Source organism: Collinsella aerofaciens ATCC 25986 (genome assembly GCF_964259375.1).
Taxonomy (GTDB): domain Bacteria; phylum Actinomycetota; class Coriobacteriia; order Coriobacteriales; family Coriobacteriaceae; genus Collinsella; species Collinsella aerofaciens_BO.
This window is the reverse complement of sequence record NZ_CAXVJM010000005.1, coordinates 1-114681: the sequence shown is the minus strand read 5'-3', so window position 1 is coordinate 114681 and position 114681 is coordinate 1. Positions and strand designations below refer to the sequence as shown.

At 60.4% G+C, this 114681-nt stretch carries 110 protein-coding genes and 2 tRNA genes (1 of these 112 only partly in view); 79 read left to right on the top strand and 33 right to left on the bottom strand.

The features are described from left to right. From obgE to rsfS, 4 genes are all read left to right on the top strand, one after another. Window positions 1-1293 carry the 3' portion of a GTPase ObgE gene (gene obgE, locus ACEXKH_RS03640; protein WP_373573113.1) on the top strand. The gene continues 177 nt to the left of window position 1, outside the view, so only the last 1293 of its 1470 coding nucleotides appear in the window; the start codon falls outside the window, past its left edge; it ends in the stop codon at window positions 1291-1293. Between the two features lie 3 nt (window positions 1294-1296). Further along, window positions 1297-1974, top strand: coding sequence for a nicotinate-nucleotide adenylyltransferase (gene nadD / locus ACEXKH_RS03635; RefSeq protein WP_343000541.1), 678 nt, complete (start codon window positions 1297-1299; stop codon window positions 1972-1974). 87 nt (window positions 1975-2061) lie between these two features. Then, window positions 2062-2595, top strand: coding sequence for a bis(5'-nucleosyl)-tetraphosphatase (symmetrical) YqeK (gene yqeK, locus ACEXKH_RS03630; protein WP_349090464.1), 534 nt, complete (start codon window positions 2062-2064; stop codon window positions 2593-2595). A 28-nt stretch (window positions 2596-2623) separates the two neighbouring features. Next, complete coding sequence (gene rsfS / locus ACEXKH_RS03625; RefSeq protein ID WP_260698852.1) at window positions 2624-3079, top strand: ribosome silencing factor; 456 nt, start codon at window positions 2624-2626, stop codon at window positions 3077-3079. Between the two features lie 101 nt (window positions 3080-3180). Here the strand turns inward: rsfS and dinB are convergent, their stop codons facing one another. Next, on the bottom strand, window positions 3181-4434 hold the full coding sequence (gene dinB / locus ACEXKH_RS03620; protein WP_373573112.1) for a DNA polymerase IV: 1254 nt from the start codon (window positions 4432-4434) through the stop codon (window positions 3181-3183). Window positions 4435-4635: 201 nt separating this feature from the next. Between dinB and rpsP the strand changes: the two genes are divergently transcribed. The 27 genes from rpsP to ACEXKH_RS03485 all read left to right on the top strand — a co-directional run bounded on the left by rpsP (window position 4636) and on the right by ACEXKH_RS03485 (window position 34213). After that, entirely contained in the window at window positions 4636-4977 is a 342-nt protein-coding gene (gene rpsP / locus ACEXKH_RS03615) for a 30S ribosomal protein S16 (protein WP_022094749.1), read from the top strand. Window positions 4978-5019: 42 nt separating this feature from the next. Further along, window positions 5020-5265, top strand: coding sequence for a KH domain-containing protein (locus tag ACEXKH_RS03610; protein ID WP_171021534.1), 246 nt, complete (start codon window positions 5020-5022; stop codon window positions 5263-5265). A gap of 34 nt (window positions 5266-5299) precedes the next feature. Further along, window positions 5300-5791 carry a ribosome maturation factor RimM gene (gene rimM, locus ACEXKH_RS03605; protein ID WP_343007006.1) on the top strand — a complete coding sequence of 164 codons (492 nt, stop codon included), beginning with the start codon at window positions 5300-5302 and terminating at the stop codon, window positions 5789-5791. A gap of 10 nt (window positions 5792-5801) precedes the next feature. Beyond that, window positions 5802-6560, top strand: coding sequence for a tRNA (guanosine(37)-N1)-methyltransferase TrmD (trmD, locus tag ACEXKH_RS03600; RefSeq protein ID WP_373573111.1), 759 nt, complete (start codon window positions 5802-5804; stop codon window positions 6558-6560). Window positions 6561-6562: 2 nt separating this feature from the next. After that, window positions 6563-7126 (top strand): signal peptidase I, encoded by a 564-nt coding sequence (gene lepB, locus ACEXKH_RS03595; protein WP_373573110.1) that lies wholly within the window; start codon window positions 6563-6565, stop codon window positions 7124-7126. 59 nt (window positions 7127-7185) lie between these two features. Continuing rightward, the gene (locus ACEXKH_RS03590) at window positions 7186-8097 is read left to right on the top strand and encodes a glycine--tRNA ligase subunit alpha (protein WP_373573109.1); all 912 of its coding nucleotides are present in this window, start codon (window positions 7186-7188) and stop codon (window positions 8095-8097) included. 3 nt (window positions 8098-8100) lie between these two features. Beyond that, window positions 8101-10197 carry a glycine--tRNA ligase subunit beta gene (gene glyS / locus ACEXKH_RS03585; RefSeq protein ID WP_373573108.1) on the top strand — a complete coding sequence of 699 codons (2097 nt, stop codon included), beginning with the start codon at window positions 8101-8103 and terminating at the stop codon, window positions 10195-10197. A 34-nt stretch (window positions 10198-10231) separates the two neighbouring features. Then, on the top strand, window positions 10232-11107 hold the full coding sequence (locus ACEXKH_RS03580) for a pyruvate, water dikinase regulatory protein (RefSeq protein WP_373573107.1): 876 nt from the start codon (window positions 10232-10234) through the stop codon (window positions 11105-11107). Between the two features lie 343 nt (window positions 11108-11450). Further along, a complete protein-coding gene (gene ppdK / locus ACEXKH_RS03575; RefSeq protein ID WP_373573106.1) occupies window positions 11451-14201 on the top strand; it encodes a pyruvate, phosphate dikinase in 2751 nt (916 codons plus the stop codon). A 162-nt stretch (window positions 14202-14363) separates the two neighbouring features. Continuing rightward, window positions 14364-17123, top strand: coding sequence for a hypothetical protein (locus ACEXKH_RS03570; protein WP_373573105.1), 2760 nt, complete (start codon window positions 14364-14366; stop codon window positions 17121-17123). Between the two features lie 148 nt (window positions 17124-17271). Beyond that, window positions 17272-17613, top strand: coding sequence for a 50S ribosomal protein L19 (gene rplS, locus ACEXKH_RS03565; RefSeq protein WP_117583231.1), 342 nt, complete (start codon window positions 17272-17274; stop codon window positions 17611-17613). 92 nt (window positions 17614-17705) lie between these two features. Beyond that, a complete protein-coding gene (locus ACEXKH_RS03560; RefSeq protein ID WP_368158664.1) occupies window positions 17706-18494 on the top strand; it encodes a ribonuclease HII in 789 nt (262 codons plus the stop codon). Window positions 18495-18683: 189 nt separating this feature from the next. Beyond that, on the top strand, window positions 18684-19169 hold the full coding sequence (locus ACEXKH_RS03555) for a YraN family protein (protein WP_373573104.1): 486 nt from the start codon (window positions 18684-18686) through the stop codon (window positions 19167-19169). Next, window positions 19169-20692, top strand: coding sequence for a YifB family Mg chelatase-like AAA ATPase (locus tag ACEXKH_RS03550; RefSeq protein ID WP_373573103.1), 1524 nt, complete (start codon window positions 19169-19171; stop codon window positions 20690-20692). Before ACEXKH_RS03555 ends, ACEXKH_RS03550 begins: the two co-directional genes overlap by 1 nt. Beyond that, window positions 20692-21624, top strand: a complete 933-nt coding sequence (locus tag ACEXKH_RS03545; RefSeq protein WP_373573102.1) for a DNA-processing protein DprA — start codon at window positions 20692-20694, stop codon at window positions 21622-21624. Before ACEXKH_RS03550 ends, ACEXKH_RS03545 begins: the two co-directional genes overlap by 1 nt. Window positions 21625-21638: 14 nt before the next feature. Then, the gene (trmFO, locus tag ACEXKH_RS03540) at window positions 21639-22976 is read left to right on the top strand and encodes a methylenetetrahydrofolate--tRNA-(uracil(54)-C(5))-methyltransferase (FADH(2)-oxidizing) TrmFO (protein ID WP_373573101.1); all 1338 of its coding nucleotides are present in this window, start codon (window positions 21639-21641) and stop codon (window positions 22974-22976) included. A gap of 8 nt (window positions 22977-22984) precedes the next feature. Then, window positions 22985-23893 carry a tyrosine recombinase gene (locus tag ACEXKH_RS03535; protein ID WP_373573100.1) on the top strand — a complete coding sequence of 303 codons (909 nt, stop codon included), beginning with the start codon at window positions 22985-22987 and terminating at the stop codon, window positions 23891-23893. Between the two features lie 216 nt (window positions 23894-24109). Then, window positions 24110-24838 carry a 30S ribosomal protein S2 gene (gene rpsB, locus ACEXKH_RS03530; RefSeq protein ID WP_006236109.1) on the top strand — a complete coding sequence of 243 codons (729 nt, stop codon included), beginning with the start codon at window positions 24110-24112 and terminating at the stop codon, window positions 24836-24838. Between the two features lie 45 nt (window positions 24839-24883). Further along, entirely contained in the window at window positions 24884-25753 is an 870-nt protein-coding gene (tsf, locus tag ACEXKH_RS03525; RefSeq protein ID WP_022094736.1) for a translation elongation factor Ts, read from the top strand. Between the two features lie 117 nt (window positions 25754-25870). Then, window positions 25871-26593, top strand: a complete 723-nt coding sequence (gene pyrH / locus ACEXKH_RS03520) for a UMP kinase (RefSeq protein WP_373573099.1) — start codon at window positions 25871-25873, stop codon at window positions 26591-26593. A gap of 2 nt (window positions 26594-26595) precedes the next feature. Beyond that, complete coding sequence (frr, locus tag ACEXKH_RS03515) at window positions 26596-27132, top strand: ribosome recycling factor (RefSeq protein WP_273376137.1); 537 nt, start codon at window positions 26596-26598, stop codon at window positions 27130-27132. A 1-nt stretch (window position 27133) separates the two neighbouring features. Continuing rightward, a complete protein-coding gene (locus ACEXKH_RS03510) occupies window positions 27134-27928 on the top strand; it encodes an isoprenyl transferase (protein WP_373573098.1) in 795 nt (264 codons plus the stop codon). A 2-nt stretch (window positions 27929-27930) separates the two neighbouring features. Next, the gene (locus ACEXKH_RS03505; RefSeq protein ID WP_373573097.1) at window positions 27931-28821 is read left to right on the top strand and encodes a phosphatidate cytidylyltransferase; all 891 of its coding nucleotides are present in this window, start codon (window positions 27931-27933) and stop codon (window positions 28819-28821) included. After that, window positions 28821-30008: a 1-deoxy-D-xylulose-5-phosphate reductoisomerase gene (gene dxr, locus ACEXKH_RS03500; RefSeq protein WP_373573096.1), complete on the top strand. Its 1188-nt coding sequence runs from the start codon at window positions 28821-28823 to the stop codon at window positions 30006-30008. The genes ACEXKH_RS03505 and dxr overlap by 1 nt, the downstream gene beginning before the upstream one ends. A gap of 25 nt (window positions 30009-30033) precedes the next feature. Continuing rightward, on the top strand, window positions 30034-31395 hold the full coding sequence (locus ACEXKH_RS03495; protein WP_373573095.1) for a M50 family metallopeptidase: 1362 nt from the start codon (window positions 30034-30036) through the stop codon (window positions 31393-31395). 13 nt (window positions 31396-31408) lie between these two features. Further along, the gene (gene ispG / locus ACEXKH_RS03490) at window positions 31409-32491 is read left to right on the top strand and encodes a flavodoxin-dependent (E)-4-hydroxy-3-methylbut-2-enyl-diphosphate synthase (RefSeq protein WP_373573094.1); all 1083 of its coding nucleotides are present in this window, start codon (window positions 31409-31411) and stop codon (window positions 32489-32491) included. Then, window positions 32492-34213 (top strand): proline--tRNA ligase, encoded by a 1722-nt coding sequence (locus tag ACEXKH_RS03485; protein WP_373573093.1) that lies wholly within the window; start codon window positions 32492-32494, stop codon window positions 34211-34213. It abuts the gene before it with no gap. 178 nt (window positions 34214-34391) lie between these two features. On the opposite strand, the gene ACEXKH_RS03480 is transcribed toward ACEXKH_RS03485, so the two are convergent. Together ACEXKH_RS03480 and adhE are read right to left on the bottom strand one after the other, a co-directional pair. After that, a complete protein-coding gene (locus tag ACEXKH_RS03480; RefSeq protein WP_373573092.1) occupies window positions 34392-35156 on the bottom strand; it encodes a phosphotransferase in 765 nt (254 codons plus the stop codon). Window positions 35157-35243: 87 nt separating this feature from the next. After that, window positions 35244-37892, bottom strand: coding sequence for a bifunctional acetaldehyde-CoA/alcohol dehydrogenase (adhE, locus tag ACEXKH_RS03475; protein WP_373573091.1), 2649 nt, complete (start codon window positions 37890-37892; stop codon window positions 35244-35246). 321 nt (window positions 37893-38213) lie between these two features. Here adhE and ACEXKH_RS03470 point away from each other — a divergent pair, with 321 nt between their 5' ends. Further along, window positions 38214-38990 (top strand): transposase, encoded by a 777-nt coding sequence (locus tag ACEXKH_RS03470; protein WP_373573090.1) that lies wholly within the window; start codon window positions 38214-38216, stop codon window positions 38988-38990. A 185-nt stretch (window positions 38991-39175) separates the two neighbouring features. Here the strand turns inward: ACEXKH_RS03470 and rpmB are convergent, their stop codons facing one another. Beyond that, window positions 39176-39364, bottom strand: coding sequence for a 50S ribosomal protein L28 (gene rpmB / locus ACEXKH_RS03465; protein ID WP_022094725.1), 189 nt, complete (start codon window positions 39362-39364; stop codon window positions 39176-39178). 452 nt (window positions 39365-39816) lie between these two features. Here rpmB and pyrR point away from each other — a divergent pair, with 452 nt between their 5' ends. The 42 genes from pyrR (at window position 39817) to hflX (ending at window position 85610) form a co-directional block, all read left to right on the top strand. Next, complete coding sequence (gene pyrR / locus ACEXKH_RS03460) at window positions 39817-40401, top strand: bifunctional pyr operon transcriptional regulator/uracil phosphoribosyltransferase PyrR (protein ID WP_118259765.1); 585 nt, start codon at window positions 39817-39819, stop codon at window positions 40399-40401. Between the two features lie 4 nt (window positions 40402-40405). Then, entirely contained in the window at window positions 40406-41350 is a 945-nt protein-coding gene (locus tag ACEXKH_RS03455; RefSeq protein WP_035138537.1) for an aspartate carbamoyltransferase catalytic subunit, read from the top strand. Next, the gene (locus tag ACEXKH_RS03450; RefSeq protein WP_373573089.1) at window positions 41334-42623 is read left to right on the top strand and encodes a dihydroorotase; all 1290 of its coding nucleotides are present in this window, start codon (window positions 41334-41336) and stop codon (window positions 42621-42623) included. Before ACEXKH_RS03455 ends, ACEXKH_RS03450 begins: the two co-directional genes overlap by 17 nt. Before the next feature lie 116 nt (window positions 42624-42739). Continuing rightward, window positions 42740-43507 carry a dihydroorotate dehydrogenase electron transfer subunit gene (locus tag ACEXKH_RS03445; protein WP_373573134.1) on the top strand — a complete coding sequence of 256 codons (768 nt, stop codon included), beginning with the start codon at window positions 42740-42742 and terminating at the stop codon, window positions 43505-43507. Window positions 43508-43521: 14 nt separating this feature from the next. Further along, window positions 43522-44430 (top strand): dihydroorotate dehydrogenase, encoded by a 909-nt coding sequence (locus tag ACEXKH_RS03440; protein ID WP_006236128.1) that lies wholly within the window; start codon window positions 43522-43524, stop codon window positions 44428-44430. Then, window positions 44424-45140 carry an orotidine-5'-phosphate decarboxylase gene (gene pyrF, locus ACEXKH_RS03435; RefSeq protein ID WP_373573088.1) on the top strand — a complete coding sequence of 239 codons (717 nt, stop codon included), beginning with the start codon at window positions 44424-44426 and terminating at the stop codon, window positions 45138-45140. Before ACEXKH_RS03440 ends, pyrF begins: the two co-directional genes overlap by 7 nt. A 239-nt stretch (window positions 45141-45379) precedes the next feature. Continuing rightward, window positions 45380-45688 carry an integration host factor, actinobacterial type gene (gene mihF, locus ACEXKH_RS03430; protein WP_006236130.1) on the top strand — a complete coding sequence of 103 codons (309 nt, stop codon included), beginning with the start codon at window positions 45380-45382 and terminating at the stop codon, window positions 45686-45688. After that, window positions 45689-46258, top strand: coding sequence for a guanylate kinase (gene gmk / locus ACEXKH_RS03425; protein WP_373573087.1), 570 nt, complete (start codon window positions 45689-45691; stop codon window positions 46256-46258). Window positions 46259-46263: 5 nt separating this feature from the next. After that, window positions 46264-46545, top strand: a complete 282-nt coding sequence (locus tag ACEXKH_RS03420) for a DNA-directed RNA polymerase subunit omega (protein WP_055250050.1) — start codon at window positions 46264-46266, stop codon at window positions 46543-46545. Then, complete coding sequence (gene thiI / locus ACEXKH_RS03415; RefSeq protein WP_373573086.1) at window positions 46546-47790, top strand: tRNA uracil 4-sulfurtransferase ThiI; 1245 nt, start codon at window positions 46546-46548, stop codon at window positions 47788-47790. A 252-nt stretch (window positions 47791-48042) separates the two neighbouring features. Continuing rightward, a complete protein-coding gene (locus ACEXKH_RS03410) occupies window positions 48043-48711 on the top strand; it encodes a helix-hairpin-helix domain-containing protein (protein WP_373573085.1) in 669 nt (222 codons plus the stop codon). 269 nt (window positions 48712-48980) lie between these two features. Next, window positions 48981-51011, top strand: coding sequence for a DNA internalization-related competence protein ComEC/Rec2 (locus ACEXKH_RS03405; protein ID WP_373573084.1), 2031 nt, complete (start codon window positions 48981-48983; stop codon window positions 51009-51011). 78 nt (window positions 51012-51089) lie between these two features. Beyond that, complete coding sequence (holA, locus tag ACEXKH_RS03400; RefSeq protein ID WP_373573083.1) at window positions 51090-52052, top strand: DNA polymerase III subunit delta; 963 nt, start codon at window positions 51090-51092, stop codon at window positions 52050-52052. Window positions 52053-52185: 133 nt separating this feature from the next. After that, window positions 52186-52452: a 30S ribosomal protein S20 gene (gene rpsT / locus ACEXKH_RS03395; protein ID WP_022094714.1), complete on the top strand. Its 267-nt coding sequence runs from the start codon at window positions 52186-52188 to the stop codon at window positions 52450-52452. A gap of 96 nt (window positions 52453-52548) precedes the next feature. Beyond that, entirely contained in the window at window positions 52549-54360 is a 1812-nt protein-coding gene (gene lepA, locus ACEXKH_RS03390) for a translation elongation factor 4 (RefSeq protein ID WP_373573082.1), read from the top strand. A gap of 4 nt (window positions 54361-54364) precedes the next feature. Next, entirely contained in the window at window positions 54365-55408 is a 1044-nt protein-coding gene (gene dusB, locus ACEXKH_RS03385; RefSeq protein ID WP_373573081.1) for a tRNA dihydrouridine synthase DusB, read from the top strand. A 2-nt stretch (window positions 55409-55410) separates the two neighbouring features. Further along, window positions 55411-56643, top strand: coding sequence for a radical SAM family heme chaperone HemW (gene hemW, locus ACEXKH_RS03380; RefSeq protein WP_373573080.1), 1233 nt, complete (start codon window positions 55411-55413; stop codon window positions 56641-56643). Window positions 56644-56701: 58 nt separating this feature from the next. Beyond that, window positions 56702-57805 carry a DnaJ domain-containing protein gene (locus ACEXKH_RS03375; protein WP_373573079.1) on the top strand — a complete coding sequence of 368 codons (1104 nt, stop codon included), beginning with the start codon at window positions 56702-56704 and terminating at the stop codon, window positions 57803-57805. Window positions 57806-57886: 81 nt separating this feature from the next. Beyond that, a complete protein-coding gene (dnaJ, locus tag ACEXKH_RS03370; protein WP_373573078.1) occupies window positions 57887-59035 on the top strand; it encodes a molecular chaperone DnaJ in 1149 nt (382 codons plus the stop codon). Between the two features lie 9 nt (window positions 59036-59044). Then, on the top strand, window positions 59045-60337 hold the full coding sequence (locus ACEXKH_RS03365; RefSeq protein WP_373573077.1) for a MiaB/RimO family radical SAM methylthiotransferase: 1293 nt from the start codon (window positions 59045-59047) through the stop codon (window positions 60335-60337). Continuing rightward, the gene (locus ACEXKH_RS03360; RefSeq protein ID WP_373573076.1) at window positions 60318-61304 is read left to right on the top strand and encodes a PhoH family protein; all 987 of its coding nucleotides are present in this window, start codon (window positions 60318-60320) and stop codon (window positions 61302-61304) included. The genes ACEXKH_RS03365 and ACEXKH_RS03360 overlap by 20 nt, the downstream gene beginning before the upstream one ends. Further along, complete coding sequence (gene ybeY / locus ACEXKH_RS03355) at window positions 61301-61810, top strand: rRNA maturation RNase YbeY (RefSeq protein ID WP_373573075.1); 510 nt, start codon at window positions 61301-61303, stop codon at window positions 61808-61810. The genes ACEXKH_RS03360 and ybeY overlap by 4 nt, the downstream gene beginning before the upstream one ends. A gap of 9 nt (window positions 61811-61819) precedes the next feature. Next, on the top strand, window positions 61820-62197 hold the full coding sequence (locus ACEXKH_RS03350) for a diacylglycerol kinase family protein (protein ID WP_022094706.1): 378 nt from the start codon (window positions 61820-61822) through the stop codon (window positions 62195-62197). Between the two features lie 12 nt (window positions 62198-62209). Beyond that, window positions 62210-63280, top strand: coding sequence for a GTPase Era (era, locus tag ACEXKH_RS03345; protein WP_373573074.1), 1071 nt, complete (start codon window positions 62210-62212; stop codon window positions 63278-63280). A 12-nt stretch (window positions 63281-63292) separates the two neighbouring features. Further along, a complete protein-coding gene (gene recO, locus ACEXKH_RS03340) occupies window positions 63293-64042 on the top strand; it encodes a DNA repair protein RecO (protein ID WP_373573073.1) in 750 nt (249 codons plus the stop codon). Between the two features lie 138 nt (window positions 64043-64180). Then, complete coding sequence (rpsO, locus tag ACEXKH_RS03335) at window positions 64181-64459, top strand: 30S ribosomal protein S15 (RefSeq protein WP_006235963.1); 279 nt, start codon at window positions 64181-64183, stop codon at window positions 64457-64459. Between the two features lie 150 nt (window positions 64460-64609). Then, window positions 64610-66856: a polyribonucleotide nucleotidyltransferase gene (locus ACEXKH_RS03330; protein ID WP_022094703.1), complete on the top strand. Its 2247-nt coding sequence runs from the start codon at window positions 64610-64612 to the stop codon at window positions 66854-66856. Between the two features lie 650 nt (window positions 66857-67506). Continuing rightward, window positions 67507-69177, top strand: a complete 1671-nt coding sequence (locus ACEXKH_RS03325) for a ribonuclease J (protein WP_117564285.1) — start codon at window positions 67507-67509, stop codon at window positions 69175-69177. Between the two features lies 1 nt (window position 69178). Next, window positions 69179-71959 (top strand): FtsK/SpoIIIE family DNA translocase, encoded by a 2781-nt coding sequence (locus ACEXKH_RS03320; RefSeq protein WP_373573072.1) that lies wholly within the window; start codon window positions 69179-69181, stop codon window positions 71957-71959. Beyond that, window positions 71959-73461: a helix-turn-helix domain-containing protein gene (locus ACEXKH_RS03315; RefSeq protein ID WP_373573071.1), complete on the top strand. Its 1503-nt coding sequence runs from the start codon at window positions 71959-71961 to the stop codon at window positions 73459-73461. The genes ACEXKH_RS03320 and ACEXKH_RS03315 overlap by 1 nt, the downstream gene beginning before the upstream one ends. Window positions 73462-73487: 26 nt before the next feature. After that, complete coding sequence (locus ACEXKH_RS03310; RefSeq protein ID WP_117758513.1) at window positions 73488-73985, top strand: YajQ family cyclic di-GMP-binding protein; 498 nt, start codon at window positions 73488-73490, stop codon at window positions 73983-73985. A gap of 26 nt (window positions 73986-74011) precedes the next feature. Continuing rightward, on the top strand, window positions 74012-75361 hold the full coding sequence (gene rimO / locus ACEXKH_RS03305) for a 30S ribosomal protein S12 methylthiotransferase RimO (protein ID WP_373573070.1): 1350 nt from the start codon (window positions 74012-74014) through the stop codon (window positions 75359-75361). Between the two features lie 99 nt (window positions 75362-75460). After that, entirely contained in the window at window positions 75461-76009 is a 549-nt protein-coding gene (gene pgsA, locus ACEXKH_RS03300) for a CDP-diacylglycerol--glycerol-3-phosphate 3-phosphatidyltransferase (protein WP_373573133.1), read from the top strand. A gap of 12 nt (window positions 76010-76021) precedes the next feature. Further along, entirely contained in the window at window positions 76022-76552 is a 531-nt protein-coding gene (locus tag ACEXKH_RS03295) for a CinA family protein (protein ID WP_373573069.1), read from the top strand. A gap of 257 nt (window positions 76553-76809) precedes the next feature. Then, a complete protein-coding gene (recA, locus tag ACEXKH_RS03290) occupies window positions 76810-77958 on the top strand; it encodes a recombinase RecA (protein ID WP_271741986.1) in 1149 nt (382 codons plus the stop codon). 11 nt (window positions 77959-77969) lie between these two features. Further along, complete coding sequence (locus ACEXKH_RS03285) at window positions 77970-78662, top strand: regulatory protein RecX (RefSeq protein ID WP_373573068.1); 693 nt, start codon at window positions 77970-77972, stop codon at window positions 78660-78662. Window positions 78663-78919: 257 nt separating this feature from the next. Further along, the gene (gene rny / locus ACEXKH_RS03280; RefSeq protein ID WP_373573067.1) at window positions 78920-80470 is read left to right on the top strand and encodes a ribonuclease Y; all 1551 of its coding nucleotides are present in this window, start codon (window positions 78920-78922) and stop codon (window positions 80468-80470) included. Window position 80471: 1 nt separating this feature from the next. Further along, the gene (locus tag ACEXKH_RS03275) at window positions 80472-81557 is read left to right on the top strand and encodes an ATP-binding protein (protein ID WP_373573066.1); all 1086 of its coding nucleotides are present in this window, start codon (window positions 80472-80474) and stop codon (window positions 81555-81557) included. Window positions 81558-81631: 74 nt separating this feature from the next. After that, window positions 81632-81949 carry a stage V sporulation protein S gene (locus ACEXKH_RS03270; RefSeq protein WP_006235982.1) on the top strand — a complete coding sequence of 106 codons (318 nt, stop codon included), beginning with the start codon at window positions 81632-81634 and terminating at the stop codon, window positions 81947-81949. Between the two features lie 63 nt (window positions 81950-82012). Then, window positions 82013-83383 carry a tRNA (N6-isopentenyl adenosine(37)-C2)-methylthiotransferase MiaB gene (gene miaB, locus ACEXKH_RS03265; protein ID WP_373573065.1) on the top strand — a complete coding sequence of 457 codons (1371 nt, stop codon included), beginning with the start codon at window positions 82013-82015 and terminating at the stop codon, window positions 83381-83383. Beyond that, the gene (miaA, locus tag ACEXKH_RS03260; RefSeq protein ID WP_373573064.1) at window positions 83383-84321 is read left to right on the top strand and encodes a tRNA (adenosine(37)-N6)-dimethylallyltransferase MiaA; all 939 of its coding nucleotides are present in this window, start codon (window positions 83383-83385) and stop codon (window positions 84319-84321) included. Before miaB ends, miaA begins: the two co-directional genes overlap by 1 nt. Beyond that, window positions 84321-85610: a GTPase HflX gene (hflX, locus tag ACEXKH_RS03255; RefSeq protein ID WP_373573063.1), complete on the top strand. Its 1290-nt coding sequence runs from the start codon at window positions 84321-84323 to the stop codon at window positions 85608-85610. Before miaA ends, hflX begins: the two co-directional genes overlap by 1 nt. Here the strand turns inward: hflX and ACEXKH_RS03250 are convergent. Together ACEXKH_RS03250 and lexA are read right to left on the bottom strand one after the other, a co-directional pair. Continuing rightward, the gene (locus ACEXKH_RS03250; protein ID WP_373573062.1) at window positions 85595-86299 is read right to left on the bottom strand and encodes a heparan-alpha-glucosaminide N-acetyltransferase; all 705 of its coding nucleotides are present in this window, start codon (window positions 86297-86299) and stop codon (window positions 85595-85597) included. The genes hflX and ACEXKH_RS03250 overlap by 16 nt on opposite strands. Beyond that, complete coding sequence (gene lexA / locus ACEXKH_RS03245) at window positions 86299-86943, bottom strand: transcriptional repressor LexA (RefSeq protein ID WP_373573061.1); 645 nt, start codon at window positions 86941-86943, stop codon at window positions 86299-86301. The genes ACEXKH_RS03250 and lexA overlap by 1 nt, the downstream gene beginning before the upstream one ends. A gap of 162 nt (window positions 86944-87105) precedes the next feature. Between lexA and ACEXKH_RS03240 the strand changes: the two genes are divergently transcribed. The 3 genes from ACEXKH_RS03240 to dut are packed head-to-tail and all read left to right on the top strand — an operon-like array spanning window position 87106 to window position 88498. Next, on the top strand, window positions 87106-87555 hold the full coding sequence (locus ACEXKH_RS03240; RefSeq protein ID WP_373573060.1) for a LysM peptidoglycan-binding domain-containing protein: 450 nt from the start codon (window positions 87106-87108) through the stop codon (window positions 87553-87555). A 51-nt stretch (window positions 87556-87606) separates the two neighbouring features. Further along, on the top strand, window positions 87607-88050 hold the full coding sequence (nrdR, locus tag ACEXKH_RS03235; RefSeq protein ID WP_055285168.1) for a transcriptional regulator NrdR: 444 nt from the start codon (window positions 87607-87609) through the stop codon (window positions 88048-88050). Between the two features lie 4 nt (window positions 88051-88054). Then, entirely contained in the window at window positions 88055-88498 is a 444-nt protein-coding gene (gene dut, locus ACEXKH_RS03230; protein ID WP_373573059.1) for a dUTP diphosphatase, read from the top strand. 452 nt (window positions 88499-88950) lie between these two features. Here dut and ACEXKH_RS03225 read toward each other — a convergent pair whose 3' ends face one another. Then, window positions 88951-90252 (bottom strand): MGDG synthase family glycosyltransferase, encoded by a 1302-nt coding sequence (locus ACEXKH_RS03225; protein ID WP_373573058.1) that lies wholly within the window; start codon window positions 90250-90252, stop codon window positions 88951-88953. Between the two features lie 118 nt (window positions 90253-90370). On the opposite strand from ACEXKH_RS03225, the gene ACEXKH_RS03220 reads away from it, so the two are divergent. Beyond that, window positions 90371-91309, top strand: coding sequence for an NAD(P)/FAD-dependent oxidoreductase (locus ACEXKH_RS03220; RefSeq protein WP_373573057.1), 939 nt, complete (start codon window positions 90371-90373; stop codon window positions 91307-91309). Between the two features lie 154 nt (window positions 91310-91463). Then, the gene (locus tag ACEXKH_RS03215) at window positions 91464-92075 is read left to right on the top strand and encodes a DUF1836 domain-containing protein (RefSeq protein ID WP_195239289.1); all 612 of its coding nucleotides are present in this window, start codon (window positions 91464-91466) and stop codon (window positions 92073-92075) included. A 72-nt stretch (window positions 92076-92147) separates the two neighbouring features. On the opposite strand, the gene ACEXKH_RS03210 is transcribed toward ACEXKH_RS03215, so the two are convergent. From ACEXKH_RS03210 to ACEXKH_RS03085, 26 genes are all read right to left on the bottom strand, one after another. Then, complete coding sequence (locus ACEXKH_RS03210; RefSeq protein ID WP_373573056.1) at window positions 92148-93014, bottom strand: DegV family protein; 867 nt, start codon at window positions 93012-93014, stop codon at window positions 92148-92150. Window positions 93015-93191: 177 nt separating this feature from the next. Further along, a complete protein-coding gene (locus ACEXKH_RS03205; protein ID WP_373573055.1) occupies window positions 93192-94307 on the bottom strand; it encodes a coiled-coil domain-containing protein in 1116 nt (371 codons plus the stop codon). 32 nt (window positions 94308-94339) lie between these two features. Then, on the bottom strand, window positions 94340-94885 hold the full coding sequence (locus ACEXKH_RS03200; RefSeq protein ID WP_117564797.1) for an adenine phosphoribosyltransferase: 546 nt from the start codon (window positions 94883-94885) through the stop codon (window positions 94340-94342). Window positions 94886-94906: 21 nt separating this feature from the next. Beyond that, window positions 94907-95791 carry a transcriptional regulator FtsR gene (ftsR, locus tag ACEXKH_RS03195; RefSeq protein ID WP_117564796.1) on the bottom strand — a complete coding sequence of 295 codons (885 nt, stop codon included), beginning with the start codon at window positions 95789-95791 and terminating at the stop codon, window positions 94907-94909. Between the two features lie 3 nt (window positions 95792-95794). Then, window positions 95795-96229, bottom strand: a complete 435-nt coding sequence (locus ACEXKH_RS03190; protein ID WP_195239292.1) for an FHA domain-containing protein — start codon at window positions 96227-96229, stop codon at window positions 95795-95797. A gap of 65 nt (window positions 96230-96294) precedes the next feature. After that, entirely contained in the window at window positions 96295-96999 is a 705-nt protein-coding gene (locus ACEXKH_RS03185) for a CDP-alcohol phosphatidyltransferase family protein (protein WP_195239293.1), read from the bottom strand. 294 nt (window positions 97000-97293) lie between these two features. Then, window positions 97294-97370, bottom strand: a tRNA-Pro gene (locus tag ACEXKH_RS03180). 80 nt (window positions 97371-97450) lie between these two features. Then, window positions 97451-98662, bottom strand: coding sequence for a bifunctional phosphopantothenoylcysteine decarboxylase/phosphopantothenate--cysteine ligase CoaBC (coaBC, locus tag ACEXKH_RS03175; RefSeq protein ID WP_373573054.1), 1212 nt, complete (start codon window positions 98660-98662; stop codon window positions 97451-97453). 3 nt (window positions 98663-98665) lie between these two features. Next, window positions 98666-99385, bottom strand: coding sequence for a zinc ribbon domain-containing protein (locus tag ACEXKH_RS03170; RefSeq protein WP_349090369.1), 720 nt, complete (start codon window positions 99383-99385; stop codon window positions 98666-98668). After that, on the bottom strand, window positions 99382-100191 hold the full coding sequence (locus ACEXKH_RS03165; protein WP_373573053.1) for a Nif3-like dinuclear metal center hexameric protein: 810 nt from the start codon (window positions 100189-100191) through the stop codon (window positions 99382-99384). The genes ACEXKH_RS03170 and ACEXKH_RS03165 overlap by 4 nt, the downstream gene beginning before the upstream one ends. Further along, window positions 100188-101366 carry a cysteine desulfurase family protein gene (locus ACEXKH_RS03160; protein ID WP_373573052.1) on the bottom strand — a complete coding sequence of 393 codons (1179 nt, stop codon included), beginning with the start codon at window positions 101364-101366 and terminating at the stop codon, window positions 100188-100190. Before ACEXKH_RS03160 ends, ACEXKH_RS03165 begins: the two co-directional genes overlap by 4 nt. Window positions 101367-101372: 6 nt before the next feature. Continuing rightward, on the bottom strand, window positions 101373-102044 hold the full coding sequence (rpe, locus tag ACEXKH_RS03155; protein WP_373573051.1) for a ribulose-phosphate 3-epimerase: 672 nt from the start codon (window positions 102042-102044) through the stop codon (window positions 101373-101375). 18 nt (window positions 102045-102062) lie between these two features. Then, window positions 102063-103070, bottom strand: a complete 1008-nt coding sequence (locus tag ACEXKH_RS03150) for an NAD(P)H-dependent glycerol-3-phosphate dehydrogenase (RefSeq protein WP_373573050.1) — start codon at window positions 103068-103070, stop codon at window positions 102063-102065. A gap of 9 nt (window positions 103071-103079) precedes the next feature. Beyond that, window positions 103080-103763, bottom strand: a complete 684-nt coding sequence (gene plsY / locus ACEXKH_RS03145) for a glycerol-3-phosphate 1-O-acyltransferase PlsY (protein ID WP_329738061.1) — start codon at window positions 103761-103763, stop codon at window positions 103080-103082. Next, on the bottom strand, window positions 103756-105090 hold the full coding sequence (gene der, locus ACEXKH_RS03140; RefSeq protein ID WP_373573049.1) for a ribosome biogenesis GTPase Der: 1335 nt from the start codon (window positions 105088-105090) through the stop codon (window positions 103756-103758). Before der ends, plsY begins: the two co-directional genes overlap by 8 nt. Window positions 105091-105100: 10 nt before the next feature. Beyond that, the gene (locus ACEXKH_RS03135; RefSeq protein WP_373573048.1) at window positions 105101-106543 is read right to left on the bottom strand and encodes a DUF512 domain-containing protein; all 1443 of its coding nucleotides are present in this window, start codon (window positions 106541-106543) and stop codon (window positions 105101-105103) included. Window positions 106544-106545: 2 nt separating this feature from the next. Next, entirely contained in the window at window positions 106546-107442 is an 897-nt protein-coding gene (locus ACEXKH_RS03130) for a 4-hydroxy-3-methylbut-2-enyl diphosphate reductase (RefSeq protein ID WP_373573047.1), read from the bottom strand. 2 nt (window positions 107443-107444) lie between these two features. Next, entirely contained in the window at window positions 107445-108173 is a 729-nt protein-coding gene (locus ACEXKH_RS03125; RefSeq protein WP_373573046.1) for a lysophospholipid acyltransferase family protein, read from the bottom strand. A gap of 3 nt (window positions 108174-108176) precedes the next feature. Next, the gene (gene cmk / locus ACEXKH_RS03120; protein ID WP_373573045.1) at window positions 108177-108863 is read right to left on the bottom strand and encodes a (d)CMP kinase; all 687 of its coding nucleotides are present in this window, start codon (window positions 108861-108863) and stop codon (window positions 108177-108179) included. Window positions 108864-108929: 66 nt separating this feature from the next. After that, the gene (locus ACEXKH_RS03115; protein ID WP_373573044.1) at window positions 108930-109901 is read right to left on the bottom strand and encodes a pseudouridine synthase; all 972 of its coding nucleotides are present in this window, start codon (window positions 109899-109901) and stop codon (window positions 108930-108932) included. Continuing rightward, window positions 109888-110616 (bottom strand): SMC-Scp complex subunit ScpB, encoded by a 729-nt coding sequence (gene scpB, locus ACEXKH_RS03110; RefSeq protein ID WP_373573043.1) that lies wholly within the window; start codon window positions 110614-110616, stop codon window positions 109888-109890. Before scpB ends, ACEXKH_RS03115 begins: the two co-directional genes overlap by 14 nt. Before the next feature lie 11 nt (window positions 110617-110627). Continuing rightward, window positions 110628-111437 carry a segregation and condensation protein A gene (locus ACEXKH_RS03105; protein ID WP_373573042.1) on the bottom strand — a complete coding sequence of 270 codons (810 nt, stop codon included), beginning with the start codon at window positions 111435-111437 and terminating at the stop codon, window positions 110628-110630. 84 nt (window positions 111438-111521) lie between these two features. Beyond that, window positions 111522-112205 (bottom strand): site-2 protease family protein, encoded by a 684-nt coding sequence (locus ACEXKH_RS03100; protein ID WP_373573041.1) that lies wholly within the window; start codon window positions 112203-112205, stop codon window positions 111522-111524. Window positions 112206-112214: 9 nt separating this feature from the next. Beyond that, window positions 112215-112511 carry a hypothetical protein gene (locus ACEXKH_RS03095; protein WP_168170409.1) on the bottom strand — a complete coding sequence of 99 codons (297 nt, stop codon included), beginning with the start codon at window positions 112509-112511 and terminating at the stop codon, window positions 112215-112217. After that, window positions 112498-114531 (bottom strand): ABC-F family ATP-binding cassette domain-containing protein, encoded by a 2034-nt coding sequence (locus ACEXKH_RS03090; RefSeq protein WP_373573040.1) that lies wholly within the window; start codon window positions 114529-114531, stop codon window positions 112498-112500. The genes ACEXKH_RS03095 and ACEXKH_RS03090 overlap by 14 nt, the downstream gene beginning before the upstream one ends. A gap of 75 nt (window positions 114532-114606) precedes the next feature. Continuing rightward, window positions 114607-114679: transfer RNA gene (locus ACEXKH_RS03085), tRNA-Ala, on the bottom strand. Window positions 114680-114681: the final 2 nt, after the last annotated feature.

The window sequence follows — 114681 nt, the reverse complement described above, 5'->3', positions numbered from 1 at the left end:
TACCGCTTTAAGCATCACTTTCGTGCCGAGCGCGGAACGCACGGTCAGGGCGCCCGCCGTAATGGCAAGAGCGGCGAGGACCTGATCCTTAAGGTTCCCATGGGCACCGTGGTGCGCGAGCTCGATCCCGAGACGCAGACCCCGATGTTCGAGATTGCCGACCTGGTGCACGATGGCGAGCGCGTTGTCGTGGCGCCCGGCGGTGCCGGTGGCCTGGGCAACACGCACTTTGTGACGTCGGTGCGCCGCGCGCCCGCGTTCGCCCAGCTGGGTGAGCCGGCCGAGGAGCACTGGATTGAGCTCGAGATGAAGCTCATGGCCGATGCCGCGCTCGTGGGCTTCCCCTCGGTGGGTAAGTCCTCACTCATCGCGCGCATGAGTGCCGCCCGACCCAAGATCGCCGACTATCCGTTTACCACGCTCGTGCCCAACCTGGGTATGGTGCGTGCCGGTGAGTACTCCTATGTCGTTGCCGACGTCCCCGGCCTTATCGAGGGTGCGAGCGAGGGCAAGGGTCTGGGCCATCAGTTCCTGCGCCACATCGAGCGCACGGCACTTATCATGCATGTCGTCGATATGACGGGCGGTTTTGAGGATCGCGATCCGGTCGAGGACTATCGCATCATCAACCGCGAGCTCGAGCAGTATGGTGCCGAGCTTTCTGAGCGTCCTCAGATCGTTGTCGCCAACAAGTGCGATGCGCCGGGCACGGCTGACAAGATTGCCGACCTCAAGCGCGCCGCGCTCGACGATGGCCATATGTTCTTTGCCGTGTCCGCCGTGACGGGCGCCGGTCTCAACACGCTGATGCTTGCCGTGGGCGAGCAGGTGGCTAAGCTTCGCGCCGAGCTGGCGGTCTCTGATGAGCCGGTCGATCTGCGCGACGAGGAGTGGGAGCGCCGCCGCCTGCAGCGCGAGAAGCGTTTCCGCATTGTTCAGGAAGAGCCCCATGCCTTCCGCGTGGTCGGTCGCGCCATCGAGCGCATGGTCATCCAGACCGACTGGGAAAACGAGGAAGCCGTCATCTACCTTCAGCATAAGTTTGCGCGCATGGGTGTTGACGACGCGCTCGAGAAGGCCGGCTGCCGTGCGGGCGACGAGGTCCGCATTTGCCAGCGCGCCTTTGACTTTGAGGGCGCCGAGGACTTCTCGGAGTACGAGGAGGAGCTTGAGGACGCAGGCGAGGACGTTGCCGTTGAGGTCTTTGACGTAGCCGATGCTGCGGACGAGGACGTCGAGGTTGTCGATGCGGCAGAAGTCGCGGACGATGTCGAGACCCCGGAGGGCGAGTAAGTCATGTCGCTGCGCGGTGGAATTGGTCTGCCTGAGCTGCCTATCAAGGATGGGCAGGAGTTTCGGCTTGGCATTATGGGTGGCACCTTCGACCCGATTCATTACGGGCACTTGGTTACTGCTGAGCAGGCGCGCGAGTCGCTCGACTTGGACGCCGTGCTCTTTATGCCGGCCGGCTCTCCCGCCTTTAAGCTCGACAAACCGGTGACGCCTGCCGAGGACCGTTATGCCATGACGGTCCTCGCAACCGCTGCGAATCCGGCTTTTTTGGCGAGCCGTTTCGAGATCGACCGTCCGGGCGTGACCTATACGGCCGATACGCTTCATGCCCTTCGCGACTTTTACCCGCCTCAGGTAAAGCTCTACTTTATTACGGGCGCCGACGCGATTATCGATATTGTGACCTGGCACAATGCTGATGAGATTGCCGAACTGGCAACCTTTATTGCTGCGACACGTCCCGGCTTTGACATCGATACTGCTCGCGCACGAATCAAAGAGTCGGGCCTGCCGTTTGACGTGCGTTATATCCAGATTCCGGCGCTGGCGATCAGCTCGACCAACATTCGCAAGCGAGTTGCCCGTGGCATGAGCGTGCGCTATCTTACGAGCGAGTCCGTTCTCGGCTATATTCGAAAACGCGGGCTGTATACCGATCTGGGTCAAGAAGATTTTGAGTGATGGGGGTCTACGTTGTCGGTAGAGGATCAGTTTGAGGGCGATGAGCGCGCGCTGCTCAAGCGCATTCAAGAGCTGCTCGATGTGCGTATGAAGGATAAGCGCAAGCGCTACGTGCATTCGCTCGGGGTTGCCGAGACCGCGCTGCACCTAGCCGAGGTATACGGTGTCGACCGCTTTAATGCCGCTGCCGCCGGCCTGATTCATGACTGGGATAAGGTGCTCTCCGACGACGAGCTGGTCACGCGCGCTCTGCATTACGGCATTAAGATTGCCGGCTCTCCGTCTGCCGCGACGCCGCTTTTGCATGGACCGGTTGCCGCCTATGAGCTTCCGCAGCTTTTTCCCGAGCTGTCGCCGGCGGTCTTTCAGGCTGTCGACCGTCACACCGTGGGCGCCTGCGACATGACGCCGCTCGATATGGTGGTCTTTGTTGCCGATGCCATCGAACCCAACCGCCATGGTGATTATGCCCACGCGCTGCGCAAGATGGTGGGGGAGTCGACGCTTGACGAGTTGTTCTTCTCCTGTTTTGCACAGGGTCTGGTCTATGTGATCCAGTCCGGGCGCTATCTTTATCCCACGGCTATTACGATTTACAACCATTACGCCCAGCTGCGCTAGCTCGGGTGCGTCTAGAAAGAGGTATTCCATGGCCGACGAGACCATGACCGACGACCAGATTCTTGAAGGTGTGGAGCACAAGAGCTTCGTTGCCACGTCCGACCGCACTGCCGCCTCGCTGTCCGCGAGCGGTGTCGCCGCCGAGGATGTCGCCCGCGCCGCCGCGCAGGCCGCCTACGACAAGAAGGGCGAGGACGTGCAGGTGCTCGATCTGACCGAGCTCTCCGACGTGTGCGACTACTTTGTGCTCGCCACCGGTACCAATAACCGTCAGGTCGATTCGATTGTCGACGAGATCGAGGAGAAGGTCGCCGAGGCTTGCGGTGAGCACCCGTTCTCCATCGAGGGCCGCGAGCAGAAGACCTGGATGCTCATGGACTACGGCTCGGTCGTCGTTCACGTCTTCACCCCCGAGGCACGCGACTTCTACCGTCTGGAGAAGCTCTGGGGCGACGCTCCCCAGCTCCCCCTCAACCTCCTCTAGAACCCTATTTGGGACGGGGCTTCTCTAGAGCTTCCCTCTACCGTTCGCCGGGCAGTTGCGGTTTTCCGCACCTGCCCGGTTTTCTTTTTGCCCAAAGGCGGTTAATCGTTGAAGCGGGATTGGCGGCCGAAGGATAGGGCGGTGTCGCCGAATTTGTCTCGGACGGCGTCGATGGCGACGGAGAGGTCGCGGCGGTCGCTGGATTGGGCTCCGCGGTCATCGATTTCACAGAACAGGTCGGTTTGGATACCGCCTTGGTGGTTGAAGTCGCTCATGCCGATACCCGCCAGACGCACGTGCATGCCTTCTTGCCAGATATTGTCGAGCAGCTCGAGCGCTACGGCCACAAAGATATTCTCGTCGTCGGTGGGGTGGGGCAAGCGGCGCTGTGCCGTGCGTCCACTGCCGTAAGAGTATTTGAGCTTGAGCGTCACCGTGGCGCCCGTCAGCCCCTGACGGCGCAGGCGGCGCCCAACCGACTCGCCGAGCAGCGCGATCGCCGCCTCGATATCCCCACGCTCAGTCAAATCCTTCGCAAAGGTGCGCTCATTGCTCACCGATTTAACTTCACGTTCGTCATCCAGGCCGGTGACCTCTGATACTTCGAGCCCCAAAGCACGCTGACGCATGCGCTCGCCATTCACGCCAAAGATTGCAGCCAGGGTGGACTCTGGCGCGCGTGAAAGCTCGCCGAGTGTATAGATGCGCATGCGGCGCAATCGCTCCTCGGCAGAACGCCCGATTCCGCTCATGGCGGACACGGGCAGCGCGGCCATAAACCGCTGTTCCGTACCGGGGCGCACAATGGTCAGACCAAACGGCTTGTCGCGCTCGCTTGCGATTTTGGCCACGGTCTTGTTGCACCCAACGCCGATGGAGCACGTTACCCCCAGCGCCGCAACGCGGTCGCTTATGCGCCGCGCTACCAGTAGCGGATCTTCGGGCGCAAACCGGCCCGGTGTGATATCGATAAAGGCCTCGTCGATGGATACGCGTTCAACGCGCGGGGTCTCGTCGGCGAGAATCGCCATGACCTGCGCGCTCACCTCACGGTAGCGATCAAAGTGTCCGTGCGTCCAAATGGCCTGCGGGCACAGGCGCCGCGCCTCGGCCGAGGCCATGGCAGAATGTACGCCAAAGCGACGCGCCTCGTACGAACACGTGGACACGACGCCGCGTGACTCGGCGTCTCCGCCCACGATGAGCGGTTTTCCGCGCCATTCGGGATGATCGAGCATCTCCACGCTCGCAAAAAATGCATCGAGGTCCATCAGGCCCACCGCCGGACCCGTCCAAGGCGGCGGCGTGACGCCCGCAGCATCCTCATAACCGTATGTATGTTCGCGTCTTTCCATGTTATGAGTATACCGCGCAGCTCATGTGGGGTGCGTGGATGTGCTTGCAAATCGCGAATTCTTGTCTAAGATATGGATTTGCCCTCGACTACACCGAAGAAGTTGGTCTCACGGACTTCACCTGCCCGCGTCGATGGCGTATTATGTTCAACTGTTTGTTTGTAGTTGCAGCCTAAAGCTGCTTGGTTGGAGGAGTTTCCTTTGGCAGTCAAGATTCGCCTTGCTCGTCACGGCGCTAAGAAGCGTCCGTACTACCGTGTCGTCGTCGCCGATTCCCGCGCCCCGCGTGACGGTCGTATCATCGAGGAGGTTGGCCGCTACAACCCGATGACCGCCCCCAAGACCATCAACCTCGACCTCGAGAAGATCGCTGACTGGCAGTCCAAGGGCGCTCAGCTCACCGACGCCGTCGCCGCTCTGGTCAAGGCCGCCAACGAGGGCGAGAAGACCGAGACCGTCGTCAAGAAGTCCAAGAAGCAGCTCGCCAAAGAGGCCGAGGCCGCTAAGGCTGCCGCTGAGGCCGCTGAGGGCGCCGAGGAGTAAATCGTGCCTGAGGTTGACGCTGCACAGCTCGAGGGTGAGGCAATGCTCTCAGATCGCATCGCCGATCTCGTCGAATATCTCGTTGTTCAGATCGTCGACGACCCGGATTCCGTGAGCCTCGAGGTCATCGATGGCGACGACGCCTCCACGATTGAGGTTTCGGTTGCCGAGGATGACGTCGCTAAGGTCATCGGCCGTCGTGGCCGTACCATCAAGGCCATTCGCACGCTCGCCCGTGCACTGGCCGCTCGCCTCGACACTGCTGTCGAGGTAGAGGTTCTGGGCTAGGACCTTGAGGTCCCAGTACAAAAACATCGCCCGTGTGGTAAAGCCGCACGGAAGGAAGGGGGAGGTCCTCGCGCAGCCGCTGCGGGGGCTTCCTTCTGTATTGGAGCCGGGTATGCGTGTCGCCTTGACACCGCCGGCGCTCAAGCGCGACCGTTTTTGCACGGTCACATCCGTTACCGATACGGGCGATGGCGATCTGGTCTCGTTTGAGGGCATAGACGACTTGACGGCCGCCGAGGGCATCACCGGATGCTACGTGCTGGCAAATCGTGACGACTTTGAGCTCGATTCGCTCGACGCCGCCTATACCGACCTTATGGGTCGCGAGGTGGTCGATGAGCGCTTTGGTTCGCTCGGCACGATTGTCGAGATCATGTCGACGCCCGCCAACGATGTTTGGGTTGTCGAGGGCGATCGGTATGGCGAGGTGCTGATTCCCGTGATCGAGCAGGTTGTGCTCGATCTTCCCGACACAGGAACAATTTCCGTTCACGTTATGGACGGCTTGATCGATATGGACAAGTAGGGAGGACAGCATGCTGATCGAGACCCTTTCGGTCTTTCCCGAGATGTTTGAGCCCGTCATGTCCACGTCGATTTTGGGCCGCGCCCGCAAGGCCGGCCTTTTTGATTTTAAGGCGTATAACCTGCGCGACTGGACGCACGACCGCCATCGCACCGTCGATGACGAGCCGTATGGCGGCGGGCAGGGCATGCTCTTGAAGGTTGAGCCCATTGCCGAGGCAATCGAGGCCATCAGCTCCGAGGGTCCCAAGCCCACCGTGGTGTTCTTCACTCCCTGCGGCGAGCCCTTTACGCAGCATGTGGCCGAGCGCCTGCTCAAAAGCGAGCGCCTGCTGTTTGTGTGCAGCCGTTACGAGGGCGTCGACGAGCGCGCCTATGCGTATGCCGATGAGCGTCTATCGATCGGCGACTACGTGCTCACGGGCGGCGAGCTGCCCGCTATGGTCGTAGCCGATGCCGTCGTACGGCTCATTCCCGGAGCCTTGGGCGACGAGATGAGCAACGTGGACGAGTCCTTCTCGACCGCCGAGGACGGTGGCCTGCTTGAGTACGCGCAGTACACCCGTCCCGCCGAGTTCAATGGTGAGGGCGTACCTCCAGTACTCGTAAGCGGCGACCACGCCAAGGTCGATGCCTGGCGTCGTAAGAACGCCATCGAGCGTACCTGTCGTTGGCGTCCCGATCTTATTGAGACGGCTCACCTTACGCCCGAGGAGCGCGCGTACGCGCAAGAGATTCTGGACGCATCGTATTCGCAGAGCGAGGAGTGAGAATGGTCCCATCGCAGCATTCCGTGCTAAAGGGTGCGTTTGAGTGGGTCGTGGTTGTCGCGATCGCACTGGTTGCCACCTTCTTGATTCGCTCGTTTGTGGTCGAACCCTTTGTGGTACCCACCGGTTCCATGGAGTCCACGATCGAGATCGGCGACCAGATTCTGGCGCAGAAGGTGACGCTCGAACTCGGACAGCCCGTCAAACAGGGCGATATCGTGGTGTTTCACAACCCCGATGCCGCGTCCGAGCATGACGTGCTGGTAAAGCGCGTCATCGCCACGGCCGGCCAGACGGTCGACCTGCAGGACGGCAAGGTCGTCGTCGATGGCCAGGCACTCGACGAGGACTATACGACTGGCATGAGCTGGCCGCTTTCGGTCCAAGCCCCCGGCGCTCAGGTGAGCTATCCCTACACCGTCCCTGACGACTGTGTGTGGGTGATGGGCGACAACCGCGAGAACTCTGCTGACTCCCGCTACTTTGGCCCGGTCGACCGCTCCGACTTGATCGCCGTGGCGCTTGTACGCTACTGGCCGCTCAACCGTATCGGCGCTATCGACTAAAAACCGCTATAGTACAGTACCTAACCGTGTAATCGTTTCGACGAGGGGATATTAGAGGCATGAACGCTTCATCGCTTTCCTTCCAAGACATCATCCTGCGCCTCCAGCAGTACTGGGGCGAGCAGGGCTGCGTCATTATGCAGCCCTATGACTCCGAGGTCGGTGCCGGTACCTTCCACACCGCGACCACGTTGCGCTCGCTCGGTCCCGCCGAGTGGCGCACCTGCTACGCTCAGCCTTGCCGCCGTCCCGCCGACGGCCGCTACGGCGAGAACCCCAACCGCATGCAGCACTACTATCAGTTCCAGGTGCTCATCAAGCCGTCGCCGGTCAACGCTCAGGAGCTCTACCTGGGGTCTCTTGCTGCCATTGGCCTGGACCCCAACGACCATGACGTCCGTTTTGTCGAGGACGACTGGGAGAGCCCGACCCTGGGCGCCTGGGGCCTTGGATGGGAGGTCTGGCTCAACGGCATGGAGGTCACGCAGTTCACGTACTTCCAGCAGGTGGGCGGCATCGAGGTCGACCCCGTGCCCGTCGAGATCACCTACGGCCTGGAGCGCATCGCCATGTACGCCCAGGGCGTCAACTCCGTCTACGACCTGGTGTGGAGCTATCTGCCCGATGGCACGCCCATGACTTATGGCGACGTGTTCCTGGAGAACGAGCGTGAGTTTAGCGCCTACAACTTTGAGGTCGCCAATGTTGAGATGATGCGTCAGAAGTTTGACGACTACGAGGCCGAGTGCCACTCCTGCCTGGAGTGTAAGCTGCCGCTGCCGGCATATGACTGCGTCATGAAGTGCAGCCATGCGTTCAACCTGCTCGATGCCCGCGGTGCGCTGTCCGCGGTCGAGCGTGCCAACTACATCCTGCGCGTCCGTGCCGTCGCCAAGGCGTGCTGCGAGGCCTATATGGCCGAGGTCGCCGGAGTCAACGAGAATGCCGATCAGGAAGGCGAGGTGGCGTAAGCCATGGCAGACGCTAAGGATTTCCTGTTTGAGATCGGTACGGAGGAAATGCCCTCTGCACCGCTGAACAATGCCGTCAAGCAGCTTGGCACCATGATCGCCAAGGGTCTCGACGAGGCAGGTCTGGCCCACGGCGAGGTCCGCGTGATCTCGAGCCCGCGCCGCCTGGCTGCGCTCGTTGCCGACGTCGCCACCGCGACCGATGAGGTTCACGAGGTCAAGCGCGGCCCCGCGGCCAACATCGCCTTCGATGCCGACGGTAACGCCACCAAGGCCGCCCAGGGCTTCGCCCGCAAGTGCGGTGTGGCTGCCGAGGATCTGGTCCGTCGCGAGGACGCCGACGGCCGTGGGTACGTATTTGCCGAGAAGAACATTCCTTCCGCCCCGGCCACCCCGATTCTGACGGCCCTGTGCGAGAAGACCATCGCCGGTCTGCAGTGGCCCAACTACCGCTCTCAGCGCTGGGGCCACGAGCACGCCACGTTCGTGCGTCCGGTCCGCTGGATCTGCTGCCTTTTGGGTGAGGACGTCGTGCCCGTTTCGTTTGCCGACGTGACGAGTGGCAACACCACGCGTGGTCATCGCGTGCTTGGCCCCGGTGACCATGTGGTCGCTAGCCCCGCTGTTTACGAGCAGGTGCTCGAGGATGCCGGCGTGCTTTCTGCCGAGCGCCGTCGCGAGGCCATCCTTGCCGGCATCGCCGAGGTCGAGGCTGCGCGCCCCGGCTGTCACGTCGATACGCCCAAGAAGGTCTTTGAGGAGGTCATCAACCTCTGCGAGTGGCCGACGGTGCTTGTCGGTACCTTCGACGAGGAGTTCCTCAAGGTCCCGCACGAGATCATCTGCGAGTCTATGCTCACCAACCAGCGCTACTTCCCGATTTATGACGGCGAGGGCAAGCTGACGCGTGAGTTCGTGATCGTCTCCAACAGCAAGCCCGAGAATGCCGAGCGTGTGATCGACGGCAACGAGCGTGTCGTGCGCGCCCGCCTGGACGACGCCAAGTTCTTCTACGAGGAGGATCTGAAGATCTCTCTCGACGAGTTCCGCGAGCGCCTGGCCAAGGTCGCCTTCCAGGAGAAGCTCGGCAGCGTGCTCGCCAAGTCCGAGCGTATTGAGCAGCTCGCGCTCGCTATTGCCCGCGAGGCTCACCTGGGTGCCCACCTGGCCGCCGACGCCGGCCGCGCCGCGCACCTGTGCAAGGCCGACCTGGTCTCCAACGCCGTCGTCGAGTTCACGAGCCAGCAGGGCGTGATGGGTGGTTACTACGCCACCGCGATGGGGGAGAACGACGAGGTCGCCCACGCCATTCGCGATCACTATCGTCCCCGCTTTGCTGGCGACGAGCTGCCCGAGGGCACCGCTGGCTGCATCGTGGCCTGCGCCGACAAGCTCGATACCATTGCCGGTATCTTTGCCATCGGCGAGCCCCCGACCGGCTCTTCCGACCCGTACGCGCTGCGTCGTGCCGCCATCGGCATCATCAACATCCTGCGCGACCGTCTGCCGATCGACCCCACGTCGCTCATCGACTTTGCGCTCGAGCTCTATAGCGAGCAGGGTATTGTGTTCGACGCCGCCGAGGTCGCCCAGCAGGTCCGTGACTTCTTCCACGGCCGCCTGGTGAGCATGGCCCGCGACGAGAAGATCCCGGCCGACACCGTTGCCGCTGTTTCCGCGGTGCATATCATCGCCCCGTCGGTCTTCTTCGCCCGCTGCGCCGCCCTCGACGAGGCCCGCAAGAACGACGCCGAGACCTTCGACAACCTGGCGACCGCCTACGCCCGCGCCGCGCACATCTCCAAGCCCGAGCTGGGCGCGGAGTACGACCGTGCCCTGATGGGCGATGTCGAGCTTGCGCTTGCCGACGCCTCCGAGGCCGCTCAGACCGCTGTCGATGCCGCCCTCGCCGCCGAGGATTACCCGGCCGCATTCACCGCCCTTGCCGCCCTGCGTGCCCCCATCGACCGCTTCTTCGACGAGGTTATGGTCATGGACAAGGACGAGCAGCTCCGCGATAATCGCCTTAAGCTGCTCAACCGCTTCGAGGCCGTTTTCTCCGGCATCGCCAACATCGGTGAGCTTGCCCGCAAAAAGTAAGCTAGCCTGCGCATAAGCGCAAAAGGAGCCCCGCATGGATTGCCCGGTCACCGCTCGTCCCACCGTTATCGTTATCTCCGACTCGCTCGGTGATACCGCTTGTGAGGTGGTGCTTGCGGCGTCCGGGCAATTTGATGAAGGGGCTTTTCGTGTTTTACGTCTGTCTAAGGTGACCTCGGTGGAGCAGGTCAAGTCGTTTGTGGGCCCGCGAGTCGATGCCGACCATCGTGATATCGCCGTGTTCCATACCATCGTCGATCCGGCGCTTCGTGCTCGCGTGCTCGACTACTTGGGCATGCTGCACATTCGCTCGGTCGACCTGATCGGCCCGACGCTTGCCGTGCTGTCGTCGCTCATTGGTGTGCCGCCCAAGGGCGTTGCGGGTGTGATTCATAAGACCGACGATCGCTATTTCCATCGTATCGAGGCTATGGAGTATTTCGTTGAGCACGATGACGGGCGCGGCTGCGATGATCTGTCGGATGCCGATATCGTGCTGCTGGGTGTATCCCGCACGTCCAAGACGCCGCTGTCGATGTATTTGGCCTATCAGGGCTACAAGGTCGCCAACGTTCCGTTGGCGCACGGTATGGAGCCGCCCAAGTCGATTTACGAGGTCGATCCGTTGCGGTTGTTCGGTCTGATTTCGACCGTCGATGTGATTTCCGAGATTCGCGATAGCCGCCTGGGCGACGACTATGCCCGCGCCGTCGCCGGCTCTTATGCCGAGCCCGAGAGCGTGCGCGGCGAGCTCGAGGAGGCTCGTGCCCTCATGAAACGTCTGGGTTGCTTTGTGGTGCGCACCGACGGCAAGGCGATCGAGGAGAGTGCCTCCGAGATCATCGCTCATATCGAAGAGATTCAAGAGGCAAGAGCCCGCCGTGCCGCCCGCCGCGCCCAACAAAAGTAGCTAATTTGGGACGGGGCTTTTTTAGCTACCCCGGCTGAGGTCGCGAGCTCTTTGGCCGATTGCCTGCGGGGGCAGCTAAAAAAGCCCCGTCCCAAATTAGCTACTTATGATAAAGCGATTTAGCAGTATTTCTTGCATCTGACCTGCAATTTCCTTTGGTGGTATCTTCATAAGGTAACCACCTTTACCTACCTTTTACCGCTAGTTTTAGCACGTTTACCAAACCGCGTATTCTCTGCTCAGGCCCGTTCAAATCCCGCCGTATAGTTCCCTCACGGCCCGCATCCGGCGGGCCGATTCGTCACCACGGTCGTGCGCGAGAGCGCATGGAAGGGGAAGTATCGTGAGCGATTGCAAGAGGGTTTACCGTTTTGGAACCGATGCCCAGGGCACCTGTGTCACTGAGGGCGACAAGTCCATGAACTTCGTGCTTGGCGGCAAAGGCGCTAACCTTGCCGAGATGAGCCGTATCGGCCTGCCGGTTCCCGGTGGCTTTACCATAACCTGCCAGACCTGCGTCGAGTACTCCGGTGCCGGCAACGTCTGGCCCGAAGGCGCGCTCGACGAGATCGTTGCCGCCGAGGCCGACCTCGAGGCTCGCTGCGGCAAGAAGCTCGGCGATGCCCGTGACCCGCTGCTCGTCTCGGTGCGCTCGGGCGCTCCGTTCTCCATGCCCGGCATGATGGACACGGTCCTCAACCTGGGCCTCAACGACGACTCCGTTCAGGGCCTTATCGCCCAGACGCAAAACCCGCGCTTTGCCTGGGATAGCTATCGTCGCTTTATCCAGATGTTCTCCAACGTCGTCATGGGTGTCGATGCCGACTTGTTCGAGAATGCCCTGACCCAGGCTCGCCTGGTCGCCGGCGTTCGCGTCGACTCCGAGCTTTCGGCCGAGGACCTGCAGGAGCTCGTCGAGACTTTCAAAGGCATTTTCTCCGACAACGTCGAGGCCGCCCTGTATCCCGAGCTCGAGGTCGCTGACGGCAAGCCCGTCTTCCCGCACGATCCGGAGCTCCAGCTGCGCCTTGCCATCCAGGCCGTCTTTGGCAGCTGGATGAACGAGCGCGCCTGCATCTACCGCAAGCAACACGGTATTTCCGATGACCTTGGCACCGCCGTCAACGTCCAGGCCATGGCATTTGGCAACAAGGGCGAGACCTCGGCGACCGGCGTCGCCTTTACGCGCAACCCGGCCGACGGCACCAAGGAGTTCTACGGTGACTTTCTGGTCAACGCCCAGGGCGAGGACGTCGTCGCCGGCATCCGTAACACCGAGCCCATCGCCGACCTCAAGACCACCCCGGGCCTGGAGTCTGCAGGTGAGGAGCTTGAGCGTGTCTTCCTGACGCTTGAGGATCACTACCGCGACATGTGCGATATCGAGTTCACTATCGAGCAAGGTAAGCTTTGGATGCTCCAGACTCGCGTGGGCAAGCGTACCGCAACCGCCGCTCTGCGCATCGCTATCGAGATGGTCGAGGAAGGCCTGATCACCCGTGAGGAGGCCGTGAGCCGCATCGACCCCGCGCAGCTCGACCAGCTCCTGCACCCGCAGTTCGACTCCTCCAAGAAGTACGAGGCGCTCGCACGCGGCCTTAACGCCAGTCCCGGTGCCGCCGTGGGCGAGGTCGTGTTCTCGAGCGATGACGCCGTCGCGCGTTCTGCCGAGGGCCACAAGGTCATTCTGGTTCGCTGGGAGACCAACCCCGACGACCTGAAGGGTATGGTCGCCGCCGAGGGTATCTTGACGAGTCATGGTGGCAAGACGAGCCACGCCGCCGTTATCGCCCGTGGCATGGGTACTCCCTGCGTCTGCGGTGTCGAGCGTTTCCATATTGACGCGGCCGAGAAGGTCGTGCGTATCGAGGGCAGCGATCGCGTGCTGCACGAGGGCGACATCATCTCCATCGACGGCACTCAGGGCATCGTTGTCGATGGCGCTGTCGATTTGGTCTCCGCCGAGCTCACCGGCGACCTGGACACCATCCTGTCTTGGGCAGACGAGATTCGCCTGGAAGAGGCCGACGGTCACGCCAACCACGTGCGCGTCAACGCCGACAACCCCGAGGATGCCGAGCTCGCGCTCGAGTTTGGCGCCGAGGCCATCGGTCTGTGCCGCACCGAGCACATGTTCCTGGGCGATCGCAAGAACATTATCCAGAGTTTCATCCTGTCCGACGACGAGGCCGTGAAGCAGCAGGCCCTGGCCGATCTGCTCAAGGTCCAGACTGAGGACTTCCTGTCCATGTTCAAGACCATGTCCGGCCGCGATGTGGTCGTTCGCCTGCTCGATCCGCCGCTTCATGAGTTCCTGGATAATCCTCGCGAGCTCGAGGTCGCCATCACCAAGAAGGAGGCCGCCGGCGCCAGTGAGGAAGAGCTCGCCGCCCTGCGTGCCCGCCTGCGCCGCATCGACGGCATGGTCGAGTCCAACCCGATGCTCGGCCTGCGCGGCGTGCGCCTGTCCGTCGTCTTCGGTGACCTGCCGCTCATGCAGGTCCGTGCCGTGGCAACGGCTGCCGCCCGCCTTTTCAAGGAAGGCGTCGACCCGCGTCCCGAGATTATGGTCCCGCTCGTTTCCATTACGGCCGAGAACGTTCAGACCCGCGAGGTCATTGAGCGCGTGATCGCCGAGGTCTCCGCCGAGGAGGGCGTCGAGCTCAACATTCCAGTGGGCACGATGCTCGAGCTGCCGCGCGCCTGCATGGTCGCTGACGAGATTGCACAGCACGCCGACTTCTTCTGCTTTGGCACCAACGACCTCACGCAGACGACTTTCGGTTTCTCGCGTGACGACGCCGAGGCCAAGTTCATTCCGCTGTACATGCACAAGAAGATCTTGAAGGATAACCCCTTCGAGACCATCGACTCGGCGGTGCTGGAGCTCGTGCGCATGGCCGTCGAGAAGGGCCGTGCCACCAACCCCGGCATGCACTTTGGCGTGTGCGGTGAGCACGGCGGCGACCCTAAGTCCATCAAGGCCCTGTTTAACGCGGCCGACGTGGACTATGTGTCCTGCTCGCCCTATCGCGTGCCCCTCGCGCGCCTGGCGGCCGCTCAGGCCAAGCTCGAGGCCAAGCGTTCCGCTTAACTGAGTCGCGTTCCATTTGCGCCTTTTACGCCCCCCTTCGCGCCGTCGCGCCCCTGTGGACGCGGCGGCGTTTTACGTTGGTTCAATACATTGGCAACTGACGGGAGGACTGCGATGAAAAACCTCACCAGGTATTTGCAACGAGCGCGTCGGGGAGCACAGATGGCCCTGTGCTGGGTGGTCGTTGCGGTCACGGCGCTTTGCGGGATGCCGACAGCCGGTTTTGCCCTCCAGGATGATTCGCGCGACGAGCTCTATGGCGACGTGGTCAACCCGCTCACCATTACGGTCAACGATCGCGACTGCACGTTTGTAGATATCGATGACGGCAAGCTCGAGGGCCGTACCTCGATGTATGACAACTTCTCGTTCTACACGGCCGCCGTCAAAAAGGTGCTGCCCAACTGGGCATCGCTTGCCTATAACATCCTTGGCTATGGCGGAGGCGACGACTCCAAGGACTTTTTGTACTGGGACCACGCCGGCAAGGGCTTTGAGAAGGACTTCGGCAAGGGTCACTACATCTATCTTTATGATGCGCTTTCGGGCGGCAACGGTGAGCATTCCGATGGTGCCGACAAATCGAAGCAGAGTGGTCTGACATCTGCAAAAAGCCTCAATGCGGTCTACGAGCGCTTGACCGACGATATCGCCGGCTGTATCGGTCACAAGCTGAAGGGCTCCGATTTCCGTAAAAACGTGCCGCTCGACGGACTGTCGAAAGACACGACTGAGCAGGACGTCATCTATGCCACCATTGCTTGTGTCGACAAGCTCGGCGGCACCTATCAGTACGATTTCAATGGCTTTGGCATCGCGTTCTATAACTTTAGAGTTCAGCAGCTCAACAGCGTGAACAAGCTTAACTGTGCGCCCGAGGACGCGCCGGGCTATTCCTTTGTCGATTCTAAGACTGAGCAGGAGCTCGTTACCTCGGCACTTAACGTCGGCTATGAGGACGCCTCGCAGAGCATCACGCTCGCCCGCGGTACCGAGGAGACGGTCGGCACGAGCACTTCTGAATCCGCATCGTATTCCAAAGGCGGCTCGTGGGGCGCATCGGTGAGCCTCAAGGAGTCGCTGGGCGTGCCCGCAACAGCGAGCGAGGAGATCGAGACTTCGTTTTCGGCCGAAACCACGATGTCCCAGTTGTGGGAGGCGAGCAAGACCGAGGAACAGTCGATCACCACGACGGACAATCAGTCGGTTACCGTCAATATGACGATCCCGGCGCACACGCAGGTCAATAGCAAGCAGACGAGTTCTACCACGACGCTGTCCGAGGACTATGACCAGCCGGTGGGCGTGACGTTCGACGTGATTATCTTTAACATGAACGGCGAGTGCTACGACGACAACGCCGCCGTGCAGGAGTTCCATACCGCCGGTTATGACCAGCGCTCGTTCTACACCACCTTTGGCGATCAGTCGACCGACGCCGTGCAGAACCTGTTCCTGCGCTCAATCGCCCATCGTGGCGACGGCGGCTACGATACCACCGCCGGAAACGTCACGAGCTGGTCGCATCGCACCAACAACCACATGGTGCGCGCCATCGATTGGAATTCGGTCCTGGCCGATCGCGAGGTGCCTTCGCGCAACGGTGGCGCCCCGCGCACGTGCAACGTGCTCAATGACATGGCCGCGACCTATCCCATGTCCATTACGGGTTCCAATCTGTCGTTTGAGTCGGTGACGGTCGATACGCAGTTGGGCACGCCGCAGCCTATTAAGCCCATCTCCAAGATTCTCGTCTCGCTGCAGACCGATAAGACCCGAAGGCTTACGGTGGGAGGGGAAGACCCCATCTCTTCCTATCGCGTGCGTGCAAGGGACGAGGACGATGTTGACTACTACGGCTTTGTGAAGTCGTCGGGCGACTGGCGCGTGGTGGACAAAAAGGGCAAAGAATGCAAGTCCGACGTCATCGAGATCCAGACCGACCCTGTTACCCACGAGCAAGTCGTAGCGGGTAAAAAGGCCGGCACCGCCTACGTAAAGTACTTTATCCCCGAGGACACCTATGTGGACGTGAACGGGCATGTCTCGACCAATGACGAGATCGACGCCGCGGCCTATAAATATAAGGTAAGTGACGTGGCGCCCGAGCCGTTTAACGGCAACATCAAACTCGAGGGCTCGGCACAGACCGTCGTCGGCGTCGAGGAAAATCTCAACGGCATCGAAGGCCTGACGGCTACGGTCTATGACACGACGGGCAAGGAAGTCGATAGGGCCTGCAGCTGGGAGGCCCAGGAGCTCGAGAGCAAGGGCATTTCGGTCGCGACAGACGGTACGATGACTATCTCGCAACCGGGCACCTTCCATGTTCGCGCCTTTATTGACGGTGTGTATTCCGATTGGGCCGAGGTCATCGCCGCACCCGCACCGGTCGACCCGATGGCGACCGTGGTCGAGACACCGGTGAACGTTGCGTCCGTTTCTTCGGGGGATTCTTCGGCAACGACGGATAGCGCGGCTCCTGCACAGGGAGAGCAGGCAGCTTCCGATGCGAACGCGGCTGAGTCTGCTCCGTCGAGCGACGATGCCGCTGCAGTAACTGACGACACCGCGCCCGCTGCCGCGAAGGATGCCTCGCAGATTCCTACGGGCCTCGTTACCGTTTTGACCGATATCTGCCGCTACGGCATCGATCACGGCCTCATCAGCACATCAAACAAGGAAGAGATGACCAAGCATGACTTCGACATCTTAGGCATCCTGTACCTGATGGCAGACAGCCAGGACCTGGTGCCCCAAGACGCCGAGGACGCGATGAATGAATGGGCCCATGACAACTATAATGACGAAGAGCTTGCCACTTGGAAGCAGCATGCGCTTTCGGTGCTGCTCGAATACGGCTATATCGCGCCCGGCACGACCGTGACGACGCCGACGACTGATGCTGCGGACGGCGCATAAGTGCAGAAAGAGTGCGTGTTTTTGTCTTTTTGCGCACGGGCAAAATAGTTCTTGCAGCCAAGGTCGTGGCGTGTATACTCGAATACGTTTGTTCAACTACGTGCCGGCCAAGGTGGTACGGCACCTCTAGAAGAGTAAGGAATTGCACATGGATTACATCCGCGCAATCGAGCGTCAGCAGATCCGCGAGGACATCCCGCAGGTCCGCGTTGCCGACAACGTCAAGGTTCACTACCGCATTAAGGAAGGCGACCGCGAGCGCATCCAGGTTTTCCAGGGTGACGTCATCCGCATGGCCGGCGCCGGTGCCCGTGAGACCTTCACCGTCCGCAAGATTTCCTTCGGTGTCGGTGTTGAGCGTACCTTCCCGCTTCACAGCCCCAAGATCGCCAAGCTCGAGGTCGTCCGTCATGGCCGCGTCCGTCGCGCCAAGCTGTACTACCTCCGCGACAAGGTGGGCAAGGCTGCTCGCATCCCCGAGAAGCGCTAAGAAGATCGCAGCGTCTGTCCACTCGTTGGACAAAAGGGTCACCTTCGGGTGGCCCTTCTTTTTATCTGATTTGCATGCAAGGAGGCCCCGATATGGCCAACATGACGAGCTCGGTTTCGGCATCGCAGGTTGCCGGCGAGCTGGCGAGCGCCACGTTTGAGGAGATCCCCGCCCTCGTGGAGCATTATCGAGAGGATCCGCGCCAGCAAGTGATCAAGGCTTGCGAGCGCGCCCTTAAGCGCCATGCCAAGGAACTTGCCGAGCGCGAGCGCGTCAACGGCATGTACGAGCTGATGCACGAGCTCGGTGGGGATGGCGTGGTCGTGGGTGTCGACGAGGTGGGTCGCGGATCGGTGGCCGGTCCTTTGACGGTGTGCGCCGTGTGTCTTCCCATGGAGCCGCGCGTCTGGGGCATCAATGATTCCAAAAAGCTCACGCCGGCGCGCCGCGAGCTGCTCTCGGTGAAGATTGCCAAGGTCGCGACGGCGATTGGTTTTTGCCATATCGCGCCTGCGGATATCGATGATATGGGCATGGCCCGCGCCATCCGCGCTGCCGTCGCGGGCGCCGTGGCCGATACGGGGCTCGAGCCCGATTGCGTGCTTATGGACGGTAACCCCTTGGGCGCAGTTCCCAACGAGCGCGACGTGGTGAAGGGCGATGCTAAAATCGCCTGTATCGCCGCGGCGTCCATCATGGCCAAGGTCACGCGTGACGAGATGATGGTCGAGTACGACGCCGAGTATCCCGAGTATCATTTGGCCGAGTCGAAGGGCTACGCAAGCCCCGAGCACATCGAGGCGATTCGCAAACATGGACTTTGTCCGCTGCATCGTGTGAGCTTTTGCGGAAACTTTCTGCAGACTGAGCGCCTTTTCTAGGTCAATTGTGGAGACAGGGACCCCTGGCGTTTTATAAACCTGCTGGTAGCGGGCCGTGTGCAACGTGATTGTTGCGTACGGCCCGTTTTTTGTCGGCATTTGGTCAGCTTTTGGTTTGCTTCCGGTACTTACCCGCATGAAAGGTGCCCTCATCATCGGGGCAATGCAGTGTGCGGGAAAGGAGACCCCATGTGTGCCGCAAGCAAAAAGAGCAAGACGCAGCAACTCAAGGAGCGCTGGGAAGACGGCGAGCTCGACTGCGGGGCGATGACGCCCGAGTTTATCAAGGGGCTCAGCCCCCGCGAGCTCGGCATGCTGGGCGAGCTGATCACCATCGATTACTTTAACGAGCGTGGATACACCTTGTTGGAGCAGGGCTATCGTTGCATTGAGGGTGAAGCCGATCTGGTGCTGCTCGATGAGCTCGACGATGTCGTTGTGATGGCCGAGGTCAAGACGAGACGCGTCGCCCTGGATTGCACCACGCGGGTCTTTCCCGAGGAGGCCGTGGACGCCCAAAAGCAGCGTCGGTATCGCCGTATCGCAAGTTGCTATCTCATGGAGCACTATCCGCTCAGATCGATTCGCTTCGATGCCGTGGGAGTCACCATCCGCGGCGGGCATGTCGCCGAGATCGAGCACCAGTACAATGCGTTCGATTGGCAGGTGTCGTGATGGCGTTCGAGACGTTTGCCGTACACGCGGCCTGCATCCGCGGCGTCGAGGCAATTCCCGTCACCGTCGAGGTCTCGCTTGCCGGTGGCGTTCCGGGCATCCAGATGCTCGGCATTCCGAGTATGGAGGTGATGGAGTCGCGCGGGCGTATCCGGTGCGCCATGCGCTCGGCCGGCTTCGAGATTCCTCGGTCTGGCATTACCGTCAACCTGGCACCTGGCGATATCCGCAAAACTGGCAGCGGTTTTGACCTGCCGATTGCCATCGCGGTTCTGGCGGCCGATGGGCAGATTCCCCGTGACAACCTCGATCGCTGCCTTATTGCAGGTGAGCTTGGTCTGGACGGCACGGTGTTGCCCGTCAAGGGCGAGGTTGCGTTTCAGCTGTTGGCGCGCGATATGGGGCTTTCGTTTATCGCTGGTAGGTCCGATCAGCATGTGCCGCTTGCGGGCGTTGACTGCGGGTTTATCGACCACCTATCTCAGCTTGCCCATGGCATGGGGGATGCCGCACGGCATTACCTGGATTCTGAAGTGCTCGAGACGACTTTTGAGCCCGAGCTCGATTATGCCGACGTGCTGGGACAGGAGGTCGCCAAACGTGGTATGGCGCTTGCGGCCGCCGGCGAGCTCGGATTGCTCATGATCGGCTCGCCCGGTTCGGGCAAGACCATGCTTGCGCGGCGCATGACGGGCATTTTGCCCGAGCTTTCTCTCGAGGATCAGCAAGAGGCGCTGTGCATCCATTCGGTCTTGGGCGAGAACATCGATGGGCTGCTTGCGGGGCATCGCCCCTTCCGCAGTCCGCATCACAGTATTTCGACCGCGGGACTTATCGGCGGCGGTCGTCCGGTGCATCCGGGCGAAATTAGCCTAGCTCATGGCGGAGTGCTCTTTTTGGACGAGCTTGCAGAGTTTCCCACCGGCGTGCTTCAGACGCTGCGTCAGCCCATCGAGCGTGGGTACGTGAGGATCGTGCGCGTTGACGGGGCCTTTACATTCCCGTCGCGCTTTCAGCTGCTGGCCGCGAGCAATCCCTGCCCCTGCGGGTTTTTGGGCGATCGCGAAGTGCCGTGTCGCTGCTCGGCGGCGATGGTCGAGCGCTACCGGGGCAAGTTGCGCGGTCCCTTGGCTGATCGTATCGACATGATGATCGATGTGACCCGCCCCGATCCTCAGGTGATCATTGAGGGCGCGGAGGGTATGTCATCGGCCGAGCTGCGCGATTACGTCGTGCGTGGGCGCGCCTTTCGCGCCTGGCGTGAATCCCGTATGGACGATGCGGACACCGAGGTCGAGGAAGATGAGTCGCGGTCCATTGACGGCGTCGTTTCGACCTTTGGGCTTGATGAGGCTGCCGAGAAATGCGTGCTCGGCCTGTCGAAGCGCACGCATCTGACGGGTCGCGGCATCGTGCGCCTGGTACGCATTGCACGCACGATCGCCGATGTTGCCGAAAGCGAACGGGTGACGCAGGATCACGTGCTCGAGGCGGCGATGTACCAGGGAAGGAGGGACCAATAATGGACGAGGAGACTTATCAATTGCACCCCGGTGATGCGTTGTATCCCGAGACCGTATTGGAGCTTTCTGATGTACCCCAGACGCTCTATGTGCGCGGCAACCCCGAGGTGCTTTCGACGCCCGCGCTCTCCATCATCGGCGCGCGCAAGGCATCGCCGTACGGTCTCGCCGTGGCAGAACTTGCGGCCAAGGTGGCGGTTGAGGCGGGGGTGACGGTGGTCTCGGGCGGTGCGGTCGGCTGCGACCAGGCGTCGGGTTGGGCCGCGGTCAACGCTGGGGGCAAACACATCGTGGTACTGGGGACCGGCGCCGATGTTGTCTATCCGCGCTCGAGCGCCGGCCTCATAACGCGCACACTCGATACGGGCGGCGCGGTCGTTTCGATTTCGCCGTGGGGTATGGGACCGCGTAAGTTCGCCTTTCCGCGGCGCAATCGTGTAATCGCCGCCTTGTCGCAGGCACTCTTTGTTTCCGAGGCGGGCATGCCCTCGGGTACGTTCTCCACGGCGGAGGCCGCTATGGACTTGGGGCGAGAGCTTCTTGCAGTGCCGGGGTCTATCCTTTCGCCCGAGTCGCGCGGGACTAACTATCTCATTGCTAACGGAGCCTGCTGCATTATCGATGAGGAATCAATCGAGATGGCCATCTCGCGCATCTACGGCACGCTGCGCTACTCGCGTCCCGATGCACCTGGCATTGCCGATCTGGACCCAACACAGCAGACCGTGATGCAAGCGCTTATCGCCTCGCCGCTCAAGGTCGACGACATTGCCGCGCTCGTCTCGCTTGATGCTGTCGGCGTGCTCAAGCTCTTGGGCTCGCTCGAGCTCGAGGGACTTATCGAGCGCATGATGGATGGAAGGTATGCGCCCTCAAAGTTTGCGCTTCACGCCCAGACGCCCTTCGGTCACAATGGAAAGCGTGTCAATTAGAAAGGTGTTTGCAGATGCAGTTCGATCAGGTGACGGTTATCGGTGGGGGTCTGGCGGGTTCGGAATGTGCGATCCAGCTGGCAGATCGCGGGTTTGCCGTAAAGCTGTGCGAGATGCGCCCCCAGGTGAGCTCTCCGGCCCACCATACCGACCACCTGGCCGAGCTCGTCTGCTCAAATTCGTTTAAGTCAACCCGTCCGGATTCCGCTGCTGGCCTGCTAAAGGCCGAGCTCGAGCGTATGGGTTCGGTACTGCTCGATTGCGCGCATCGTGCGGCCGTTCCCGCCGGCGGTGCCCTGGCGGTCGACCGCGTTACGTTTTCCGAGCTTGTCGAGGCCGAGGTTGCCGCCCGACCCAATATTGAGGTCGTGCATGGCGAGGTCACGCAGATTCCCGAGGGCCATGTGGTCATTGCCGCGGGCCCGCTGTGTTCTCCGGCATTGAGCGAAGAGGTCATGAAGCTCGTCGGTGGCGACGCCTTGGCGTTCTTTGACGCTGCCGCGCCAATCGTCGATGCCTCCACGCTCGATATGGACGTGCTGTTCTCGCAGTCGCGCTATGAGGAGCAGGGGAGCGGCGACTATCTCAACGCTCCGCTCAACAAGGAGGAGTACGAGGCCTTTATCGAGGCACTTACCACCGCCGACCGCGTGGTGCTCAAGGACTTTGAGGGTGGCGACCTCTTCCAGGCCTGTCAGCCCGCCGAGGAGGTCGCCCGTACCGGCAAGGATGCTATCCGCTTTGGCGCCATGAAGCCCGTCGGCCTCACCGACCCGCGAACCGGACGTCGCCCCTGGGCGGCGATTCAGCTGCGTGCCGAGAACAAGGAAAAGACCGCCTATAACCTGGTGGGCTTCCAGACAAATCTGACTTTTGGCGAGCAGAAGCGTGTCTTCCACATGGTTCCCGGTCTGGAGAATGCCGAGTTCTTCCGTTATGGCGTCATGCACCGCAATACCTTTGTCGATGCGCCGCACGTTCTTGACGGCACCTTTGCCGTGCCTGGTACGAACGTGCGCCTTGCCGGTCAGATCACCGGCACCGAAGGCTATATGGAGGCCGTGGCGACCGGTCTGCTCGCTGCACTCAACACCTATGCCGAGGCAATCGAGGCAGAGCCTGTTGAGTTACCGCGAGTGGGCGCCCTGGGTGCGCTCGTGGGCTATGCGACCGATCCGGCAACCGTTGGCTACCAGCCCATGCATGTCAATTTTGGCCTGGTGCCGCCGCTCGAGGACGGCAGGCGCCGCAGTAAGCGCGACCGCTATCAGGCTTATGCGGATCGCGCCCTCGAGGCCCTCGATGCCTACTTGGCCACGCGTTCCGACTTGTTTGGAGGCGACCGGTCATAGCCTTTGACTTGTACGATACCGTCGACTCGTTTATCGCCTACATCGCACGTGTCGAGGGGCTCTCTCCCAATACGGTGACTGCCTATGGATCGCGGTTGGAGCGCTTTGCTGCCTGGTGCGAGCGTACGGGTGTCGATGCGCGTATGGCCGATGTGCGTACCGTCCGCGCGTATTTGGCCGAGTTTTCGCGCGAGCAGGTGGCGCCTCGCACCATTGCCGCGCATTTGTCGGCTATTCGGTCGCTCTATCGTTGGATGGCTGCCGAGGGGATTGTCGAGGGCGATGCGGTCTCGGCGATCGCGTCGCCCAAGCTGCCGCGCGACCTGCCCGGTGTGCTGACGACCCAACAGGTCGAGGCGCTGCTCAAGACGCCTGATACTTCGACGCCCGTGGGACTGCGCGATGCGGCGATGCTCGAGCTGCTCTATGCCTCGGGTGCCCGCATCTCGGAGCTTGCCGCGCTTAACGTGGAATCCATCGCTTGGTCGGAGCGCGTGGTTCGCCTTTGGGGCAAGGGGAGCAAGGAGCGCATCGTTCCTCTGTATCGTCGCGCACTTGAGGCGACGCGCACCTATGTCGAGGAGGGGAGACCGGTGCTGCTCGCCCAGGCAAAGCACCGCGACGCCGCAGCCGGTCTGCATCCGCTGTTTATTTCTGCGCGCGGTAATCGCATGAGTGCCGCTATGCTCAGGCGACGGTTCCATATGCTGGCGACGTGCGCCGGCATTCCGGCCGACATCGCGCCTCATGCGATGCGTCATACGTTTGCGACCGATCTGCTTGAGGGCGGCGCGGATCTGCGTTCGGTTCAAGAGCTGCTGGGGCATGCGAGCCTGTCCACGACTCAAATCTACACGCATCTTACGCCCGATCGGCTTAAGCGCGCCGTGACCCAGGCCCATCCCCGGGGCGAGTAGGCTGGGCGGCTCGCGTTGCGCTTAGGTGTGTGGTTTTGATTGCGGGTTGGCAGGAAGAGGTAATCCTGCTATCATTCATCAGGTTGCTTCACGGCAACAGGTTTTTATCACGCACGCGCGGCTACTTCATACCGTGGTGCCCGGGCTTTGGTAGCACATGTCCGGGTTGGTTTTGGAGGATGACCCCGCGCGGAGGCAAACCACAGGAGGTTTAACATGGCTACCAAGATTAATATCCGCACCCTGCTCGAGGCCGGCTGCCACTTCGGTCACCAGACCCGTCGCTGGAACCCCAAGATGAAGCCGTTCATCTTCGGTGAGCGCAACGGCATCTACATCCTCGACCTCAAGCAGACCATCCTCGACGCCGACCAGGCCTACACCTTCGTCAAGAACGTCGCCAAGGGTGGCAACGTGCTGTTCGTCGGCACCAAGAAGCAGGCTCAGGAGGCCGTCAAGAACGCCGCTGAGCGCGCCAACATGCCTTACATCAACCAGCGTTGGCTCGGCGGTATGCTGACCAACTTCGTCACCATCCGCTCCCGCATCAACCGCATGGAGGAGCTCGAGGCCATGGTCGAGGACGGCCGCATGGCAGTGCTCCCCAAGAAGGAGCAGGCTGTTCTGGGCAAGGAGCTCACCAAGCTCCAGACCAACCTCGGTGGCGCCCGCGACATGAAGGGTCTGCCCCAGGCTCTCTTCGTTATCGACACCAAGCGCGAGGAGAACGCTATCAAGGAGGCCCAGCGCCTGAACATCCCCGTCGTCGCCCTGATCGACACCAACTCCGATCCCGACGAGGTCGAGTACGGCATCCCCTGCAACGATGACGCTATCTCCGCTGTCACCCTTATGTGCGAGCTCATGGCTGACGCCTGCCTCGCTGGCTCCGGCAAGGAGCAGGTCTCCGAGGCCGAGATGGCCGCTGAGCCCAAGGCCGAGTAAATCAGTCTTAGTTAATTCTTTTTCATCTCTTTGAAAGGAACCACAATGGCCCAGATTACCGCCGCTATGGTCAAGCAGCTCCGCGAGATGACCGACTCCCCGATGATGGAGTGCAAGAAGGCTCTCGTCGAGGCTGACGGCGACATGGACGCCGCTGTCGACGTTCTGCGCAAGAATGGCCTCGCCAAGGCTGCCAAGAAGGCTGGCCGTGAGACCAACGAGGGCGCTGTCGCCGCGTTCGTCTCCGAGGACGGCAAGACCGGCGCGCTGCTCGAGCTCTCCTGCGAGACCGACTTCGTCGGCTCCAACGCCAAGTTCACTGGCTTTGCTTCCAAGGTCGCTGAGGTTGTCGCTACCACCGAGCCTGCTGACGTCGACGCTCTGCTCGAGAAGCCGATGGGCGAGGAGACCGTTTCCTCCGAGCTCACTGAGATGATTCACATCATGGGCGAGAACATGAAGATCTCCCGTTTCGCCGCCCGCAAGGCCGAGAACGGCGCTCTCGCTTCTTACATCCACATGGGTGGTAAGATCGGCGTTCTCGTTGAGTTCGCTTTCGAGAAAGCCGAGACCGCTCAGGCTGAGTCCTTCAAGACCTTTGCTCACGACGTTGCCCTTCAGGTTGCCGCCGTCGCCCCGATCTGCGCTACCCGCGATCAGGTTCCGGCTGAGACCGTCGAGCACGAGAAGCAGATCTACATGGCTCAGGCTGCCGAGTCCGGCAAGCCCGAGGCTATCCAGGAGAAGATGGCTGTTGGCCGTCTGGAGAAGTTCTACAAGCAGTCCGTGCTCACCGAGCAGGAGTTCATCAAGGACAGCTCCCTCACCATCAAGAAGTACGCTGAGCAGGTCTCCAAGGAGCTCGGTGACACCATTACCGTCGTTGCCTTTGACCGTCTGGTCCGTGGCGAGTAAATAAGCTCTTGTAGCTGGTAATGAGCAGGCTGTGGGTTTTACTCACAGCCTGCTTTTTCATGGCTCCCCGTTAAGCCTTTGATATTATGTTATGAGTCTAATTAAAGGAGGATCGCTTTGTCCGACATCCGATATAAACGCGTGCTTCTGAAGCTCTCCGGTGAAGCGCTGATGGGAGATGGCAACTACGGCATCGACCCCAAGGTTACCGATCATCTTGCCAAGCAGGTCAAGGAGTTGCTCGCCGTTGGTCATGAGGTCGGCGTCGTTGTCGGCGGCGGCAATATTTTCCGCGGCATGGCCGGTGCCGCCGGTGGTATGGACCGCGCCCAGGCCGATTACATGGGTATGCTCGCTACCGTTATGAACGCGCTTGCCCTGCAGGATGCCTTCGAGCACAACGATGTTCCCTGCCGCGTGATGAGCGCTATCCAGATGAACGAGATCTGCGAGCCCTATATTCGCCGTCGCGCCATCAACCACCTGTCCAAGGGCAACGTCGTTATCTTTGCCGCCGGATCGGGTAATCCGTACTTTACGACTGACACCGCCGCGGCTCTCCGCGCCTGCGAGATCGGTGCCGAGATTCTCATTAAAGCCACCAAGGTTGACGGTATCTACGACAAGGATCCCGTCAAGTGCGCCGACGCTGTCCGCTTTGACAAGATCACCTATCACGAGGTGCTCGTCCGCGGTCTGCAGGTTATGGATTCCACGGCTACGGCCCTGTGCCAGGATAACCGTATGCCGATTTTGGTCCTCAACATCGATGGCGAGGACACCGTTAAGCGCGCGCTTTCGGGTGAGCCCGTCGGCACGCTCGTCTATCAGGAGGATTAAGCATGGCAGAGAATATCACCGCCCACATGGACAAGTCGCTCGAGTCGCTCAAGCACAACTTCTCCAAGGTTCGTACCGGCCGCGCCAACGCCAACATTCTGTCCGACATCTCGGTCGATTACTACGGTGTTCCCACGCCGGTTACCCAGGTTGCCGCCGTTAAGACCCCCGAGGCCCACATGCTGCTCATTGAGCCCTGGGACAAGGCTCTCGTCAACGCAATCGTGAAGGCCATCAGCGCTTCCGATCTGGGCATCACTCCCAACTCCGACGGCACCGTCGTGCGCCTGCCCTTCCCGGCTCCCACCGAGGAGCGTCGTCGCGAGCTCGTTAAGGAGTGCCGCGAGTATGCCGAGCAGGCCAAGGTTTCCATCCGCAACATCCGTCGCGACTTCAATAACAAGCTCGAGCGCGACGAGGAGCTCACCGAGGACGATGTCCGTCGCGAGCAGGCCAAGGTCCAGAAGCATACCGATGAGTATGTCGCCAAGGTCGAGGAGCTTCTGAAGGAAAAAGAAGCCGAGGTCATGGAGATCTAAGGTGCAATACGACGAGAACAAACTGGTCGAGTACTTTGCCGACGCCCCTGCGGGCGTCGGTTTTTCCGACCTTGACCTCAATAAGATTCCGCATCATATCTCGTGCATCATGGACGGCAACGGTCGCTGGGCCACGTCTCGTGGTCTTGCCCGTACCGAGGGCCACAAGGCCGGTATCGTCTCCCTGCGCGAGATTATTACCGCGTGCGTGCGCCTGGGCGTCGACGTCCTTTCGGCCTATGCGTTTTCCACCGAAAACTGGAATCGTCCGCAGCACGAGGTCAACGTCCTGATGCATCTGTTTGCCAAGACGTTTATCGATGAGCTGCCGCTGCTTAAGCGCGAGAACGTTCGCGTTGTCTTTTTGGGCGATATTTCCGCTCTGCCCAAGAAGACCCGCGACGTCTTTGAGCGTGGCCTTGCCGAGTGCGCCGACCACACCGGTATGACGCTGGCGCTCGCCGTCAACTACGGCGCCCGTGCCGAGATTACCCGTGCCGCCCGCCAGCTCGCACTCGATGCCGCTGCCGGAAAGATCGATCCTGCCGCTATTGACGACGACATGATTGCCTCGCACCTGTATACTGCCGGCCTGCCCGATCCGGAGCTTGTGATTCGCACCTCCGGCGAGCTGCGCCTTTCGAACTATCTGCTGTGGCAGGTTGCCTATTCCGAGTTTTATGTCACCGATACCTATTGGCCCGACTTTGATCGTTGGGGCCTTGTCGACGCCATTTTGGCCTACCAGGGCCGCGACCGTAGGTTTGGTGGACTGAGCAAGACCGAGGAGGCTTAATCGTGTCCGATCGTCCTAAGGCGACTGCACCCAAGACGCCTGCACCCAAGTCGCCTGCCGCAAAGAACGGCGCGACCGCGACGTCGTGGCTGGCCGGTTTTATCACCCGTGCCGCCGCCGGTATCGTCTACGCTGTCGTATTTATCCTCTGCCTGGTTTTGGGCATCGTTCCCACCGCCATCTTTGTCTCTGTCATGAGCGGCCTGTGCTGCTATGAGTTCTTCCGCATGACGAGGCTCGACGGCAAGGTGGCCAACGAGCGTCTGGGCATTATCGCCGCCGTGCTCTTTCCGCTATCGGCACTGGGCGATTCGCTGCTGTTGAACGCCCTGCTGTTCGCTTTGATGCTTGCGGTTGGTATCTGGTATGTCTGGTCTCCGCGCACCCGCATCTCTGACGTTGCCGTGACGCTCATGGGCCCTATCTACACCGGCTTTATGCTGTCGGCTATCGTGCTGCTGCGCGATGCCGTGCCCGGTTTTGCCGGCGCCCTGCTTTCGGTGGGCGTTTGCGCGTCCCTTTGGGTCTCCGACTCTTTTGCCTACATCGTGGGCAGCCGCATCGGCAAGCATAAGATGGTTCCCAAGATCTCTCCCAAAAAGAGCTGGGAAGGCTTTGTCGGCGGCATTTTGGGCTCTGTCTTGATCTGGCTCATCCTGTGGGCAACGCACTTCTATAGGCTGAGTCTTCCCTATGCACTGCTGTGCGGCGTGGTCGTCTCCATCCTGGGAGTTATCGGAGACCTCATCGAGTCGCGTATCAAGCGCGGCGTGGGCGTCAAAGATTCCGGCAATCTCATCCCGGGCCATGGCGGCATGCTCGACCGCAGCGATTCGCTCATCTTTGGCTGCATTACCGCGCAGCTGCTGCTGATGATCGGAGGCGTGCTGTAATGGCTTATCAGACCACCTACGGTCCCGACGGGCGTCTTCGTGTTGCCATTCTGGGCTGTACGGGTTCTATCGGCACTCAGGCGCTCGACGTGTGCCGACAGCATGCCGATCGCCTGCAGGTGACGGCGCTGTCCGTTAACTCCAGCACCTCCGAGCTCGTTGCCACTGCCCGTGAGTTCTCGGTTCCGGCGGTTGCCGTGGCGGACGCCTCCCATGGCGCCGACGCCGTGCTGCAGGAACTGCCCGAGGGCACGGAGCTCGGCGTTGGCGCACAGGCCGTGTGCGAGCTCGCATGCCGCGATGATGTCGACTGCGTGCTCGTGGCCATCGTGGGCGCTGCCGGTCTCGAAGCGAGCCATGCTGCCCTGACCTCGAACAAGCGTCTTGCCCTGGCCAACAAGGAGTCGCTCGTTGTCGGTGGCGATCTGCTTATGCCGTTGGCGCAGCCGGGTCAGCTTATCCCGGTCGACTCCGAGCATTCTGCCATCTACCAGTGCTATCTGGGCGAGAATCCGCGCGAGGCTCACTGCATTTGGCTTACCTGCTCGGGCGGCCCGTTCTTTGGCCGCACGCGTGACGAGCTCGATCGCGTGACGCGTGCCGATGCCCTTGCGCATCCTACGTGGGCTATGGGTGCCAAGATCACGATTGACTCCGCCACCCTCATGAACAAAGGTCTGGAGCGCATCGAAGCCATGCATCTGTTTGGCTGCGATCTCGATTTCATTAACGTGGTCGTGCAGCGCCAGTCTAAGATTCACTCCATGGTCGAGTTTGCCGACGGCTCTGTGATGGCTCATCTCGGTGCCTCCGACATGCGCATTCCCATCCAGTTTGCCTTCTCGTATCCCGAGCGTTGGGATACGCCGGCTCCGCGTATCGATTTCCGCGAGTTGGGGCAGCTTACCTTTGACGCGGCCGACATGGATACCTTCCGCTGCCTTGCGCTGGCCGAACGTGCCGGCAAGACGGGCGGCACCATGCCGTGCGTGCTCAATGCCGCCAACGAGGTCGCCGTCGATGCCTTCCTGCATGATGGCTGCAGCTTTACCGATATCGATCGCATTGTGGAATCCTGCATGGATGCTCACGATGTCCAGACGGTCGATTCGTTTGAACAACTTCGCGACATCGATGCGTGGGCGCGTGAAAAGGCCGCGCAATTGCTCGCCGCAACCCGTTCTTAACCCATAAGGATTGCTTTTTCGTTTTATGGATACTGTTCTGAGCGTTCTCTCATCGGTCTTTTGGGGCCTGCTGATGCTTTCCGTCCTTGTGTTTTTGCACGAGGGCGGCCACTTTTTGGCGGCGCGTGCCTGTGGCGTCCGGGTGACCGAGTTCTTCTTGGGCCTGCCGTGTCGCTTTGATATCCACCACACATCGCGTCGCATCGGCACCAAGTTTGGCGTGACGCCGCTGCTGCTGGGTGGCTATGCTGCCATCTGTGGCATGGATCCGACCGATGTCTCGTGTGCCGATCGCGTGCTTGCGGCCATCTATCGCCACGGCCGTGTGACGGTGGCCGATCTTGCTGTCGAGCTCGAGCTGTCCGAGGAGGATGTTCTCGAGGCCTGTGCTTTGCTGTTGGGCTGGGGCTCCATCGCTCCCTGGTATGAAGAAGGGGAAAAGCCTTCGCCCAGTTACTATCCCACCAAGTACCAGACCCTGCCGCGCGATGCTGCAGGATATACCACCTTTGACGGTCGCAAGTTCGATCGAGAGCATGCGACTGCCGAGGGCGATGTATGGGAACTGCCGTGCGGCGAGGCCGAATTCCTTGCACGCGAGCGCTCGCACACCTATTTGGGCCAGGGCTTTGTCAAGCGTGCCTTTATGCTGCTTGCGGGCATTATCGTCAATATCCTGACGGGCTTTTTGCTCCTTATGAGCATCTATTCCATCGCAGGTGTCACGGTACCGGTGGATACCAATGTGATTGGCCAGGTTGACGAAGGCTCGATTGCCGCCGCGGCGGGAATCGAGGGCGGCGACGCGATCCTTTCGGTCGACGGAGTATCGTGCTCTACCTGGATGGACGTTTACGATGCTATTGGCAAGGCTGCCGGTAAGGACGATATCGCCATCGAGTATGAGCGTGACGGCAAGCAGCATTCGACCACGGTTGCACTCAAAGAGGACGAGCGCCTAGGTGTGTATGCCTCTACGCAGGTGGTCCGTTTAGACCCCATCACGTCGGCTCGTCTGTCCTTCTCCTATGTCGTGCAGACAGCGGAGGGCGTGATGCGCCTTCTCCAGCCGCAGCATACGATGGAGATTCTCGATCAGTCCTCTTCGATCGTGGGTATTAGCGTTATGTCCTCACAGGCTGCTGCTGCCGGCCCTGCCACGTTCCTTTCGTTTGCCGCCCTCATTTCGTTCTCGCTTGGCTTTATGAACCTGCTGCCCATCCCGCCGCTCGATGGCGGTAAGCTGGTCATTGAGATCATTCAAAAGATTGCGGGCCGCGAGCTTCCGCTCAAGGTCCAGACGATTGTGAGCTATGTGGGCATCGCGCTCTTTGCGCTGTTGTTTGTCTACATGCTTCGTTCCGACATCCTTCGATTTATTCTGTAGGGGAGTGGTTGGATTGTCTTTATCCCATCCTTTGCCTCGCGAGCTAACGCGTCCCGTGCATGTGGGCGGCGTGCAGATAGGCGGCGGCGCTCCGGTGGTGGTTCAGTCCATGACCTGCACCGATACCGCTGATGCCCAGGCAACGCTTGCGCAAGTGTGTGCTTTGGCGCAGGCTGGCTGCGATATCGTGCGCGTGAGTGTGCCCACCGAGGCCGCGCTCGAGGGTTTCCGCACCATCTGTGCCGGGTCTCCGGTGCCGATTGTCGCCGATATCCACTTTAACCATAAGCTCGCCATTGGTGCCGTTGAGGCTGGTGCTGCCAAGCTGCGCATCAATCCCGGCAATATCGGCGATTGGGCCAAGGTTGACGCGGTGATCGATGCTGCGGGTGCCGCGGGCTGTGCGATTCGTATCGGCGTCAATGCCGGTTCGCTTGAGCAGGATATCGCCGAGCGCGACGACCTCACGCAGCCCGAAAAGCTCGTGATGTCGAGCGAGCGTTTCGTCAAGCATTTTGAAGACCGCGGCTTTACGAACATTGTGCTTTCGGCCAAGGCCCATAGCGTGCAAACGACGCTCGATACCTATCGAGCCCTGTCGTGCGAGATTCCCCACGTTCCGCTTCACCTGGGCGTGACGGAGGCCGGAACCAAGCTGCAGGGCACCATCAAGAGCTCGGTGGGACTCGGTATCCTGCTGTCTGAGGGCATCGGTGACACCATGCGCGTCTCGCTCACGGCCGATCCGGTCGAGGAGCCGCCGGTCGCCTGGGGAATTTTGCAGTCGCTGGGCCTGCGTCGCCGTGGTCCCGAGATCGTCTCGTGCCCCACGTGCGCCCGCTGCCAGGTTAACCTGATTCCCATCGCCGAGGAAGTAACCGAGCGGCTTAAGAACTATGCCGCGCCGCTTTCGATTGCCGTCATGGGATGTGCCGTTAATGGTCCCGGTGAGGCTTCTGATGCCGACCTGGGCGTTGCTTGCGGACGTGGCCAGGCCCTGCTCTTTTCGCATGGCCAAATCATTGGTAAAGTAGCTGAGGATCAAATTGTCGACGCGCTTATGGCCGAGGTCGACAAGCTTATTGAGGAGAAATAAATGACTCGAGCAATGTATATGTCTAAGCTCTATGCGCCGACGCTCAAAGAGGATCCGGCCGACGCCGAGCTTGCAAGCCATCGTCTGCTGCTTCGTGCCGGTATGATCCGCAAGGAGGCCGCCGGTCTCTATTCCTATCTGCCGCTCGCTTGGCGCTCGATTCGTAAGATCGAGAACATCGTGCGCGACGAGATGGATGCCGCCGGTGCCCAGGAGCTCATGATGCCCATTATGGTCGATGCCGAGCTGTGGCGTGAGTCCGGCCGCATCGATGCCTATGGCAAGGAGCTCGTGCGCTTTGACGACCGTCATGGTCGCGAGTTTGTGCTGGGTCCCACGCATGAGGAGACCGTCACGGCCCTGGTGCGCAACGAGCTGCGCTCCTATAAGCAGCTGCCCGTCAACCTGTACCACATTCAGGACAAGTTCCGCGATGAGTTCCGTCCCCGCTTTGGCCTAATGCGTGGTCGTGAGTTCATCATGAAGGACGCCTACAGCTTCTCTGCCACGCAGGAGAGTCTGCAGGAGGAGTACGACAAGATGAAGCAGGCCTACGCCAACATCTGCGAGCGCTGCTACATCAAGGCTCTGCCCGTTGTCGCCGACTCCGGCGAGATCGGCGGCGACACCTCCGTCGAGTACATGGCGCTGGCCGACGCCGGCGAGGCTTCGCTCGTCTACTGCGACGATTGCGGTTTTGCTGCCGATGACGAGGCTGCAAGCACCAAGGTCGTTGTGACCGAGGGCCCCGGCGACGGTACACTCACCAAGGTCGAGACTCCGGGTATGGGCACCATCGAGGCCGTCGCCAAGTTCTTCGGCTTCCCCGAGAACGGCACGCGCAAGTCGCTGGCGTTGATTGACTCCGAGGGCAAGCCGGTCGTGGCCATTGTCCCGGGCGACCACGAGCTCAATGACTGCAAGGCCGAGCATGTCTTTGGCAAGGGCTATCGCATGATGACCGACGAGGAGCTTCAGGCGAATGGGCTGCATAAGGGCTTTATCGGACCGGTCAACCTGCCCGAGGGCATTCGTCTGGTCTGCGACGAGAGTCTGCGCGAGTCCAAACAGTGGGCCTGCGGTGCCAACGAGGTCGACTATCACTTTACCGGCGCCTGCCCCGAGCGCGACTTTACCGTCGACGAGTGGGCCGACCTGGTTACCGTCGTCGCCGGCGATCCCTGCCCGCACTGCGGCAAGCCGCTGTCTGCTGCTCGCGGTATCGAGGTCTCCCAGGTTTTCCAGCTGGGCACCAAGTACTCCGAGGCCATGGGTGCCACCTTTATGGACGAGGACGGCAAGGAGAAGCCGCTTATCATGGGTTGCTACGGCGTTGGCGTGTCTCGCTCGCTCGCTGCCGTCGTGGAGCAGCACAACGACGAGCACGGCATCGTCTGGCCGGTCTCTGTTGCCCCGTACGAGGTTGCTGTGATTCCGCTCGACCCCAAGAAGGAGGAGTGCGCTTCCGTCTGCGAGCAGATTGTTGATGGTCTATACGCCGAGGGCATCGAGGTCGTCGTCGATGATCGCGATGAGCGTCCTGGCTTTAAGTTTGCCGACAACGACCTTATGGGCTTCCCGTATCAGGTGGTGCTCGGCAAGCGTGGCCTTAAGAATGGCACGGTGGAGCTCAAGGACCGTGCTACCGGCGAGCGTGAGGACGTGGCGATCGACGAGGTTGTCACCAAGGTTGCTGAGCTTGTGAAGGCGGCCCGTCGTTAATCTACGATTTCGCTTGTAGTTCGATATACGGGACGGCCCCGCATTTCTCCAGATAGGGGAGATGCGGGGCCGTCCTTTTATCTTGTCGACGTACTCAATCGCTAAAAGGAAACCCCACAGCCCATGCGAGCTGCGGGGTTTCCTTTGTGCCTCCGATGCGAAATAAATCGCTCAGATATTACTGATAATCGACGACGTCGATCCAGTTCTTCAGGAACTCATCGTTCACGTTGCGCTTACGAGCGAGCTCGGAAGCGGCGACGATGCTCGTCCACTGACGCACGACCTGCATGGGCATGTCGGCGCGGTCGCAGTAGAGCTCCAGATAAGCCTCGGCCTGGTCCTTGCTGTTGAGGGCAAAGAGCAGGTAGGTGGTGGCAACGTCGGCAGCAGGGGAGCCCTGGGTGGCGTGTGCCCAGTCGCACACATAGAGCTGGCCGTCGTCGCCGACGATGACGTTGGAGGGGTTGAAGTCGCCGTGGCAGACCTTGAACTCCTTAGTCATACCGTCCAGACGCTCCTGAAGGTTGTAGCGCGTGGTGGCATTAAGCTGATCAAGGCTGTCGATCATGCGGGCGAACTTGTCGCGCTGACGGTTGAGCAGCGGGGAGGTGTAGCTGTGGATCTCGATCTGGAGGTCGACGAACATCTCGAGGTACTCACCGAAGCGCTGGGGCTCGGCAGTCATCTTCTCGGCAAGGGTGGTGCCCGGAACCTTCTCGGTCACGAGCGCCCAGCCGTTGGCGTTCTCGAGCTGGGAAACCTCGAGAGCCTTGGGGCTGCGGATGCCGCACTCATTGATGCGGGCAAGATTCAAAGCCTCGTTGAACACGTCGGAGACGGGCTTGGTCTCGTTAAAGACCTTGACGATCTTGTCGCCCAGGTCGTAAACGACCTTGTTGCCGCGACGGACGAGTTCGGTCTTGGAATCGGGTAGCAGCATGGTTGCATCCTTTCAACGATGCGATAGAAGCGACGGCGGGGGTGTGTGAAACACCCGTGCACCCCCGCCGTTAAAACCGTGCTAGAACTAGCAGACGGCGTAATCCTGAGGCTCGCGGCCGTAGTAGGCGTCCAGGTAGAGCTCCTTGATCTCGCTCATGAGCGGGTAGCGCGGGTTGGCGCCGGTGCACTGGTCGTTGAATGCCTGCTCGGTCATCTCGTCGAGGGTGTCGAGGAAGTACTGCTCGTCAACACCGTAGTCGGCGATGGTCTTCTTGACACCGATGAAGTCCTTGAGCTCCTCGAGCTTCGTGATGAAGTTCTCGAAGACCTCCTTGTCGTCCTTGCCCTCGATGCCGCAGTACTTGGCCATCTCGGCGTAGTTGTGCAGCGCGTTGGGGTAAGGATACTGGGAGAAGGTACCCATCTTGACGGGGGCCTCGGCGGCGTTGTAGCGCATGACGCGGGTCAGGATGACGGCGTTGGCGATGCCGTGGGGCAGGTGATGGAAGGCGCCGAGCTTGTGGGCCATGGAGTGGTTGAGGCCCAGGAAGGCGTTGGCGAAGGCCATACCGGCCATGCAGGAAGCGTTGTGCATCTCCTCGCGGGCATGCGGGTCCTTGGCGCCGTTCGTGAAGCTGGAGGGCAGGTTCTCGAAGACGAGCTTAGCAGCGCGCTCGGAGAGGCCCTTGGTGTAGTCGGAAGCCATGATGGAGACGTAGGACTCGATGGCGTGGGTCATGACGTCGATGCCGGAGGCAGCGGTCAGGCCGCGCGGGGCGGTCATGCAGTTGTCGGCGTCGACAATAGCCATGTTGGGGAGCAGCGCGTAGTCGGCGAGCGGCCACTTGATGCCGGTCTCCTTGTCTGTGATGATGGCGAACGGCGTGCACTCGGAGCCGGTACCCGAGGAGGTCGGGACGGCGACGAAGTAGGCCTTCTTGCCCATCTCGGGGAAGGTGAAGATACGCTTGCGGATGTCCATGAAGTCCATGGCCATGTCCTCAAACTTGCACTCGGGGTGCTCGTACATCATCCACATGATCTTGCCGGCGTCCATAGCGGAGCCACCGCCGACGGCGATGATGACGTCAGGCTCAAAGAGAGCCATCTGCTTGGCGCCGCGACGTGCGCACTGCAGCGACGGATCGGGCTCGACGTCGTAGAAGCAGTCGTGGGCGATGCCCATCTCGTCGAGCTTGGCCTCGATGGCGCGGGTGTTGCCATTCTTGAAGAGGAACTGGTCGGTGACGATGAAGGCGCGCTTCTTGCCCATGACGTTGCCCAGCTCGTCGAGGGCGACGGGGGTGGAACCCTTCTTGAAGTAGACCTTCTCGGGAGCGCGGAACCACAGCATGTTCTCACGGCGCTCGGCCACAGTCTTAACGTTGATCAAGTGCTTCACCCCAACGTTCTCGGAGACGGAGTTGCCGCCCCAGGAGCCGCAGCCCAGGGTCAGAGACGGCTTCATGCCAAAGTTGTACAGGTCACCGATGCCGCCGTGCGAGGACGGGGTGTTGATGACGATACGGCAGGCCTTCATGACGTGCTCGAACAGGCTGATCTTCTCGGCCTGGGAGGGGTGCACGTACAGAGAGGCGGTGTGGCCCGGGCCACCGGCGAGCACCAGGTGCTCGGCCTTGTCGACGGCCTCCTGGAAGTCCTTGGCGTGGTACATGGCCAGGACCGGGGAGAGCTTCTCGTGGGAGAACTCCTCCTTGGCGGGGTCGGTGGAGGTGACCTCGGCGATCAGGATCTTGGTCTTGGCGGGAACCTCGATGCCGGCGAGCTCGGCGATCTTGGCGGCAGCCATGCCGGGGATGCGGTGATCGAGGGCGCCGTTCTTGAACATGGCGGCACGCAGGGCCTCCATCTCGGCACCCTGCTTGACGAAGTAGCAGCCGCGCTTCTGGAACTCGGCCTTGACCTGGTCATAGATGGTGTCGATGACGGTCACGGACTGCTCGGAAGCGCAGATCATGCCGTTGTCGAAGGTCTTGGAGTGGATGATGGAGTTGACGGCGAGCAGCACGTCGGCGGTGTCGTCGATGACGACCGGGGTGTTACCGGCGCCAACGCCCAGGGCGGGCTTGCCCGAGGAGTAGGCGGCCTTGACCATACCCGGGCCACCGGTGGCGAGGATGATGTCGACGTCGCGCATGACCATGTTGGTCAGCTCGATGGAGGGGACATCGACCCAGCCGATGATGCCCTCGGGGGCGCCGGCCTTGACGGCGGCGTCAAGCACGAGCTTGGCGGCGGCGATGGTGCACTTGGCGGCAGCCGGGTGCGGGGAGATGATGATGGCGTTGCGGGTCTTCAGGCAGATCAGCGTCTTGAAGATCGCGGTGGAGGTGGGGTTGGTCGTCGGGATGACGGCGCCCACGATGCCGATAGGCTCGGCGATCTTGGTGATGCCGTAAGCCTCGTCGCGCTCCAGGACACCACAGGTCTTGGTGTTCTTGTAAGCGTTGTAGATGTACTCTGCGGCGTAGTGGTTCTTGATGACCTTGTCCTCAAGAACGCCGCGGCCGGTCTCCTCGATGGCCATCTTCGCCAACGGGATACGAGCCTTGTTGGCGGCCATGGCGGCCTCATAGAAGATCTTGTCGACCTGCTCCTGCGTGTACGTAGCAAAAAGCGCCTGGGCCTCTCGCATCTGAGCGAGCTTAGCCTCAAGCGCCTCTACGTTGTCCACAATTGCGGGAGTAGTGTTTTCCGGTGACTTTTTCACCATTTGTGTCTCCTTGCGATCGGAGATTTACCCTACGCCTTGCATGATAGCAAGAAATTATTCGGCGAACGGTAAGATTCCCGTAAAAGGCACACTAAAACGATTCAACTAAATGAAACGATTCAACTAATGCTGCATCGCCCCGCTCATTGGGGACAGACTTGCATGAGTGCTTTCACTCATTTGGGACAGACATCGTTTTGCCATTTTTCCGTTCTGGACCTGTTATTGCAGCTTATTGGATATAAATAGGTCACAGGCTCAGCATTTCGCGTTGCTTCTCTCCTTTTAGGTGTTGCCTGTACAGTTTTGGAAGGAGAGATTATGCCCCGATGCGCCCGCGCCGTTTCGATCACCGGCTATTACCATGTCTTTGACCGCGGTAACTCCAAACAGATTATTTTTGAAGATGACTCCGACCGTTATCGTTTCTTATCGGATATCTCGGATAGGTTCGCGCGCCATGAAGTGGCGGTGTTGGCTTGGTGCCTTATGGACAATCACTTCCATTTGATGGTTGATGACCCATGTGACAACCTTTCAAAGGCAATGCAGTGCGCACTGACGGCATATGCTAAATATTTCAATGGGAAAACGGGGAGAACAGGGCATCTGTTTGACAATCGCTATTCGCGGGTCGCGGTTGAGTCGGACACGCAGGCAGTGCAGCTGCTCGATTATATCCATCTCAATCCCGTGAAAGGTGCGCTCGACTCGCTCGAGGCGTACCGTTGGTCAAGCTACAAGGCATACCAGCTGGGCTACGATCCTTTTGATATTTGTGATGCAGCCCCTATGCTCGATATTGTTGGAGGCTCCCGTTGCTATTGCGACCATCTCAAGGAAGTTGCCGCGCACATCTGGTCAGTGGAGATTCTTCCGCGCCGGCGGATTCCCGATGAGGATGCCCTGGCCGTCGTGCGCGAAGCCCTGCCGAGCATAGACCCTGCGCTGCTCAAGGCTCTGCCATGCCCCGAACGCGATGCCTGTCTTCTGAGGCTCAGGCGGGCGCATCTCACGGTCAAGCAAATTGCCCGTATCACCGGTATCGGCGCTACAAGCGTGACCAAGGCCACCATAGGCTGGAATGAGGCAGCGTGAGGCAGGGGCGAACCGCTGCCGGCACGCGTTATGTCTGTCCCAAATGTGTGAAAGCACTCATGTAAGTCTGTCCCCAATGAGTGCAAAAAGGCGCCCTCCACATGGGAGGGCGCCTTTGGTAAGTTCTATGTGAACGCGAGGTCTTTGACCCGGAGAGTCCGAGGTACTTGTTGGTAAGACCTTATTTAGGAGCGCGCAACCTTGCCGGACTTGAGGCAGGTGGAGCAAACGTTCATCTTGCGACGGTGACCATCGACGACGACGTAGACGCGCTGGATGTTGGGGCGGAACTTACGGTTGGTGACGCGGTGAGAGTGGCTGATGGAGCGACCGGCAACGGGGTGCTTACCGCAAACTTCGCAAACTTTGGACATAACTGACCCTCCTTGGGCGACAAACGAACATGTCGCGTTAACAAACAAGCCTGAACTATAGCACAGAAGCATGTCTCTGTGCGCAATCTACACAGAGATATTTCTCTTTTGGCGATAGTGCCCACGCTACGGCCCTGGACGTAGATCCGATTTGCGTGCAGCAGAGGGGATTATGCCAGCTCGCAACAAGGTTTTCAAGCGCGTCCCACAAATATATATAGGTTTATGGAGCGATTGGCTCCGTTTACGGATTGACTAGTATTTATGCTCGCAATTGAGCCCGATGTTGGCTACACTATGCCTTGACCATTAAAGGGGTACGAGATACCCACATGGAATTACATAGCTGTCAATGAGCAGTACTTCCTGTGGGTGTCTGGTTCCGCTTTGAGCGGTCGGGCATCTATTTTTTTGACTGTGTCAGCAGTCAAGACATGTGAGGAAGGAGATCGATGGGCACGACTTCCCCCAAGGCGGTCATCATGGACGAGACCGCCGTCAACCGAGCGATGACCCGCATCGCGCACGAGATTCTCGAGCGCAACGAGGGCTGTGAAGACCTCGCTCTGGTCGGCATCGTCACGCGCGGCGACCTTCTGGCAAAGAAGCTCGCCGAGGCGATCAAGGAGATCGAGGGTGTCGACGTTCCGCTCGGCAGCCTGGACATCAGCTTCTATCGCGATGACTATGCGACCAATTTCGCTCCCGCGATCCACGCTACCAACATTCCCTTCAGCGTCGACGGCAAGCGCGTCGTGCTGGTGGACGACATCCTGTACACGGGTCGCACCATCCGCGCCGCTCTGGACGCCGTTATGGACCTGGGCCGTCCGAGCCGAGTCGAGCTGGCAGTTCTCGTTGACCGCGGTCACCGCGAGCTCCCTATCTCGCCGGATTTTGTCGGCAAGAACGTTCCCTCATCGCACGAGGAGAACGTGCACCTATATATGAAGGAAGTCGACGGCCGTACCGCCGTCGAGATCAACGACGTCGCGCCGGGTTCCCACGTGGGCTCCGCGCCGCTGGGAGGTGAGTAGTACCGTGGCGTTCAACCATAAGCACCTGATCGACATTACCGAGTACTCCGAAGAGGACATCAAGCTCATCCTCGAGACCGCCAAGGCGTTCTCCGAGGTCAACGAGCGTGCCATCAAGAAGGTCCCCACGCTCAAGGGCAAGACCATCGTCAACATGTTCAATGAGCCCTCGACGCGTACCCGTAGCTCCTTCGAGCTCGCCGAGAAGCGTCTTTCGGCCGACAGCCTCAACTTCGGCGGCTCCTCTACCTCCACGGTCAAGGGCGAGAGCCTCGTCGATACCGTCGAGACCCTCAACGCCTACAAGATCGATTGCATCGTCGTGCGCGACAAGCATGCCGGTGCTCCCTACATCGTCACACAGAATTCGCCCGCGAGTGTTATCTGCGCCGGTGACGGTAAGCACAACCACCCCACGCAGGCTCTGCTCGACCTGTACACCATCTGGGAGCACAAGGGTGACTTCCACGGTCTGAAGGTCGCCGTCGTCGGCGACATCGCCCACTCCCGCGTTTGCGGCTCGCTGATCCCCGCGTTGAAGATCATGGGCTGCGAGACCTACGCCGTCGCCCCCGGCACGCTGCTGCCGCCGGCGCCCGAGGTTCTGGGCTGCGACCACGTGACGAGCGACCTCGATTCCGTCCTGCCCGAGCTGGACGTCGTCTACATGCTGCGCGTACAGCAGGAGCGCCTCGAGGGTGCCCCGTTCCCGACCATTCGCGAGTACCACAAGCTCTTCGGCCTGACCAAGGACCGTGAGAAGCTCATGAAGCCCGACGCGATCATTTGCCACCCGGGCCCCATCAACCGCGGCGTTGAGTTCGACTCCTATATGGCCGACCACCCGCAACGCTCCGTCATCCTGGAGCAGGTCTACGCCGGTATCTGCGTGCGTATGGCTATCCTGTATCTGCTGCTTGGAGGTGCCGATAATGGCCTTGCTTCTTAAGAATGCCCACGTCGTCGACCCGTCCGTCGAGCTTGACGGTGTCGTTGACGTCCTGATTGACGGCGACAAGATTGCCGAGGTCGGCGAGAACCTCGCCGCCGAGGGAGCCGAGGTCCGCGACCTTTCCGGTAAGTATCTCGTCCCTGGCCTGGTGGACATGCACGTCCACCTGCGCGAGCCCGGCTACGAGGTCAAAGAGGACATCGAGAGCGGCACCCGCGCAGCTGCCAAGGGCGGCTTCACCGGCGTGTGCGCCATGCCCAACACCGACCCCGTTACCGATAACGGTACCGTCGTTGAGTTCGTCAAGTCCCGCGCTGCCGAGGTCGGCCACTGCCGCGTTTATCCTTCTGGCGCCATGACCCGCGGTCTTAAGGGCGAGGCCATGTCCGAGATGGGCGATATGGTCGCCCACGGCGCCGTCGCATTCACCGACGATGGCCGCGGCGTGCAGGGTGCAGGCATGCTCCGTCGTTGCATGGACTACGGCAAGATGTTCGGCAAGGTCTTTATGAGCCATTGCCAGGACGAGGACCTGGTCGGTCACGGCCAGATCAACGAGGGCAAGGTCTCTACCCGTCTGGCCCTCGAGGGCTGGCCGGCGGCGGGCGAGGAGCTGCAGATCGCCCGCGATATCGAGATCGCCAAGCTGACCGGTGCCAAGCTGCACATCCAGCACATCTCCACTGCGCATGGCCTGGAGCTCGTGCGTGCCGGTAAGGCAGCTGGCGTGCAGGTCACCTGCGAGGCTACCCCGCACCACATGTTCCTGACCGAGAACGACCTGGACGAGACCTACAACACCTCGCTCAAGGTCAACCCGCCTCTGCGTACCGATGAAGACGCCGAGGCGATCCGTCAGGGCGTCATCGACGGCACCGTAGACGTCATCGTCACCGACCACGCTCCCCACACTCCGTGGGAGAAGGCTCGCGAGTTCGAGCTTGCGCCCTTCGGCATGATTGGCCTCGAGACCTCGCTTTCGCTTGTGCTCACCGAGCTGGTCAACACGGGCAAGATGAGCATGGGCCGCATGGTCGAGCTCATGGCCATCAAGCCGCGTGAGATCTTGGGCCTCGACCAGGTTCAGGTCAAGGCGGGCTCCGTTGCCGACCTGACCGTGTTCGACCCCGCCGCAACCTGGACGGTCGGCGAGGGCGGCTACGAGTCGCGTGCCGAGAACTCCGGTTTTGCCGGCCGCACGCTGACCGGTCGTGCCACCGATGTGTTCGTCGGCGGTAAGCAGACGCTTGCCGACGGCTGCATCTGCTAGCATAGCCTTATCGCTTTTGTGCGCGGTGCCCTTGCGGTGCCGCGCTTTCTGTTCGCCTGAACCATGCAACCGCATGGGGGATTGGAGCGTCTATGCCCACACCTTCCACTGCACGCATGCACGACTTCGAGGTCGTCTCGAACCAGGAGATCGCCGACGGCATCTTCTCGCTCGTTATCTCGGCCCCCAAGCTTGCAAGTGCGCTCAAGCCCGGTCAGTTCGTGAATATCGCCGTGCCGGGCGATGCTTCCTCGCTGCTTCGCGTGCCCCTGAGCTTCTATCGTGCCGACGCCGAGGCCGGCACCGTCGAGCTGTGGTACGCCGTCGTGGGCGATGATACCCGTCGTCTGTCGCAGATGACCCCTGGCTCCACCTCCAACTTGCTGGGTCCTGGCGGCCGCGGCTGGTTCGTGCCCGAGGGTACCAGGAAGGCGCTGCTCGTCGCCGGCGGCATTGGCGTTCCGCCTGTGCTCTGCCTGGCTGGCATGCTTGCCGAGCAGGGCGTGGATGTTGACGTGTGCCTGGGCTTTGGCACCGCGTCCAAGGCCGTGGGCGTCGATGAGTTCCGCGCGCTGGGTGCCACGGTCAACGTGTGCACCGACGACGGTTCGTTGGGCACGCATGGCTTCTGTACCGATCCTGCCGCCGAGCTGCTCGGCGAGGGCGGTTACGACTACGTCGCCAGCTGCGGTCCCGCCGTCATGATGAAGAAGGTCGCCGCCGCTGCCGCCGAGGCTGGCGTGTACTGCGAGGTGTCGCTCGAGCGCATGATGAGCTGTGGCTTTGGCGCCTGCAACACCTGCAATGTCGAGACGGTCGACGGTATGAAGGGCGCCTGCATGTGCGGCCCCGTGTTTGATGCTTCCAAGGTGGTGGTCTTCTAGTGGGTACCGTGAACATGGCCGTCGATTTCGGCGGCGTCAAGATGCAGAACCCCATCAACACCGCAGCCGGTACCTTTGGCTACGGTTGGCAGTTCCAGAACTTCTTCGATGTCTCCCAGCTGGGTGCCATCACCACCAAGGGCTGCGCTGCCGAGCCCTGGCCCGGCAATCCCGCACCCCGCATGGCCGAGATTCCCGGCGGCATGATCAATTCCGTGGGCCTGCAGAACCCCGGTGTGGCCGCTTTCGCCCGCGAGTCCGGTCCGTGGCTCGAGCAGCTCTCCAAGGACGGTTGCCAGGTCATCTGCCAGGTTGCCGGTCATTCCGTGGACGAGTTTGTCCGTGCGCTCGAGATGTATGTCGAGCTGTGCCCCTGGGCTGCCGGCTATGAGATCAACGTGAGCTGCCCCAACATTGCCGCCGGCGGTGCCGCCATGGGCTCCACACCCGAGGGTGCCTCTTCCGTCATGGCTGCCTGCCGCAAGGTGACCGACAAGCCACTGTTTGTGAAGATGGCACCGGTCAACGTCGCCGAGATCGCCAAGGCTCTCGAGGCCGCCGGCGCCGACGGCCTTTCGGTCATCAACTCCATTCAGGGCATGGCCATCGACGTCCACACCCGCAAGTCGCGTGTGGCCAAGCCCAAGGGCGGTCTTTCGGGCCCGCTGTGCCACCACATCGCCGTTCGTATGGTCTGGGAGGTTGCCCAGGCCGTCGATATCCCCATCAATGGCGTCGGCGGCGTCATGACCGGTGAGGACGCGGCCGAGTTTATCCTGGCTGGCGCTACCTGCGTATCGGTCGGAATGGCCAACTTTGTCGATCCGTGCGCTTCGCTCAAGATTGCGCACGAGCTCGAGGCCTGGGCCGAGTCCCAGGGCGTGAAGGACATCAACGAGCTGGTAGGTGCTTTCGAATGCTAGAGACCGATGCCCGCGACCGCGTTATCGTCGCCCTCGACTGTGACCGTGAGCGTGCGCTTGAGCTCGCCCATGAGCTTTCGGGCCATGCCGCCTGGCTTAAAGTGGGCATGACGCTCTATTACGCCGAGGGCCCCGAGATCGTCAAGACCTTTAAGAACCTAGGCTTCAAGGTGTTCCTCGACCTTAAGTTCCATGACATTCCGCATCAGGTGCGCGGTGCCGCTCGCTCGGCCTCGCTTGCCGGTGCCGACCTGCTTTCGGTTCACGGCTTGGGTTCGGGTGCTATGCTCGCCGCCTGCCGTGAGGGTGCCGAGGAGGCACGCGAGGATCGAGCCAAGCTCGTCGCCATCACCGTGCTTACGAGCATGAATCAGGATGCGCTGAGCGAGATCGGCGTCGAGTCACCCGTTGCCGAGGAGGCCGCTCGTCTGGCAAAACTCGCCCAGGCCAACGGTATCGACGGCATCGTGTGCTCGCCGATGGAGGCTCATGACATGCGTGAGCTGCTGGGCCCCGATGCGCTGATTGTGACCCCTGGCGTGCGTCCGGTTGGTGCTGCGCTGGGTGATCAGTCCCGCGTGGCCACGCCTTCCCAGGCTATCGAGCGCGGCGCGAGCCATATCGTGGTGGGCCGCCCCATTACCGGCGCCGACGATCCGGTTGCCGCGTTTGACGCCATCGTTGCCGAGCTGGTCGAAAACGTCGCGTAAAAGATTCCCTCAAGTCACCACTTTTGGGTCTCATTAGCACAAATTAGCCCCTGTGCCTGCGAAAACTTTCCCATCCTTTGTGTGGAATCGCAGGTCAGGGGCTCATCTTTTAGCGCGATATATTGCACTTTTTGCGGGTATCGTCTAACCTATGGAGCCGCGATTGAGCATTTTGTACGTTTTACGTGCTAAAATGCCAAATATTGAATCAGATATAACCCAACTATTTGGAGGTACGAATGGCACTCCCTCAGCTTACCGATGAGCAGCGCAAGCAGGCTCTTGAGAAGGCTGCCGCCGCACGTCACGCTCGCGCAGAGCTCCGTGAGCAGATCAAGAAGGGCGAGAAGTCCCTCGAATCCGTGCTCAACTCCGATGACCCCATTGCTTCCCGCATGAAGGTTTCCACCCTCATCGAGTCTCTCCCCGGTTATGGCAAGGCCAAGGCCGCCAAGATCATGGAGGAGCTCGGCATCTCCGCTACCCGTCGCGTCCAGGGCCTTGGCGTCCGTCAGCGCGAGCAGCTCCTCGAGCAGCTGACCAAATAAGTGAGCGCTCAGGATTCAAAGCTCTTTGTGATTTCTGGACCGTCAGGCGCAGGCAAGGGCACGCTCGTCACTCGTGTGCGCGAGCGTCGCTCTAACCTGGGCCTGACGGTTTCGGCTACCACGCGAGCCCCACGTAAAGGCGAGGTCGATGGCGTCAATTACTTTTTCCTGACGCGCGAGGAGTTCGACCGCCGCGTGGCAAACGGTGAGTTTGTTGAGTGGGCCGAGGTCCACGGTAACTGCTATGGCACGTTGGTGAGCGAGGTCCAGTCCAAGCTCGCCTCTGGTTCGTCTCTCATCTTGGAGATCGATGTCCAGGGTGCCTTGCAGGTCAAGGTGCGTTTTCCCGAGGCCGTGCTGATCTTTATCAAGCCACCCTCGCTCGAGGTGCTCCGCGAGCGTCTGGTCGGTCGCGGCACCGAGACGCCCGAGACGATTGAGCTGCGTATGGCAAACGCCGCCCATGAGCTTGCCCTTGCCGACCGCTACGACGACGTCGTGGTGAATGATGATCTCGACCGCGCGACCGATGAGCTCGTTCGCGTTCTCGATATGCATGAAAGGATCTGAGGTCCGTGTCCGTTGTAAAGCCTTGCATTGACGATCTTCTGGAGAAGACCGATCACAACCGCTTCCTGCTCGCTTCGCTTGCCTCCAAGCGTGCCTGCGACATCAATAGCATGCTGCGTGGCCAGCATAACCGCGTGCTTGCCGTTCAGGATGTCGACGACATCACCATCGCGCTCTCCGGCGCCGACACCATCTCGATGGCTATGGACGAGATCGTCGACGGCGATATCTCCTACGACGAGGCCCGTTACGAGAAGGCGCTCGGCCATAAGGTTGCTGAAGCCTAAATGGCAGCTCGCGTCTGCCTGGTCCACTATCACGAGGTTGGACTGAAGGGCAAGAACCGCGCACATTTTGAGCATATCCTCATGGATAACATCAAGGCGGCTTTGGCCGCCTTTTCCGTGAATGCCGTGTCTCGAATTTCCGGTTATATCCTCGTGACCTTTAACGAGCATCGGGCCGACGATGCGGCGCGTGTCATTCGTACCGTTCCCGGCGTTGCCCGTGTGTCTCTGGCATACCACACCAATCGCGACCCGCAGGAGTATTGCGCCGCCGCCGTAAAGGCGCTGCGCGAGTTTGGTCCCTTCGATTCGTTCAAGGTGCATGCCAAGCGCTCGAACACCGACTATGAGCTCACCTCCATCGATATCAATCGTCAGGTGGGCGAGGTGCTGTGCGAGGCCTTCCCCGATAAAAAAGTCCAGATGCACGACCCCGATGCGATGGTGCACGTGCTGGTGGTCCAGGGTAGCGTCTATGTGTACGCGCGCTCGGAGCGCGGCGTGGGTGGTCTGCCAGTGGGTTCTGCCGGCAAGGTCGTGACGCTGCTGTCGTCGGGTATCGACTCGCCGGTGGCGACCTGGATGCTCGCGCGTCGCGGCGCGGTATGCGTGCCGGTGCATTTCTCCGGTCGTCCGCAGACGCCGGATACGAGCGAGTATCTGGTGCAGGACATCATCCGTGCCCTTGAGCCGGGTGTCCAGATCGGCCGCCTGTACGTGGTGCCGTTTGGTGATTGCCAGCGCGAGATTTCGGTCACCTGCCCCAGCAACCTGCGCGTGATCATGTATCGCCGCATCATGTATTCGGTTGCCGAGCGCATTGCGCATATCGAGGGGGCCAAGGCCATCGTGACCGGCGAGTCGCTCGGTCAGGTTGCCTCCCAGACGCTCGAGAACATCATGGCCGTCAACGAGGCCGTGAAGATTCCCGTGTTCCGCCCACTCATCGGTTCGGACAAGCAGGAGATCATTGCGCGCGCTCAGGAGATCGGCACGTTTGATATTTCCACTGAGGCGGCGCCCGACTGCTGCACGCTGTTTATGCCGCGTCGTCCCGAGACGCACGCCAAGCTCGATGCCGTGCACGAGGCCTGGGAGCTGTTCGACCACGAGGAGATGATTGAGCGCCTGCTTAAGCAGACCGAGTACATCGACTTCTCCAGCAACACGTATAAGGCCCCTAAGACCTTAAAACGCAAACATTCGGAGCTTGCTCCGCGTGAGATTTACCAAGATCACGAGTAATTGCCTGCATAGACCGACGGTGCGCCTGTATCGTCGGTCTTTTGCTATCTGGGCGTTTGATAGCGAAGTGTTCATTCGCCGACGTGTGACTGAATATATGGACAGATTTGCGCAAGGTTTTGGTCAGCTTTTGGTTTGACCGTCAAAACTGGTTTGCCCGGGCGGTGCGTTCGGCTGAGTTTTTCCTGGCACGATGGTGCTGGGAGGTTTTTTGCTATGGCGCAGCGCAGACAACACGAACGAGTCAAACGAATGGACAGCTTGGCGGGCAAGTTGCTCGGGCACAAGGCGGTGGTCGTGGCGATGCTCGTTGTCATTGCGATGGCGAGCGGCTTAGCGATGGCAAGTTTTAATAGCCACTCCAGCGGCGTGTCGTTTGAGCGTAGTGATGAGGCGAGCGCCTCGGATGTGCGCGGGTCCGGGGATGCGTCTCCTGATGATGAGTCTTCGGCCAAGAGTTCCTCTGCTGCGGAGGTGTACGTCGATGTGGATGGCGCCGTTGTGAGGCCTGGCGTGTATCGGCTCAAAGATGGAGCACGGGTGTCCCAAGCTATCGATGCCGCCGGAGGGCTTACGGCCGAGGCGGATGTGGCAGGGCTTAATCGTGCGTCCAAGGTCGCTGATGGTCAAAAGATCTATGTTCCGACGGTGGGGGAGCAACAAGCGGCTGGGGCGGTCGACGGGGCCGAAATCGGTGCTGCCACGACTCCTGGCGCGGGGTCTTCGTCGGGGCTCGTGAACATCAATACGGCAAGTGCGGCAGAGCTGCAGACGCTTTCGGGCATTGGGCCTTCTATGGCGCAGTCGATTATTGACGAGCGGACGCAAAACGGGGCTTTTACCTCAGTCGATGACCTGATGCGCGTATCGGGGATCGGTGAGAAGAAGCTCGCCAAAATCAAAGATTGCATTTGCGTATGAGTGCGATTGAGCGCGAGCAAGTGATGCCACCACGACCATTGATGCCCTGGACGATGGCGCTTTGTGCCGGCTTGTGTGTGAGCTGTGGCTTGGTACTTAACATGGCGGCCGATTTGCTGTTGGGAGAGCGGGCAGCGCCCGTCACGTTGCTTATGGCCATTCCCGTTGCGGCTGCGGCCTGCATCGTCTTGGCTCGGTCCTGTATGCGCCTTGTGCGGTGGAGACGATGGCTATATGCCGCGGCCCTTGGCTTCGTGGCGGGGGCGGTCGTGTCCGCTGGTTGGGCGATCTGGGCGCTGCGTGCTTCGAGGGCACTGGATAATCGGGCTGCGAGCAGTCTCGAGTTTGTTGTGCACGGCGACCCGTCCATCAATGACGGTGCGTACTCCTATACCTGCGATGCGTATGCGGGCGAAAATCGTTTGGGTCAGGTGCGGCTGTCGTGTGATTACGAGCTCGGCGCCGGTTCGCATGTACATGCTATCGGCCGAATTTCGCGCTTTGAGAACGATTCGTATGGGCGCTCACGCGTGCTTCGAGGCGAGCTGCGAAAAGTGAAAGTCATCCGGTTGGCGTCGGTCGACGAGGGCTCTTCGGGGCCGCTGCTTCGGCTGCGAAATGGGCTGCTTGCGTCCATCGCGCCTGCGACCGACCCGGCGCGTGCGCTCATAGCCGGTGTCGTCTGCGGTCGTTCGGCCGAGCTGTGCTCCCAGTCAGCGGGCGACTGGTTTTCGGTGACGGGAACGGCACATCTCATCGCCGTCTCGGGCAGCCATTTGGCTATCGTGGGGTATGTAATCGAGGGCGTATTGCAAAAGACCCGGTGCTCACGTGGTCTTCAGCGGGCGATATTGGCGATAACGCTTGTGAGCTACGCTGCCTTTACGGGCGCCTCGCCTTCGGCCGTGCGCGCGTGCTGCATGGTGTTCGCGACGCTTGTCGTAAACGGCGCGGGGCGTCGCCGGCATGGCGCATCGACACTCTTTGTAACCATGTCTATCTTTGTGCTACTGCGGCCGACGGTGCTGTTCGAGATGGGCTTTCAGCTTTCATGTGCCAGCGTCTTTGCCATCCTGTGCTTTTGCCCCTATGCGACCTACGCTTTGGGTGAGCTGGGTGCGCCATCGGGCTTTGCCAGCATGCTTTCGGTCACGCTGTGCTCGCAGTTGGCGACGCTTCCCATCACCATACCTGCCTTTGGTACGTTCTCGCTCATTGCTCCGCTGGCGAATGCGGTCATCGGTCCGGTGGTGAGTCTCCTGCTTGCTTTGTCGATCGTGCTGGTTCCCTTTTCGCTCGTGGAGCCGTTGCAAGCTTGGGCACTCGTCGTACCCATGATTGCCGCCCGGTGCGCACTGTTCTTTGAGCAGCTGTTTGCCGCCGTGCCGGGTGCATCCGTGAGCGTGCCGCCCGATAGCATGTGGATTTACCTGGTGCCGTGTTTGCTGGCGGCTCTGCTGGTCTGGTGGCCGCGTCCCCGTGCACGTCCTATGGCGGTAGGGCTTGCATGCCTGGTGCTCTTGGCTGCGATTCCGTACATCTACTGGGATCGATTCGCTCCGCCTTCGGTGACGGTGCTCGATGTGGGGCAGGCCGATGCGATTCTGGTTCGTCAGGGTGGCGCCGTGGCGCTCGTGGACTGTGGGCTCGATGAGCGCGTGGTGAGCGCGCTGGTTCGCAATAACGTCCACCATATTGACGCCGTCTTCGTCACACATTGGGACGAAGACCATTGGGGCGGTCTTCCCGATGTGCTCGATCAGTTTTCGGTTGGAACCATTGTGGTCGCGGCCGATGCGCTTGACGGTGCGCCTGCTGAGGTCCTGAATCGCCCGGGCGTAACGTATCGGCAGGTGGCTTGCGGAGATACGGTCGATATCGGCGCGTTTCGGACCCGTGTGATGTGGCCGTTTGACACGGTGGATGGCGAGGGCAATGAGGACTCTCTTGTTTTGCTGCTCTCCTATGCTCAGGAAGGCAAGAGCCTGCGTGTGCTTCTCACGGGTGATGCCGAGCTCGAACAGGAGCGCGAGTTTGTACAGGAGGTGGGTGATATCGATGTGCTTAAGCTGGGGCATCACGGCTCAAAAGTTTCCGTCGACATAGACCTACTGGAGACGCTTAAGCCCGAGCTCTCTATCGCGAGTGCGGGTGAGGGCAACCGCTACGGCCATCCATCCGATGCCTGCATCGATGCCGTTAAGGATGCGGGTGGTGCGTTCGCATGCACCATCGAACACGGCGACATTACCGTCACGCCGACTGAGAAGGGCTTTGCGATGCGATGTCAGCGGCCGTGATGACATCGTTGGCGCGCGGTGGACCCCTGGGCTAAAATGGCACGGTACGAATTCGAGTGTGTGCGAGAGGGGAGCGCAATGTCCGAAACCGGTCTGCTGCCGGCATATCTGATCGTCGGTACCGATGGGGTCAAGCGCGACCACGCCGTCTCGCGTATGAAAGCTCGCTTGGAAAAGTCGGGCATGGTCGAGTTCAACCTCGATGAACGCGACATGACGAAAGATCCCGATATCGAGTCGATCATCGGCTCGCTCAATACCTTTCCCATGGGTAGCGAGTTTCGCCTGGTGATCCTCGACGGCTGCTCCAAGCTTGCCAAGGCCGTCTCGGAACCGCTCGTCGAGTACCTCGCAAGCCCCAGCCCCACGACGGTCTGTCTCATTATTGCCGACTCACTTGCCAAGAATACGCGCCTGTATAAGGCAATCGCCAAGATCGACAAGAAGGCTATCGTCGATTGCTCGGGTACCAAGCGCTGGGAACTGCCGCGCCGCGTTCAGCAGATGGCGACGCAGCGCGGTAAGTCCATCTCGACGGCTGCTGCCGAGGAGCTCGTTTCGCGTTCGGGCGAGAACACCCGCATGCTCGATAACGACTTGGCCAAGCTTGCCCAGATGGTCGAGGCCCCCCAGATTGAGCTTGCCGACGTGGAGCGTTGGATCGTGCGTACGGCTGAGGTTCAGCCCTGGGACTTCCTCAACGCCGTCTCGGCTCGCGATATGCGGCGTTCGCTCGAGCTCTTTAAGCTTCTGCCCTCCAAGAGCTACGTGTGGACCTACGCGCTGTTATGCGGTCGCATCCGTGAGCTGATCGTTGCCAAGGCGCTCGATGGGCGTGGGCAGGGGCGTGAGCTCGCCGCGACGCTCAAGCTTCAGGCCTGGCAGGTCAAAAATCACCTTACCTGGGCACGTCGTTTTTCGATGACCGAGCTCGTTGCCGCGCTCGAGGGTGCCGTCGATGTGGAGCTCGCGCTCAAGGGTTCGGCCGATTCGGAGACCGCGCTTTTGCTCTGGATTACGAACATCTTGAGAAAATCGTGATGATACCTGCCTATTTGACAAATTCGTTCTATCCCTTTGAGGGGGAGCGTGCTATAGTAGGCGCTTGCATGACCTCACCGTGTCTCAGAGGTGTCATACATTTTTTGCAAGGAACTCGAAAGGAACTCCAGAAGTGGCAAACATCAAGTCTCAGAAGAAGCGTATCCGCACCAATGAGGCAGCTCGCATGCGTAACAAGGCTGTCAAGTCCGAGCTCAAGACGCTGACCAAGCACGTCCAGTCCGCCGTCGCCGAGGGCGACGCCGAGAAGGCCCAGGCTGCCCTCAAGACCGTCACCAAGCGTCTCGACATGGCTGCCGCCAAGCATGTTATCCACAAGAACCAGGCTTCCAACCGCAAGTCCGGTCTTGCCAAGCTCGTGAACAGCATCAACGCTTAAGTTGTAAATTTCACACCACACAGATTACGCGCATAAATGGAGCCTGTTTTATGGAACAGGCTCCATTTTTTGTACCGCTCGGGTAAGATAGTCCGCATGAATACTTCAATTGACATTTCCCACATCCGCAACTTCTCGATCGTTGCACATATCGACCATGGCAAGTCCACGATCAGTGACCGCATCCTCGAGCTCACCCATACCGTCGATGAGCGCGACATGGAGTCGCAGCTGCTTGACACGATGGACATCGAGCGCGAGCGCGGCATCACGATCAAGTCCAATGCCGTCCGCGTGTCCTATGACGCCGACGACGGCGAGACGTATCAGTTCAACCTGATCGATACGCCGGGCCACGTGGACTTCACCTACGAGGTCTCGCGTTCGCTTGCCGCTTGCGAGGGTGCGGTGCTTGTCGTGGACGCCACTCAGGGCGTCGAGGCGCAGACCGTTTCCAACGCGACGCTCGCCATGAACGCCAACTTGGACATTGTTCCGGCCATCAACAAGATCGACCTTCCCTCGGCGCACCCCGACGAAGTTAAGACCGAGATCGAAGACGATCTGGCCATTCCCGCCGACGATGCCGTGTGCGTGTCGGGCAAGACTGGCGAGGGCATCCATGATTTGCTGGAGTCCATTGTCTTTTTGATCTCGCCTCCCAAGGGCGATGCAAATGGCCCTCTCAAGGCACTTATTCTGGATTCGTACTTCGATGAGTACCGCGGCGTCGTCGCCACGGTGCGCATCTTTGACGGGTCCATCAAAAAGGGCGATACCCTGCGCATGATGCAGGCCAAGGGCGACTTCTTGGTCGACGGCGTGGGCGTCAAGCGCCCTGCCGAGACGCCGGTCGATGCTCTGACTGTCGGCGAGGTCGGCTATGTGGTCACGGGTCTGAAGGACCCCGAGGCCGTGCGCGTGGGCGATACCCTTACGTGGGCTTCGAACCCCTGCCCCGAGCCGCTGCCGGGCTACCGCGAGGCTAAACCCATGGTCTACACGGGCCTGTTCCCCATCGACAACAAGGACTATGAGAACCTGCGCGACGCGCTCGATAAGCTGCACGTCAACGATCCGTCGTTGGTGTGGGAGCCTGAGACGTCGGTGGCGCTGGGCTTTGGCTTCCGCGTGGGCTTCCTGGGCCTGCTGCACATGGAGGTCGTCAAAGAGCGCCTGGAGCGCGAGTTCAATCTGGACCTGATCGCCACGAGCCCCTCGGTCGACTACCACGTGTACAAGACTGACGGCGAGATGGTCGATGTCCGCAGCCCGCAGGATCTGCCCGAGGCCACGCGCATCGAGCGTATTGAAGAGCCTTACCTCAAGGCAAAGATCATCTGCCCGCCCGAGTATACGGGTGCCGTCATGCAGCTCGCTATCGAGCACCGTGGCGTCACGACCGATATGATCCACCTGACGAGCAAATCGGTCGAGATGCGCTTTGATATGCCGCTCGCCGAGCTCATCTTGGACTTCTTCGATCAGCTCAAGAGCCGCACCAAGGGTTACGCCTCGCTCGACTACGAGTTCAACGAATATCGCCCCTCCGAGCTCGTCAAGCTCGACATCCTACTTTCGGGCGACGAGGTGGACGCGCTGTCGTTTATCGTGCACAAGGATAAAGCCTACGGTCTTGCCCGCGGCCTGTGCGACAAGCTCAAGGAGATCATTCCGCGTCAGCTGTTCGAGGTGCCTATCCAGGGTGCCATCGGCAACAAGATCATTGCCCGCTCCACCGTTAAGGCACGCCGCAAGGACGTGCTGGCCAAGTGCTACGGCGGCGATATCTCGCGAAAGCGCAAGCTGCTCGAGAAGCAGAAAGAGGGCAAGAAGCGCATGAAGGCCATCGGCTCGGTCGAGGTCCCGCAGGAGGCCTTTATGGCGATTCTCAAGGTGGACGAGTAGGTCCATGGCGCTTTCTGAATACAGCAAGCGGCTGCTAGGTGCTTATGCCGAGCAGCCGTTCCTTATGGCTCCCATGGCGGGCGTAACCGACCCCGCCTATCGCATCATGTGTCGCCGCCGCGGCGCCAACCTTGCCTACAGCGAGATGGTTAGCGTTGCAGGCCTTGCCTATGCCAGCAACAAGACGTGGCGCCTGGTGTTGCCGGCCGACGAGGAACAGCAGATTTGCGTGCAGCTCTTTGGTTCCAAGCCCGATCAGTTTGCGAGTGCCGTCGCTGCCGTCGAGGAACGCGTGGGCGATCGCCTGTCATTGATTGATATCAACATGGCCTGTCCGGCTCGCAAGGTCGTTACCAAGGGCGAGGGCTCGGCTCTTATGCGCACGCCCGACCTGGCCGAGAAGATTGTCGAGGCAGCGGTGGGCGCGGCGCATGTTCCCGTGACCGTGAAGATTCGCAAGGGTTTTTATGCCGAGGATCGCAACGCCGCAACGTTTGCCCAGATGCTCGAGGGTGCCGGTGCCGCTGCGGTGGCGGTGCATGGTCGTTGTGCCACGCAGCTCTATACGGGTCAGGCCGATTGGTCTGTCGTCGATGAGGTTGCCGACGCCGTCGAGATTCCCGTGATTGGCTCGGGCGATGTGTTCTCGGCCGAGGACGCTGCTGAGCATCTGAGCGGCTCGGGTGCCAGCGCGGTGTTTATCGCGCGCGGCATCTATGGCAATCCGTGGGTGTTCGGCGATGCCCGAGCCCTTGCACTCGATGGCACGCCGGTTCCTTCTCGCTCCTCGGCTGAGCGCCTGGAGGCTTTGCGTGAGCACCTGACGTTGACGCACGAGCTTCTGCCGCTTATGTCGCGCGCCCGTACGTATGCAAGCTGGTATTTAAAGGGCATGCCCCACGCCGCTGCCTGGCGCGCTCAGGTGGTGCGCTGCTCTACGTACGAGGAGTTTATGGCGCTGGTCGATAATATCGAGCGCGACGTGGTGGCCTGCGAGGCCGCGCTTGCCGCCGGTGAGTCGGTGCCCGCTCATCCGCTGGAGGCTTAAGGGTGGCCGTTACCGCGCTGTATGTGCACGTGCCGTTTTGCGCTCAAAAATGCCGCTATTGCGACTTTGACTCGCAAAGCGTGGCCCTGTGCGACCTGGACGCTGCACTCGATGCCTATTTTGAGCACCTGTATGTGCGGCTCGATGCCTATGGCAACGCCGGGGCACTCAGGCAGATCCGCACCGTCTACGTTGGCGGCGGCACGCCATCGCTGGCAGGGGAGCGCCTGGTGAAACTTGCCCGTCGTATCTCTGCGTGGTGTAAGCCCGTTGAGTTTACCTGCGAGGCTAATCCTGAGTCGCTGACCGCTGAGCTCGCCACCACGCTTGCCGTGGCGGGTGTCACGCGCATCTCTCTGGGCGTGCAAACCCTCGACGATACCGAGTTGGCTGTTATTGGCCGTATCCATAATGCCGAACGGGCGCTTGAGGCTATCGCGACGGTGAAGGATGTTGGGCTCGATGTGTCGTGCGACCTTATGTGCGGGCTTCCCGGACAGACTATGGCGAGCTGGCGATACACGCTTGATAGCGTGCTTACGGCGGCCCCGCACCATGTGTCGGTCTATCCGCTCACGCTCGAGGAGGGCACGCCGCTTTACCGCATGGCGTGCCGTGACGAGTCACTTGAGCCCGATGAGGATTTCCAAGCCGCATGCATGGACGTTGCGCGCGAGCGGCTGAGTTCGGCGGGCTATCACCCGTATGAGGTGGCGAGCTACGCGCTCGACGGACATGAGTGCGCCCATAACATTGCCTACTGGACCGGCCAGGGCTATTTGGGCCTGGGTCGCTCTGCCGCGGGCATGCTCGATGCCGAGGATTTCGATCGTCTTGCAGGTTTGTTCCCCGGCGTGTCTTCTCGAGGCGATTCGTACCGCGTGCGTCTGGTGCAACGTGACGATGACGCGACGGCGTTCGAGGCCGAATATCTCTCGCAGCGTGAGGCTGCGGCTGAAGACCTGATGCTCGCTTGTCGCATGACGCGTGGTGTTGCGTCCGACCTGTTGGTTCGTGCAGCTTTCGTCATCCCAGCTGGCGAGCTGGCAGCTGCCTGCGATCGCGCGCTCGAATTGGGACTTGCCACTTGGGTGCCCGAGACGCTCGGGGTCCATGAGGGACCCTTCACCTCGGCAGATGTCATCGCGGGCCATGTTCGAGCTCGTTTAGCGCCGACACCCCTGGGCTGGCTCGATGGAAATGTTCTGTTCGAGCTGTTTTGGGATCTAGCTTAGGCCGCTCGGGTAGAATTACCGGAATATATACGCTGCTGTGAGCAGGAGGTTGCCGCGCATGGCGACGATGAACGAAAAAGATTACTACGAGATTCTGGGTGTCTCCAAGGACGCCACCTCGCGTGATATTCAAAAGGCCTTCCAGCAAAAGGCTCGCAAGCTCCATCCGGACGTCAACAAAGAGCCGGATGCCGAGGAAAAGTTTAAAGAGGTTTCCGAGGCCTACGCCGTGCTTTCGGATGAGCAAAAACGTGCGCGCTATGACGCCATGCGTTCTGGCAATCCCTTTGCCGGTGCTCCTACAGCTTCGCCCTATGGTGGCGGCTACGCCGGCAACACGGGCTATGGCAATCCCTTTGAGGGCGGCTTTCCCTTTGGTGGCGCCTGGGGCCAGCAGCGTCGCGGCCAGGCTGCCTACAATCCCGAGAACGGCGCCAACGTGGTCGTCGATATCAAACTGGACGCCAAGGAGGCCAAGGGCGGTGCCCGCAAGACCGTCCGCTATACGCGCTTCGATACGTGCGGACATTGCGGCGGCTCGGGCTCCGTTTCGTCTGAGCATGCCCATACCTGCCCGAGCTGCGGTGGCCGCGGCCACATCGACGTCGACCTGTCCTTCCTGTTTGGTGCGGGCACGTTCCAGTCGGTCTGCCCCGAGTGCGGCGGTTCCGGTAAGGTCGTGGCAGATCCCTGCCCTGATTGCGGTGGTAGCGGTCGTACTCGCGTAACCTCCGAGCAGACGATTGAGTTTCCTGCCGGCACGCACGATGGCGACGAGGTCCGCATCCCCAACATGGGTCACGCCGGCACGAACGGCGCTTCGGGCGGCGATCTGGTCGGTCGTGCGCACGTCGAGGCCGAGCGCCTGGAGGGTAAGGCTCGCACCGGCTTCTACCTCATGGGCATTATCGCTCCGTTTTTGGTGCTGTCGGCCATCTCGGGCGTGTTCTCCGCCTTCGCCATGATGTGCTTCATTCCGTTTGCCATGGGCTTGTTCATGGTACTGTCGGACGGCGTGCTTCATCGCAGTCTGCTGTGGTGGAAACGCGGCGCGATGCAGTTTGCCAATGGATTTGCCAACGGTTTTATGTTCGCGCTCGTGTCGGTTTGGTTCGCGAGCTGCTCGCAGCGGGCCGTGCTTTCGCCGTACGGAATGCAATAACATCAAACCCTCTGTTTGCGCCCGGCCCAGCTTGGGTATAGGACGCACTGTGACAATAATGAAAGTTGGAAGGATTCGGTCGTGTCGGAAAATAGGGATTACTACGAGGTACTTGGCGTTGACAAGGATGCCGACGCGCGGACGATTAAACGCGCGTTTCTAAAGAAAGCCCGTACGGTACACCCGGATGTTTCGGACGACCCCGAGGCCGAGGCCAAGTTCAAAGAGCTCAACGAGGCCTATTCCGTTCTTTCCGATGAGCAGAAGCGTGCTAACTACGACCGTTACGGCACCGCGGACGGCCCCGGTGGCTCTGGCTATGTCGACATCAACGATATCTTTGGCGGCATGGGCATGGACGACCTGTTCTCGTCGTTCTTTGGCGGTGGCGCCGGTGGTGGCGCCCGTAGCCGTCGCGAGCGTCGTCGCGGTCGTGACATGGCCATCTCGCTTTCGGTGACGCTCGAGGAGGCGGCGCTCGGTTGTAAAAAGACGATCAGCTATGATCGCCTTGCTCCCTGCGAGGATTGCAACGGCACCGGTAAGGCCGAGGGTGCACAGGAAAAGCAGTGCAGCCGCTGCCACGGCACAGGCTATGTGACGACGGTCCAGCGTTCTTTCCTGGGCCAGGTTCAGTCCTCTTCGCCCTGTCCCGACTGCCACGGCGAAGGCACGGTCATCGATCATCCCTGCGAGACTTGTGATGGCCAGGGCCGCACGCCTTCGCACGAAAAGATCGACATCGATATTCCCGCCGGTGTTTCGACCGGTCGCCAGCTGCGCGTGAGTGGTTTTGGAGAGGCCGGCCTTCGTGGCGAGCCGTCTGGTGACCTGATCGTCAACGTGCGTGTCGCCGACCACGAGCGTTTTAAGCGTAATGGCGATGACCTGTATCTGGTGAGCGATATCTCGATTGCGCAGGCCGCGCTCGGTTGCGAGATTGAGGTCGAGGGCATTATGCCTGACGAGGTCGTCAAGGTGTGTGTCCCCGCCGGCACACAGTACGGTGACACCGTGAGCGTCAATAATTACGGCATGCCGCGAATCGGCGGCGGCGGTTCGCGCGGTCGTCTGGTCGTGCAGCTGCGCGTGGTCGTCCCCACCAATCTCTCCAACAAGCAGCGCGAGCTGCTTCGCGCCTTTGCCGACGAGATGGGCGATGACGTCGCATCCGGTAAGAAGTCGGTGACCGACCGTATCAAGAGTGCCCTCGACGACATCCTCGATTAAGGAGCCCGTGTGCTCGCACCCCATATTTCCGTCGTCAACCTCGGTTGTCGTGTCAACCGGGTTGAGTCTGACCGTATCACTGCCGATCTTATGCGCCTGGGCTTTGCGATGGTGGAGCCCCGGGACGCCGAACTGATCGTTATCAATACCTGTGCCGTGACGGGGGAGGCCGAGGCCAAGACCCGCAAGGCCGTCCGTCACGCCCTGGCCTATCCGGGCGAGCCTTACGTGCTCGTAACCGGCTGCGTCGTCAACCTGCATCCCGAGGAGCTGTTGGAACTCTCCGACCGCGTGATCGCCGAACCATCCAAGATTGACGTCGCCGAGCGCGTCTGCGGGGTGCTGGGTGTCGAATCCGATAGCGTGCCCGCCTGCAGCGATGGCGACGTGGTCGATGCGCTCGGCCGTTCGCGGCTGGGCGTGAAAATCCAGGATGGCTGCAATCACCGCTGCACCTATTGCATCGTGTGGAAGGCCCGCGGCCCCGAGCGTTCCGTACCCGTCGAGTCCGTGCTCGAACAGGTGCGTGAAGCCCAGGAGGCCGGCGTGCCCGAGGTCGTGCTGACCGGCGTGAACCTGGGTGCCTATGACGGCAAGAGCGCGACCGACGAACATGTCGAGATCGATGAGCTGCTCCAGGCCATCATGGAGCGCACCGAGATCGCCCACGTGCGCATCTCCTCGGTGGAGCCCATGGATATTTCCGAGCGCTTGCTCAAGGTGATGGCTCGCTATCCGAAGCGTATCGCGCCGTTTTTGCACCTGCCTGTGCAGTCTGGCTGCACGGCGACGCTGCATCGCATGGGCCGTCCCTATAGCGCCGAGGCGTTCGAGGACACGGTGCGCATGATTCGCGCTAACCTGCCCCAGGCGTCTCTTTCATGCGATGTCATCGTCGGTTTTCCTGGCGAGACGGACGAGGAGTTCGAGGAGTCGCTGGCGCTGTGCCGTCGCGCGGGCTTTTCGCGCATGCACGTGTTTCGCTATAGCAAGCGCCCCGGCACCCTCGCCGCCGACATGCCCGACCAGGTACCTCCTGAGGTCATGGCCGAACGCAGCCGTCGCATGCGTGCCGCCGCACAGGAGCTTGCGATCGCCGATGCCCGCCGCCGTGTGGGCACGGTCGAGCGTGCGGTGCTCGAGTATGGCGACAACCTGACGCTCGGCTCGTTCCATCATGCCCGTCTTGATGATACCTGTGGACTCACAGCCCCGTGCCTGCTCGATGTTGCTATCATCGGAATCGATGATTCCGGCTTGGTCCATGCACGCAGGGAGGTTCATGGAAGCCTCGAAGATTAGACTTACCGTTCCCGAGGGTATCGACCCCTCGCGCGTTTTGGGCGCCGGCGACGGCGTCCTTCGTGCACTCGAGAACTTGGTGCGCGCCCATGTGGTTGGCCGAGGTGACAGCATTGCCGTGAGCGGCGATCCGGACGAGGTTGAGCTGGTCGCGCGTTTTTTCGAACATGCCTTTCGTGAGGCCGCTGCCGGGCGCACGCTTTCTGCCGATGATGTCTCGCGCTGCCTGGCCGTTCTGCGTGACGGCGAGCATGATGCCTCGTCGCTGCGCGATGACGTGCTGCTATCGTATCGCGGCCGTGCGATTCGTCCTAAGACGCTCGGCCAAAAGCGCTACGTGGATGCCATTCGCTCGCATACCATCACGTTTGGCCTCGGTCCCGCCGGTACCGGTAAAACCTATCTGGCCATGGCACTCGCCGTTGCCGCGCTCAAGCGCCATGAGGTGGGCCGCCTGATCCTGACGCGCCCGGTTGTCGAGGCGGGGGAGAACTTGGGCTTTTTGCCCGGCACCCTCGAGGAAAAGATCGACCCGTATATGCGTCCGCTCTATGATGCCCTCTTTGACATGATGGATCGCGAACGCACCGATGAGCTTATGGAGCGTGGCGTTATCGAGATCGCCCCGCTCGCTTACATGCGTGGTCGAACGCTGAGTGATGCCTTTGTGGTGCTCGATGAGGCACAAAACACGACGCCCGAGCAGATGAAGATGTTCCTGACGCGCCTGGGTTTTAATTCCAAGTTCGTGATTACCGGCGACCTGAGCCAGCGTGACCTGGTGGGTCGTCGCGGCGGTCTTGCCGATATCGAAAGGATTTTGGGTCGCGTCGACGATGTGGCGTTTTCTCACCTGGAGCGCGCCGATGTGGTGCGTCATGCCCTGGTGGGCCGTATCGTTGAGGCCTATGATGCATACGACGACGCGCGCGAGCAGCGCGCGCACGATCGAAAGGAGTCCCGTTGAGTGTATTGATCAGCAACGATGCCGAGCTCGATACGCTGCTCGATGTCCAGGAGGTGGAGCACATCTGCGGAGTTGTGCTTGCCGCCGAGGGTGTTGAGCGTGAGGTCGAGATTTCCCTTTCGTATGTCGATGAGGACGAGATGCACGAGCTCAATCTTGAGTGGCGTGGCATCGATCGCACGACCGACGTGCTTTCGTTTGAATGCGACTCGGCCTTTGACGAGGACATTCCCGCCGACGAGACACTTGAGCTCGGCGATATTATCCTGGCCCCGCAGGTCATTGCCCGCCAGGCCCCTGGCTTTGGCAACAACCCCGCCGATGAGTGCCGACTGATGATCGTGCACGGAATGCTGCACCTGCTGTGTTACGACCACATCGAGGACGATGAGGCCGAGGTCATGGAGGCACGCGAGGATGCCATCCTGCGCGACCTGGCGCTTGAGCGCGGCGAGGACCCCAAACTCGTCCACGTCGGCCCCATAACCAATCATGCCCACGACTAGGAGCCGTCTATGATTCCCGGATCGAACAAGGACCATCCGTCCTTTTTAAAGTCGTTCTCATACGCCATGGAGGGCTTCGTCACCGCCGTCAAGACCGAGCGCAATATCAAGGTCATGCTCGTGGCGGGCGTGTGCACCGTCATTGCCGGCTGCATCGTGGGGCTTGATATTGCCGAGTGGGCTACGGTCATCATCTGCTGCGGCCTGGTGATTCACGGCGAGCTGTGCAATACCGCCATGGAGGCGATTGTCGACCTGGCGACCCAGGAGCTGCATCCGCTGGCCAAGCGCGCGAAGGATATTGCCGCTGCGTCTGTATACGTTCTTTCCATTACCGCCGCGATCGTGGGCTTGCTTGTCTTTGCCCACGCGCTCGACTTTATTTAGAAAGGGATTCCCATGTCCGTCAATATGCAGCCTACCGATGAGGTTTTGGATGACGAGGTCCTGGACGAGGCTGAAGGTGCCGCTTCGTTTGACGAGGTCGAGGAGTTCGACCCGTTTGAGGGTATGAGCGACGAGGAACTCGATGCCCTGTGTGACGAGGATGAGAGCCTCGCGGGTTTTGGCGACGTGGAACCCGGTTTTCGCAGTGGCTTTGTGGCCCTGGTCGGTCGCCCCAACGCCGGCAAGTCCACGCTGCTCAACGCCTGTTACGGCAAGAAGGTCGCCATTACCTCTCCGGTGGCCCAGACGACCCGCCGCCGTATGCGCGCCGTGGTCAACCGCCCCGGTTACCAGCTGGTCTTCGTTGACACGCCGGGTATCCACAAGCCCAAGGACGGCCTGGGCTCCGAGCTTAATAAGAGTGCCCTGTTTGAGCTCAATGACGTAGACGTCGTCGCGTTTCTGATCGACGCCACCAAACCCATCGGCAGGGGGGACGCCTGGGTCGCCGAGCGCGTCAAGAATGCCCGCTCCAAAAAGGTCCTGGTGCTCACGAAGGCCGACGAGGCCGACCCCGCACAGGTCATGGAGCAGCTTAAGGCAGCCCACGAGCTTATGGAATACGACGATGAGATCGTGACGTCGTCGGTCAAGAACTTCAACGTCGATGCGTTCATCGAGACCGTCGCTCACTTTTTGCCCGAGGGCCCGCGTTGGTTCCCCGAGGACATGGGCACCGACGCTTCCGATGAGACCCTCGTGGCCGAGTTTGTTCGCGAGAAGGTCCTGCGTCGCACCCGCGACGAGATCCCTCACTCCGTGGGCGTTATCTGTGACGCGCTCGAGCAGACTAAGAAGGTCCTGCGCGTGCACGCCACGATTTACGTCGAGCGCGAGGGGCAGAAGGGCATCATCATCGGCAAGGGCGGCGAGATGATCAAGCATATCGGCATCGATGCCCGTCGTGACCTTGAGCGTATCTTTGGCACCCAGGTCTTTTTGGAGCTCGACGTGAAGGTCAAGGCCGGCTGGCGCGATGACGAGGCGCAGATCCGCCGCTTTGGCTATAACGCCGAAGATTAAGCCTCGGCGTTCATGGCTGGCTCTCGCACATATCGCACAAAAGTGCTCGTCCTCGACAAGACGAAGCTCAAGGAAACCGACCTGATCTTGACGATGCTCGATGAGCGGGGGCGGCAGGTGCGTGCCGTGGCCAAGGGCGCACGTAAGCCTGGCGGTCGCCTTGCGGCCCGCTGCGAGCTTTTCTGTACCGTCGATATGCTGCTCGCGCATGGGCGGTCGCTCGACGTGGTTTCTCAGGCGGAGCTTATGGAGGCGCCGCTCGGTGCTGCTCCTGACTACGAGACGACCTGTGCCGCCAGCGCGATTGCCGAGGTTGCGCGCGCGTGCTCGTTCGAGGATGCCGAGGATCCATTTACCTTTGCCATCACGCAGCGGGCGCTCACGCTTGTCGGCAGCGGGTTCGACTCGGCACATATGGACCTGCTCGTGGCGGCCTTTGTCTTTAAACTGCTGTCGCACGTTGGCTACCGACCCGATTTTTCGGCATGCGTGCTGTGCGGAGACCCCATGCTGTCGTATTTTTCGCCCCAGGCGGGCGGGCTTCTGTGCGGGTCGTGCGCCTCGAGCGTGCCTGGCGCCGAGTTGGTCTCAACCGGCGAGGTTGTATGGCTGCGCGCTCTGATGTCCATGACGTTCGATGCCCTTATGGACGAGCGGATCGATCCGCATACGGCTGCTTTTTTGCTGGGGCTTTCGCATGTTTGGGCCGCCACACACGCCGATCAGCGGCTCCGTGCGATGGAATTCATGTTGGGTCGGTGATGATGCGCAGGCGCGCGTCGCTTGTGGTAACATACCGACCTGTTGGTACCTCGACCTTGGATGTTCGCTCCACCGGCGACTTCCCAGTCCGAGGCGAATAGAGTCGTCCCCGGGCGACGCGAAATGAAAGGTGAAACAATGACTGTTTCCAAAGAGCGCAAGGCGGAGCTGACCGCCCAGTTCGGTAACTCCCCGGTCGATACCGGTAACCCCAAGGTTCAGGTCGCCATCCTGTCCGAGCGCATCAAGGAGCTGACCGAGCACATGAAGTCCCACCAGAAGGACTTCCACACTCGTCGTGGCCTGCTCATGCTCGTCGGCCGTCGTCGTCGTCTTCTCTCCTACATCAAGAAGAACGACATCGTCGAGTACCGTGAGCTCATCAAGGCTCTGGGCATCCGCGACAACATCCAGTAAGGATTTGTACATGCTAAGAGCGTCCTGCGCAGCGGGGCGCTCTTTTTGTGTAAGGGCGTGAACAATCACGCTCTGAAGCGTGGCGGGGGCAGGGGGCCCGCGTCACATGAGAAGCCCGCAGGCAAGGGGCCTGTGGGGTAAAGGAGAACAATGACACTCGTATCCAAGACCTTTGAGCTGTACGGCAAGACCTACACCTTCGAGTCCGGCGAGCTTGCCAAGCAGGCCACCGGCGCTTGTCTGGTCAAGCAGGGTGACACCACGATGCTCGATACCGTGGTCGTCTCCAAGGAGCGCAAGAATTACGACTTCTTCCCGCTGACCGTCGACTTCAACGAGAAGATGTACGCTGCCGGCCGTATCCCGGGTGGTTACCTCAAGCGCGAGGGCCGTCCCAGCGAGAAGGCCACGCTCACGGCTCGTATGATCGACCGCCCGATCCGCCCGAGCTTCCCGGACGGCTTCCGCAACGAGGTGCACATCGTCGCCACCTCGCTCGTTGCCGATCAGGTTAACCCCTTCGACGTCATCAACGTCATGGGCGCCTCTCTGGCTATGACGCTCGGCGGCGTGCCCTTCGAGGGTCCGCTTGCCTGCGTGCGCATCGGCCGCAACGTGGAGACCGGCGAGTTTATCGTCAACCCCACCTATGAGGAGCGCGAGAACTCCGACCTGGACCTGGAGCTGGGCGGCTCTGCCGACTTCATCTCGATGGTCGAGGCCGGCGCCGAGGAGATCTCCGAGGACGACATGCTCGCCGCTATGAAGTTTGGTCAGGAGGCCCTCGCTGCCTTCTGCCAGGCCCAAGACGAGTTCGTTGCCGAGTGGGAGCAGGTCAACGGCGCTATCGTCAAGAAGGAGTACCCGCTCGACCAGCCCGTCGAGGAGGTCCAGGAGCGCATCTTCGCCCACTACGACGAGATGGCCGCTGCCCTGCGCGACGCCGACAAGCTTTCCCGCATCGGCAAGGTCGAGGCTCTGAAGGAGTCCATCCGCGCCGAGTTCACCGACGAGGAGCAGGCCGCATGGGAGCGCGAGATCCCCGTGGCGCTCAAGAAGCTCGAGAAGAAGGCCATGCGCACCATGGTCGTCGAGACCGGCGAGCGCGTCGACGGCCGTGCCGCCGACGAGATCCGTCCCATCATGGTGAAGGACAACTACCTGCCGCTCGTTCACGGCTCCGGCCTGTTCCAGCGTGGTCAGACCCAGGTGCTCTCCGTCCTGTCGCTCGGTATGCTCAACGAGGGCCAGCGTCTGGATACCATTGAGCCCACCGAGGGCAAGCGCTACATGCACCACTACAACTTCCCGCCGTTCTGCACCGGTGAGACCGGCCGCATGGGCAGCCCCAAGCGCCGCGAGATTGGTCACGGCAACCTGGCCGAGCGCGCTCTGCTCCCGGTGCTTCCCGATGAGAACGAGTTCCCCTACGCCATCCGTGTGGTCTCCGAGGTCATGGAGTCCAATGGCTCCTCTTCGATGGCTTCGACCTGCGGCTCCACGCTCGCCCTTATGGACGGCGGCGTGCCCATTAAGCGCCCGGTCTCCGGTATCGCCATGGGCCTGATCCAGGAGGAGGGCAAGACCGTGGTCCTGTCCGACATCCAGGGCCTCGAGGACTTCCTGGGCGACATGGACTTTAAGGTCACTGGCACCACCGAGGGCATCACCGCCCTGCAGATGGACAACAAGGCCACCGGCCTCACCTTCGACATCTTGGCCCGCGCCCTGCAGCAGGCCAAGGAGGGTCGCGCCTTCATCCTGCAGAAGATGCTCGATGTGATCCCCGAGCCGCGTCATACCACGCGCAGCACCGCTCCGCGCATCGTCTCCATCCAGGTTCCGACCGATAAGATCCGCGACGTCATCGGTTCCGGCGGCAAGGTCATCCGCGGCATCCAGGACGAGACCGGCGCTTCGGTTGACATCCAGGAGGACGGCACCGTCTTTGTCGGCGGTACCGGCGAGTCCGTCGATCAGGCCGTCGAGCGCATCAAGCTCATCATCAAGGTTCCCGAGCCGGGCGAGGAGTACACCGGTCGCGTGGTCTCCATCCAGCCCTTCGGCGCCTTCGTGAACCTGCTGCCCGGTAAGGACGGCCTGCTGCACATCTCCCGCGTCGCCAAGGGTCGCGTGGAGAAGGTTGAGGACGTCCTCAACGTGGGCGACGAGGTCAAGGTCGTCGTCATCGAGGTCGACGATCGCGGCAAGATCTCGCTCGATCGTCTCGACAAGCCCGAGGCCCCGGCTCGCGCCGAGGGTGCCTCCGAGGGCGACGGCGAGCACTTTCAGCGTCGCGAGCGTCCGCGTCGCGAGCGCTCCGAGCGCAGCGACCGTCCGCGCCGTCCTGGCGACAACGGAGGCCGCAAGCCCCGCCGTCACCACGACGCCGAGTAACAGCAACACATAAGCAGCTCAACAAGGGCGACTCCACCTGGAGTCGCCCTTTTGCTATTCCCGGCGGGGTCCGCGGGTAAAGTTTCCTGCTCTACAGTCCTGCTCACGACGGAGGCCACATTTAGTGGCCTCCTGTTCGTGCGGAACTCGCGATAAACTTTACCCGCGGACCCCGCCGGGAATAGCAAAAGGTCTGGTTGGTGCGGGTTACGATTTTGTCAGACAGTCTATTCAGTTATTTGAATTCAGATCTTTTGACAATCGCATGCGCGTCATTGCCCCAGATAAAACCGACCAAAATAAAGCTGTCCTATTTTGGCAGGTCTGGTCTCAGCGGGCCCGGCACGGGCTAAGTTTATCGCGAGTTCCGCACGCAAAGGAAAGCACTTAATGTGCTTTCCGTCTTGCGCAGGACTGTAGAGCAGGAAACTTAGCCCGTGCCGGGCCCGCTGAGACCAGACCGGCGGGATAGACCGGTTCAGATGGGGCTTTGATGCATGGGTGGTCTGTTGTTGTGCAAATGGGTATCATACTGTGGTTACTGCATCGACTCCGTGATGCATGTTTGTACGTTCCCGGCGGTCGGTTTGCCAGAAGCGCCCTGCCGGTTGTTCCAGACCCGTTTCGAAGAAAGGAAACAACACTCACCTATGGCAGCTAAAAAATCATCTCCCTTGAAGATCATCCCGCTCGGCGGCCTTGATGGCATCGGCAAGAACATGACGGTCTTCGAGTGCGGCGACGACATGGTGCTCGTCGACGCTGGCCTCATGTTCCCCGACGACTCGCAGCCCGGTATCGACCTGGTGCTTCCGGATTACACCTACGTTCTGGAGAACGAGGAAAAGCTCCGCGGCATCATCGTCACTCACGGCCACGAGGACCACACCGGTTCGCTTCCGTATCTGCTGCAGGACCTCAACAACAAGGTGCCCATCTTCTCGAGCAAGCTGACGCTCGGCTTTATCGAGGGCAAGCTCTCCGAGTTCCGCATTCGTGCACCCAAGTTTCGTGAGGTCAAGGGCGGTAGCCACGTCAATCTCGGTGGCATCTCGCTCGACTTCTTCTCGATGACGCACTCCATCCCGGGCGCTCTGGGCGTGTTCATCCGCACCAACCAGGGTACCGTTATGCACACCGGCGACTTTAAGCTCGACCAGACGCCCATCGACGGCGTCACGCCCGACTATGCCGCTATCAGCCGCTTTGCCAAGCAGGGCATCGACCTGCTGCTGTCCGACTCCACCAACGCCACGGTCCCCGGCTTTACCAAGTCCGAGGCCGAGGTTGGCCCCAATCTGCTGCATGCCATCAAGAATGCTCCGGGCCGCGTGTTCGTCGCGTCGTTCTCGAGCCACATCCATCGTCTGCAGCAGATCTGCGACGCTGCCCGCAAGTGCGGCCGCAAGGTCGTCGTGACCGGTCGTTCCATGCTCACCAACACCCGCGTGGCGCGCGAGCTCGGTTATCTCAACATTGATGATGCCGATATCATCGATGCCTTCGATATCGACAACCTTCCCGACGACAAGATCGTCGTCATGTGCACTGGTTCGCAGGGCGAGCCTCTGTCGGCCCTTTCGCGCATGGCCAACGGCGAGCACAAGACCCTCTCCATCCACGAGGGCGATACCGTCATCCTCTCGGCAACGCCGGTCCCCGGTAACGAGAAGGCCGTTCAGCAGGTCGTCAACAGTCTCGCCAAGCTTGGCTGCGACGTGTGGGATAAGAACCGCGCCCTCGTTCACGTCTCGGGTCACGGTAGCCAGGAGGAGCTCAAGCTCCTGATGGCCATGGCCAAGCCCACCTACTTTATGCCGGTCCACGGCGAGGCCGTGCATCTGCGCGCCCATGCTCAACTTGCACGCAAGATGGGCCTCAAGGAAGATCATATCTTTATCCTCGACAACGGTGACACGCTCGAGATGCGTGGCGGTATCGTCAAGCGCGGTACGCCCGTCGAGTCTGGCGTCGTCTACGTCGACGGACTGCGCATCGGCGATACCGACCCCATCGTCCTGCGCGATCGTCAGAAGCTTGCCAACGACGGTATGGTCACGGCTGTCGCTATCGTTTCGCTCAAGCACAAGAAGATCGAGGCCATCGAGTTCTCGGGCCGCGGCGTCTCCTTTGCCATCGACGACCAGTTCTCCGAGGACGCCTCGGCATCCATCATGAAGACGATCGAGAAGGGCAAGTTCAGCTTTACGAGCAGCGGTTCCGATGCCATTCGTAAGGCCGTGCGTGACTCGCTCTCTAACTTTATCTGGAGCCGTACGCGCACTCGTCCGATGATCATCCCGGTCGTCATGGAGGTTTAGTTTGGCGCGCGGATCTGCACAAAACGCCAAAGGCAATAAAGCCAACAACCAACCGGCATCTGCTAAGGGTGCCGGTTCCCATCTTCGTGCCAATAAGGGCCACGAGGCCGATTTCGACGATTTTGAGCCCCTGGTCGAGCCTTCGGCCAACCGCGATATCGCCGGCGTGGTCATTGCCGTTTTGGCGATTGCGTCCTTCATTGCCGTGATTTCGCCAGCGACCGCACCCGTTACGGCTGCGGTTGCCGGTTTCTACCACCTGGGCTTTGGTCTGGGCGCCTACGTGCTGCCGATCGTCATTTTGCTGTTTGCCGCCACGCTCTTTTTAGGCGAGGATTCGCCGCTCAACGTGCGCTCTGTTGCGGGCGGCGCTGTGGTCTTTATCGCCGTCGTCTCCATTCTTTCGCTGATGGTGCCGGGTACGAGCGACTCGTGCGACCTTATGTTCACGCCGCAAAACCTGTCCGCCTCGGGTGGCTACATCGGTGCGTTTATTGCGAGTGCGCTGCAGAATGCCCTGGGTAAGCCTATCGCGATGGTGGTCCTGTTGGGTCTGGCCGTCGTTGGCTTTGTCATCATCGGCTTTTCGGTGGGCGGCGTTTTGCGCTCTGCCCGCGACCGTGCGGCCGATTTTGCCGAGCGCCGTCGTGCCGATGTAAACGCGAGTCCGTGGGGTGACGACGAAGCCCTGTCGGTGCCCGGCGTTGCCCGTCCGCACCTGAGCATTCTTCGTCAAAAGGGCTCCGATGCTGCTGTGACCACGGTCATGGGCAACGATGCGGACCAGGTTCTGGACGATGACGACGAAGACGAGGATCCGTTTGTCGACGTGTCCGATGTCGTGGAGGCCGAGCGCGCTAAGACCACGCTGCTCCCGCGCCGTCACGCTAAGAAAGGTAAGACGGCTCCCAAGCTCAATACGAGTGAGCCCGACCCGTCTTGGTCCGAGAGCGAGATTGAGCTTACCGAGGGTGATGACGAGGATGACGAGTCCCCGCTCGAGACTGCTAAAACCACCTTGCTGCCGCGCCGCCATGCCAAGCGCGGCCAAGTGACCGGTCAGCTTTCGATGGAGGACGATCCGGACAAGGTCGACGAGTCCGAGCCGCCGTTCGCTGTTAATCCCGTCTCGGCCGCCCCTCAAATTCCTGATTTCCTCAAGCATCCCAAGGTTGCCGATGCGTCTGTCGCGGGCGCTGCCGAGGCGTCTACTTCGAGCGATGGGGGAGCGGACAATGCCTCCGCGGATAACGAGGGCGAAGAAGAGGACGGCCTTAAGCTTCCGCCGCTCGAAATCCTGCATGCAAACCCTCAGTCCGCTTCCGCCGCGTCTTCGGACAAGGAGCTGGAACAGACCGCCGAGTCGTTGCAGTCAACGCTGCTTGAGTTTGGCCGTAGCGCTCGCGTCGTCGGCTGGATTGCCGGTCCCACGGTGACGACCTTTAAGCTGCAGCCCGGCGAGGGCGAGCGCGTGAGCAAGATTTCGAGCCTTGAGGACGACATCGCACTGTCGCTTGCTGCACAGTCCGTGCGTATCTTTGCGCCGATTCCCGGCACCTCGCTCGTGGGTATCGAGATTCCCAATCGCAAGCGTCAGAACGTCAACTTGGGCGACGTGTTGCCCTATGTTAAGGGCGGTCCGCTCGAGCTTGCTATCGGCCGCGATGCAGAGGGCACGCCGGTCGTCGCCGACCTCGCTAAGATGCCCCACCTGCTGATCGCCGGTACCACGGGTTCTGGTAAGTCGGTCATGATCAACTCCATCATCACGACTCTGCTCATGCGCGCCCTTCCCGAGGACGTTCGCTTGATCATGGTCGACCCCAAGCGCGTCGAGCTCGCAGGCTATAACGGCCTGCCGCATCTTTACGTGCCCGTAGTGACCGAGCCCAAGCAGGCCGCGAGTGCCTTGCAGTGGGCGGTTTCCGAGATGGAGCGCCGCCTGAAGGTCTTCGAGCGCCTGAACGTGCGCAAGATTTCGACCTATAACGAAAAGCAGGCCGCCGGCGAGTTTGAGCATTACGATAACCCGCCGCAAAAGATGCCCTACCTGGTCATCATCATCGACGAGCTCTCGGACCTGATGATGGTTGCCGGCAAGGACGTCGAGGCATCGATTGTGCGTATCGCCCAGCTGGGCCGTGCCGCCGGTATCCACCTTATCGTGGCGACTCAGCGTCCGAGCTCCAACGTGGTGACGGGTCTCATCAAGGCAAACATTACCAACCGCATCGCCTTCAACGTCGCAACGGGCATCGACTCCCGCGTCATCATCGACCAGATGGGTGCCGAAAAGCTCACCGGCTTGGGTGACATGCTGTTCTCAAAGGTCGACTGGGGCAAGCCCCGCCGTATCCAGGGCTGCTTTGTTTCGGATGATGAGATCAACGAGATTGTCGAGTTCGTCAAGTCGCAAAGCGAGCCCGACTACCATGAGGAGATCCTGTCGGCTGTGGCACCTGCCTCCATGTCCATGGCAGGTGGCGGCGGCATCGTTCGTACCGGCGTTGCCGAGCCTCAGGACGACGATCCGCTTATTTGGGAAGCCGCTCATATTGTGGTGGAATCGCAGCTGGGCTCCACATCTGGCCTGCAGCGCCGCCTGAAGGTTGGCTATGCGCGCGCCGGGCGTATTATGGACATGCTGGAAGAAAAGGGTGTCGTCGGTCCGCCCGACGGTTCCAAGCCGCGCGAGGTCCTGCTGGATGAAGAAGGCCTTGCCGCGCTGGAATCCGTCGACGCCGAGATGGCACGTGAAGATCGTGAGTTTGGAGGATTCTGATGGCTGCACGCTTTGGTGACATGCTGCTCGAGCAGCGTCGCCGAATGGGCCTTTCCATTCAGCAGGTCGCCAACACCATCAAAATCAGGCCGCAGATCATCGAGTTTTTCGAGAATGGCAATTTTGCATCGATGCCTCCGCGCGGCTATGCGCAGGGCATGATTTCGAGCTATGCGCGCTTTTTGGGCCTCAATCCGCGGGAGGTCGTCAACGCTTATTTTGACGATCTGATGGCGTATGAGCGCGAGACGTCGCAGCAGGGTGGTCGTTTTCAGGACGCCGCCGGCTACGTCAATTCGCGTTCCTCGGTCGACAACGGCCGCTTCCTGATGGTTCAGGGCGGGCGTTCGACGCGTTATGGCCAGCGCCCTCAGCAGGCTGGCTATGTTACCGAGACGGGCTCGAGCGAGGATATTCGTTCCCAGCGCGATCGTTTTCGCAGCACGCCGGTGCCCGAGGAGCGCGCACTCCCCGCTGCCCGCGGTGTCGCACGAGACCCTCGTGTGGGCTATGGCGATGGTGGTTATTCCGATCGCGGGTACCGTGGCGTTTCTTCCGGTCGCCCGCGCGGCGGCTATGCAGACGCCGATACTACGCAGGTGACGCCTCGCCTTCGATCCCAGTCGCAGCCTTATAGCCAGCGCTCCATAGCGCCTCGCTCGGGCCAGCGCAACTACCAGGGTCGCGGCGAGCTCGCCTCCCGCTCGGGCCAGCGCAATATGCAGCGTCAGGGTAGTTATCGCGGTCGTTCCGACAATAACCGCGGTCGTATGCCCCAAGGCACCGGTCGCGGTGGTTCCAATCGTGGACGCGGCGGTGGGCGTGCTCCCCAGAACAACGGTCTCGATCCTCGTATCGTTTACGCCGGTATCGGTGCCGTGGCGCTGCTGCTGATCGTGCTCATCGTGGTGCTCCTGCGTGGCTGCGGCTCCTCGGCGCCCGAGTCGACGCCCGAGACGCCCGTTGCCACAAAGACAACGACTAAGAAGTCTTCCAAGAAGACCGAATCCGTCGATGAGGATGAAGATACCGATGAGACGACGGACGAGTCGACCGATTCGGACGCCGCCAACACGAAGGCCAAGAAGGAGGAGAGCGAGGTCACAAAGGTCAAGATCTCCGTTGCCAAGGGCAAGACTGCTTGGATTGAGGTCAAGGTTGATGGCAAGTCTGTCTATGGCGCCCAAGCGACCGGTCCCTTTGAGCAGGAATATGCGCCTGAGTCCTCGATCGAGATCACCACGTCCAAGCCTTCCGATGTCACCGTTACCAAGAACGGCGAAAAGGTCCGCTACGACACTAAGACGTCGGGCGTCGCACGCGTGACGATCACCGTTCCCAAGAAGGAGACGACCGACGCCGAGGACGGCGAGACCACTGACGGTACCGATGATGCTAACAGTGCGGATGGAACCGACGCCCAGTCCTCGGACGGCAACGATTCCGCCACCGACGGTCAAACGACGACCGATTCTACCGACTATTCGTATGACAGCTACTAAGCCGCTCGTAAGCGAAAGGATTAACCATGGCTAAAGATTCCAGCTTCGACGTCGTGTCCGAAGTCAATATGCAGGAGGTCGACAATGCCTTCCAGCAGACCACGCGCGAGATTTCCCAGCGCTATGACCTGAAGGACTCTGGTGCCACCATCGAGCTTTCGAAGGGCGACAAGCTCTTTACGATCAACGCCCCGGCCGACTTTGTCTCCAAGCAGATCATCGATGTCCTGAGCTCCAAGCTCATCAAGCGCGGCATCGATCTTAAGGCCGTGTCCTGGGATGCGCCTCAGGCTGCATCGGGCGGTACCGTGCGCGTGCTCGGTCATATCGTCGAGGGTATCGACCAGACGACCGCCAAGAAGATCAATAAGGACATCAAGGATCAGAAGCTTAAGGTCAAGGTGACGATTGAGGCCGACAAACTGCGTGTTTCCTCTGCTTCCAAGGATGCGCTGCAGACCGTGATCCAGTTCCTGCGCGACCAGGACTACGGTCAGCCGCTGCAGTTCACCAACTACCGCTAATTCTTTCGAAAGGACCGCTCTCCAACATGGATACTCCGTTGGGCTCCGTACTCTATATCACCCTCGGGTGCGCCAAGAACGAGGTCGATACCGACCGTATGCGTTCGCTGCTGTCCGCCGCAGGCTACGAGGAGGCATTCGATCCACAGGATGCCGATATCGCCATCGTCAATACGTGCTCGTTCCTTGCCTCTGCAACGTCCGAGAGCATCGAGACCACGCTTGAGCTTGCCAATGAGGTGCAGGACGGCGTTCGTTCCTGCCCGATCGTCATGTGCGGCTGCGTGCCGTCACGCTACGGCGACGACCTGCCCGACGAGCTGCCCGAGGTCGCGGCCTTTGTGAAGGCCGACGAGGAAGACGGCATCGTGGCGGTCATCGATGATGTGCTGGGCGTGGAGCGCGAGATTGCCGCCTATATTCCGCAGGTCAAGCGCACCGTCGAGGGCGCTGTCGCCTACGTCAAGATCTCCGATGGCTGCAATCGTTTTTGCAGCTTCTGCATGATCCCGTATATCCGCGGTCGTTATCACTCGCGCAATGCCGAGAACATTATCTCCGAGGTGCGCGACCTGGTCGCCGGTGGTGTGCGCGAGATCGTACTGATCGGTCAGGACACGGGCATCTGGGGTACTGACTTTGCGGATGAGGGCGTCTCCGAGGGCTCGCCGCGCAATCTGGCGCAGCTGCTGCAGGCCGTTGCTGAGGCGGTGCGTCCTCATAACGTGTGGGTCCGCGTACTCTACCTGCAGCCCGAGGGCATGACCGACGAGCTTATCGAGACCATTCGCGATACGCCCGAGGTGCTGCCCTATATCGATATTCCTGTGCAGCACTGCGACGCGCGCATCCTCAAGGCCATGCGCCGCTCCGGTTCGCGCCAGGAGCTCGAGGACCTGTTCCGTGACCTGCGCGAGCGTATCCCCGGTATCGTGATTCGCTCCACGGCCATGGTCGGTTTCCCGACCGAGACCGACGACGAGTTCCGCGATCTTATCGACTTTATGGACACCGTCGGCTTTGACTACACGAGCGTCTTTGCCTACTCGCAGGAGGAGGGCAGCCTAGCCGCCAAGATGGAGGGCCAGGTCGACGAAGATGTTGAGCTCGAGCGCGCCCAGGAGGCCATGGATCTGGCCGAGTCGCTCGGCTTTGCCGCGACTGCCGCGCACGTGGGCGAGCGCGCCCAGGTGATCGTCGACGGTATCGAGGAGACCGAGGACGGTGCCGAGCTCATCGGACATGCCTGGTTCCAGGCGCCCGATTCCGATGGTGCGGTGCATCTGGATGCCAGCGAGGCATCTGTGGGCGATATTCTGACGGTCGAGTTTACCGATAGCTTCTGCTACGAGCTTATCGGTCATGTTGTGGAGTAGGAGAGCGTCGTGGTTAACGAGAGCAATAAGGAACTGACGAGTGTCTGGACGCCCGCCAACATCGTGACGTGCGTGCGCATCGTCTTTATTCCGGTGTTCATGATTGTGTCGGCGCTGTCTCACACAAGCGTTGCCGGTACGGATTGGAGCACCTTCGACGGACCGCTCGCCGCCGCCGCCTTTATTCTGTACGTCATCCTGTCGTGCACCGATAAGGTTGATGGCTACCTTGCTCGTTCACGCAACGAGATCACCGACTTCGGTAAGTTCCTGGATCCCATCGCCGATAAGTTGCTCGTGTTCTCGGCGCTGCTTCTGTTCTTGGATTTTGGCACCGTAACCGTGTGGTCCGTGTTCATCATCCTGTTCCGCGAGCTGCTGGTGAGCGCCCTGCGCATGGTCGCGAGTGCGGCCGGTGTGGTCGTTGCCGCCGATAAGCTCGGCAAGTACAAGACGGCGACTACGATGGTTTCCATCTGCGGCTACCTGTGCGTCTTTGCGATGGCCGGCTTGCACCTTGGCCCGGTGGCGCTGACGCTCGGTATTTACTCGGTGTCGCGCTTCCTGTACGCCGTGGCCGTTATCCTGACCGTTATCTCGGGCGCTCAGTACTTCTGGAACTGCCGCAAGATTGTCTTTTCGGTCTAGGTCCTGGTAGGCATGACGGAATCATTTGAGCAGATTGCCGCGCACAATGAAGAGCTCGCACGCGATATTGTCGAGCGTGCAACCGTTCGTGGTGTGACGGTTTCGACGGCTGAATCTCTGACAGCGGGCATGATCGCCTCGACGATCGCCGATATTCCCAGTGCCTCGGCGGTACTGCGCGGTGGTGCGGTGACGTACTGCGACGAGATTAAGCATCGCGTGCTCGGCGTTGAGCAAGAGACGCTCGACCGCTATACCGCGGTGTCGTATCAGACGGCGCGCGAGATGGCTGCCGGTTCGCTGGAGCTGTACCAGAGCGATATTGCCGTGAGCGCGACGGGCTATGCCGGCCCCGGTGGAGGCACCGAGGACGATCCGGCTGGCACTTTTTATATTGGCTGGGCGTATCGCTCGGCCGATGGGGGAGTGCCGGTCGTGGACTCCATTCGTTGTCACTATGAGGGCGATCGTTCGTGTGTTCGTGCCCATGCGGTCGCGGAGGCACTGGGTCGCATTGTCTGCGTGCTCAATTCTATGGAATAGACGTGTTTTAAGGGGCCTCCGGGCCCCTTAATTGTGGAGATAGGGACCTCTGGCGAATTTGCTCTTTGTGCAGGTAGTTGGCGTATTCTTCCTCGTCATGCTTTGTTTGGTTTACCTGCGGTCAAGTTTTTGGTCAGTGTTTGGTCGGCGTTTGGTTGGGTTTTGGAAAGGTCGGCTGCATATGATTTATCTGAACGGTTGACCACGAACAGCCGTTCGTTTATTATCGATGCAGGTTGTTAAGAGGAGGGCTATTCATGGCCAAGAATTCAGGTCCCGTACGTACCGTTCATGCTCGCACGACGGGTAAAGAGCGCGATGAGATGATCGCCACCACCAAGGCCGAGATCGAGAAGAAATTCGGTCAGGGTTCTATCATGAGGTACGGCGACGGTGGTCCCGAGCTCGAGGTCGAGGCCATTCCCACGGGCGCCCTGGCCCTCGATGCCGCTCTGGGCATCGGCGGCGTGCCGCGCGGCCGTATCGTCGAGATTTACGGCCCCGAGTCCTCCGGTAAGACAACGCTTTCGCTCGAGATTTTGGCAGAGGCCCAGGCTATGGGCGGCGTCGTGGCATTTATCGATGCCGAGCACGCGCTCGATCCCACGTATGCCGCACGTATCGGCGTGGACATCGATGAGGTCCTCATTTCCCAGCCCGATACGGGCGAGCAGGCGCTCGAGATCGTCGACATGCTCGTGCGCTCTGGCGCCATCGACGCCATCGTCGTCGACTCTGTCGCCGCTTTGACCCCGCGTGCCGAGATCGAGGGCGAGATCGGTGATACTACGGTCGGCCTTCAAGCCCGTCTGATGAGCCAGGCGCTCCGTAAGCTCGCCGGCTCACTCGCCAAATCTAAAACGACCTGTATCTTCATTAATCAGTTGCGCGAGAAGATCGGCGTCATGTTCGGCAACCCCGAGACTACGACGGGCGGCCGCGCCCTCAAGTTCTTCTCGTCGGTGCGCATCGATATTCGCCGCATCGACAGCATCAAGCTCAAGGACGAGGTTATCGGCAATCGCGTGCGTGCCAAGGTCGTTAAGAACAAGGTGGCCGCTCCGTTCCGATCTGCCGAGTTCGACATCATGTACGGTACGGGCATCTCTAAGGAGGGCTCGATTCTGGACATGGCCGTCGAGTGCGGTATCTGCAAAAAGATGGGCTCTTGGTTTGCTTACGGTGAGGACAAGCTCGGTAATGGTCGCGAGGCCGCTAAGGCCTTCCTGCGCGAACACCCCGATTGTGCTGACGAGATCGAGCATAAGGTTCGCCTCGCCTGCGGCCTTGAATTCGATGACGATGCTCCGTCCGAGGTCGAGCTGACCGATCAGCCCGAAACTGAGGAGTTCGATGAGCTTTACGCCATCGATGGCTCCGCGATGCTCGATGATGACGACGAGTAGCGGATGCCCTCATGTCGTATACGGTGACCGAGGCCACGGTCGTCTTTCCCGATAAGAAGGCGGCCTCCTCGTTCTCGAGTGGGTATGCATCAAAAAAGCCTTGTGCACATATCGACTGTGAGCTCGAGGGTGGTTTTGATCGATCCATCTGGATTCCTGTTCGTGTCGCGCGCCTGTTCCTTAAAAATCGCCCCGATCTTCCCTGCGATTGGGATGAGTTTCGCGAGGCGGTACAGCTCATTGAGCGTAAATGCGCGCTTACCATGGTGACTGAGATGACGTCGCGCCGCGACCATGCCACGGGTGAGGTCCGTGACAAGCTGGCTCGTTACGGATTTCGCCAGCCCGCAATTGAATTCGCCGTCCAGCGTGCCACTGAGTATCGCTTTTTAGATGAGAATCGCTTTTGTTCGTACTTTATCGAGGAACGCAAACGACGCGGCTGGGGACAGCGCAAGATTGAGACCGAGCTCAAGCGCCGCCATGTCGTACTCGATGATATCCCCGGCTATCCCGAGGATTATTTTGCCGTGGAGGACGACTTGGCTCGCGCGTCGGCTTTGCTCGCAAAGCGTCGTATTCCCGAGACACGTGGATTCGAAAAGCTCGTCCGGTTTTTGATGGGCAAGGGATTTTCGTACCGCATCGCCGCCGATGCCGTTAAGGCGCGTCTCGATGCCGAACGTGAGGAATGTGCAGTTTAGACACATGTGTTTTGCGTACCTGCCGTTCGCCGCGTTTTAGCCGCCGTACTGGGTCCATTTATTTGACAGTTGTTGCGGTTCAACGTACGATAAACACTGTCATTTGCTTTGTGATATGTGCTCATCTTTGATGAGTTTGTTTATATGTTTATCTGTATCCGACCCGCATAAGCTGCGCCCATATTACTCAAATGTCGCGAGCCGTTCGCAAGGACGGTTCGCTTTGTTGTGTAACGAATCCATAAAAAGGAGTGAGCATGCCTATCATCGCAGCGCTCGTTGGCATCGTTTTGGGTGCCATCGCCGCCATTGCCTACATGCGCACCGCCAAGCAGGGTAGTCTTCACGAGGCCGACGAAAAGATCCAGTCGGCACACGCACAGGCTGAGTCCCTAATCGGTGATGCAAAGCGTCAGGCCGAGACCCTCAAAAAAGAGGCTCTGCTTGAGGCCAAGGAAGAGATTATCAAGAATAAGCAGGCTGCCGAGGCCGAGGACAAGCAGCGTAAGAGTGAGATTCGTACGCTCGAGAACCGCGTGATGCAGCGCGAGGAGTCCCTCGATCGCCGCAACGATGCCCTCGACAAGCGCGAGCATCAGCTGTCCAGCCAGGCTGGCCAGGTTGAGAAGCGCTCCCGCGAGCTTGAGGAGCTCTGCGCCAAGCAGACTTCGGAGCTCGAGCGCATCGCCGACCTGACCCGCGAGGACGCTCACAAGGAGCTCCTCGACAAGGTTCGCGGCGAGGTTACCCACGAGGCCGCCACGATCATCCGTGAGTCCGAGCAGCAGGTTCGCGCCGAGTGCCACAAGACCGCTCAGGAGATCTTGTCCCTGGCGATTCAGCGCTGCGCCGCCGACCACACCGCCGAGGTTACCGTTACCTCTGTGCACATTCCTTCCGATGACCTCAAGGGTCGCATCATCGGCCGCGAGGGTCGCAACATCCGCACCTTCGAGCAGGTTTCTGGCGTCAACCTCGTGATCGATGATACGCCTGAGACCGTCGTGCTTTCGAGCTTCGATCCGGTCCGTCGCGAGACCGCCCGCGTCGCCCTTGAGAACCTTATTGCTGACGGCCGCATTCACCCCGCCCGCATCGAGGAGATGTATCACAAGGCCGCCGACTTGGTTCAGCAGCGCGTGCGCGAGGCTGGCGAACAGGCTGCCTTCGATACCGGTATCCACGATCTGCACCCCGAGATCGTTAAGACCCTGGGTGCTCTGCGCTACCGCACCTCGTTTGGTCAGAACGTGCTCCAGCATTCCCTCGAGGTTTCCGACCTGTGCGGCGTGATGGCTTCCGAGCTTGGCCTGGACGTTGTGACCGCCAAGCGTGCCGGCCTGCTGCACGATCTTGGTAAGGCTATCGACCATGACGTCGAGGGTCCGCATGCCGTTATCGGCGCCGAGCTCGCCCGTCGCTATGGCGAGAAGCCCGTTATCGTTCATGCTATCGAGGCCCATCACGCCGACGTCGACCCCAACACGGTGCTCGATGTTCTGGTCCAGGCTGCCGATGCTGTTTCTGCCTCTCGCCCCGGTGCCCGTCGCGAATCGGCCGAGAACTACATCAAGCGCCTTGAGAAGCTCGAGGAGATTGCCAACTCCCATGACGGCGTCGAGCGTACCTATGCCATGCAGGCTGGTCGCGAGGTTCACGTCATGGTTCAGCCGGACAAGATTTCCGATGCTCAGTCCACGGTCTTGGCTCATGACATCGCCCATCGGATCGAGGAAGAGATGGAGTATCCCGGTCAGGTGCGCGTCGTCGTGATTCGCGAGAGCCGCGCTGTCGATATCGCTAAATAACATGAACGACGCGAACGAGCTCATCTCATTTATCGCGTCGATGTCGGGGGAGGGCAACCTTCGCGTCGAGGAGAACCTTGGCGAGGGGTATGTCCGCCTCCGCGTTTCGGAGGCCGAGCGGCGGCAGGCAAAGCACGACATTCAGCATGTCGAGGATATTGTCATCGAAATGCTGCGGAACGCCCGTGATGCCGGCGCCGACAAGGTCTATCTCGCCACGACCAAGGAAGATGGCGTCCGTACGCTCGTCTTTCTGGATAACGGCTCGGGTGTGCCGCAGGATATGCAGGAGCGCATCTTTGATGCTCGCGTTACCTCCAAGCTCGAGAGCATGAAGATGGATCGTTGGGGCGTTCACGGTCGAGGCATGGCATTGTTCTCGATTAAGCAGAACACCGACGAGGCACGCGTTGTCGCGTCGGATGTTGACCTTGGCTCGGTTTTTAAGGTGAGCGTCGCTACCGACCGCCTTGGCGAGCGCGCCGATCAGTCCAGCTGGCCTCAGGCCGTGAAGGACGAGGACGGTCACTATGTCTGCGCCCGCGGCCCTCACAACATCATTCGCGCCGCCTGCGAGTTTGCTCTCGAGGAGCTGCGCGCCTGTGATGTCTATTTGGGGTCTCCGTCCGAGATCGCCGCGACGTTGCATGCGCAGGCGTCCAGCCGTCTCGATGCTTCTCGTCTTTTGTTTATCGATGACGAAGCCGAGCTTCCGGTGGTCGATCGCCTGGGACTTGCTTCGGATGCGGAAGACTTTATTCGTATCTGTTCGGGTCTGGGCCTTGAGATGTCCGAGCGTACGGCGCATCGTATCTTGGCGGGCCAGATTAAGCCCGTTCGCGGTGTGACCGCACGCCTGCTTCGCGAGCGCGATTCGTCTCCGCATGCGTCTGCTCCGGTTGATCTTGCCAAGGATCGTCGCGGGCTGCGTATCGCCAAGGACGACATGGCGCAGTTCTCGCGAGCCGTGGAGCGCGACTTTAACGATCTTGCATCGCGGTACTATCTCAACCTTTGCGGCGACCCCAAGATTCGTGTTTCACGTGATCGCATCACTGTGACGTTCGATCTTGCCAAAGAGGAATAGCATCTTTACCGAGTCCGTTCGGTACGATACAGTTATTGCAGTTAAAACGTACTTTTAAACGCAGGAGTTTCTTCATGGATTGCCTGAAGGTATCAAGCAAATCATCGCCCGCGTCCGTTGCCGGCGCCATTGCCGGCATGGTCAAAGATGGTGTTCCCGTCAATATTCAGTGTGTCGGCGCGGGTGCCGTCAACCAGGCCATTAAGGCTGTGGCCATTGCACGCGGATTTTTGATTCCGACCGGGTTTGATATCTCCTGTGCGCCGGTGTTCTCCGACATCCTCATCAACGGGGAGTCGCGCACGGCCATCCGTCTTTCTATTTACGTTCATCAGATTAATCGAGCTGCTATGGATAACGTTGTTATGGACGACGTTAAGCCTGTTGCATAGAGTATTTACTCTTTGCCTGCCCTCTTTGATTACGTCTATTTCACCTCGTTAGGACTTATACACATGGACCAGGGTTCCGTACGCGATATTCTTGCTGGTAAAACCTACTTTATCCGCACCTTTGGCTGCCAGATGAATCAGCACGACTCCGAGCGCGTGAGTGGCCTGCTCGATTCATATGGCTGCCTCATGGCGCTCGATCCAGAGCATGCTGACATTGTCGTGTTCATGACGTGCTGCGTTCGTGAGGCCGCTGACACCCGTCTGTACGGTCAGTGCAACTCTTGTAAGAGCCTCCCGCCTTCGCCCTCGGGCAAGCGCGTGGTCGCCGTGGGCGGCTGCATTGCCCAACGAGACGGCGAGGGCTTGCTCACCAATGTCGATAACGTCAATGTTATCTTTGGCACGCATTCCATCGCGCATGTGGCCGAGCTCATTGCCGAGGCATTCTTGGACGGCAAGCGTCATATTCGCACCAATGAGCATGAGGACACGGATGCTATGAGCATGCCGTGGCATCGCGAGACCCAGTATCACGCCTGGGTCCCCATTATGACGGGCTGTAATAACTTCTGCACCTATTGCATCGTGCCGTATGTGCGCGGTCGCGAAAAGAGTCGCCCTTTCGAGGAGATTGTCGACGAGGTGACCGGTCTAGTACGCCAGGGCGTGCGTGAGATTACGCTTCTGGGTCAAAACGTCAACTCCTATGGTCGCGACCTGTTTGGCAAGCCGCGCTTTGCCGACCTGCTGCGCGCCGTGGGCGATACGGGTGTAGAGCGTATTTTCTTTACTTCCTCGCACCCCAAAGACCTGCTGCCCGAGACCATCGACGCTATGGCCGAGACGCCTGCCGTCATGCCGCAACTGCACCTGGCAGTTCAGTCGGGCTCGACGCGCATCCTTAAAGAGATGAACCGTCGCTATACGCGCGAGGATTATCTGGGGCTTGTCGATCGCATCCGCAATCGCATGCCCGATATCGCGCTTTCGACCGATATCATCGTGGGCTTCCCCGGAGAGACCGAGGAAGACTTTGAGCAGACGCTCTCGCTTGCCGAGACGGTCCGTTATGCTCAGGCCTATACGTTTATCTATTCCAAGCGCGCCGGTACTCCGGCAGCCGAGATTGACGATCCCACGCCTCATGAGGTGATTCTTGAGCGCTTCAACCGTCTGGTGAAGGTTATCGAGACCACAGCGCACGAGTATAACCAAGGTGAGCTCCACACCGTTGTGCCGGCGCTTATTGAGGGTACGAGCAAAAAGAATGACGCGATGCTGCTGGGCAAGAGTCCTAAGAATCAGACCGTTCATGCACCGATTCCCGCTGGCTACAGCATCGATCAGCTGATTGGCAAGATTGTCGATGTTGACGTCGACGTTGCCAAGACGTGGTATCTGTCCGGATCCGTTGTGGGCGAGCCGCGCTAATGATTTCTCCCGGGGCAGGCCTTTCCGCCGTTGCGATTGTCGGTCCGACCGCAGTTGGTAAAAGTGATGTCGCAGATCGTTTGGCGGCTCGCCTTTCGTCCGAAGTGCTGTCGTGTGACGCGATGCAAATCTATCGAGGTATGGATATCGGCACTGCCAAGATGACACCTGAGGAATGCACGGCGCCTCTACGCCTGGTCGATATTGTTGAACCGGGCGTTGCATATTCTGCGGCGTTGTATCAGGCAGACGCTCGTGTACATGTTGAGCGCTTGCTGGGCGAGGGCCGCCTACCGGTGTTTTGCGGGGGTACGGGCTTGTATCTCAAGGCGGCCCTGGATGAGATGGATTTTCCCTCGGGCGAACTTGAGGACGATCGCCGCGCGGGGTATCAGGAGCTTGCCGAGCGCATTGGCGAGGAAGCGCTGCACGCGCTGCTTGCCGAGCGTGACCCCGAGTCCGCCGCGGTCATCCACCCCCATAATGTTCGTCGCGTGATTCGCGCGCTGGAAATGCACGATGATGGCGTGTCCTACGCGCAGCAAAAGTTGCAGTTTAGTGTTCCGCGCGAGCATTATCACGCTCTGTGGTTTGGATTGATGCGTAATCGTGAGGCGCTTTACGAGCGAATTAACCTACGCGTCGATCTGATGTTTGAGCAGGGTCTTGTTGATGAGGTTCGCTGCCTTATGGATCAGGGGCTGGGAGATGCCCTGACTTCGATGCAAGCGATTGGCTATAAAGAGATCATCGATGCCTTTGACGGCGTGATTTCTATGGATGAGGCTCGCGAACTCATCAAGATGCGCTCGCGTCGCTATGCCAAGCGTCAGCTTTCGTGGTTTAAACGCGATGACCGCATCGTGTGGTTCGATATGGACGAGTTTACGATCGATGAGGTCGTTAAGGATATCCTTCACCGTATCGAGGCGGCCTAATGGCTCGGTTTCCCCTCGTTCCCACGGCGCCTGAGCCCGAACGCGCCGTTCTTGTCGGAGTTGAGTGGCGCGATAACGCCTGGCCGCTCGATCGTTCGCTTGACGAGCTTGAGCGCCTGGCCCATACGGCTGGCGCCCAGTGCGTGGCGCGTTTGTCACAGCGTCTGGTTAAGCCGTATCCAAAATCGTTTATCGGCTCCGGTAAGGTTGAGGAGCTTTGCGGGCTTGTGCATCGAATGGATGCCGATGTTGTTATCTTCGACGACGATTTAACGCCTTCGCAGCAGTCTTATCTTGAGAAAGCCGTGTGCGAACCGGTTAAGATTATCGACCGCACGGCGTTGATTCTCGATATCTTTGGCTTGCACGCTCAGACCCGTGAGGGCCGCCTGCAGGTGCAGCTAGCCCAATTGCAGTATCTGTTGCCTCGCTTGCGCGGTATGTGGAGCCATCTTGCTAAAGAGCAGACACGCGGTGGCATTGGTTCGCGCTTTGGCCAGGGCGAAAGCCAGCTCGAGGTTGACCGACGTTTGATTCGCAACAAGATTGCCGCGCTTCGTCGCGAGCTTAAGCAGGTTGAACAGCGCCGCGATGTCCAGTCAAAGAGTCGTATCGAGTCGCCGGCGTTTCGCGTTGCCTTAGCCGGTTATACCAATGCCGGTAAGTCGACGTTGCTCAATCGCCTGACCGGGTCTACAGTGCTTTCACAGGACAAATTGTTTGCCACGCTCGATCCGACGACGCGCTCGTATCGCTTGCCCGGCGGTCGTGGTATGACCATTACCGATACGGTTGGCTTTATTCAAAAGCTACCGCATGGTCTCGTTGATGCCTTTAAGTCCACACTGTCCGAGGTCCTTGGTGCCGACCTGATCCTTAAAGTTGTGGATGCCTCTGACGAGGACTACGAGCGCCAGCTCGAGGCAGTCGATCGCGTTCTTGACGAGATCGGTGCTGGCGAGCGTTTGACGCTTACGGTGTTCAATAAAATCGACCTACTCGATAGCGTCGATCGATTGAGTTTCCGTCGTCGCTATCCCGAGGCCGTGTTGTTCTCGGCCCAGACAGGCGAGGGGCTCGACGATCTCGTCGACCGAATTGCTCGTGAGGCGGCTGCCACCGATGTGTTGCTCTCCGCTGATATCCCGTATCGCGAGGGCGCCCTCATTACGCTGGTGCATGAGCAGGGAACCCTTCTGCATGAGGAATATCTAGAGGACGGCGTTCGCATTGTGGCAAAGATGCCGGCCCGAATCGCGCCGCGTCTTGAGCGCTATCGTACGGAGTAAACGAGCTCTAGCACGCCTAGAATGACAGGCTGATGGAGTAGGTAGAACGGTAAGGCATGCCGACCGAGGACTGCGAGCGCCGGGATGGGATTGGCGTATGCCCATGCCGGCGCTTCGTGGCTTGATGCTTGTGCTGCCTGGGCAGTAAAGAAGCCGGTAAGGTACATAAAGACAAATGGAATGAGCGGATAGTAGTCTCCCGAAACAAAATCCGGGCCCGGGAATCCAAGCCATGCCAGGTAGGGGAGTGGGTAGACCGCCTTTGGAATGCCCCAGGTTAGGGTAAAAAGAACAAGGCATACTGCGATGCCCCACGAGCCCGGTAATTTTTGGAGTAACGGACTGGTGAGTGCAACCACCGCGGTGCACGCCGCCATGCAATAAATGATGCCAAAGTTTACCGAATCGTCGACTGATACCAGTGTAGTTGCAATCCATACGATCAAGGCTGCGGCCGCGTATTTGAGGGCGCGCTTAACGTTATTGCGCGAGAGCGTGCACATCCAACCGGCGATAAACAAAAATACCCAGCTGATACTAGCGCGCCAGATATCCTGGAAAACCGTTTCGGTAAACCATGTCATATCCCATCCATATAGGTAGGCCAAATCGTAGCAGGCGTGAAAACCTGCCATCGATAGCATCGTAAACCCGCGGATGGTATCAAATATGGTGATGCGTTTTTGCATTACGAGAACCGGCGCATTAATCCGACAACCTTACCCAAAATAACGGGGTTCGTCGCATAGATGGGCTCCATGGTGTCGTTCTCAGGCTGCAGGCGCACGCGCCCCTGCTCCTTGTAGAACGTCTTGACGGTCGCCGAGCCATCGATCATGGCCACGACGATTTCGCCGTTCATGGCGCTCTTTTGCTCGCGAACGATAATGTAGTCACCGTTGTAGATGCCGACATTGACCATTGAGTTGCCGTGCACTTCAAGGATAAAGGAGCCCTGGTCTGTGGCGATTTCGGTCGGGATGGTAAAGGTGTCCTCGATATTTTGCTCGGCCAGAATGGGAATCCCAGCCGCGACGCGACCGACGAGCGGCAGTGAGACCGTTCCGCGGGGCGCTGTGGGTTCATCGGATTTGGAAATCGAGACAGAGGATCCGTCCTCATCAAAGAGCTCTAGGGCGCGAGGCTTGGTGGCATCGCGCTTGAGCAGCCCTCGAGCCTCCAAGGCAGAGAGATGAGCATGCACCGTGCTGGGGGAGGAGAGGCCTACGGCCGATGCCATCTCGCGCACACTGGGCGGATAGCCCTTCTCCTGCTGATATTCCTTGATGAAGTCGTAAATCTGCTGCTGACGCTTGGTAATTTTGCGAGCCATCAGGGGATCCTCTCTGCCAATGTCAAACAAATGTTCGATTTTGCTTGACAGGAACAACTGTTCGAAGATAATAATAACCGAACATTCGTTCTCGCGCTAGACATTTTTGTCCGCGCGGCTTGATAAAACTGTTCTCAGCAAAACACGCGAGAGGAGAACATGATGAACGCAACGAATATGGTCCAGGGAAACCTCGCCCTTAAGCTCGAGACGCCCGCCGCGCCGGCTTTCACGGTTGTCAAAGGCGGCCGATCTGGCTTCCAAACACTGCCTGGTAAGCCCGTTCGTAGCCGGTGCGTCGCCACGACTTCGGCCCCCGCCGCCCTGAAGGCCTCGACGGTTGTCGCCCTGGCCGTTGCGCTCACGCTCTTCTTTGTACTTGCCACCTCGATCTTCAGCGCTCGTCACGCCGCATATGCCGAGTCGGCATCTAACGTTACCTATGAGACCGTCCGTGTTCAGTCTGGCGATTCCTTGTGGTCGCTTGCCCAGGAACATCCGATTGAGGGTCTTTCCACGCAGGAGACCTCTGATATGATCCGCAACGTCAATCACCTGGAGCATGGCTCGCTCGATGCCGGTGCGCATCTTAAAGTTCCCGCACGTTCATAAGATTTAAGTACCGTCGCATGGTACCCTTGTAATCGTTTTAGAGGAGGTACCATGCGCTGTCCCAAATGCGGCAAGGCACATACCCGCGTCGTTGATTCCCGCATGCAGGAATCAAATAACACCATCAAGCGCCGTCGCGAATGCTGCTCATGCAATTATCGCTTTACGACATTTGAGCGTTGTGAAGACCCTATCGAGGTCATTAAGTCAGACGGATCCAAGCAACGGTTCGATCGCAATAAGCTGCTGGTCGGTTTGATGCGCGCCACGATCAAGCGAGATATCGACACTAAAAAGCTCAACGAGATCATTGACGATATTGAGGTTGAGCTTCGTTCCCGTACGCTCACGGCTGTTACGTCCCATGAGCTGGGCGATATGGTTCTTAAGCGGTTGGCCAAGATCGATAAAGTGGCCTACATCCGCTTTGCCTCGGTCTATCGCGATTTCAAAGACGTCGATGAGTTTCTGCAAGAGCTCGACAAGCTAAGGTGATTTCATGTCCAACATTACCGTTAACATTAAACGTCTCGATCCTACGGTCGAGCTTCCCAAATACGCACATCCCACGGATGCCGGTCTTGACCTCCGAGCCAACGAAGACTGCGCGCTTAAGCCCTTTGAGCGCCGATTGGTCTCCACTGGCTTGGCCATTGCGCTGCCCGACGGCTACGCCGGCTTCGTCCAGCCTCGCAGCGGCCTGGCCATTAAGCAAGGCCTGTCCATAGTCAACACTCCTGGCCTCATCGACGCCCACTACCGAGGCGAGCTCAAAGTCATCCTCATTAACCTAGATCCCACGAACAACATCCAAATCAACAAAGGCGACCGCATCGCCCAGCTCGTCATCCAAGAAGTCCCCACGGTCAACCTCGTAGAAGTACAAGAACTAGACGAAACCGACCGAGGAGCCGGCGGTTTCGGTTCTAGCGGCGTAGCTTAGTCGTTTTCGTACTGTCCGCTGACCGGCCCGACCCGTCTATATATCATCCCATGCTCAAACATTCTCGCGGGGGCGCTCGTATCCCTCCCGCCCGTCTCTCACACATATCATTCCATGCTCAAACATTCTCGCGTCGCTTCGCTCGCTGCGAAACTGCGCGTGGAACGATATGTGAGAGAGGCGGGCGGCTACTCGCTTGAAAAAATTTACATTCTAGTTAGCCGATGCGACAAAGGAATAGTCTCTTTGTCGCATCGGCTAACTGTATTTATCTTTTCCGGTCTCGCCTTTGTTGGTTCTACTGGAGGGGAATCTAGTTTAGCTGCTAGTGCGTAAACGCAGCTTGCCTGTGGGGGCCTATATATCGTCCCGCGCGCAGTTTCGCAGCGTAGCGAGAATGTTTGAGCACGGGATGATATATAGGCCCCCACGGGCAAGCGAACAGTCCGACGCTAGCGGATATGAGCAGGCTTCCCGCCCCAGTAGAAGCGGCAGAAGGCTCGTTTGCGCTTTTGGGGTTTGCCTACGAGTTCCATGGTGGCGACGGCGATGTCTTCGGCTGCGCGGGGACGGCGCAGCACTTCGCCATTGATGAGCAGCGCCTTGAGTGACTCCGGGTGATCGTGGAGATGGCGCAACGTCACGATGAGCTCTCGTGCCGTGGTGACGTGCATGCTGGCGCCCATGCCGGTGAGCATAGTGGTGTTGGCTTTTTCCTGGCCATATGACTTGCCCAGCAGGATCATCGGCAGATGCGCACAGAGGCACTCGGTGACCGTGAGTCCGCCCGATTTGAGGATTGCCAGGTCGCAGCCGTGCATGAGGGCGGCCATGTCGTCGACATAGTCCAAAACCGTGACGTTCTCGAGCTTCATGGCATCGAAGAGCGTCTTCAGGCGGGTGGCATACTCCACGTCTTTGCCGGGCAAAAAGACAAAGTGCATGTCTTCGAAGCTGCGCAGGAAGGGGAGTGTGTGGTCCATCGCCGCGCGAAAGCGGACGTAAGGCTGGGGCAAGCTGGCACCTGCCATTACCAGCACGACGGTCTTGTCGATGGGGAGGTTGAACTTGGCTAGCTCTTCCTCGCGATCGTAATCCGTGTCGAATCCGGCGCGAATAGGGATGCCGGTAATGCGAATCTTTGCCTCGGGCACCTTGCGCGGACGCAGCGTTTCGGCCATAAATTCGTTGGCAACACAGAATAGATCGGTGTCCTTGTGGGGCCACCAGCCCTCGACTTCGTAGTCGGTCGGGACGCAGATGACCGGATAATCGATACCCGTAATTACGCGGGCGCCCACGGCAACGTTGGCTGCCGTGATGTGCGTTGCGACCACGGCTATGGGCCTGCGGTTACGAATATATTCGTTGAAGGCGGGGAACATAATTCGCGACCATGCCGTGCCGCCACCCCAGAGAAGATGCCCTGTAAGCGTATATCGCCAGGTCAGGTCGTAAATGGGGCGCGTGGCTCCCGTAAAAGAAGCCGCGGTCTTATTGCCGTCGAATTTAATGCGTCCAAAATCAAGGATATCGAGCACTTCAATCTCAACATCCTCGGGGATGCCATTGGTGCCGCGGATGAGGTCGAATGCCTGCGCAATCGCATTTGCGGCGGCCTTGTGGCCCGAGCCGACCGAGGCGTGCACGATGGTCACGAGAGGTTTTTGCTGAGCCAAGAGCGTGGATTGCTCCGATTGGGGAGTGCTGTGCGTGAGCAGGGGAGCGTCGTCGCTCGTCTGCGTCTGATCCATCGATAACTCCCCTTCGACGTTGTAATACGGATTTATCATTGTAGTGCATGAGTGTCACGTTCACGTAAATTTGGGTATGAGCGCAAAGAACGACAACGTTTCGACGAGAGGACTCTTCATGACTACCGATCAGACAATCGATGTTGCGATTATCGGCGGCGGCCCTGCGGGCTATGCTGCCGCCATTTATGCGGCGCGTGCCAACCTGTCGACGACTGTCCTTGAGCAGGGCATGTCGGGCGGACAGATTGCCACGAGCAACGAGATTGAGAATTATCCTGGCATTCCGCTGCTAAGCGGTGCCGAACTTGGTGAGCGGTTCCAGCAGCATGCTGAAGGCCTGGGGGCTCAGGTTGAATGGAGTATGGTGACGGGCGTCGATTACGATGCCGATGCGGCTTTATTTACCATCCATCATGATATGGGCGACACAGCGGCCAAGAGCGTCATTGCGTGCATGGGCGCCACGCCGCGTCCTGCGGGGTTTGTTGGCGAAAACACGTATCGCGGTCGTGGCGTTTCGTACTGCGCGACGTGTGACGGCATGTTCTTCCGTGGCAAACAGGTCTTTGTTATCGGAGGCGGCAATTCAGCATGCGAGGAGGCGCTGTTCCTGTCCGACATTGCCAGCAGCGTGACTATCGTGCTGCGTCGCGATCAGTTCCGTGCACCCGAGGGCGTTGTGAATAAGGTGCTTGCTAAGGACAATATTTCAGTTAGGTACCAAACTAGTATTGTTGAGCTTTCTGGTGAAGCGATGCCCACGACAATCACGTTTAAGGACAACGCAACCGGTGAAACGTATTCCGAGTCTTTTGATCCGGGCTCGTTTGGCATTTTTGTCTTTACGGGGACGCAGCCACATACCGAGCTCGTTGAGCACCTAGTCGATCTGGCTCCCGACGGCGGCATTGTCACCGATGATTCCATGGCCACCCGCACACCCGGATTATTCGCAGCCGGCGATATTCGTTCCAAGCGTTTACGCCAGGTTGTGACCGCCGTATCGGACGGTGCTATAGCGGCAACCAGCTCATACGCTTTCCTACGCGGATAAGTACGATAATATATCTTATGTAAGGTTGCTATCTTTAAACAAAGTGGTTGGACGGTGTTTCAATGTACTGTCTAACCACTTTTACTGAGCGGCTATGTGGTATGCAAAACTAGATAACCTAGAATACAATATAGAAAACGAACGGAGGCCTCTGATGAACCACGTCAAACATGTTATTCCGATGTCCGATACATCGGTCAGTATTAAGCCGGAGGACATTCAGCCGACGGTGCTGCCGGATGCATTTATTCAGTCCGATATGGTGGGAAAACTCAACGCGTTGAGCCTGCCACGCTATGACCAGCTGCCCTACGTAACGCTCTATCGCGATCAGGTTATTGAATATGTTGCGCTGTGGATGGAGCCGCTTTCGATTTGCGTAGAGCAGCCCGTTATTACGCCCTCGATGATCAATAACTACGTGAAGGTCGGCCTCGTTCCTGCTCCGGTTAAAAAGCAGTATGGCCGTGAGCAGATTGCGCGTCTCATCGCCATTTGTATCTTTAAGCAGGTGCTGCCCATCGCTGCGGTTCAGGCGCTCTTTAATATTCAGCGCTTGAGCTACGACGCTCCTACGGCTTTCGATTATGTAGTCGATCAACTTGAGGCATCGATTCACGCGGCGTTTTCCGTCGAGCAGACTCCCGTGCCCGATACCGCCCATCAGGTTACGCGCGAATCGCTTCTCGTGCGCAGTGCTGTATCGTCCTTCGTTTCGAAGGCATACCTGATGAGCTACCTTAAGTTTAATGGGTTTAATAGCTAGTCAATGTATAAAACGGGCGGGACAAAGTGACAGATGGCTCTTTGTCCCGCCCGTGTTTTGCTTGGTTGAACGTTATCGACCCGAAGCCACGCCCATGCCGTAGCCGATGATGAGGCCGTTCATCTCGGCATAGTAAGAATCTAGCCCGTTGCAGGGCATGATGATAGTCTTGGAGCCTGGCCAGTGCTCCACAATGCGGTCGGCAAGCGCCTGGGCTCCAGCTTCGTTCTCAACGTGATCGATGATGACCTCGCCGCCAGTAAAGCCCTCGGCCTCCATGGTGTCGACAATCTTGGTGAGCATCTTCTTTTCGCCACGCGTGTGCCCAACGAGTTCAATTTCGCCCGCTTCGCTCGCCGTGCCCAAAATGCGGATATTGAGCTTGTTGGCAATGACGCCGGCTGCTTTAGGAATGCGTCCAGCCTTTGCAAGGTTCTCGTAATTACACAGGCTAAAGAGAATCTTGCTGTTCTGCTCCAAGCTATCGAAGTAAGCGCAGGCGTCCTCAAAGGAGGCTTCCGGGTTGCTTGCTAGATAGCGATCGAACAGCAAAAAGATTAAATCCATTTTGCCACCTGCGGCTCGCGAGTTAACCAAATGAATCTTACGGTTGGGCTCCTCGGCAAGCACCATGTCACGTGCGGTGGCCGCGGCATTGTAGCTTCCCGATACGCCCTCCGAGATGGGCATGCAGATCGTCTTGTCGGCAAGCTTAAAAAGTTCAGCCCACTCCCCTACGCTTGGACAGGCGCTCGATGATGCACTGGCTTCCGATTGAATGGCAACATTAAGCTCGTGAACATCGAGCGAGAGGTCATCGACAAATTCACGCTCCCCTACTCGGATTTTAAGAGGCGCGAATGCAAAGGTGGTATGGGGTGCGGTTGGTTGCCAATCGCGAAGATTGCAGCTTGAATCGGAGATAAGTGCCCAGCTCATTGAGGGTCCTTTCTAGTTGTTCCTCAACAATTATAGCTATCTTTTGGAAAGATGCTGCGTATATCTAGTATTCAAAACTAGATTGTTGCTTATACGCAAAACGGGCGGTCGAGATAAAAGAATGGACCTCGCTCCCAAAGGATGCGAGGTCCACCTTCGTTTACTGAGTTACAACACTTAGTAGCGAACGAAAATGTAATTGTTGTTCATGCCAGCGGCAACGGAGCTGATGATAACGCCCGTCTTGTAGTCGGAAGCATGGATCATCTGGCCGTTACCAATGTAGATGCCGGTGTGGTAAGAGTTAACCACGACATCACCAGGCTGGGGATCGGATACGCGGGTCCAGCCCATAAATGTGCCCGTGGTGCCAAGGCGGCAATAACGGCCGGTGAGGCAGTAGCTTACAAAACCGGAGCAGTCAAAGCTGTTCGGTCCAATGCCGCCCCAAGAATAAGCATAACCGAGCTTGCTGTAGGCGCGCGAAACAACGGTACCACCGTCAACGGACTGGCTCGGTGCGGAAGGCGTGGGAGCCGGAGCGGGCGTCACGGGCTGCGGCGTGGGGGCAGGAGCGGGCGCGGGGGTGTTGTCGCCGCCATTGTTGGTCGTGCCACCACCGTTGTTGGTGTTCTCGGTCGTACCGGCGGTGTCGTTGCTCACCGTGGCCTTTTCGGCGGTGCTGGCATTGATGCCAGCCTGCAGTGCGGCGTTGGCCTCGGCTTCGGCAGCAAGCTCGGCCTGCAGCTGTGAATCCAGGGAGTTCACGACACTCTGGGCCTCAGCCTGCTGGGCATTGAGCTCGTCGACCTTCTTCTGCGTCGCGGCGACGTTCTTCTCCTGCTCGGCTTGCTTATCGGTGAGCTGCTGCTTAAGGTCCTTGACATCCTGAATGGTCTGGGCCTGCTTGTCGGAAACCTTGCCGTAGTAGAACAGACGATTGAGCATGTCGCCCAGATCGTCGACGCCTGTCAGAACTTGAAGGAGACTCAGGCCACCGGTCTTGTACTCACCGGCAACGTAGGACGAAAGCTTTGCCTGGCCCTCGGCAATCTCTTGCTTCTTTTGCGTGATCTCGCCTGCAGTCTGATCAAGCTCCTGCGTCTGTGCGGAGAGCTCTTCATGAATTTGCTGGGTTTGGGTGCCAATCTGCTCGAGTTTAGTACGAGCAGCGGCAAGGTCGGATGCGGTATCGGCGTAGGCCGGAGCCACGAGGCCCAGGCCCAAAACACAAGCGATGGTTGCCGTAGCAGCGCAGCGTGCCATGTTTCTGTGCGTGTTTGCTGTGCGCATGGAGCTTCCTTTCCGGTATCTAAGGGTAGCGGCTAGTCCACCGTTACCAGGCTAAAGAGCTCAACGTCCTCGTTAGAAGGCGTGAGCTTCTTGCGCGGGTTGAGAAACGCAAGCTCAAGGATACAACCGTAGCCCACAAGCTTTGCGCCCATATCTCGCACCAGTTTACCTGTTGCCTCGACAGTTCCGCCCGTCGCGACCAAGTCGTCCAGAATCAACACGGTATCTTTAGAGCTGATAGCATCGGCGTGGATCTCGATAGAATCCGTTCCATACTCGAGCTCGTAGCTCTCGCTCACCGTCTTGCGCGGCAGTTTACCCGGTTTACGTGCGGGAACAAAGCCGGCGCCCAGGGCGACGGCCACGGGCACGCCCACCATAAAGCCACGAGCCTCGGGGCCGACGACCTTGGTAATGCCCATGCCGGCAAAATGCTCGGCCAGGGCATCCACCATGGCCTTCAGAGCCTCGGGATTGCCAAAGAGCGGCGTGATGTCCTTAAAGACGACTCCGGGCTCGGGATAGTCGGGGATATCGACGATATGAGATTCGAAGTCGTACACTTTGTGACCTTTCATGGATTGCCGGGTGGACGGCGATTATTTACTCGTGTTAGCAGACGAGCTATGCGAGGGGACGACGACCTTGGACGGCTGCACGAGCGACTCGTCGTGCGCGGCAACCGCGGGGACGCTAGCCCCATCGCTTTTAGCCTTGGTGGATTCGGAACGCGCGATCTCCTCATCGAGAGCATCGATGTCAGCGTCCTCGACCACGGCGTTGAGCGACTCAAAGACACGGTTCTTAAGGAGCGCGGTGTGAACACCCTCGGTGAGGTCGTGCAGCTTCTTAAAAGCGCGCTCGAGCTTGGCGTCGCGCTCGTCGTCGGAGGTATCCATGCCGAGCATGCTCACGAGAACCTGCTCAAACATCGAAGACTCGCGGTTTGCCGACGATACGTACTGACGCAGGTTGCGCGGCTCAATGTGGAAGCGCGACAGCTCCGAGCAGTAACGGATAATCGGGAAATCGCGGCCATCGACAAGCTCTCGGTTCTGCGGGCTCTTGATGATGCGGATAAGATCGTTCTCGGCAAGGGAGCGGATGAAAGAAATCTCAACACCGAGCATGTCGGGAATCGTCTCGATGGGATGCAGCTTTTGCTTGGTCTCTTTGGGCTCCGTCTTAAGCGGAACATCGGACAGAAGACCCACCTCGTAAGCCAAAGTGGACAGGTCCGTTGCGTTTTCCAAACGCTGCTTAATGACGTTGAGCGGCATGTAGCGGGTCTTCTGCAGGTGCAGGATGACCTCGAGACGGTCAACGTCTTCCTTGGAGTACTGGCGATACCCCTTAGGCGTACGATGAGGGGTGATGAGCCCCTCATCTTCTAGAAATCTAATTTTTGAGTTCGATAGATCGGGGTATGCGCCTCGAAGTAGATTGACGACTTGGCCGATACTCAGATAGTTGCGTTCGGCCATTACCTACTCACCGGTTTCGATGCGCTCCGGCGTGCTCTCGTGGTAGATGAGCGTGAACGTACCGATCTGAACGGAAGAGCCGTCGTGCAGCGGAGCACCGTTGACGATGGCGCCGTCGACCCAGGTGCCGTTGAGCGAGCCCAGATCCTCAATACGGGCGCCCAGGCCCTCACGAATAATGCGTGCGTGGCTGCGCGAGACAGTCATGTCGTTGAGGAAGATGCCGTTCGCGGGATCGCGGCCGATGGTGGTCACGTCATCCTCGAGCTCAAAGGCGGCTCCGGTCTGCGGGCCCTTGACGATGGACAAAACCGGAGCGGTGATGTGCACGTTGGCCATAAGGTCGGGAACGGTGACATCGCTCGAAGGAACACGGAAAACGCAGGTAGCGTCCGCAGTCTTATCGTTCTGAGGCATATTGTTAACCTTGTTGTCCATGACAACCCCTATCTAACGCGGCCACGCCGCAAAGAATGAACCGTACGTAATCATACCCCAATGAATCAGTCTTCGATTTCGGGGTTGAGAAAGTCGGTGTCCTCGTCCTCGGGATGCGCGATGGCCTGTTTAATGGCCGCCCCTCCCTTAATGGAATAGATGACAGCGGTGAGCATGGAGAAGATCACGCCGCCATACACAAAGAAGATGCCGAGGGGCACCGAGCTGCCGTTGAGGCCCGGAAAAGCCGTGAACGCGGCGGGCAGCAGTCGCCAGCCGTCCACGACGGGAAAGCCAAGCAACATGAGCGAGAAGCCGGTCATGAGCAGCGCGGTGGCAATCTTGCCGGGAAAGACGACGTCAATGGGACGACGGTGGTAGTGGCGCACGATGAGTGTACCGATGCCCAGGTAGATATCGCGGCCGATGATGAGCACGCAGACCCAGATGGGCAGTTCGCCGCGGACCACCAAGCCCAGCACGCCGGTAAACAACAGCGCACGGTCGCAGATGGGATCCATAACCTTGCCGAGCCACGAGACCGTTTTGGTCATGCGGGCAATCTGGCCGTCCATCCAGTCGGTGGAAGCCGCGATGGCATAGATGACAATGGCGACGACACGGTTGTTGTCCGTCACGAACAGGTACAGGAAGACGAGCGTGAGGACCAGGCGCGTAAAGGTAATGAAATTGGAGATCGTAAAGATCTTATTCGACGGGTAATCGGAAGTGCCGATAAGCTCCTTTTTGATCTTCTTCTTGATGCCCACAGGACTCCCCCGCTGGTAAACGACAAAACTTTCGATACTATACCCGTTCTGGCGATGTCTATCCAGCGTAAGCATAGAGAGTCCAGACATGTGGAGGGCGTTTTCGCAACGTGAATGTACCGTTTTTATGTACGTCAGCCTTCAAACATGTCATAAATTGTCGTATTTGGAGGGTGACGTACAAGTATTTGTTGAGCGAAAGTATCGATCAAGAAAGCCGTTGATTCTTCGTTGCTTAATCTGTTGATTCTTAACAAAAAAGGTCAGGCACTAGGTGCCTGACCTGCAAACTTCTGGTCGGGACGACTGGATTCGAACCAGCGACCCCTTGACCCCCAGTCAAGTGCGCTACCAAGCTGCGCCACGTCCCGAAGCTTTTGTTTGTTGCTCTGCTCTCGCTCGCAACAGGGAGTATATTAACCCGAAACTTTGGACTTGTGCAAGAACTTTTTTAATTATTTTTGAGCAAGTCCAAAATTGTATCCGCGAGCTGGGGTTTTGTTAGTACGGGAAGTTCTTTCGTGCCCGCCGTGCTCACAATCCAGGCCTTGTTGGTGTCGGTTCCAAAGCCCGAATCGGCGCGCGAGACATCGTTGGCGATGATTGCATCGCAGCCCTTGCGGGCAAGTTTGCGCTCAGCGTACTCCACGACGTTATCGGTCTCGGCTGCAAATCCGATCACACGGCGCTCGCCCTTCTGGCGCGAGAGCTCAGCCAAAATATCGACCGTCTCGACCAGTTCGATGCGATCCAAGCGCTCGTTGGCCTTTTTGAGCTTATGGTCGGCGGGAGCGGCGGGTGTGTAGTCGGCGACAGCCGCCGCACAAATGGCAGCATCGGCCGTCTGGAAGGCACCCAGCGCCGCCTGCAGCATCTCTGCGGCGGTCTGCACGTGCACGCACTCCACGCCGCGACCCACGTCGAGTGACGTCGGCCCCAGCACGAGCGTGACCTCGGCACCGCGGCGAGCGGCCTCCCCCGCCAGGGCGATGCCCATCTTGCCCGACGACCGGTTGCCAATAAAGCGCACGGGGTCGATCGGTTCGTGCGTGGGACCGGCAGTGATAACGATGCGCTTGCCCGCCAGGTCCTGAGGTGCGGGGTTGAGCACCTCGCAGATGGCTTCGACGATGTCCTCGGGCTCGCTCATGCGCCCCGCGTCCACGTCACCGCAGGCAAGGTAGCCATTACCGGGGCCAACCACGTGCACCCCGCGGTCGCGCAGCGTGGCCATATTGGCCTGGGTTGCCGGCGCCTTCCACATGCCATTGTTCATGGCCGGCGCGATCACAATGGGTCGCGGCGTGGCGAGCAGCGTCGTGGAGATAAGGTCATCGGCAATGCCGTTGGCCATCTTGGCGATGATATTGGCCGTCGCGGGTGCCACGACCACCAGGTCGGGCTCCTGCGCCAGCGAGATATGGTGGATGGGGTCGGAGGGATCGTCGAACAGACCTACCGCGACCGGCTCATTGGTGAGCGCGCGGAAGGTGAGCGGGCCCACAAACTCCGTAGCATGCTCGCTCATAACGACCTTGACGCGTGCGCCGCGCTTTTGCAGCAGGCGCACGATATTGCACGACTTATAGGCGGCGATCCCGCCGGTAATGCCCAGCAGGATCGTTTTTCCCTCAAGTTGCATTGAATTATTGGGCGCCGCCATCGTTTACGCTTCCTTGCTCGGGAGCACCAGCAGTCGGTGGCAATACGGGCAGTGTGCGATCTCGCTACCGTCGTGGTTGAGGTCGCTCATGGACGATGCCTGCAGCGCGGTGTGGCAGATGGTGGGAATGTTGCCCTTGATGGTCTCGACGGCCAGGCCACGGAACTGCTTGAGCAGGCGCTCGTAATCGGTGAGCACGTCGGTCGGTAGCGTGGCGGCAAGGGCGGTGCGCTCCTTGGTTGCAGCATCGATCTGGGCCTGCAGGTCGGCGGCCTTGGCTCGTGCGGCCTTGGTGTCGGCCTTCACGCCCTCCTCGAATTTGGCGATAATGGCCTGCGCGCGAGCCTCGCGGTCGAGCGCTTCCTTATGGGCGACAACGACATCCTTGCGGGTGTGCTCGATCTTGTCCAGACGCTTGGCCAGGGTGGCAAGCTCATTCTCCAGGTCCTGCACCTCGCGGTAATCAGAGCCGTCGACGTGACGCTTCTTGGCAGCCTCGATGGCGTTATTGGTCTGGATCTCGGTGGTGTTGAGGTCGTCGAGCTCAATGTCCAGATCCTTGCGCTGGGCGTAGAGTTTGGTCATCTCGGACTTGAGCTTCACATAGGTCTTACGCTTTGAGGCGAGCTCCTTGAGCTCCGGCATATTGGCAAGTTCGCTCTTGTTGCGGGCGAGCTCCAAATCGATCTGTTGCAGCTTGAGTAGCGTAGCGCCGGCGCTCATAAGTTCTCTCCTTTTGTCACAGTCCACCATTGGCAAGGGTTCAGTATTTTAATCGCATGACGGGGGTCGACCCCGGCGTCAACTGCAGAGTTCATCAATATATCAACGAACGGCTCCTCGGAGCGGTCGTGGCCGAGCAAGATCACCGGCAGTCCACGCAAGACAAGGTCTTGCGCCACGTGGTAGCCGGCCTCTCCGGTCACAATAGCATCTGCGCCCGCGGCAATGGCAAGCTCACCAAAATCGCCGAGAGAGCCGCCCAGAATGGCGACGGTGCGGCACGGGCGCTCGGCATCGCCCCATACGCGCGGGACGCTGCCATAGGCCGTGGCGGCACGGTTGGCGAGATTGCGCAGGCTATAGGGGTCGTTAAGCGTTGCAAGCGCGCCCAGACCGGTGAGCTCAGGCTCGTCCACATGCTCCAGCGAGCTCATGGGCTCAGCGCCCAGTAACTCACTCAGGCGAACGCGCGCTTCGTGCGAGCGGTCCAGGTTGGTATGGAGCGAGATGATGCTCACGCCGCAACGAGCTGCCTCGTAGAGTGCAGCGCTGCACTGGGGGCGCGCGGAATCGGCCGGGCAAAAGGCCTCGGGCGCCTTGATATAGATGGGATGATGCGTCAACAGCACGTTGGCGCCGGCCTCGAGAGCGCGGTGCACGTTGGCTACGGTCGCGTCGAGTGCGCAGGCAACACCGGTGATCTTTGCAGCGGGATCCCCCACGGATAGCCCAACATGATCCCAGCCCTCGGCGTCCGCCTTGGGGTAGCGCGCCAGCAGCGCGCGTTCAAGCTCGGAGACGATCATGCGGCGCCTACGATCGAGAGCAGCGTCTGGCCAAAGTCGTTCAGATCGCTCGGATTCACGCGGTCATCGAAGGAGATGCGCAGCGACCCCAATGCCTGTTCGCGACCAATGCCCATGGCGCTGAGCACGTGGCTCGGGTCCATGCTGCCGCTCGAACATGCCGAGCCTGCCGAAACCTCAAAGCCGGCGGCATCGAGCTTGATGATGAGCTCCTCGGAGTCCATGCCGTCGACGTAGATCGAAACCATGCCCGGCAGACGATTGGCCTGCGCGTAGTCACCCATGGTGGCGTGAATGCGAGGATGGGCCGTAAGCGTGGCGTAGAGCGTATCGGACAGGGCCTGCAGCGTCGCGCGCTCCTGGGCCACCTGGGGCGCCAGCGTGCGGGCGGCAGCGGCAAAAGCCAGCTGCGTGCGCAGATCCTGCGTACCGGCGCGACGGCCTGCTTCCTGTCCACCGCCAAAGATGCGCGGACGCAGCGGCGTGCGGTTCTTAAGGTAGAGCGCGCCGGATGCCACAGGGCCGCCGATCTTATGCGCGGCAACGGTCATGGCATCGACGCCCAGCTCGGTGACATCGAGCGGAATATGCAAGTAGCCCTGGATGGCATCGGTATGAAACAAGGCGCCGGCAGCATGTGCGGCGGCGGCCAGCTCACGGATGGGCTGCACCACGCCGGTCTCGTTGTTGGCGACCATAATGCTCACGAGCGCCACGTCGTCGCCGAGCAGCTCCGTGAGCGCAGCGGGCTCAATGTAGCCCGCACGGCAGGGCTGCACCAGGTCGACGGTAAAGCCCGCGGCACGCAGCAGCGGTAGGTTGTCCAGGATCGAATCGTGCTCGATCGCCGAAACGATGACACGGTCGCGCTTGCGATCGCGCTGACGGGCGCCCTCGGCAAGTCCGAGGAGCGCCAGCTGGTTTGCCTCGGTGCCGCCGTTGGTAAGGATGATCTCGGACGGGCGAACGCGCGCGCCAAAGCTACGGGCGATCTCGCGACGGGCGACTTCCAGGCGTGCGGCGGCCTTGCGGCCAAGCGAGTGCAGCGAATTGGGGTTGACGCCGGCAAGCTCGCTGTCGTCGTACTCGCGCTGCGCAAGGAGCGCCTCGGCGCGCATGGGCGTCGAGGCGGCATAGTCAAGATTCACGGGTATGCGGTTTTGACCTGCGGTCATAAGGATTTATGCCTCCTGTGCGGCCTCGTTGCCCAGCTTCTGCAGCAGCGCAACCTCGGCGGCGGGATCTTCGGACTTAAATACGGCGGAGCCGGCTACGAGCACGTTGGCGCCGGCCTTGACGACGTCTGCGATGTTCTTGGAAGAAATACCACCGTCGACCTCGATGAGGGGCGAAACGCCGTGACGCTCGCACATGGCCGTAAGCTCGTGCAGTTTGGCGATGGTACCGGGGATAAAGCTCTGGCCGCCAAAGCCGGGGTTCACGCTCATCAGCAGCACCATATCGACAACGTCGATGATGCTTTCGAGCACGCAGACGGGCGTGGCGGGGTTGAGCACCACACCGGCCTTGACGCCGCGCTGCTGCAGATGGGTGAGCGTGCGGTGCAGGTGCGTGGAGGCCTCGTAGTGCACGGTGATCATGTCGGCACCGGCATCGGCGTACCAATCGACCGTCTCATCGGGGTTCGACACCATCAGGTGCGCGTCGACCGGTACATCGGTGGAGCGCTTGACGGCCTTGAGGATATCGACGCCAAAGGTCAGGTTGCCGGTAAAGTGACCGTCCATGACGTCGAAGTGCACGTAGTCGGCGCCGGCAATCTTGTCGAGCTCACCCTTCAGGTTGGCCATGTCGGCCGAGAGGATGGACGGAGCGATTTTGATGGAACCCATGGTAGTAGCCTTTCTGCGCTAGTCGGTGAGTCCGTAGAACTCTTGAGAGGGGACGCGGTCGGTGAGAATCTCGAGCGCTCTATCCAAAGTAACACCGTTGTAGAGCGTTTGCTCCACGGCAAAGGTGAGCGGAATGTCTACGCCCAGTGAACGGGCGAGTTCGCTGACACTGCGGGCCGCGACGGCACCCTCGACCACCATATGCGTGCGGGCCTGGTACTCGTCGAGCGACACGCCGTGGGCAAACTCGAAGCCAAAGGTGCGGTTGCGCGAATGCTCGGAGGTGCAGGTGGCGATAAGGTCGCCCATGCCGGCAAGTCCCATGCAAGTCATGGCCTGACCGCCGCGGGCGTGCACCAGGCGGCTGATCTCTGCCAGGCCGCGCGTCATGATAAGAGCAAGCGTGTTGTCGCCCGCGCCGGTACCGGCAGAGATGCCGCACACGATAGCGATGACGTTTTTCATGGCGCCGCATACCTCGACGCCGGTCATGTCCTGCGACAGGTAGATGCGGAAGGCCGTGGAAAGCAGCAGTTCCTTAAAGGTCTCCCCCACTTGCTGGTCTTCACTGGCGATGACGGCAGCCGAAAGCCCGCCGCGGCAGATTTCCTCGGCATGGTTGGGGCCCGAGAGCGCCGCCACGCGCGCTTCGTTGCCGATCTCGCTGGCGATGACCTCACTCATGAGCAGGCCGGACTCGGGCTCGATGCCCTTGGTGAGGCACAGAACCGGCGTCTCGTCCGCGATGAACGGCGCCGCCTGGTGGCAGACGTCGCGCAGATGCGTCGAAGGCACGGCAAAGATGATCGCATCAGCACCGTCGAACGCCTGGGCCAGGTCCGTCGTGGCGACAACGTTTTCCGGCAGCACGTAGTCCACCAGATAGCGGGGGTTGCGATGCTCGCCGTTGATGCCGGCGGCCGTCTGCTCGCTATGGGCCCACATGGTCACGCGCTCGGCTCGCGCAGCGGCAAGTCCGGCGACGGCGGTTCCCCAGGAGCCGGAGCCAATCAGCGCAACATTCATGACTCTCTCCTACTTATCGTCGGGCTCGGTGACGCGCTTGGTAAACGAGAGCTTGGACTCCTTACCGGCCATGAGCTTTTTGATGTTCGCACGATGGGCCCACACCACGGTGATGCCGATCATCGCCATGCAAAACTTGAGTCCCAGGCTGCTGTACGGAAAGACCGCGCAGGCAGCGATGGGAAGACCGATGGCGGCGGCAAGCGAGCCCACCGACACAAACTTGGTGATGGCGACGGCCACGATAAACATGCCCAGCAGCGATAGCCCAATGGGCCAGTACCATGCGAGGATTACGCCCAGACCGACCGCGATGCCCTTGCCGCCATGGAAGTTGAGGTAGGGCGAGAAGATATGGCCCCATACGGCCGCCAGGCAGATGACGCCGAGCATCCAGTCGCCGGCGGCGCCGGGGGCCATAATGCTCACGGGGAAGCCATAGCCCAAGTCGGCAATGAGCGGACGCGCGATAAGGACGCAGATGGCGCCCTTCAGGCAGTCGAGCAGCAGCGTGAGCGCCGCGACCTTGGGGCCGGCTACGCGCAGGGCGTTGGTGGTGCCGATGTTGCCGGAGCCCGCCTTGCGAATATCGGTGTGGTTAAACACGCGGCCCAGGATCAGGCCAAACGGAATCGCTCCGATAAAGAACGAGACCACGGCGCAGATGGCGGTCAGCAGAATCGGATTATGCATCCTTTTGCTCCTTCTTCCTAAAGAAGAGTCGAATGGGCGTGCCGGAAAAATCGAAGGTCGAGCGCATACGGTTCTCCACGTAGCGCTGGTAGGTGTCGTTGACCAGGTCGCTGTGGTTGACGAAGAACGTAAACGTCGGCGGGTTGACGCCCGTCTGGGTCACGTAGTGCATGCGCAGGCGGCGCTTGCCGTCCACCACGGTATGACCGAACTCGCGCAGGTCGGTGAGGAACGTGTTGAGGCGCGAGGTGCTGATCTTTTGCGAGCGCGTCTTCTCGGCGGCGTCGACCATCGCCCAGATCTTCTCGACGCTGCGGCCGGTCAGGGCAGAGATGCGCAGGTACTGGGCCCAGGGGGCCATGACGCCCAGACGGCGGTCGACGGTCTCCATGCAGGCCTCGCGCTTGCGATCGTCGTCGAGCAGGTCCCACTTGTTGAGTAGCACCACGATGGCGCAGCCGCGCTCGATGGCCAAGCCCATGACCTTCTGGTCCTGCTCGGTAACGCCCACGGAGGCGTCGACGACGAGCAGCGCCACGTCGGAACGGTCGATGGCGCGCAGGCCGCGGACCATGGAGTAGTACTCGATGTTCTCGTACACGGTGCTCTTTTTGCGAATGCCCGCGGTGTCGACCATGCGGTAGTGCTTGCCGTCGCGCTCGACGACGGTATCGATGGCGTCGCGCGTGGTGCCGGCGATGTTGGACACGATGGAGCGGTCGGCACCCAGGATGCGGTTGAACAGCGAGGACTTACCGGCGTTAGGACGGCCGATGATGGCGACGTTCAGTGCATCGGGGAACTCGTCGGCGACCTCGTCCTCTTCCTCGGGGAGCAGGGCCACGATGTCGTCGAGCAGGTCGCCCGTGCCATGGCCGTGAAGGGCCGAGAGCGGCGTGGGCTCACCGATGCCGAGCGAATAGAACTCCCAGATGTTGTCGTTCTCGCGATCGGGATTGTCGAGCTTGTTCACCAGCAGAAAGACCGGCTTGTCGGAGCGCTTGAGCATGCGGGCGACCGACTCGTCCTCCTCGGTGACGCCGGTGCGGCCGTCGACGACAAACAGGATGACGGCGGCTTCCTCGGCGGCGGCAAGCGCCTGGTCGCGAATGGACGTGGCAAAGACGTCGTCACTCTTGAGCGGCTCGATACCGCCCGTGTCGACGATGGTGAACTCGCGGCCGTTCCAATCGGCCGTGTGATACGAACGGTCGCGCGTAACGCCGCGGGACTCGTGGACGATGGCGTCCGAGGTCTGGGCCAGGCGGTTAACGAGCGTGGACTTGCCCACGTTGGGGCGTCCGACGACGGCGACGATAGGTTTCATCTACTCTCCTTTAATGGGTAGGGTCAGCGGAATTAGTATAGTCGGCAGGCACAATGCCAAGGATGCGCTCCAGGGTATCGAGCAGCTCATGCGGCATGGTCGACACCACATGAACCTCGGCGCCGCGACTGGTAAGGCTTGCGAGTAAATCGTCACGATGATACTCGTCAAGCGTCATGCCGTCAGCGTTGAACATGAGCTTAGGCACAAAGAGCATAACCCCCGACAGGTCTTGCGGCAGCTGCTCAAGGATATCGCTCGCGACGATGAGGCCGGTCACGTCCACGTTGCCGCCAAAGTAGCGGTTCTTGATGGCCGTGACGGTGCCGGAAAGGCCCTGTGGAGACTCCACGAAGCGGGCGACGGTATCGCGTGCGCTGGCGCCCGAAAGACATACCAGGCGCTGGTCGCGGGCGGTAATGGCCTTTCGAACGCGGGCAAGGCGCTCGGCGTCGGTGGCAAGCACGTCGTCGGTCTCGTCCAGATACGAGCGGATCATGCCGATACCATCGTAGTACTGCGGATAGCCGTCGTAAAAGTCTGCCTCGGGCGGCTCGATGCCGGCGTCCAGATAGAACTCGTCACTCATCTGAAACGTGTGGCGGCCAAAGCGCTCGAAGGCGCGGTCCTGGTAGGGACGGATCATGGCGATGGTTTCGCGCGCCAGCTCGGGCTTGTCGCTGTATGACCAGCTAAAGCGGTTCTGGTGCTTGGTAAATCCGAGCGGCACGATACCCAGGCTCGTGATCTGCTCGTGCTCCTCGCAAAAGCGCAGGGTCTTTTCCAGCTCCTCACCGTCATTCATGCCAGGGCATAGCACAATCTGCGCATGAATCTCGATGCCGGCGGCCATGATGGCCTCGAGCACGTCCATGCCGCGCTGGGCGTTGCGGCCCATCATGCGGCGGCGGACGTCGGGGCTCACGGCATGGACCGACACGTTCATCGGACTCATGTTGCGATTGATAACGTTTTGCACGTCCTCGTCGGAAAGGTTCGTGAGCGTGACAAAGTTACCCTGTAAAAAGCTCAGGCGGTAGTCGTCGTCGCGAATGTAGAGCGTGGAGCGGCCGCCCTTGGGCAGCATCGTCATAAAGCAGAACACGCAGGCGTTCACGCAGGTACGCATGCCGTCAAAGATGGGGCCGTCGAACTCAAGACCCCAATCCTCGCCGGGAAAACGGTCGAGCTCCACGGGGGTGACAGTGCCGTCGCGCGGATCGAATACCTCCAGCTCGACGCTGTCGTCGTCTGCTTCCCAAAGCCAGACGATCATGTCGGTGAGTTGCTCGCCGTTGACCGTGAGCACGCGCATGCCCGGCTCGATACCCACATCCCATGCGGGCGATTCGGGACGCACGTTCTTAACGAGCGCGCCCTCACCCGGCTCGGGGTCGCGGCTGCGCCCGTAATCGGCCACCTCGGCGGCGTATGCGGGTACGGTCTGGTCCATGATTAGCGGCAAAGCTCCTTGATGCGCGCAACGGCGCGTTCGATGTGCTCTTGCGGGGTGGAGGCTCCGGCGGTGATGCCAATGTGGCGCGCGTTGGCAAACCATGCGGCCTCAAGCTCGGAAGCTTCCTCAATGTGATGCGTGTGCTCGCAGACGTCAGCACAAATCTGCGCCAGGCGGCGCGTGTTGCCCGAATTCTTGCCGCCCACGACGACCATGCAATCACAGCGGTTGGCGAGGGTTGCGGCTGCCTGCTGCCGTTCGCTCGTGGCGGCGCAGATGGTGTTGATCACGCGCAGTTCCTGCACGCGCGGGGTGATGGAGGCCACAACCTCGGCCAGGTTCTGCGCGGTTTGGGTGGTCTGCACAACCAGGCCCACCTTGCCCTTGAGCGGCAGCGCGTCCGCATCGGCGGCGCAGCTCACGACTAGAGCGTCATCCCCGGCGTGGCCCAGAATGCCCTCGACCTCGGGGTGGCCCGGTTCGCCCACGACGATCACGCGGTAGCCCTCGCGCACCAGGCGCTCGGCCGCCACGTGGACCTTCTTGACGTAGGGGCAGGTGGCATCGACCACGTCGAGGCCACGCTCGCGAGCGGCGTCGATGACCTGCGGCACCACACCGTGGGCGCGGATGATTACGGTGCCCGAGGCGGCGTCGTCCAAGGTGTCGGCCAGACCAACGCCTGCCTCGGCGAGCTCGCGTACCACGATGGGGTTATGGATGAGCGGACCTAGGGTGTGGACCTGAGTGCTCTCCCCCGCCTGCGGGGCGGCCGCCAGCGCCATGTCGAGCGCGCGCTGCACGCCGTAGCAAGTGCCGGCGTGGGCGGCGATCTCGATGGTGGGGACGACCTCCTCAGTGGCGGCCGCGGCGGTATTCATGACTTCCTCGCCCATGGCTAGAACCTGCCCGGGTGCTCGTCGCACAGCTCGTCTCGCATGGCGTAGACGCGGTTCATGGCCTCGGACTCAAACCATGCCAGGCGCTCCTTGCGCTTGAGCTCGGCCGGTGCGTCGGATAGCGAGATGGCCTTGCCGGCACGGATCCAGCACTTTTTGGGGCGCATGAGCTTTTTACCTTTGGGTGTGATGTCGGACCAGCCGCAGATGGCGAGCGGGTTCACGGGCGCCTTGCCCATCTGGGCGATGAGCGCAAAGCCGCCGTGGACCTCGGGCTTGATTTCGCGCGAGCGGATGCGCGTGCCCTCGGGGAAGATCAGGACGTCCTCGCCTCGCTGCAGCGCATGCTGGGCGGCACGCAGGCATTTCATGTCGGCGGTGCCGCGCTCGACGGGAATACCGCCCACACGGCTAAAGGCCCAGCGCACGATCTTGGTCTTGGCAAACTCGGATTTAAAGATGGGGCGAATGCGGCGGCCGCCAAAGAACAGCGCCGTCTCTACAGCCAGGAGCTCGGCCATCGAGGTGTGGTTGCAGATGACCACGCTGCCGCGGCCTTCCTGGCGCTCAAACAGTAGGTCGGCGTCCTCGACATTCCAGCGCCACATGAGCTTGGAGAAGACCCACAGGATGCCCATGACCACGACGACGGTGCCGCGGATGAGGGCCGGGAACTCGGCGTAGGGCGCGTTGTAGTAATCCTCGGGCGTCTGCTTAAACAGGCGCATGGGCTACCTCCTTTGGTTGATGAGGTCCTCGATTATCGAGACGACCTCGTCGATGGTGTGGGCGGTGGAGTCGACGTGCACGGCGTCCTCGGCGGGCAAGAGCGGTGCGACCTCGCGGCTGCTGTCGAGTTTGTCGCGCTGCTTGAGGGCGTCGAGGGTCTCGTCGACCTCGGCCTCGAGCTGCTCGGTGGTGAGCGGCTGGGCGTCGTTTTGGTGGCGCTGCAGCACGCGGCGACGGGCGCGTTCGCGCGGGTTGGCGGTCAGGAACACCTTGACCTGTGCGTTAGGGAATACGACGGTGCCGATATCGCGACCCTCGGCCACGATGTCGCGATCCTCGGCGGCGCGGCGCTGATGGATGAGCATGGCGGCGCGCACGCCCGGGTAGGCGGAGACCTTGGAGACGTTGGCGTCCACCTGCGGGGTGCGAATGGCGGCCGAGGCATCCTTACCGTCGATGGTCAGGCGCGTGTCCTCGCCGGTGCCGTTGGTAAAGCGAATCTCGATCTGCTCGGCGAGGGCGTCGATGGCCGCCTCGTCGTCCAGATCGATGCCGCGGTCGAGCGCGGCGAACGTGACGGCGCGATACATGGCTCCCGTATCGAGCTTGTTAAAGCCCAGCTGGCGGGCGATCTCCTTGGCGATGGTGGACTTGCCGGAACCGGCGGGGCCGTCGATGGCGACGATCATGCAATGCTTCCTTTCGGTGGTTGACGTGCTGGTATGGGACGCAGGCGCTGCGGCTTGGCGGGTTGCCTAGCCCGTGTAACGCTCGCGGTAGGTGTTGCGCTTGGGCGCGGAGCCGTGACTGCCGTGGTGGCGCGTACGGGTCGCGGGGGTTTCCTGGGGCTTGTCACCGCGCTTGGAGGCAGCTTGCTTGGGCGGGATGCCTCCGGCCTTGAGGATCTGCACCTCGCGGTCGGTGAGCTCGCGCCACGAGCCCTTGGCCACGTCCTTGAGCTCCAGGCCGGCAAAGTTGCAGCGGTGCAGGCGAATCACCGGGTGGTGTATCTTGCTCAGCATGCGCTTGACCTGGTTTTTACGGCCCTCGCGAATGATGACCTCCACGGCGGTGGTGCCGGGCTTGACGCCTTGCGGAGCCACGGCCTCGGCCTCGCGCGCGGTGATGACGCGGCAGATCGCCGGCTGGCACAGGCCGTCATCGAGCTCGATGCCGCGACGGAGCGGTTCCAAGTCGCGATCGGTCAGGTGGCCGTCCACGAGCGCCTGATAGGTCTTGTAGACGTGCTTGCTGGGGTGCAGCAGGTCCTGGGACAGGTCGCCGTCGGTGGTAAAGAGCAAAAGGCCCGTAGTGTCGCGGTCCAGGCGACCCACCGGGAAGAGCCCCGGAAAGCGGTCGCGCGGGACCAGGTCGGCCACACAAGGGCGCTCCTGCGGATCGCTCATGGTGGTGAGGTAGCCGGTCGGCTTGTAGAGCATCAGGTACACGGCGCCCTGGTTGAGCTTGACGGGCATGCCGTCGACCTCGATATGGTCGCGGTCGACGTCGACCTTGGTGCCCAGTTCGGTTGCGACCTGGCCGTTGACGGTCACGCGGCCTGCGGTCATCAGGTCCTCCGAGCCGCGGCGGCTCGCAACGCCCGCGCGCGCCAAAAAGCGCTGCAGGCGCATGGTGTGCGGGTAGACGGGCTGGGCGTCACCTGTGGGCGTTGCGGCGCCCGTGGCACTTGCGGTGCACGTCTCCCCTACTTCGTTAATCCTCGTCATGCATGTCCTCCGAGGTATCGTCGACAACCAGGGTATCCTCGTCCTCGACCGCCTCAACATCTTCAACATCGGTATCGAGCAGTTCGCGCTCTTCGTCCAGGTCTTCAGCCTGCTCCTCGAGCGTGGACTGAATACTGCGGCCGCTCAGGCGCTCGCGGATAAACTGGCGCGACTGCTCGTCGGGGGCAAACTGCTCTAGATCGGGCAGGTCGCGGGTGGAGCGCAGGCCGAACTTCTCCAAGAAGGCGTTGGTCGTGCCGTAGATGATGGCCTGACCGCGCTGGGGGTCGCGGCCGAGCTCGCGCACCAGACCCTTGTCAACGAGCGACGCGATGACGCCGTCGGAGTTGACGCCGCGGATGCCCTTGACCACCTCGCGCGTAACGGGCTGGTGATAGGCGATGACGGCCAGGGTCTCGAGCGCCGCCTGCGACAGTTTTTGCGTGTCCCAGCTCAGCACATAGGCCTCGACCACATCGTGGTAGGCGGGGTGCGTAAACAGTCGCCAGCCACCGGCGACCTCGCGCAGTTGAAAGCCGCGGTTGGCCTCCTCGTACTCAACTTTGAGCTCGGCCAACAGCGATGCGCACTCGCCCGGAGCGATATCCAGCGCACCTGCCAGGGCGGGTGCGCTCACGGGGTCGCTCGACACCAGCAGTAGCGCCTCGAGGGCTCCTTTGAGGCTGTTTGCCTCCAGCGTGGAAAGGGTTGACATGGTAGCCGCTCCTATTCGGTGAGCTCGGGGCCCTCGCCGGGAACGTATGCCTCGGCGCCCTCGACGCGGTTGATTTGAATGGTTCCAAAAATCTTGTCCTGGCTCAGCGTAAGCGAGCCGCGCTTGGCGAGCTCGAGCATGGCCAGGAAGGTGACAACGAGCTGCTCAGTCGTGGCGTCGCCGTCCAACAGCTCGCGGAAGGTGCAGGATTGGTGCGCCATGGTAAAGCGGTCGACCGAGGCCACCGTCAGGTCGAGCGGCACGCGATGCGGTGCCACGTGCTCGGCCTCCAGCAGGAAGGTCTGGCGCTTGCCGTCCAGGTCGGCGCAGATGACGGCCAGGCCGCGCAGGGTAATGCCGGCCAGGTAGTCGGGCATAAGGCCCAAAAACTCGGGGTCGGGGCCGGCCACGCGCGGATGCATGCGGCTCTCGGCCTGCATGCGCGCGCCAAGGGCCGCCGCCGCACCCTTAAACTGCTTGTAGGCGATCAGGCGCTGGATCAGGACCTCGCGCAGGGCATCGCCGTCGAGCGCGCTGAGTTCCTCGAGGTCTTCGTCGTCCTCGTCATCGTCGACGGATTTGCTGGGGGCCTCCTGAGGTACCAGCGAGGCAGCCTTGATGTCCAAAAGGGTTGCCGCGACCAGCAAAAAGTCGCTCGCCACATCCAGGTCCAGCGCCTCGATGCGCTCGACCTCGGCCAGGTATTGCTCTGCCACCTCGCTGATCGAGATGGCGCCGATATCTACTTTTTGGCGGGTTACCAGCTGCAGCAGCAGGTCGAAAGGTCCGCTGTAGACCTGCGTCGACACGCGATACGACATCTTCGACCTCCTTTGACGGCGCCTTCGCGGCGCGGTTTGAGTGCATGTTGCGACCGTTTTGCACGGTCGACCTGTAAGTTTACCCTAGATGCCGGCAATTGCGAAGTTGAGCAGGTGCTCAGCCAGCGGATACACGGTAACGTCGAAATAGCGGCCGATCACGTCGATGCCGGTCCACGTAGGCAGCAGGTACAGCACCAGGATGAGGATGGGCATAGCGTATTGCTGAAGGCGGTAGTAGTTGGCGAGTGCCTTGCCTTTAAGGAACGGCACAATGATCGAAGAGCCGTCGAGCGGCGGGATCGGGATGAGGTTAAAAAACGCAAGCGACAGGTTGACCACGATGAACGTGGCGCCGAAGTTCATGATTTGGGACGCCACGGCAAAGGACATGCTGGCGTAGAGGTTGCCATAAGCTGCGTGCATGAGGGCCGCGGCCAGGCACGCGAGTGCGATGTTCGATGCGGGGCCTGCCGCGCTCACCAGGACCTCGTCGCGCTTGGGGTGCTTAAGGTTGTTAAGGTAGACGGGCACCGGCTTAGCGAAGGCGAACACCGGGCCGCCGGCCGCGAGCATCAGCAGCGGCAGGATGATGGTACCGAACGGGTCGATATGGTTGAGCGGGTTGAGCGAGACACGGCCGCGCGAGCGGGCCGTCTTGTCGCCGAGTGCCCAGGCAGCGGCGGCGTGTGCGCTCTCGTGGATGACGATGCCAACGATGACGGCGACGGCGCTGGCAAGCAGGTTCATGAAGTAGCTGCTGGACATGGCACTCCCCTAGCGGACGCGGCGCGAGGCGCGCGTGAGCAGGTAGTCGATCACAAACAAAATGACGGCGACGATGGCGTAATCCAGGCGGAACACACCGCCAAAGGGCGACGTGATGACTCCATAGCCGGCGATGGCGCTCGGCAGCGCGCGCGAAAGCTCAACGACAAAGCCCACGATCTGCAGCTTGGCGGTGAGGCCGCTAAAGCACAGCAGCACGGTCATCGCGCTCATAAAGATGCCGCAGATGCGACAGGCGATGGCGATGATGCTCATCGCCACGGCAGCGGCCTTACGAGAGTTCACGCGCGGTCTCCTCTTCGATCTGGGTGGAAAGCTCGAGCCATTCGTCCTCGAGCTTGGGCAGCTCTTGCTTAAGGCCGTTATATTCCCCCAGCGCGGCGTTGAACTTATCCTGATCGGCATAAAGTTCTTCACTTGCCATCAATTCCATAAGCTCGTCATAGCGGGCGCGCTTTTTGTCGAGCTCGGTCTCGATCTTCTTGAGCTGGTTGCGCACGCCCTTGAGCTTTTTGTTGAGCGCGGCGCGGGCCTGGGCCTCGGCGCGCTTTTGCTCCTTGGTCTTTTTGCCCTCGGCAGGCTTAGGCGCCGCGGCGGGGGTGTCGGCCTGGCCGGCGCTGGCTTTGGTGGACTTGGCCGCGGCCGGCGCGCTCTCCCCTGCCGCCTCGGCGGCGGCGCGGGCTGCGAGGTCCTCGCGCTTGTAGAGGTAGTAGTCGTAGTCGCCGTCGTAGACCGTGACCTTGCCGTCGCGGATATCGATCACGCGGTTGGCCACGGCGCGCACCAGGTGCTCGTCGTGGCTGATCAGTACGATGGTGCCGGGGAAGTTTTGCAGGGCGTTCTCGAGCATGTCCACCGAGTCGATATCCAGGTGGTTGGTGGGCTCGTCCAGGCACAGGAGCGCCTCGGGGGCCACGAGCATCTTGGCCAGGGCCAGACGAGCCTTTTCGCCACCGGAGAGCACGCGTACCTGCTTTTCGATGGAATCGTTGTCGCTAAACAGGAAGGCGCCCAGCAGGCTGCGCTGCTGCGGCACGGTCCACTTAGGCGTGACGGTGTCGATTTCTTGCAGGACGGTGTTGGACTCGGTCATTCCTTCGAGCGCGTGCTGGGCATAGTAGGCCACACCCACGTTGGTGCCCAGATCGCGGGTGCCGGTGGTGGGCGGCTCCAGGCCGGCGAGGATCTTCATGAGGGTGGACTTGCCGGCGCCGTTAGGGCCGACGAGCGCCACATGCTCGCCGCGGTAGAGTTTGAGGTCGATATCGCTGTAGATGTGCTTGTTGCCGTAGGACTTGGAGACGCCCTCCAGGCCCACGACCATATCGCCGGAGCGCGGCGGGTCGGGGAACTTAAAGTCGATGTGTTTGTGACCCTCGGGCAGGATGACGAGCTCCTTTTTGATCTGCTCGATCTTGCGGATGCGCTCCTGCGCCTGGGCGGCCTTGGTGGGCTTGTAACGGAACTTGTCAACGAAGACCTGCATGTGGGCGATGTCGCGCTCCTGGGCGGCGCGCTTGGCGCGCATCTGCTCCAGGTTGTCCTCCCGCTGCTTGAGGTAGCTGCTGTAGTTGCCGGTGTAGGTGGTTACGCGGCGGTTCTCGAGCGCGGCGACGTGGTCGACGCAGGCGTCCATGAAGGCGCGGTCGTGGCTGACGATGAGGACGGCGCCGTCGTAGTTTGCGATAAAGCCGCGCAGCCACTGGACGCTTTCGAGATCCAGGTGGTTGGTGGGCTCGTCCAGAAGCAGCAGGTCGGGGTGGCGCAGGAAGAGCTTAGCCAGCGCGATGCGCATCTGCCAGCCGCCCGAGAACTCGGAACACGGGCGCTCAAAGTCGGTGACCTTAAAGCCGAGGCCGGACAGGATCTTGCGGGCGTTACTCTCGAGCTCGTAGCCGCCCAAGTGCTCAAAGCGGTCCTGGACCTGGCCGTACTCGTTAAGGAGTGCGTCGACGTCCATACCCTGCTCGGAGAGCTCGGTGATCTGGGCTTGCAGCTCGTTGGCGCGCTCGCCCATGCGGCGTATTTCTTTGGCCGCCGCCATGACCTCGGCGAGGATGGTGGTGTCCTTTTGCTCCAGGTTGGTTTCCTGCTCTAGGTAGCCTACCTGGCAGTCCTTTGCGTACTGGACCTGGCCGGCGTCGGGGCTGTCGATGCCCATAATGATCTTGAGCATGGTGGTTTTGCCGGCGCCGTTGGGTCCCACGAGCGCAAAGCGTTCGCCGGGGTTGATCTGGAAAGACGCGCCGCTAAAGAGGACGCGCGCGCCGAAGCTTTTTTCGATCTTGTCGACCAGGAGGATCATGGTGCCGCCTTTGACCTTGTGTGCCTATATGAAAAAAGGCCCCAACTTGCGTTGGAGCCTCATTCAATGCTCGGGTGGAGACGAGGGGGATCGAACCCCTGACCTCTTGACTGCCAGTCAAGCGCTCTCCCAGCTGAGCTACGCCCCCGT

What these genes read in the sequence shown, in the direction of transcription:
- nadD (WP_343000541.1), top strand. Translation starts at nt 1,297, where the DNA reads ATGTCGCTGCGCGGTGGAATTGGTCTGCCTGAGCTGCCTATCAAGGAT.
- yqeK (WP_349090464.1), top strand. Translation starts at nt 2,062, where the DNA reads ATGAAGGATAAGCGCAAGCGCTACGTGCATTCGCTCGGGGTTGCCGAG.
- rsfS (WP_260698852.1), top strand. Translation starts at nt 2,624, where the DNA reads ATGGCCGACGAGACCATGACCGACGACCAGATTCTTGAAGGTGTGGAG.
- dinB (WP_373573112.1), bottom strand. Translation starts at nt 4,434, where the DNA reads ATGGAAAGACGCGAACATACATACGGTTATGAGGATGCTGCGGGCGTC.
- ACEXKH_RS03610 (WP_171021534.1), top strand. Translation starts at nt 5,020, where the DNA reads ATGCTCTCAGATCGCATCGCCGATCTCGTCGAATATCTCGTTGTTCAG.
- trmD (WP_373573111.1), top strand. Translation starts at nt 5,802, where the DNA reads ATGCTGATCGAGACCCTTTCGGTCTTTCCCGAGATGTTTGAGCCCGTC.
- lepB (WP_373573110.1), top strand. Translation starts at nt 6,563, where the DNA reads ATGGTCCCATCGCAGCATTCCGTGCTAAAGGGTGCGTTTGAGTGGGTC.
- ACEXKH_RS03590 (WP_373573109.1), top strand. Translation starts at nt 7,186, where the DNA reads ATGAACGCTTCATCGCTTTCCTTCCAAGACATCATCCTGCGCCTCCAG.
- glyS (WP_373573108.1), top strand. Translation starts at nt 8,101, where the DNA reads ATGGCAGACGCTAAGGATTTCCTGTTTGAGATCGGTACGGAGGAAATG.
- ACEXKH_RS03580 (WP_373573107.1), top strand. Translation starts at nt 10,232, where the DNA reads ATGGATTGCCCGGTCACCGCTCGTCCCACCGTTATCGTTATCTCCGAC.
- ACEXKH_RS03570 (WP_373573105.1), top strand. Translation starts at nt 14,364, where the DNA reads ATGGCCCTGTGCTGGGTGGTCGTTGCGGTCACGGCGCTTTGCGGGATG.
- rplS (WP_117583231.1), top strand. Translation starts at nt 17,272, where the DNA reads ATGGATTACATCCGCGCAATCGAGCGTCAGCAGATCCGCGAGGACATC.
- ACEXKH_RS03560 (WP_368158664.1), top strand. Translation starts at nt 17,706, where the DNA reads ATGGCCAACATGACGAGCTCGGTTTCGGCATCGCAGGTTGCCGGCGAG.
- ACEXKH_RS03555 (WP_373573104.1), top strand. Translation starts at nt 18,684, where the DNA reads ATGTGTGCCGCAAGCAAAAAGAGCAAGACGCAGCAACTCAAGGAGCGC.
- ACEXKH_RS03550 (WP_373573103.1), top strand. Translation starts at nt 19,169, where the DNA reads ATGGCGTTCGAGACGTTTGCCGTACACGCGGCCTGCATCCGCGGCGTC.
- ACEXKH_RS03545 (WP_373573102.1), top strand. Translation starts at nt 20,692, where the DNA reads ATGGACGAGGAGACTTATCAATTGCACCCCGGTGATGCGTTGTATCCC.
- trmFO (WP_373573101.1), top strand. Translation starts at nt 21,639, where the DNA reads ATGCAGTTCGATCAGGTGACGGTTATCGGTGGGGGTCTGGCGGGTTCG.
- rpsB (WP_006236109.1), top strand. Translation starts at nt 24,110, where the DNA reads ATGGCTACCAAGATTAATATCCGCACCCTGCTCGAGGCCGGCTGCCAC.
- tsf (WP_022094736.1), top strand. Translation starts at nt 24,884, where the DNA reads ATGGCCCAGATTACCGCCGCTATGGTCAAGCAGCTCCGCGAGATGACC.
- frr (WP_273376137.1), top strand. Translation starts at nt 26,596, where the DNA reads ATGGCAGAGAATATCACCGCCCACATGGACAAGTCGCTCGAGTCGCTC.
- dxr (WP_373573096.1), top strand. Translation starts at nt 28,821, where the DNA reads ATGGCTTATCAGACCACCTACGGTCCCGACGGGCGTCTTCGTGTTGCC.
- ACEXKH_RS03495 (WP_373573095.1), top strand. Translation starts at nt 30,034, where the DNA reads ATGGATACTGTTCTGAGCGTTCTCTCATCGGTCTTTTGGGGCCTGCTG.
- ACEXKH_RS03485 (WP_373573093.1), top strand. Translation starts at nt 32,492, where the DNA reads ATGACTCGAGCAATGTATATGTCTAAGCTCTATGCGCCGACGCTCAAA.
- ACEXKH_RS03480 (WP_373573092.1), bottom strand. Translation starts at nt 35,156, where the DNA reads ATGCTGCTACCCGATTCCAAGACCGAACTCGTCCGTCGCGGCAACAAG.
- adhE (WP_373573091.1), bottom strand. Translation starts at nt 37,892, where the DNA reads ATGGTGAAAAAGTCACCGGAAAACACTACTCCCGCAATTGTGGACAAC.
- ACEXKH_RS03470 (WP_373573090.1), top strand. Translation starts at nt 38,214, where the DNA reads ATGCCCCGATGCGCCCGCGCCGTTTCGATCACCGGCTATTACCATGTC.
- rpmB (WP_022094725.1), bottom strand. Translation starts at nt 39,364, where the DNA reads ATGTCCAAAGTTTGCGAAGTTTGCGGTAAGCACCCCGTTGCCGGTCGC.
- pyrR (WP_118259765.1), top strand. Translation starts at nt 39,817, where the DNA reads ATGGGCACGACTTCCCCCAAGGCGGTCATCATGGACGAGACCGCCGTC.
- ACEXKH_RS03450 (WP_373573089.1), top strand. Translation starts at nt 41,334, where the DNA reads ATGGCCTTGCTTCTTAAGAATGCCCACGTCGTCGACCCGTCCGTCGAG.
- ACEXKH_RS03445 (WP_373573134.1), top strand. Translation starts at nt 42,740, where the DNA reads ATGCACGACTTCGAGGTCGTCTCGAACCAGGAGATCGCCGACGGCATC.
- ACEXKH_RS03440 (WP_006236128.1), top strand. Translation starts at nt 43,522, where the DNA reads ATGGCCGTCGATTTCGGCGGCGTCAAGATGCAGAACCCCATCAACACC.
- pyrF (WP_373573088.1), top strand. Translation starts at nt 44,424, where the DNA reads ATGCTAGAGACCGATGCCCGCGACCGCGTTATCGTCGCCCTCGACTGT.
- mihF (WP_006236130.1), top strand. Translation starts at nt 45,380, where the DNA reads ATGGCACTCCCTCAGCTTACCGATGAGCAGCGCAAGCAGGCTCTTGAG.
- thiI (WP_373573086.1), top strand. Translation starts at nt 46,546, where the DNA reads ATGGCAGCTCGCGTCTGCCTGGTCCACTATCACGAGGTTGGACTGAAG.
- ACEXKH_RS03410 (WP_373573085.1), top strand. Translation starts at nt 48,043, where the DNA reads ATGGACAGCTTGGCGGGCAAGTTGCTCGGGCACAAGGCGGTGGTCGTG.
- holA (WP_373573083.1), top strand. Translation starts at nt 51,090, where the DNA reads ATGTCCGAAACCGGTCTGCTGCCGGCATATCTGATCGTCGGTACCGAT.
- lepA (WP_373573082.1), top strand. Translation starts at nt 52,549, where the DNA reads ATGAATACTTCAATTGACATTTCCCACATCCGCAACTTCTCGATCGTT.
- dusB (WP_373573081.1), top strand. Translation starts at nt 54,365, where the DNA reads ATGGCGCTTTCTGAATACAGCAAGCGGCTGCTAGGTGCTTATGCCGAG.
- ACEXKH_RS03375 (WP_373573079.1), top strand. Translation starts at nt 56,702, where the DNA reads ATGGCGACGATGAACGAAAAAGATTACTACGAGATTCTGGGTGTCTCC.
- ACEXKH_RS03360 (WP_373573076.1), top strand. Translation starts at nt 60,318, where the DNA reads ATGGAAGCCTCGAAGATTAGACTTACCGTTCCCGAGGGTATCGACCCC.
- ACEXKH_RS03350 (WP_022094706.1), top strand. Translation starts at nt 61,820, where the DNA reads ATGATTCCCGGATCGAACAAGGACCATCCGTCCTTTTTAAAGTCGTTC.
- era (WP_373573074.1), top strand. Translation starts at nt 62,210, where the DNA reads ATGTCCGTCAATATGCAGCCTACCGATGAGGTTTTGGATGACGAGGTC.
- recO (WP_373573073.1), top strand. Translation starts at nt 63,293, where the DNA reads ATGGCTGGCTCTCGCACATATCGCACAAAAGTGCTCGTCCTCGACAAG.
- rpsO (WP_006235963.1), top strand. Translation starts at nt 64,181, where the DNA reads ATGACTGTTTCCAAAGAGCGCAAGGCGGAGCTGACCGCCCAGTTCGGT.
- ACEXKH_RS03330 (WP_022094703.1), top strand. Translation starts at nt 64,610, where the DNA reads ATGACACTCGTATCCAAGACCTTTGAGCTGTACGGCAAGACCTACACC.
- ACEXKH_RS03325 (WP_117564285.1), top strand. Translation starts at nt 67,507, where the DNA reads ATGGCAGCTAAAAAATCATCTCCCTTGAAGATCATCCCGCTCGGCGGC.
- ACEXKH_RS03315 (WP_373573071.1), top strand. Translation starts at nt 71,959, where the DNA reads ATGGCTGCACGCTTTGGTGACATGCTGCTCGAGCAGCGTCGCCGAATG.
- ACEXKH_RS03310 (WP_117758513.1), top strand. Translation starts at nt 73,488, where the DNA reads ATGGCTAAAGATTCCAGCTTCGACGTCGTGTCCGAAGTCAATATGCAG.
- rimO (WP_373573070.1), top strand. Translation starts at nt 74,012, where the DNA reads ATGGATACTCCGTTGGGCTCCGTACTCTATATCACCCTCGGGTGCGCC.
- pgsA (WP_373573133.1), top strand. Translation starts at nt 75,461, where the DNA reads ATGATTGTGTCGGCGCTGTCTCACACAAGCGTTGCCGGTACGGATTGG.
- ACEXKH_RS03295 (WP_373573069.1), top strand. Translation starts at nt 76,022, where the DNA reads ATGACGGAATCATTTGAGCAGATTGCCGCGCACAATGAAGAGCTCGCA.
- recA (WP_271741986.1), top strand. Translation starts at nt 76,810, where the DNA reads ATGGCCAAGAATTCAGGTCCCGTACGTACCGTTCATGCTCGCACGACG.
- ACEXKH_RS03285 (WP_373573068.1), top strand. Translation starts at nt 77,970, where the DNA reads ATGTCGTATACGGTGACCGAGGCCACGGTCGTCTTTCCCGATAAGAAG.
- rny (WP_373573067.1), top strand. Translation starts at nt 78,920, where the DNA reads ATGCCTATCATCGCAGCGCTCGTTGGCATCGTTTTGGGTGCCATCGCC.
- ACEXKH_RS03275 (WP_373573066.1), top strand. Translation starts at nt 80,472, where the DNA reads ATGAACGACGCGAACGAGCTCATCTCATTTATCGCGTCGATGTCGGGG.
- ACEXKH_RS03270 (WP_006235982.1), top strand. Translation starts at nt 81,632, where the DNA reads ATGGATTGCCTGAAGGTATCAAGCAAATCATCGCCCGCGTCCGTTGCC.
- miaB (WP_373573065.1), top strand. Translation starts at nt 82,013, where the DNA reads ATGGACCAGGGTTCCGTACGCGATATTCTTGCTGGTAAAACCTACTTT.
- miaA (WP_373573064.1), top strand. Translation starts at nt 83,383, where the DNA reads ATGATTTCTCCCGGGGCAGGCCTTTCCGCCGTTGCGATTGTCGGTCCG.
- hflX (WP_373573063.1), top strand. Translation starts at nt 84,321, where the DNA reads ATGGCTCGGTTTCCCCTCGTTCCCACGGCGCCTGAGCCCGAACGCGCC.
- ACEXKH_RS03250 (WP_373573062.1), bottom strand. Translation starts at nt 86,299, where the DNA reads ATGCAAAAACGCATCACCATATTTGATACCATCCGCGGGTTTACGATG.
- lexA (WP_373573061.1), bottom strand. Translation starts at nt 86,943, where the DNA reads ATGGCTCGCAAAATTACCAAGCGTCAGCAGCAGATTTACGACTTCATC.
- ACEXKH_RS03240 (WP_373573060.1), top strand. Translation starts at nt 87,106, where the DNA reads ATGAACGCAACGAATATGGTCCAGGGAAACCTCGCCCTTAAGCTCGAG.
- nrdR (WP_055285168.1), top strand. Translation starts at nt 87,607, where the DNA reads ATGCGCTGTCCCAAATGCGGCAAGGCACATACCCGCGTCGTTGATTCC.
- dut (WP_373573059.1), top strand. Translation starts at nt 88,055, where the DNA reads ATGTCCAACATTACCGTTAACATTAAACGTCTCGATCCTACGGTCGAG.
- ACEXKH_RS03225 (WP_373573058.1), bottom strand. Translation starts at nt 90,252, where the DNA reads ATGGATCAGACGCAGACGAGCGACGACGCTCCCCTGCTCACGCACAGC.
- ACEXKH_RS03220 (WP_373573057.1), top strand. Translation starts at nt 90,371, where the DNA reads ATGACTACCGATCAGACAATCGATGTTGCGATTATCGGCGGCGGCCCT.
- ACEXKH_RS03215 (WP_195239289.1), top strand. Translation starts at nt 91,464, where the DNA reads ATGAACCACGTCAAACATGTTATTCCGATGTCCGATACATCGGTCAGT.
- ACEXKH_RS03210 (WP_373573056.1), bottom strand. Translation starts at nt 93,014, where the DNA reads ATGAGCTGGGCACTTATCTCCGATTCAAGCTGCAATCTTCGCGATTGG.
- ACEXKH_RS03205 (WP_373573055.1), bottom strand. Translation starts at nt 94,307, where the DNA reads ATGCGCACAGCAAACACGCACAGAAACATGGCACGCTGCGCTGCTACG.
- ACEXKH_RS03200 (WP_117564797.1), bottom strand. Translation starts at nt 94,885, where the DNA reads ATGAAAGGTCACAAAGTGTACGACTTCGAATCTCATATCGTCGATATC.
- ftsR (WP_117564796.1), bottom strand. Translation starts at nt 95,791, where the DNA reads ATGGCCGAACGCAACTATCTGAGTATCGGCCAAGTCGTCAATCTACTT.
- ACEXKH_RS03190 (WP_195239292.1), bottom strand. Translation starts at nt 96,229, where the DNA reads ATGGACAACAAGGTTAACAATATGCCTCAGAACGATAAGACTGCGGAC.
- coaBC (WP_373573054.1), bottom strand. Translation starts at nt 98,662, where the DNA reads ATGGCGGCGCCCAATAATTCAATGCAACTTGAGGGAAAAACGATCCTG.
- ACEXKH_RS03170 (WP_349090369.1), bottom strand. Translation starts at nt 99,385, where the DNA reads ATGAGCGCCGGCGCTACGCTACTCAAGCTGCAACAGATCGATTTGGAG.
- ACEXKH_RS03165 (WP_373573053.1), bottom strand. Translation starts at nt 100,191, where the DNA reads ATGATCGTCTCCGAGCTTGAACGCGCGCTGCTGGCGCGCTACCCCAAG.
- ACEXKH_RS03160 (WP_373573052.1), bottom strand. Translation starts at nt 101,366, where the DNA reads ATGACCGCAGGTCAAAACCGCATACCCGTGAATCTTGACTATGCCGCC.
- rpe (WP_373573051.1), bottom strand. Translation starts at nt 102,044, where the DNA reads ATGGGTTCCATCAAAATCGCTCCGTCCATCCTCTCGGCCGACATGGCC.
- ACEXKH_RS03150 (WP_373573050.1), bottom strand. Translation starts at nt 103,070, where the DNA reads ATGAATGTTGCGCTGATTGGCTCCGGCTCCTGGGGAACCGCCGTCGCC.
- plsY (WP_329738061.1), bottom strand. Translation starts at nt 103,763, where the DNA reads ATGCATAATCCGATTCTGCTGACCGCCATCTGCGCCGTGGTCTCGTTC.
- der (WP_373573049.1), bottom strand. Translation starts at nt 105,090, where the DNA reads ATGAAACCTATCGTCGCCGTCGTCGGACGCCCCAACGTGGGCAAGTCC.
- ACEXKH_RS03135 (WP_373573048.1), bottom strand. Translation starts at nt 106,543, where the DNA reads ATGGACCAGACCGTACCCGCATACGCCGCCGAGGTGGCCGATTACGGG.
- ACEXKH_RS03130 (WP_373573047.1), bottom strand. Translation starts at nt 107,442, where the DNA reads ATGGGCGAGGAAGTCATGAATACCGCCGCGGCCGCCACTGAGGAGGTC.
- ACEXKH_RS03125 (WP_373573046.1), bottom strand. Translation starts at nt 108,173, where the DNA reads ATGCGCCTGTTTAAGCAGACGCCCGAGGATTACTACAACGCGCCCTAC.
- cmk (WP_373573045.1), bottom strand. Translation starts at nt 108,863, where the DNA reads ATGATCGTCGCCATCGACGGCCCCGCCGGTTCCGGCAAGTCCACCATC.
- ACEXKH_RS03115 (WP_373573044.1), bottom strand. Translation starts at nt 109,901, where the DNA reads ATGACGAGGATTAACGAAGTAGGGGAGACGTGCACCGCAAGTGCCACG.
- scpB (WP_373573043.1), bottom strand. Translation starts at nt 110,616, where the DNA reads ATGTCAACCCTTTCCACGCTGGAGGCAAACAGCCTCAAAGGAGCCCTC.
- ACEXKH_RS03105 (WP_373573042.1), bottom strand. Translation starts at nt 111,437, where the DNA reads ATGTCGTATCGCGTGTCGACGCAGGTCTACAGCGGACCTTTCGACCTG.
- ACEXKH_RS03100 (WP_373573041.1), bottom strand. Translation starts at nt 112,205, where the DNA reads ATGTCCAGCAGCTACTTCATGAACCTGCTTGCCAGCGCCGTCGCCGTC.
- ACEXKH_RS03090 (WP_373573040.1), bottom strand. Translation starts at nt 114,531, where the DNA reads ATGATCCTCCTGGTCGACAAGATCGAAAAAAGCTTCGGCGCGCGCGTC.